This is a genomic window from Capnocytophaga sp. CM59, from assembly GCF_000293175.1.
Taxonomy (GTDB): Bacteria; Bacteroidota; Bacteroidia; order Flavobacteriales; family Flavobacteriaceae; genus Capnocytophaga; species Capnocytophaga granulosa.
The window spans coordinates 1-96,620 of sequence record NZ_ALNN01000016.1 but is presented as its reverse complement, the minus strand read 5'-3'; the positions used below and the strand labels follow the sequence as shown (position 1 = coordinate 96,620).

At 41.5% G+C, this 96,620-nt stretch carries 86 protein-coding genes; 42 read left to right on the top strand and 44 right to left on the bottom strand.

Annotation, left to right across the window (positions count from 1 at the left end):
* Positions 1-254: 254 nt before the first annotated feature.
* Positions 255-1,004, bottom strand: a complete 750-nt coding sequence (locus HMPREF1154_RS05690; RefSeq protein WP_009641561.1) for a polyprenol monophosphomannose synthase — start codon at positions 1,002-1,004, stop codon at positions 255-257.
* 121 nt (positions 1,005-1,125) lie between these two features.
* Between HMPREF1154_RS05690 and HMPREF1154_RS05685 the strand changes: the two genes are divergently transcribed.
* The 12 genes from HMPREF1154_RS05685 (at position 1,126) to HMPREF1154_RS05630 (ending at position 16,924) form a co-directional block, all read left to right on the top strand.
* Positions 1,126-3,072, top strand: coding sequence for a M3 family metallopeptidase (locus HMPREF1154_RS05685; RefSeq protein WP_009641571.1), 1,947 nt, complete (start codon positions 1,126-1,128; stop codon positions 3,070-3,072).
* A gap of 71 nt (positions 3,073-3,143) precedes the next feature.
* Positions 3,144-4,739, top strand: coding sequence for a peptide chain release factor 3 (locus tag HMPREF1154_RS05680; RefSeq protein ID WP_009641568.1), 1,596 nt, complete (start codon positions 3,144-3,146; stop codon positions 4,737-4,739).
* Between the two features lie 198 nt (positions 4,740-4,937).
* Positions 4,938-7,421 carry an endopeptidase La gene (lon, locus tag HMPREF1154_RS05675; protein WP_009641555.1) on the top strand — a complete coding sequence of 828 codons (2,484 nt, stop codon included), beginning with the start codon at positions 4,938-4,940 and terminating at the stop codon, positions 7,419-7,421.
* Between the two features lie 104 nt (positions 7,422-7,525).
* Complete coding sequence (locus HMPREF1154_RS05670; RefSeq protein WP_009641554.1) at positions 7,526-7,822, top strand: hypothetical protein; 297 nt, start codon at positions 7,526-7,528, stop codon at positions 7,820-7,822.
* A gap of 75 nt (positions 7,823-7,897) precedes the next feature.
* A complete protein-coding gene (gene ffh / locus HMPREF1154_RS05665) occupies positions 7,898-9,232 on the top strand; it encodes a signal recognition particle protein (RefSeq protein ID WP_009641618.1) in 1,335 nt (444 codons plus the stop codon).
* Positions 9,233-9,242: 10 nt separating this feature from the next.
* Positions 9,243-9,701: a DUF2750 domain-containing protein gene (locus HMPREF1154_RS05660; RefSeq protein WP_009641544.1), complete on the top strand. Its 459-nt coding sequence runs from the start codon at positions 9,243-9,245 to the stop codon at positions 9,699-9,701.
* Positions 9,702-9,897: 196 nt separating this feature from the next.
* A complete protein-coding gene (locus HMPREF1154_RS05655) occupies positions 9,898-10,368 on the top strand; it encodes a hypothetical protein (protein ID WP_009641562.1) in 471 nt (156 codons plus the stop codon).
* Between the two features lie 23 nt (positions 10,369-10,391).
* Positions 10,392-11,861 (top strand): RNA polymerase factor sigma-54, encoded by a 1,470-nt coding sequence (gene rpoN / locus HMPREF1154_RS05650; RefSeq protein ID WP_009641541.1) that lies wholly within the window; start codon positions 10,392-10,394, stop codon positions 11,859-11,861.
* 4 nt (positions 11,862-11,865) lie between these two features.
* A complete protein-coding gene (locus HMPREF1154_RS05645) occupies positions 11,866-13,611 on the top strand; it encodes an ABC transporter ATP-binding protein (protein WP_009641573.1) in 1,746 nt (581 codons plus the stop codon).
* 46 nt (positions 13,612-13,657) lie between these two features.
* A complete protein-coding gene (locus tag HMPREF1154_RS05640) occupies positions 13,658-14,203 on the top strand; it encodes a hypothetical protein (protein ID WP_009641575.1) in 546 nt (181 codons plus the stop codon).
* 46 nt (positions 14,204-14,249) lie between these two features.
* Positions 14,250-14,699: a hypothetical protein gene (locus tag HMPREF1154_RS05635; protein WP_009641567.1), complete on the top strand. Its 450-nt coding sequence runs from the start codon at positions 14,250-14,252 to the stop codon at positions 14,697-14,699.
* A gap of 107 nt (positions 14,700-14,806) precedes the next feature.
* Positions 14,807-16,924 (top strand): glycoside hydrolase family 97 protein, encoded by a 2,118-nt coding sequence (locus HMPREF1154_RS05630; RefSeq protein WP_009641545.1) that lies wholly within the window; start codon positions 14,807-14,809, stop codon positions 16,922-16,924.
* Positions 16,925-17,004: 80 nt separating this feature from the next.
* Here the strand turns inward: HMPREF1154_RS05630 and HMPREF1154_RS05625 are convergent, their stop codons facing one another.
* Complete coding sequence (locus HMPREF1154_RS05625; RefSeq protein WP_009641584.1) at positions 17,005-17,775, bottom strand: MBL fold metallo-hydrolase; 771 nt, start codon at positions 17,773-17,775, stop codon at positions 17,005-17,007.
* Between the two features lie 134 nt (positions 17,776-17,909).
* Between HMPREF1154_RS05625 and rpiB the strand changes: the two genes are divergently transcribed.
* The 6 genes from rpiB (at position 17,910) to HMPREF1154_RS05595 (ending at position 24,102) form a co-directional block, all read left to right on the top strand.
* Positions 17,910-18,332: a ribose 5-phosphate isomerase B gene (rpiB, locus tag HMPREF1154_RS05620; RefSeq protein WP_009641615.1), complete on the top strand. Its 423-nt coding sequence runs from the start codon at positions 17,910-17,912 to the stop codon at positions 18,330-18,332.
* Between the two features lie 21 nt (positions 18,333-18,353).
* Complete coding sequence (gene pheS / locus HMPREF1154_RS05615) at positions 18,354-19,373, top strand: phenylalanine--tRNA ligase subunit alpha (RefSeq protein WP_009641589.1); 1,020 nt, start codon at positions 18,354-18,356, stop codon at positions 19,371-19,373.
* A 30-nt stretch (positions 19,374-19,403) separates the two neighbouring features.
* Positions 19,404-20,204: a YoaK family protein gene (locus tag HMPREF1154_RS05610; RefSeq protein ID WP_009641592.1), complete on the top strand. Its 801-nt coding sequence runs from the start codon at positions 19,404-19,406 to the stop codon at positions 20,202-20,204.
* Positions 20,205-20,285: 81 nt separating this feature from the next.
* Complete coding sequence (locus tag HMPREF1154_RS05605; RefSeq protein ID WP_009641586.1) at positions 20,286-21,002, top strand: nucleotide exchange factor GrpE; 717 nt, start codon at positions 20,286-20,288, stop codon at positions 21,000-21,002.
* Between the two features lie 21 nt (positions 21,003-21,023).
* Positions 21,024-22,139 carry a molecular chaperone DnaJ gene (dnaJ, locus tag HMPREF1154_RS05600; RefSeq protein WP_009641594.1) on the top strand — a complete coding sequence of 372 codons (1,116 nt, stop codon included), beginning with the start codon at positions 21,024-21,026 and terminating at the stop codon, positions 22,137-22,139.
* Positions 22,140-22,197: 58 nt separating this feature from the next.
* Positions 22,198-24,102, top strand: coding sequence for a S9 family peptidase (locus tag HMPREF1154_RS05595; protein ID WP_009641587.1), 1,905 nt, complete (start codon positions 22,198-22,200; stop codon positions 24,100-24,102).
* A 91-nt stretch (positions 24,103-24,193) separates the two neighbouring features.
* On the opposite strand, the gene HMPREF1154_RS05590 is transcribed toward HMPREF1154_RS05595, so the two are convergent.
* From HMPREF1154_RS05590 to HMPREF1154_RS05530, 14 genes are all read right to left on the bottom strand, one after another.
* Positions 24,194-24,610, bottom strand: a complete 417-nt coding sequence (locus tag HMPREF1154_RS05590; RefSeq protein ID WP_016419388.1) for a CBS domain-containing protein — start codon at positions 24,608-24,610, stop codon at positions 24,194-24,196.
* Between the two features lie 175 nt (positions 24,611-24,785).
* Entirely contained in the window at positions 24,786-25,448 is a 663-nt protein-coding gene (locus HMPREF1154_RS05585) for a protein-L-isoaspartate(D-aspartate) O-methyltransferase (RefSeq protein ID WP_009641565.1), read from the bottom strand.
* Positions 25,449-25,592: 144 nt separating this feature from the next.
* Complete coding sequence (locus HMPREF1154_RS05580; RefSeq protein ID WP_009641610.1) at positions 25,593-28,295, bottom strand: AsmA family protein; 2,703 nt, start codon at positions 28,293-28,295, stop codon at positions 25,593-25,595.
* 103 nt (positions 28,296-28,398) lie between these two features.
* A complete protein-coding gene (locus HMPREF1154_RS05575) occupies positions 28,399-29,154 on the bottom strand; it encodes a carboxypeptidase-like regulatory domain-containing protein (RefSeq protein ID WP_009641572.1) in 756 nt (251 codons plus the stop codon).
* Positions 29,155-29,301: 147 nt separating this feature from the next.
* Positions 29,302-31,047: a DEAD/DEAH box helicase gene (locus HMPREF1154_RS05570; RefSeq protein ID WP_009641621.1), complete on the bottom strand. Its 1,746-nt coding sequence runs from the start codon at positions 31,045-31,047 to the stop codon at positions 29,302-29,304.
* 74 nt (positions 31,048-31,121) lie between these two features.
* Entirely contained in the window at positions 31,122-31,766 is a 645-nt protein-coding gene (locus tag HMPREF1154_RS05565) for a hypothetical protein (protein ID WP_009641579.1), read from the bottom strand.
* Position 31,767: 1 nt separating this feature from the next.
* A complete protein-coding gene (locus HMPREF1154_RS05560; RefSeq protein ID WP_009641552.1) occupies positions 31,768-31,989 on the bottom strand; it encodes a DUF6140 family protein in 222 nt (73 codons plus the stop codon).
* An 18-nt stretch (positions 31,990-32,007) separates the two neighbouring features.
* Entirely contained in the window at positions 32,008-33,060 is a 1,053-nt protein-coding gene (locus tag HMPREF1154_RS05555) for an RHS repeat domain-containing protein (protein ID WP_009641595.1), read from the bottom strand.
* 27 nt (positions 33,061-33,087) lie between these two features.
* Entirely contained in the window at positions 33,088-33,234 is a 147-nt protein-coding gene (locus HMPREF1154_RS13305) for a hypothetical protein (RefSeq protein WP_157231242.1), read from the bottom strand.
* Positions 33,231-33,671 (bottom strand): hypothetical protein, encoded by a 441-nt coding sequence (locus tag HMPREF1154_RS05550; RefSeq protein ID WP_009641582.1) that lies wholly within the window; start codon positions 33,669-33,671, stop codon positions 33,231-33,233. The genes HMPREF1154_RS13305 and HMPREF1154_RS05550 overlap by 4 nt, the downstream gene beginning before the upstream one ends.
* 355 nt (positions 33,672-34,026) lie before the next feature.
* The gene (locus HMPREF1154_RS05545; RefSeq protein WP_009641569.1) at positions 34,027-34,506 is read right to left on the bottom strand and encodes a hypothetical protein; all 480 of its coding nucleotides are present in this window, start codon (positions 34,504-34,506) and stop codon (positions 34,027-34,029) included.
* A 12-nt stretch (positions 34,507-34,518) separates the two neighbouring features.
* Positions 34,519-36,405, bottom strand: coding sequence for a hypothetical protein (locus HMPREF1154_RS05540; protein WP_009641547.1), 1,887 nt, complete (start codon positions 36,403-36,405; stop codon positions 34,519-34,521).
* Positions 36,406-36,609: 204 nt separating this feature from the next.
* Complete coding sequence (locus tag HMPREF1154_RS05535; protein ID WP_009641536.1) at positions 36,610-37,629, bottom strand: FRG domain-containing protein; 1,020 nt, start codon at positions 37,627-37,629, stop codon at positions 36,610-36,612.
* Between the two features lie 193 nt (positions 37,630-37,822).
* Complete coding sequence (locus HMPREF1154_RS05530) at positions 37,823-38,608, bottom strand: AAA family ATPase (protein ID WP_009641599.1); 786 nt, start codon at positions 38,606-38,608, stop codon at positions 37,823-37,825.
* A 255-nt stretch (positions 38,609-38,863) separates the two neighbouring features.
* Between HMPREF1154_RS05530 and HMPREF1154_RS05525 the strand changes: the two genes are divergently transcribed.
* Both HMPREF1154_RS05525 and HMPREF1154_RS05520 read left to right on the top strand, forming a co-directional pair.
* A complete protein-coding gene (locus tag HMPREF1154_RS05525) occupies positions 38,864-39,661 on the top strand; it encodes a type IV toxin-antitoxin system AbiEi family antitoxin domain-containing protein (RefSeq protein ID WP_009641563.1) in 798 nt (265 codons plus the stop codon).
* Entirely contained in the window at positions 39,658-40,449 is a 792-nt protein-coding gene (locus tag HMPREF1154_RS05520) for a nucleotidyl transferase AbiEii/AbiGii toxin family protein (protein ID WP_009641557.1), read from the top strand. The genes HMPREF1154_RS05525 and HMPREF1154_RS05520 overlap by 4 nt, the downstream gene beginning before the upstream one ends.
* A 109-nt stretch (positions 40,450-40,558) precedes the next feature.
* Here the strand turns inward: HMPREF1154_RS05520 and HMPREF1154_RS05515 are convergent, their stop codons facing one another.
* Positions 40,559-41,155, bottom strand: coding sequence for a DUF4254 domain-containing protein (locus HMPREF1154_RS05515; RefSeq protein WP_009641550.1), 597 nt, complete (start codon positions 41,153-41,155; stop codon positions 40,559-40,561).
* Positions 41,156-41,219: 64 nt separating this feature from the next.
* Here HMPREF1154_RS05515 and upp point away from each other — a divergent pair, with 64 nt between their 5' ends.
* Both upp and HMPREF1154_RS05505 read left to right on the top strand, forming a co-directional pair.
* Entirely contained in the window at positions 41,220-41,876 is a 657-nt protein-coding gene (gene upp / locus HMPREF1154_RS05510; protein ID WP_009641546.1) for a uracil phosphoribosyltransferase, read from the top strand.
* Between the two features lie 2 nt (positions 41,877-41,878).
* Positions 41,879-43,732: a hypothetical protein gene (locus HMPREF1154_RS05505; RefSeq protein WP_009641605.1), complete on the top strand. Its 1,854-nt coding sequence runs from the start codon at positions 41,879-41,881 to the stop codon at positions 43,730-43,732.
* 59 nt (positions 43,733-43,791) lie between these two features.
* Here HMPREF1154_RS05505 and HMPREF1154_RS05500 read toward each other — a convergent pair whose 3' ends face one another.
* The 9 genes from HMPREF1154_RS05500 to ileS form a co-directional block, all read right to left on the bottom strand.
* On the bottom strand, positions 43,792-44,493 hold the full coding sequence (locus HMPREF1154_RS05500) for a hypothetical protein (RefSeq protein WP_009641593.1): 702 nt from the start codon (positions 44,491-44,493) through the stop codon (positions 43,792-43,794).
* Positions 44,494-44,694: 201 nt separating this feature from the next.
* A complete protein-coding gene (locus HMPREF1154_RS05495) occupies positions 44,695-45,069 on the bottom strand; it encodes a TraR/DksA family transcriptional regulator (RefSeq protein WP_009641581.1) in 375 nt (124 codons plus the stop codon).
* Between the two features lie 195 nt (positions 45,070-45,264).
* Positions 45,265-46,071: a YwqG family protein gene (locus HMPREF1154_RS05490; RefSeq protein ID WP_009641611.1), complete on the bottom strand. Its 807-nt coding sequence runs from the start codon at positions 46,069-46,071 to the stop codon at positions 45,265-45,267.
* Between the two features lie 9 nt (positions 46,072-46,080).
* Positions 46,081-46,863 (bottom strand): hypothetical protein, encoded by a 783-nt coding sequence (locus tag HMPREF1154_RS05485; RefSeq protein WP_009641617.1) that lies wholly within the window; start codon positions 46,861-46,863, stop codon positions 46,081-46,083.
* Between the two features lie 93 nt (positions 46,864-46,956).
* Positions 46,957-47,817, bottom strand: a complete 861-nt coding sequence (locus HMPREF1154_RS05480; RefSeq protein WP_009641614.1) for a YwqG family protein — start codon at positions 47,815-47,817, stop codon at positions 46,957-46,959.
* A 3-nt stretch (positions 47,818-47,820) separates the two neighbouring features.
* Positions 47,821-48,396 (bottom strand): Uma2 family endonuclease, encoded by a 576-nt coding sequence (locus HMPREF1154_RS05475; protein ID WP_009641612.1) that lies wholly within the window; start codon positions 48,394-48,396, stop codon positions 47,821-47,823.
* A gap of 74 nt (positions 48,397-48,470) precedes the next feature.
* Complete coding sequence (locus tag HMPREF1154_RS13700) at positions 48,471-49,004, bottom strand: hypothetical protein (protein ID WP_050999703.1); 534 nt, start codon at positions 49,002-49,004, stop codon at positions 48,471-48,473.
* Positions 48,943-49,452: a hypothetical protein gene (locus HMPREF1154_RS13695; RefSeq protein ID WP_232211977.1), complete on the bottom strand. Its 510-nt coding sequence runs from the start codon at positions 49,450-49,452 to the stop codon at positions 48,943-48,945. The genes HMPREF1154_RS13700 and HMPREF1154_RS13695 overlap by 62 nt, the downstream gene beginning before the upstream one ends.
* Positions 49,453-49,637: 185 nt before the next feature.
* The gene (ileS, locus tag HMPREF1154_RS05465) at positions 49,638-53,054 is read right to left on the bottom strand and encodes an isoleucine--tRNA ligase (RefSeq protein ID WP_009641576.1); all 3,417 of its coding nucleotides are present in this window, start codon (positions 53,052-53,054) and stop codon (positions 49,638-49,640) included.
* Between the two features lie 249 nt (positions 53,055-53,303).
* Between ileS and HMPREF1154_RS05460 the strand changes: the two genes are divergently transcribed.
* Together HMPREF1154_RS05460 and HMPREF1154_RS05455 are read left to right on the top strand one after the other, a co-directional pair.
* Entirely contained in the window at positions 53,304-55,229 is a 1,926-nt protein-coding gene (locus tag HMPREF1154_RS05460) for a hypothetical protein (RefSeq protein ID WP_009641564.1), read from the top strand.
* Positions 55,230-55,294: 65 nt separating this feature from the next.
* On the top strand, positions 55,295-56,635 hold the full coding sequence (locus HMPREF1154_RS05455; RefSeq protein WP_009641551.1) for a hypothetical protein: 1,341 nt from the start codon (positions 55,295-55,297) through the stop codon (positions 56,633-56,635).
* A 90-nt stretch (positions 56,636-56,725) separates the two neighbouring features.
* Here the strand turns inward: HMPREF1154_RS05455 and HMPREF1154_RS05450 are convergent, their stop codons facing one another.
* Positions 56,726-57,649 carry a helix-turn-helix transcriptional regulator gene (locus HMPREF1154_RS05450; RefSeq protein ID WP_009641570.1) on the bottom strand — a complete coding sequence of 308 codons (924 nt, stop codon included), beginning with the start codon at positions 57,647-57,649 and terminating at the stop codon, positions 56,726-56,728.
* Positions 57,650-57,694: 45 nt separating this feature from the next.
* On the opposite strand from HMPREF1154_RS05450, the gene HMPREF1154_RS05445 reads away from it, so the two are divergent.
* The gene (locus HMPREF1154_RS05445) at positions 57,695-58,300 is read left to right on the top strand and encodes a SprT-like domain-containing protein (protein ID WP_009641591.1); all 606 of its coding nucleotides are present in this window, start codon (positions 57,695-57,697) and stop codon (positions 58,298-58,300) included.
* A gap of 9 nt (positions 58,301-58,309) precedes the next feature.
* Here the strand turns inward: HMPREF1154_RS05445 and HMPREF1154_RS05440 are convergent, their stop codons facing one another.
* Both HMPREF1154_RS05440 and HMPREF1154_RS05435 read right to left on the bottom strand, forming a co-directional pair.
* Complete coding sequence (locus HMPREF1154_RS05440; RefSeq protein WP_009641577.1) at positions 58,310-60,076, bottom strand: aminopeptidase P family protein; 1,767 nt, start codon at positions 60,074-60,076, stop codon at positions 58,310-58,312.
* Positions 60,077-60,089: 13 nt separating this feature from the next.
* On the bottom strand, positions 60,090-60,626 hold the full coding sequence (locus tag HMPREF1154_RS05435; protein WP_009641590.1) for a Smr/MutS family protein: 537 nt from the start codon (positions 60,624-60,626) through the stop codon (positions 60,090-60,092).
* Between the two features lie 151 nt (positions 60,627-60,777).
* Here HMPREF1154_RS05435 and HMPREF1154_RS05430 point away from each other — a divergent pair, with 151 nt between their 5' ends.
* On the top strand, positions 60,778-62,226 hold the full coding sequence (locus HMPREF1154_RS05430; RefSeq protein WP_009641603.1) for a S41 family peptidase: 1,449 nt from the start codon (positions 60,778-60,780) through the stop codon (positions 62,224-62,226).
* 11 nt (positions 62,227-62,237) lie between these two features.
* Positions 62,238-63,071, top strand: a complete 834-nt coding sequence (locus HMPREF1154_RS05425; RefSeq protein ID WP_198004477.1) for a 1,4-dihydroxy-2-naphthoyl-CoA synthase — start codon at positions 62,238-62,240, stop codon at positions 63,069-63,071.
* Here HMPREF1154_RS05425 and hflX read toward each other — a convergent pair.
* Genes hflX through HMPREF1154_RS05410 form a run of 3 tightly spaced genes read right to left on the bottom strand, consistent with a single transcriptional unit; the run spans position 63,068 to position 65,703 of the window.
* Complete coding sequence (gene hflX, locus HMPREF1154_RS05420) at positions 63,068-64,285, bottom strand: GTPase HflX (RefSeq protein WP_009641548.1); 1,218 nt, start codon at positions 64,283-64,285, stop codon at positions 63,068-63,070. The two genes, HMPREF1154_RS05425 and hflX, sit on opposite strands and share 4 nt — an antisense overlap.
* Before the next feature lie 36 nt (positions 64,286-64,321).
* Positions 64,322-65,035, bottom strand: a complete 714-nt coding sequence (locus HMPREF1154_RS05415; protein ID WP_009641601.1) for an SAM-dependent methyltransferase — start codon at positions 65,033-65,035, stop codon at positions 64,322-64,324.
* 2 nt (positions 65,036-65,037) lie between these two features.
* Positions 65,038-65,703 carry a SanA/YdcF family protein gene (locus HMPREF1154_RS05410; protein WP_050999702.1) on the bottom strand — a complete coding sequence of 222 codons (666 nt, stop codon included), beginning with the start codon at positions 65,701-65,703 and terminating at the stop codon, positions 65,038-65,040.
* Between the two features lie 134 nt (positions 65,704-65,837).
* Between HMPREF1154_RS05410 and HMPREF1154_RS05405 the strand changes: the two genes are divergently transcribed.
* The 5 genes from HMPREF1154_RS05405 to HMPREF1154_RS05385 all read left to right on the top strand — a co-directional run bounded on the left by HMPREF1154_RS05405 (position 65,838) and on the right by HMPREF1154_RS05385 (position 69,733).
* Positions 65,838-66,098 carry a thiamine-binding protein gene (locus tag HMPREF1154_RS05405; protein WP_009641622.1) on the top strand — a complete coding sequence of 87 codons (261 nt, stop codon included), beginning with the start codon at positions 65,838-65,840 and terminating at the stop codon, positions 66,096-66,098.
* Positions 66,082-66,774 carry a nicotinamide riboside transporter PnuC gene (gene pnuC, locus HMPREF1154_RS05400; RefSeq protein ID WP_009641580.1) on the top strand — a complete coding sequence of 231 codons (693 nt, stop codon included), beginning with the start codon at positions 66,082-66,084 and terminating at the stop codon, positions 66,772-66,774. The genes HMPREF1154_RS05405 and pnuC overlap by 17 nt, the downstream gene beginning before the upstream one ends.
* Positions 66,720-67,268 (top strand): AAA family ATPase, encoded by a 549-nt coding sequence (locus tag HMPREF1154_RS05395; RefSeq protein ID WP_034566979.1) that lies wholly within the window; start codon positions 66,720-66,722, stop codon positions 67,266-67,268. Before pnuC ends, HMPREF1154_RS05395 begins: the two co-directional genes overlap by 55 nt.
* A complete protein-coding gene (locus tag HMPREF1154_RS05390) occupies positions 67,265-68,818 on the top strand; it encodes a DUF4301 family protein (RefSeq protein WP_009641616.1) in 1,554 nt (517 codons plus the stop codon). Before HMPREF1154_RS05395 ends, HMPREF1154_RS05390 begins: the two co-directional genes overlap by 4 nt.
* A 90-nt stretch (positions 68,819-68,908) precedes the next feature.
* Entirely contained in the window at positions 68,909-69,733 is an 825-nt protein-coding gene (locus HMPREF1154_RS05385; protein ID WP_009641604.1) for a hypothetical protein, read from the top strand.
* Positions 69,734-69,836: 103 nt separating this feature from the next.
* Here HMPREF1154_RS05385 and HMPREF1154_RS13495 read toward each other — a convergent pair whose 3' ends face one another.
* Together HMPREF1154_RS13495 and HMPREF1154_RS05380 are read right to left on the bottom strand one after the other, a co-directional pair.
* On the bottom strand, positions 69,837-70,013 hold the full coding sequence (locus tag HMPREF1154_RS13495) for a hypothetical protein (protein ID WP_009641624.1): 177 nt from the start codon (positions 70,011-70,013) through the stop codon (positions 69,837-69,839).
* A gap of 85 nt (positions 70,014-70,098) precedes the next feature.
* Positions 70,099-71,553 (bottom strand): RHS repeat domain-containing protein, encoded by a 1,455-nt coding sequence (locus HMPREF1154_RS05380; RefSeq protein ID WP_009641538.1) that lies wholly within the window; start codon positions 71,551-71,553, stop codon positions 70,099-70,101.
* 690 nt (positions 71,554-72,243) lie between these two features.
* Here HMPREF1154_RS05380 and mrdA point away from each other — a divergent pair.
* Both mrdA and rodA read left to right on the top strand, forming a co-directional pair.
* A complete protein-coding gene (gene mrdA, locus HMPREF1154_RS05375) occupies positions 72,244-74,109 on the top strand; it encodes a penicillin-binding protein 2 (protein WP_009641583.1) in 1,866 nt (621 codons plus the stop codon).
* A 4-nt stretch (positions 74,110-74,113) separates the two neighbouring features.
* The gene (gene rodA, locus HMPREF1154_RS05370) at positions 74,114-75,379 is read left to right on the top strand and encodes a rod shape-determining protein RodA (RefSeq protein WP_009641613.1); all 1,266 of its coding nucleotides are present in this window, start codon (positions 74,114-74,116) and stop codon (positions 75,377-75,379) included.
* On the opposite strand, the gene HMPREF1154_RS05365 is transcribed toward rodA, so the two are convergent.
* Complete coding sequence (locus HMPREF1154_RS05365) at positions 75,380-75,817, bottom strand: hypothetical protein (RefSeq protein ID WP_009641539.1); 438 nt, start codon at positions 75,815-75,817, stop codon at positions 75,380-75,382.
* Between the two features lie 273 nt (positions 75,818-76,090).
* On the opposite strand from HMPREF1154_RS05365, the gene HMPREF1154_RS05360 reads away from it, so the two are divergent.
* From HMPREF1154_RS05360 to HMPREF1154_RS05335, 6 genes are all read left to right on the top strand, one after another.
* Positions 76,091-78,253 carry a prolyl oligopeptidase family serine peptidase gene (locus HMPREF1154_RS05360; RefSeq protein ID WP_009641559.1) on the top strand — a complete coding sequence of 721 codons (2,163 nt, stop codon included), beginning with the start codon at positions 76,091-76,093 and terminating at the stop codon, positions 78,251-78,253.
* A 396-nt stretch (positions 78,254-78,649) separates the two neighbouring features.
* On the top strand, positions 78,650-79,036 hold the full coding sequence (locus tag HMPREF1154_RS05355) for an endonuclease domain-containing protein (RefSeq protein ID WP_016419349.1): 387 nt from the start codon (positions 78,650-78,652) through the stop codon (positions 79,034-79,036).
* 155 nt (positions 79,037-79,191) lie between these two features.
* Entirely contained in the window at positions 79,192-81,342 is a 2,151-nt protein-coding gene (locus HMPREF1154_RS05350) for a prolyl oligopeptidase family serine peptidase (protein ID WP_009641609.1), read from the top strand.
* Positions 81,343-81,463: 121 nt separating this feature from the next.
* Positions 81,464-82,759 carry an NAD-dependent succinate-semialdehyde dehydrogenase gene (locus HMPREF1154_RS05345; protein ID WP_009641558.1) on the top strand — a complete coding sequence of 432 codons (1,296 nt, stop codon included), beginning with the start codon at positions 81,464-81,466 and terminating at the stop codon, positions 82,757-82,759.
* A gap of 300 nt (positions 82,760-83,059) precedes the next feature.
* The gene (locus HMPREF1154_RS05340; RefSeq protein WP_009641553.1) at positions 83,060-83,680 is read left to right on the top strand and encodes a hypothetical protein; all 621 of its coding nucleotides are present in this window, start codon (positions 83,060-83,062) and stop codon (positions 83,678-83,680) included.
* An 8-nt stretch (positions 83,681-83,688) separates the two neighbouring features.
* Complete coding sequence (locus tag HMPREF1154_RS05335) at positions 83,689-84,003, top strand: hypothetical protein (protein ID WP_009641540.1); 315 nt, start codon at positions 83,689-83,691, stop codon at positions 84,001-84,003.
* Positions 84,004-84,078: 75 nt separating this feature from the next.
* On the opposite strand, the gene HMPREF1154_RS05330 is transcribed toward HMPREF1154_RS05335, so the two are convergent.
* From HMPREF1154_RS05330 to HMPREF1154_RS05320, 3 genes are read right to left on the bottom strand one after another with little or no spacing between them, the layout of a single operon-like run.
* Positions 84,079-85,236 carry a GlmU family protein gene (locus HMPREF1154_RS05330; protein ID WP_009641574.1) on the bottom strand — a complete coding sequence of 386 codons (1,158 nt, stop codon included), beginning with the start codon at positions 85,234-85,236 and terminating at the stop codon, positions 84,079-84,081.
* Between the two features lies 1 nt (position 85,237).
* Positions 85,238-86,365 (bottom strand): 3,4-dihydroxy-2-butanone-4-phosphate synthase, encoded by a 1,128-nt coding sequence (gene ribB / locus HMPREF1154_RS05325; RefSeq protein WP_009641596.1) that lies wholly within the window; start codon positions 86,363-86,365, stop codon positions 85,238-85,240.
* 39 nt (positions 86,366-86,404) lie between these two features.
* The gene (locus tag HMPREF1154_RS05320; RefSeq protein WP_034566977.1) at positions 86,405-86,890 is read right to left on the bottom strand and encodes a hypothetical protein; all 486 of its coding nucleotides are present in this window, start codon (positions 86,888-86,890) and stop codon (positions 86,405-86,407) included.
* Positions 86,891-87,051: 161 nt separating this feature from the next.
* Between HMPREF1154_RS05320 and HMPREF1154_RS05315 the strand changes: the two genes are divergently transcribed.
* Both HMPREF1154_RS05315 and HMPREF1154_RS05310 read left to right on the top strand, forming a co-directional pair.
* On the top strand, positions 87,052-87,462 hold the full coding sequence (locus HMPREF1154_RS05315) for a BrxA/BrxB family bacilliredoxin (protein WP_016419343.1): 411 nt from the start codon (positions 87,052-87,054) through the stop codon (positions 87,460-87,462).
* 57 nt (positions 87,463-87,519) lie between these two features.
* Positions 87,520-88,425 (top strand): ion transporter, encoded by a 906-nt coding sequence (locus HMPREF1154_RS05310; RefSeq protein ID WP_009641607.1) that lies wholly within the window; start codon positions 87,520-87,522, stop codon positions 88,423-88,425.
* Positions 88,426-88,546: 121 nt separating this feature from the next.
* Here the strand turns inward: HMPREF1154_RS05310 and HMPREF1154_RS05305 are convergent, their stop codons facing one another.
* The 6 genes from HMPREF1154_RS05305 to HMPREF1154_RS05280 all read right to left on the bottom strand — a co-directional run bounded on the left by HMPREF1154_RS05305 (position 88,547) and on the right by HMPREF1154_RS05280 (position 96,439).
* Positions 88,547-90,376, bottom strand: a complete 1,830-nt coding sequence (locus tag HMPREF1154_RS05305; RefSeq protein ID WP_009641578.1) for an ABC transporter ATP-binding protein — start codon at positions 90,374-90,376, stop codon at positions 88,547-88,549.
* A gap of 46 nt (positions 90,377-90,422) precedes the next feature.
* Positions 90,423-92,141: a phospho-sugar mutase gene (locus HMPREF1154_RS05300; RefSeq protein WP_009641560.1), complete on the bottom strand. Its 1,719-nt coding sequence runs from the start codon at positions 92,139-92,141 to the stop codon at positions 90,423-90,425.
* 399 nt (positions 92,142-92,540) lie between these two features.
* A complete protein-coding gene (locus HMPREF1154_RS05295) occupies positions 92,541-93,236 on the bottom strand; it encodes an FG-GAP repeat protein (RefSeq protein ID WP_009641597.1) in 696 nt (231 codons plus the stop codon).
* An 86-nt stretch (positions 93,237-93,322) separates the two neighbouring features.
* Positions 93,323-93,550 (bottom strand): AtpZ/AtpI family protein, encoded by a 228-nt coding sequence (locus HMPREF1154_RS05290; protein ID WP_009641623.1) that lies wholly within the window; start codon positions 93,548-93,550, stop codon positions 93,323-93,325.
* Entirely contained in the window at positions 93,531-93,932 is a 402-nt protein-coding gene (locus tag HMPREF1154_RS05285; protein ID WP_009641602.1) for a bactofilin family protein, read from the bottom strand. Before HMPREF1154_RS05285 ends, HMPREF1154_RS05290 begins: the two co-directional genes overlap by 20 nt.
* Positions 93,933-93,934: 2 nt before the next feature.
* Entirely contained in the window at positions 93,935-96,439 is a 2,505-nt protein-coding gene (locus tag HMPREF1154_RS05280; RefSeq protein WP_034566972.1) for a type IX secretion system periplasmic lipoprotein PorW/SprE, read from the bottom strand.
* Positions 96,440-96,620: the final 181 nt, after the last annotated feature.

Sequence of the window (96,620 nt, the reverse complement as noted above, 5' to 3'; positions counted from 1 at the left end):
AGGGGGGAGTTAGTAAGTGATAGAGGTTCAATAAGTTATAAAAGGGAAATTTTCTAATTTAATAAACAAATTAGACCATTTCAACGCCCTTAAAGCTCCCCCTTTGGAGGGGGGTTGGGGGAGGTTTTTACAAATAATTGTTTATCAGTTACTTGCAATTTCAATAACAACCTAAAAACAACTTGCGAAACTTAAATTAATGATTAATGGTTAATGCCAATAATGATTAATCATTGATCATTAAACATTAATCATTAAGAAAAGATCTGTCTGATTCTCATGGCGATGACCCCAAAGATAGCCTCGCGGATAATGGAGGCATTCATTTTGGATTTGCCTCGTACGCGGTCGGTGAAGACGATAGAGACCTCTGAAAGGTGAAATTTCTTTACGTAGGCTTTGTATTTCATCTCTATTTGGAAGGCATAGCCTACGAATTTTATCTTGTCAAAGTCAATACTCTCTAAGACCTTTCGCTTGTAACAGACAAAACCCGCAGTAGGATCTTGTACCCTCATTCCTGTGATAAGTTTTACATAGAAAGAAGCTCCATAGGAAAGCAATACTCGCCTAAGTGGCCAATTGACTACATTGACCCCCTTTACGTAGCGAGAGCCAATGGCCATATCGGCATGTTGCTCCTTACAGGCTCTGTATAGGCGTATGAGATCAGAGGGATTATGAGAAAAATCGGCGTCCATTTCAAAGAAATAGTCGTACCTTTTTTTACTGTTAAGTCCCCAGAGGAATCCATGTATATAGGCTGTACCAAGTCCTGTCTTCTCTGTACGCTCCGCAAGGAACAGTCTGTCAGGGAACTCTTGTTGCAATTGCCTTACTCTTAGGGCTGTCCCATCGGGAGAGTTATCATCTACAATCAGTACATCAAAATGATGTGCCTGCAGAAGGGTTACCCGTATGATACTCTCTATATTCTCTATCTCATTGTAGGTAGGGATAATCACTAAGCTATCGGAAAAAGTCTCAACTAAAGCCGTATTCATTATTTTATAAATATGGGGGCAAAGGTACAACTATTTTACTAATGTGTCAATGAGACAATGAGACAATTTACCAATGAAAACAATGAGGGCGAATTGCCATTTGCCCCTACAACAACGGAATATGTTATTACAAAAAAGTACACTTGCCTATGAGGCACCTGATTTCTCACAAATAAAAAGTGAAGACTTCGCCCCTGCTCTACAAGAGGCCATCTCTGAACAACAAGCAGCTATCACAGCTATTGTGGAGGATACTTCCCCTGCCAGCTTTGCCAATACGATCCTTGCTTTGGAGAAAAGCGGGGAAGCATTGCTAAGGGTGAGTAACCTCTTTTTCGCCCTTGCTGGAGCAGATACCAATGAGGTACTTCAGCAAACAGAAAAGGAAATACTACCCCTATTGGCTGCCCAAGAGGATAGTATCTATCTCAATGACAAGCTCTTTAAGCGGGTACAGACACTCTACAAGGTACGTACTACCCTAGACTTAGACGCCGAATCACTAAAGCTCTTAGAGTACTACTATGATCTCTTCCTACTTCGTGGGGCTAACCTTTCCGCAGAGGGAAAAGCAACCCTTAAGCAGCTCAATAGCCAATTGGCTACCTTGGAGAACGACTTTAATTACCATACCTTGCAAGCTAGGAAGGAAGCTGCCCTTATCCTCACCCAAGAGGAGGCGCTTGCTGGCCTTTCCCCTGAAGAGAAACAAGCTCTTAAGCAGCCTGATGGCAGTTGGAAGATTGCCTTGACCAATACCACACAGCAGCCGCTGCTCTCCCGATTGGATAACGAAGAGACCCGCCGCCTGCTCTTCGAGCAATCATGGCACAGAGCTACCAAGGGCGCCCATGCTACAGAACCTATTGTGCTAAAAATCATTGCTTTGCGACAGCAAAAAGCGGCTCTTTTGGGTTATCAAAACTATGCTGAATGGTCTTTGCAAAAAAGTATGGCCAAGACTGCTGAGACAGTGAGGGACTTCTTTGAAAAATGGATTCCTCCTACCTTGGAAAGGATACAACAAGATCTTGAGGCTCTTAAAACAATCGCACAGCGAGAGGATATAGCACCCCACAACTGGGATTACTATAGTGAGAAGCTACGCAAGAGCCAATATGATTTAGATGAGAACGAACTCAAGCCTTATTTCGAACTCTTCAATGTCTTGGAAAAAGGTGTTTTCCACGCGGCTACTTGCCTCTATGGTATTACTTTCAAAAGGCGTACCGACCTACCTGTATATCACCCCGATGTGGTAGTCTATGAGCTTTTTGAAGCCGACGGCCGCCCCTTAGGTCTCTACTATGGAGACTTCTACACACGTGAGAGCAAGCGTGGAGGGGCTTGGATGAGTGAGCTGGTTACCCCTTCCAAACTCTTTGGCCAAAAGCCCGTGATCTATAATGTATGCAACTATACCCCTCCTACCGAGACGCTCCCTTGTCTGCTTACCTATAGCGAGGTAGAAACGCTCTTCCATGAGTTTGGCCATGCCCTGCATGCTTTCTTTGCAGAGCAGCAATATGCTACCCTTGCAGGAACAGCTGTAGCGAGAGACTTTGTGGAGTTTCCCTCTCAGTTCAATGAGTATTGGGCACTACATGAGCAGGTACTCCCCCATTATGCTCACCATTACCTCACTCAAGAGGTTATCAGTGAGGAGCTTATAACCAAGATCAAGAACTCCAGAGACTTTAATCATGGCTATAGATTTGGCGAAGTTTTGGCCTCTGCCTATTTGGATATGCAGTGGCATACCCTCCCTGCCGAGGGCCACATCACAGCGGTAGCTCCCTTTGAGGCCACTGCTACTGAGCGCTTTCCCAAGGAAGTGCCTGTGCGTTATCGTTCCTTGTACTTCTCCCATATCTTCGGTGGTGGCTATGCCGCAGGCTATTATGCTTACCAATATTCGGAAATTCTCGCCCAAGAGATCTATCACTGGTTTGAGACTCATGGCGGTCTGACTCGCCACAACGGGGAACGCCTTAGAAAGCTCGTCCTTTCTCAAGGAAACACAAAAGAATACCAAGAAATGATCAAACTAATGGTAAGTGAAAAGTGAAGAGTGAAGAGTGAAAAATGAAGAGTGAAGAGCAATAAAAAATTAACAATTGACAATTAACAATTAAAAAAGTGTCTTTAGAAACAGAAATACAAAAGCGCCGTACTTTCGGCATTATCTCGCACCCTGATGCGGGGAAAACAACCCTTACCGAGAAGCTACTCCTCTTCGGGGGGGCTATTCAGGAGGCTGGAGCTGTGAAATCCAACAAGATTAAAAAGGGAGCTACCTCCGACTTTATGGAGATAGAACGCCAGCGTGGTATCTCGGTGGCTACCTCTGTTTTGGCTTTCAATTACAAGGAGCATAAAATCAATATCTTGGACACACCTGGTCACAAGGATTTTGCCGAAGATACCTTCCGTACCCTTACCGCTGTAGATAGCGTGATTGTGGTAATTGACGTAGCTAAAGGGGTGGAAGAACAGACCGAAAAGCTGGTAGAGGTATGCCGTATGCGCAATATCCCTATGATTGTCTTTATCAATAAGCTCGACCGCGAAGGGAAAGATGCCTTTGACCTCTTGGACGAGGTGGAACAAAAATTAGGACTACATGTAACCCCTTTGAGCTTTCCCATTGGTATGGGCTACGACTTCAAGGGGATCTACAATATATGGGAAAAGAACATCAACCTTTTCTCAGGAGACAGCCGTAAGAATATAGAAGAAACTATTTCCTTTAGCGACATCAATAGCCCCGAATTAGAGCAGCTGATTTCCGAACAGTCGGCCGCTACCCTTCGCAATGACTTAGAGCTGGTCTATGAAGTATATCCCGCCTTTGACCGTGCGGCCTATCTCAGTGGTGCTCAACAACCTGTCTTCTTTGGCTCTGCCTTGAACAACTTCGGAGTGAGGGAACTCTTGGACTGCTTTGTAGAGATTGCCCCATCTCCCCTACCCAAGGCTAGCGAAGAGCGCTTGGTACAGCCCAATGAAAAGGCTTTTACAGGCTTTGTCTTTAAGATACATGCCAATATGGATCCCAACCATCGCGACCGCTTGGCTTTTGTGAAAATCGTTTCGGGTAGCTTCGAGCGCAACAAACCTTATTTGCATACCCGATTGGGTAAGAAACTCAAGTTCTCCAGTCCCAATGCTTTCTTTGCCGAAAAGAAAGAAGTAGTGGATATTTCCTACGCGGGAGACATCGTTGGCCTACATGATACAGGCAACTTCAAGATAGGTGACACCCTGACAGAGGGTGAAGTACTCCATTTCAGAGGTATACCAAGCTTCTCCCCTGAGCACTTCCGCTATATCAACAACGCCGATCCGCTCAAGTCCAAGCAGTTAGAGAAAGGTATAGACCAGCTTATGGACGAAGGGGTTGCCCAGCTATTCACCTTGGACTTCAACGGGCGAAAGGTCATCGGTACCGTAGGTGCGCTCCAGTATGAGGTTATCCAATACCGATTGGAGCACGAATATGGGGCTAAGTGTAGCTATGAGAATTTCCCTATCTACAAAGCCTGTTGGGTGGAAGCCCCTGAAAACCCTAAAGACCCTGATTACTTGGATTTCTTACGTGTCAAACAAAAATTCTTAGCTCGTGACAAGCAAGGGCAATTGGTCTTTTTGGCCGATTCAGCTTTTTCTATAGAAATGGTCAAGCAAAAATACCCACAACTGAAGCTACATTTCACTTCAGAATTTTTAAACTAAGGGAGGTATTAACTCCAAGAGAGAGAGAATCCTTGCTTTCTAATCATTTTTGGCATATTAATTGCTCTTTATAGGGGTCAGTTTATAGCATATATCATACTATACTGTTTATCAGTTGTTTGCATTTTTCTATTTTACTTTATTGTAGAAGCAAGAAGAAAAAACTGACAATATTACATGTTTTAGCGAAAATATTTCATGAGAATAGGAAATTTTGACAGTCTTTTAGAAGACCATCTTGAAGATGCGAAAATCATAGCCATCCCTCATCAGCGAGATGAAGAGGAGATGGAGGAAGATCATACCGATGCGCCACTACCTGAAGTGCTCCCTATACTCCCCTTGAAGAATACGGTGCTCTTCCCTGGGGTGATTATGCCGATTTCTATCAAGCGAGAGGCCTCTTTGGAACTTATCAATGATGCCAAAAAGGAGCGCCTGATAGGAGTGGTCAGCCAGCGCAACGACAATGATGCACCCAGCAAAGCGGACTTCTACAGTATAGGAGTGGTGGCGCGTATCATCAAGATTCTCAAGATTCCTGATGGAAGTATCAGTGTCTTGGTACAAGGGACTCGCCGCTTCCAAATCACCGAATTTGTAGAGGAACAGCCCTACTTCAAGGCCAAGATACAAGAAAGCCCTGAACTACTCCCCGAAGAAGAAGATGAGGAGTTCACCGCTACTATGGAAGTGGTCAGGGACATCTCCCTAAAATTAGCCAAAGAAACAACCTCTGGCGGACTTGAAGTGCCTTTTGTGCTGCAAAATATAGACAATGATTTCTTTTTGATCAACTATGTAGCCTCTACCTCTCCCCTATCGGTAGGTGAAAAACAGGATATATTGGAGCAAAACAGCTTGGTTACTCGTGCTTGGGCGATCATCAAGTATTTTGGAGTAGAACTCCAAAAGGCAACCCTAAGAAGGGAAATACAGAACAAAGTCCATATGGACTTTGACAAGCAACAGCGCGATTATTTCCTACACCAACAGATACAGACCATTCAGAAGGAATTGGGCAATGAGTCCTTTGAGGCGGATATAGAAAAATTCAAAGAGCAAGCTAAAACCAAGCTATGGAATGAAAAAATTCAAAAGCACTTTGATAAGGAACTAGCTAAACTCCAGCGTCTCAATCCCCAGATGCCTGATTATGCCATACAGCGCAACTATATAGATTTACTCTTAGACCTGCCTTGGGGTGTCTATTCCAAAGACAAGTTTGATCTCAAGCGCGCACAGAAAATATTAGACAAAGACCATTATGGTTTGGAAGATGTCAAGCGACGTATCATAGAATACTTAGCCGTACTAAAGCTACGTAACGATATGAAATCGCCTATCCTCTGTCTCTACGGCCCTCCAGGGGTAGGAAAAACCTCCTTAGGCCGCTCCATAGCCAAGGCCTTAGGTCGCGAATATGTACGTATGGCACTAGGTGGCTTGCGCGATGAGGCCGAGATCCGCGGACACCGCAAGACCTACATAGGGGCTATGCCTGGGCGTATCTTACAACTGATTAAGAAAGCGGGTACTTCCAACCCTGTTTTCGTATTAGACGAGCTGGACAAACTCAGTCAAGGCTACGGGGGAGATCCCTCTTCTGCTATGCTGGAGGTGCTTGACCCTGAGCAAAACAACGAGTTCTATGACAATTTCCTTGAGATTGGTTATGACCTCTCCAAGGTGATGTTTATCGCTACAGCCAATGACCTAAGCACCATACAGCCTGCCCTAAAAGACCGAATGGAGATCATCAACATCTCTGGCTATACTATTGAGGAAAAGGTAGAGATTGCTCGCCATTTCCTTTTGCCCAAGGTACTCAAGGAGCATGGTATGGAACAAAAGCAGATCCAGCTGGGCAAGAAAGAGATAGAGCGTATTGTGGAAGGCTATACCCGTGAGTCGGGCGTAAGAAACTTAGAGAAGCAAATCTCTAAAATCGTACGCTATATAGCCCGTGCTATTGCCATGGATGAGGAGTACAACCCGAAAATCTCCTTGGAAGATATCCGAAAAATATTGGGTATTCCTACCGAGCGAGATAAGTATGAGAACAATGAAGTGGCAGGTGTGGTAACAGGATTGGCTTGGACAAGTGTCGGGGGTGATATCCTCTTTATAGAATCCGCTTTCTCCAAGGGCAGCGGAGGGCTTTCTATCACAGGAAATATAGGTACAGTGATGAAGGAGTCGGCCACTATTGCCTTAGAATATATCAAGGCTCATGCCGAGCAGTTTGGCCTTGATACGCGTATTTTTGACCAATACAAAATCCATATCCATATCCCCGAAGGTGCTACCCCTAAGGATGGACCTAGTGCAGGGATTGCACTACTGACCTCACTCTTCTCAGTACTGACCCAGCGAAGGGTGAAGAAGAACCTAGCCATGACAGGAGAGATTACCCTCCGTGGTAAGGTACTCCCCGTGGGTGGTATCAAAGAGAAAATACTTGCTGCCAAGCGAGCAGGTATCAAGGAAATTATCCTATGCAAGGACAATGAAAAAGACATTGACGAAATCAAGCAAGAATACCTCCAAGGTCTTACCTTCCACTATGTCACCGAAATGGAAGAGGTACTCAAAAAAGCTGTAACAAAAGAAACTGTAAAGAATCCTAAGACTTTCACCTTTGATGATAAAATAGGGACGAATGGCAATTCGCCCGCATAAAAGTACAATTAACAATTAACCATTGATAATTAACAATTAATCATTAATCATTAATAATTAAATTTGTACTTTTGCGGCAGCAATTTTTTTAAATATTTTAGATTATGGACAAAGAAGCGTTCCTTAAAGAAGCACAAGACAAGATCAATGCTTTGACCGAAAAAATTAATTCTCTAACTGCCTCTTTGGGTATCCAAACAGGAGATCTTAAAGAAAAGGCGCAAGAAGAAATCAACAAGCTCTTAGCGGACAAATCCTCTCTTACTGAAAAATTTGAAGCCTTAAAGAATGTTTCTGATGACAAGTGGGAAGAAGCTAAGAAAGCTTTCAATGACATCTCTTCTGGTAATTTCTCTGAAGGAATCCAGAAAGGAATTGAAACACTAAAGAATTTATTCTAATTCAGTATAGTGGTTAGTGATTAGTTGTCAGAAACTAACCACTAACCACTAATAACTAACAACTAATAGAATAACATGTTTGATAACTTAAGTGATAAATTAGAGAAGGCCTTACATGTACTCAAGGGGCATGGCCAGATTACTGAAATCAACGTAGCGGAAACGCTCAAGGAAGTACGTCGTGCGCTCTTGGATGCCGACGTGAACTATGCCATTGCTAAGGACTTTACCGCTAAGGTAAAAGCTAAAGCCTTGGGTGCCAATGTACTTACTACCCTACAGCCTGGCCAGCTCATGGTCAAGATTGTCCGCGATGAGCTTACTGAACTTATGGGAGGTGATGCCACAGGGGTCAATCTCAGCGGTAACCCTTCGGTGATTCTTATGTCGGGGCTACAAGGGTCTGGTAAAACTACCTTCTCTGGAAAATTGGCCAACTTCCTCAAAACCAAAAAGAACAAAAAACCGCTCTTGGTTGCCTGCGACGTCTACCGTCCTGCAGCGATTGACCAGCTGCATATTGTAGGGGATCAGATAGGAGTGCCTGTATTTTCCGAAAAAGAAAACAACAATCCTGTAGATATTGCCCAAAAAGGAATTGCTTATGCCAAAAGCAATGGGCTAAATGTGGTTATTATAGATACCGCAGGGCGCTTGGCTGTAGATGAGCAGATGATGAAGGAAATCGCCGATATTCACAAGGCGGTTAGCCCTCAGGAGACACTTTTTGTGGTAGATGCCATGACTGGGCAAGACGCGGTAAATACCGCCAAAGCCTTCAATGATGTCCTAAACTTTGATGGGGTAATCCTTACCAAATTGGACGGGGATACCCGTGGCGGGGCTGCTATCTCTATCAAATCGGTAGTAAATAAACCAATCAAGTTTGTCGGTACAGGCGAGAAAATGGACGCCATTGATGTGTTCTACCCCGCTCGTATGGCCGATCGTATCTTGGGCATGGGCGACGTGGTATCTCTTGTGGAACGTGCCCAAGAGCAGTTCGACGAAGAACAAGCCCGCAAGCTACAGAAGAAAATAGCCAAGAACCAATTCGGTTTTGACGACTTCCTCTCCCAGATACAACAAATCAAGAAAATGGGTAGCATGAAAGACCTCTTAGGTATGCTCCCTGGGGTAGGTAAGGCAGTAAAAGACTTAGATATCAGCGATGATGCCTTCAAGTATATTGAGGCTATCATCTACTCTATGACCCCTGCCGAGCGTAGTAACCCTTCTATCATCAATACTTCTCGCAAAAATCGTATTGCCAAAGGAAGCGGTCGCAACATTGCTGAAGTCAATCAACTCCTTAAGCAGTTTGATCAAATGAGCAAGATGATGAAGATGATGCAAAGCGGTGGTGCCAAACAAATGATGCGCATGATGCAATCCATGCCAAGAATGTAAATATTTAAATATGGAACAAGAATTATTAGATAGCTACTTTCATTTTATAAGAGAAGTGGTAGCTACAGGAATCATTTATTGTCTTAGAGATACACAAAGTGAATATGTCGCCGCTTGTACCTCCAACCAGTTTGTAACTCAGGACGATGAGGAACAAGTAGGGGTATTTGCCTTTTGGTCTGACATGGAGAAAGCTCAGGCCTGCCAAAAAGAGGAGTGGAAGGAATACACTGTCAGTGAAATTCCTTTAGCAGAATTCATGGAGGACTGGTGCTTGAGCATGTATCAGGACGATATCGTAGCAGGAATTGATTTTTCCCAAGACCTATATGGGTATGAGGAAACTCCTATGGAACTGCTCAAGACCCTTATCGCTGAGGTAGAAGCCAATGAGGTTGCCCTTTCTTTCAATGGATTTACCTCTTTGGAAGACTTAAAAGAATACGTTAAAGAAATAGAGGCTGAATAAACATTTTTTTTCATTCATTTTCACAACAGCTGTCCGTTATGTACCCCAAAAGTACCTTGCGGACAGTTTGTTATCTTAATCAAACACTTAAAAAACAACTTATTGTTTATAATTATTTGTTAAAAAATAGTTTTTAATTTGCTTTTTACAAAAAAATCATTAACTTAGCGCACTAATAATTATAATCTCATATCCTATGAAGTTGTTTTTTACCTTAGTGAGTATGTGCCTATGTATAGGAACGCTCCACGCTCAAAAAGCTCAAAAAGCGACTGTTGAAAGGCTTATTGAAGCCATCAGGAATACTCCTGAAGAGGACTTCCCTATTCTATACCCTATGCTGAAAATCACTCAAGAGATTCCAGCAGAGCAAGGAGGGATGGAGAAATTGCGACAGGTTTTCGCCATTATAAAAACTTATATACAAGACCAAGGGCCGATCCTATACACCTCTCAAGAGGCTATAGAGCTGATCAATTCTGGACAGACCAAGCAGCGTGTTTCCGATATTCTTACCTCCGACAGAGGAGTAGTGTTCTATATCTATCTGCCATACCATGACAAGCTCTTAGTACGATTCCCTATAGTGGTCAACAGCAAAAACGAAATTATAGCTATCAATATAGACTATTGCAAGGACAATTCCATCTGCCTGCAATATCTATAAGTCTATAACTCTTAAAACAAATTATGTTAAAACAACAATTACAACTCAAGCTCACCCAGAAGCTATCCCCCCAACAAATCCAACTGATGAAGTTGGTACAGCTCCCTACCCTTGCCTTTGAGCAGCGTGTAAAAGAGGAACTGGAAGAGAACCCCGCCTTGGAAGCTACCGAACACCAAGACTGGGAGCAGGAGGAAGCCCATGAGGACGAGTATGACACCCCCGACGAATACGAAGATAACCAAATCATACAAGCCGATGCCATCAATGTAGATGAATACCTCAGCGATGACGAAATCCCTGACTACCGCCTCTATGCCAATAATTACCATGAGGAGGATGCTTTTGGACTCCCCTACCGAGAGGAAGTCTCTTTTCACCAGTACCTTATAGAACAGCTTAACACTTTCCGCTTAGGTGAAAAAGAGCGGGAGATTGCCGAGTTTCTCGTAGGTAGTATCAATGACAATGGGTATATCCGCCGCTCCATGAGCGATATAGCTGATGATTTAGCCTTCACTCAGAATATCTATACCGATGAGAAAGAAGTGGAACATATCCTCAAGACGGTCATCTTCCAGTTAGACCCCGCAGGAATCGGTGCCAGAGACCTACAGGAGAGCCTTATCGTACAACTCAAGCACAAGCCACAAACAGCTATTACGGAACTGGCTATCACAATTCTGACGGAAAACTTTGATATCTTCAGTAAGAAGCACTATGACAAACTTATCCAGAAGTATAACATCTCGGAAGAAACCCTCAAAGAAGTAATTCAAGAGGTAGAAAAACTCAATCCCAAGCCTGGGAGTTCTTATGCAGAAGGAAGCAAATTCACCGAGCAGGTAGTGCCCGACTTTACCGTTACAATTAATGATGGAGAGCTAGAACTCTCCCTCAATGGGCGTAACACTCCCGAACTACATGTCTCCCAAGAATATACCGAAATGTTCAAGACCTATAGGGATTCCACCGATAAGGACAAGCAGAAACAGAAAGAAGCCGTAGAGTTCATCAAACAGAAATTAGATGCCGCTAAGTGGTTTATCGATGCCATCAAGCAGCGCCAAAACACTCTTTTGGTTACCATGAACGCAATTATGCTCCACCAAAAGGATTATTTCCTCACAGGCGATGAGACCAAGATCAAGCCCCTTATACTCAAGGATATAGCCGAAAGTATCGGTATGGACATCTCTACCATTTCGCGTGTGGCCAATAGTAAGTTTGTTAGTACTCCCTACGGCACCAAGCCGGTGAAAGCCTTCTTCTCTGAAGCTATTAAGAATGACGAAGGAGAGGACATCTCTACCTATGAGGTCAAAAAGATTCTCCAAACAATTATAGAGGGGGAGAATAAGCGCAAACCCTACACCGACGACAAGCTTATGGAGCTGCTCAAGGAAAAGGGCTATCCTATTGCACGCCGTACAATTGCCAAGTATAGGGAACAGTTGGACATTCCCGTGGCGCGCCTAAGAAAAGAATTATAGTAGAATGAAACACTTAGCTCACGTAAACAAATATTTTTACAAATACCGCAAACAGCTCTTCTGGGGGGTACTCATCACGATCATTGCTCGTCTTTTCTCCCTTGTCATGCCCAAGGGAGTACAGTATGCATTCAAGACGATTGAGAACTATATCAACCACCCCAACCCTGACCAACCTTTGGGAAGGTCTCTGCTTTTTTGCGCGTTAATCATCATAGGTTCGGCCTTGCTTTCGGGCTTTTTTACTTTTTGGATGCGACAGCTCATTATCAATGTCTCTCGCTATATAGAGTATGACATGAAAAATGAGATCTACCAGAAGTACCAAATCCTATCTCAGCGTTTCTATAAGCAAAATCGCACAGGCGACCTTATGAACCGCATCAGTGAGGATGTGGGTAAGGTGCGTATGTACACAGGCCCCGCCCTGATGTATAGTGTACAGACCGCAACACTATTTCTCTGTAGTATCCCACTGATGTTCTACACCTCCCCGATGCTCGCTACCTATGCCCTTTTACCACTACCTATATTGGCGGTACTTATTTACTTTATCTCTCGCAAGATCAATAAGAAAACTCTTGAGGTACAGCAGTTTCTATCAGAAATTTCCTCCTTTTCTCAGGAAGTTTTCTCTGGAATCCATACCATCAAGGCCTATGCCTTGGAGCAAGAAGCCCAAAAGAATGTAGAGGCTCTCAGCCAGGAAGGTCGCAAGAAGAACCTATCTCTATTGCGTATTCAGGCTTGTTTTTTTCCTATCATGCTGCTACTTATTGGGATTAGTATCATCTTTGTCATCTTCATCGGAGGGCGATTGTATATCAATGGCCAGATAGACTCCATTGGGGTCATCACCGAATTCAGTATCTATGTGATGATGCTCACTTGGCCTGTGGCTACCGTGGGCTGGGTCAGCAATATTGTCCAACAAGCGGAGGCCTCCCAAGGGCGTATCAACGAGTTTTTACATGAGACCCCCGATATTGAAAATACCAACCCCTCCCCTACACCTATTGAAGGGGATATCCGCTTTGAACATGTTACCTTTACCTATCCCGATACCCAGGTTACTGCCCTAAAGGACATCTCTTTCCATATCCCTAAGGGAAAAAGTATTGCTATCATAGGGCGTACAGGCTCAGGCAAATCCACCATTCTCGACCTCATTACCCGTATGTATGATGTGCAGCAAGGAGAAGTACTCATTGACGGTAGAGATATAAAGTCACTCAACCTCAACGACTTACGCAAGTCTATCTCTGTTATTCCACAGGATTCTTTCCTCTTCTCCGATACTATAGAGAACAATATCAAGTTTGGCAAGTCCGAAGCCTCTGATTTGGAAGTAATCCAAGTGGCTAAGCTCGCACAAGTACATGACAACATCATGGATTTCAAGGATAAGTATAACACCATGCTAGGAGAGCGAGGCATATCCCTCAGTGGCGGACAGCGCCAGCGTGTATCTATCGCCAGAGCGCTGCTCAAGCAGGCACAGATTTATCTCTTTGATGACTGCCTCTCTGCGGTAGATACCGATACAGAAGAGAAGATCCTCCATAACCTTTCCCAAACGGCACAGAATACCACTCGCATCATCGTCAGCCACCGTGTATCAGTGGCTCGCAATGCCGATTATATCCTTTTCTTAGACCAAGGGCACCTCATAGGAGCAGGTACCCACACCGACCTATATGCCCAAAATGAAGCCTATCGCAACTATTATGATACTCAGATCATTAAGTGATTAGTAAAGAACAAATAGTAAATAATAAAACTTAAAACTCAAAATTATGAGACATACTCTTATACTTTTAGCAGCTCTTTTGAGCCTTGTAGCTTGCTCCGACGGCAAGCTCTCACCCTCACAAGCCCACGACTTAGTAGAGGCCGCCTTACAGGATTCCCCTATGTACGAAACAGCTCATCTAACGCTAGGTGAGGTAAAGTACCGCACCAAAAAGGACGGGGACAAAATAAAGCAAATCAAACAATTGGAAAGCGACGACTACCTCTCCATAGAGGAACTCAAGGTAAAGAAAAAATGGCTCTCCAACGATAGTGTTTGGGTAGTGAATATCAAGTGTACCGACAAGGCGCTCCCTTATGTTACCGAACTAAAAGAGACCCGTGCCAAGGTAAAAACCCTCGAATATGTACTCTCCAATGAGGTTACTGTAGAACAAAAAAACGAGAAAAGCGCCACTATCACCGCTACTTTCCAGAAAAAAGAAACTCCTTTTAGCTTCCTAAACAAAAAGGCTGGCGGTCAGGACTTTATCCAAAAGAAATACAAAGCCAAATATCGAGAAAAAGAGGGCTGGACACTCTCTAAATAATAAGATTAGCCTCCCAACACCTAAACCCTATTACCTAATTTTACCTATGAAAAAAAGCACCTCCCTTTTACTCTTTCAAGCCCTACTCTCTGTAGTTTCGGGCATACTCATCACCCAGATGTCTCTCTTGGGGCGTATCGGTATTCATACCATGTATAGGCAATTCATGATCTTTCGCTCGTGGTGGAAAACGGCCTTGCTACTTTTTGCTGTACAGTGTCTTGTTATAGGCCTTCTGTGGGGCATACGAAAAATGGTACATCTTTCAGCGGCCAAAAAAGTCGCTTGGCTACTGCTTATAGTAGGTATTGCTGGTTTTGCTGCTACCTACTGGGATTTCTCTACCACTATGCACAAGGTAATGAAAGCCAAGTTTCACTTCGGTTTCTATCTATTTTGGATTGGCTGGTGGGTAAGTTGCTTGTACTTTATCACCATTAAGAATGAAGAACCAATGGTGAAAAGTGAAGAATTAGAAGAAAAAAGCCATTACTAACAAACTCAAAATTCGAAACCAAAAACTCAAAACTTTTTTGAGTTTTTTCTTTTTTATGTCTTATTTTTTTCGTAACTTGCACCATGGTAATTACAAAAAAAATTCTAATGAAACAATTGGTAATAGCCCTTTCTATGGCTGCCCTCCCCAGCATTTTCGCTCCTGTTAGGGCACAGGAGCAAAGCTCTCCCGATGGGAAAGTCTCTCTTTCTTTCTCCCTTACTAAAGAAGGAACCCCCTCCTACAAGGTGAGCTATAATAACAAACCTGTAATTAAGGAAAGTACCTTGGGCTTCCTGTTAAAAAAATCAGAACCCCTGACCAAGCAGTTCAAAGTGATTGATACTCAAAAGACTACCTTCAAGGAAACATGGAAACCTGTATGGGGGGAAGAAAGTCAAATCCTTAACCACTACAACGAACTCTTAGTGGCCTTGGAACAAACTTCCACTCATAGGAAGATGAACCTGCGCTTTAGAGTCTATAACGAGGGCGTTGGTTTCCGCTATGAGTTCCCTCAGCAGAAGGAACTTACTTACTTCGTTATTGAAGAAGAATTGAGCCAATTCGCCATGGCAGGCGACCATACCGCTTGGTGGATTCCTGGCGATTATGATACTCAGGAGTATGACTATACCCAGAGCAAACTCTCCCAAATCCGCTCTCTTATGTCTCAGGCTGTAATTAAGAATGTATGCCAAACACCATTCTCTCCCACTGGTGTACAAACAGCCCTAATGATGAAGACCCAAGACGGCCTATATATCAATCTACACGAGGCGGCACTAGTCAATTACGCTTGTATGCACCTGAATTTGGACGACAAGAACCTTGTATTTCAATCTCATCTTACCCCCGATGCCAAAGGTGACAAAGGACACCTATACACTCCTTGCCACACCCCTTGGCGTACTATTATGGTAAGCGATGATGCGCGTAATATCTTGGCTTCTCGCCTAATCCTAAACCTCAACGAACCTTGTGCACTCTCCGATACTTCTTGGATCAAACCTGTAAAATATATAGGAGTATGGTGGGAAATGATCAGCGGTAAGTCCTCTTGGGCTTATACCAATGACCTCCCTACCGTGGATCTTGACAAAGTAGATTACACCAAAACACGCCCCAATGGCACTCATGCGGCTAACAACCAGAAAGTACGCCGTTATATTGACTTCGCTGCCCAACATGGGTTTGACCAAGTGCTTGTAGAGGGTTGGGATATAGGCTGGGAAGATTGGTTTGACAACTCCAAAGATTATGTCTTTGACTTCATGACTCCTTATCCTGACTTTGACCTCAAAGGTCTCAATGAGTATGCACACAGCAAAGGCGTAAAACTGATGATGCACCACGAGACATCTGCTTCTTTGCGCAACTACGAGCGTCATATGGAAAAGGCTTACCAACTGATGAATGACTATGGTTATAACTCTGTAAAAAGTGGCTATGTAGGCTGCATTATTCCACGTGGCGAATACCACTATGGCCAGTGGGCGGTAAATCACTACCTCTATGCCATTAAGGAAGCTGCCAAACACAAGATTATGGTCAATGCACACGAAGCAGTACGCCCCACTGGTCTATGCCGTACTTATCCTAACCTCATAGGCAACGAGTCCGCTCGTGGTACCGAATACGAAGCCCTTGAGACTGTAAAGCCTTTCCACACAACTATCTTACCTTTTACCCGCCTACAAGGTGGTCCTATGGACTACACCCCTGGTATTGTTGAAACCAACTTGGTAAATACCAATCCCGAAAACCACCACACCCTAAGTAGTACCCTCGCCAAACAATTAGGCTTATATGTTACCATGTATAGCCCCTTGCAAATGGCCGCTGACCTACCTGAAAACTACGAAAAATTCTTAGATGCTTTTGAGTTTATCAAGAAAGTACCTGTAGACTGGCAAAAAAGTGTGTATTTGGAAGCTGAACCTGGCCAATATATTACCATCGCTCGTAAAGACAAGCATAGCAACAATTGGTATATAGGTAACACCAGCAATGAGAACGGACATACCTCAGTGCTCTCTCTTGATTTCTTGGACAAAGGAAAAGAGTACGAAGCCACTATCTATGCCGACGCCCCCAATGCTAATTACCAAGGCAATGCCCAAGCCTACACCATCAAAAAGCAAAAGGTGAATGCCAAAACTAAGCTTACCCTAAAAGCTGCCCGTGGTGGAGGATACGCCATTGAAATAGTGGAGAAAAAATAAATAAATAATGTTCAATGATTAATGATTAATGTTCAATGACTATTGTTGTTATTGGCATTAATCATTAATCATTATTGGCATTAATCATTAATCATTATAGTAAGGTTATCATATGCTAAAAATACATGTGCAGGGAGTTCTTTCTGTACTTTAGCATGAAAGCCCATGGTTTGGCTCATATGAGTGAAGAAGGTCTGGCGTGGGTGTACTTCCTTGACAATGGCCAAGGCCTCTTCTATGTTTAGGTGGGTAGGGTGGGGTGCCTTGCGTAGCGCATTGAGTACCAAAGTATCTACCTTATGCAGCTTGGAGAGTTCCGCCTCGGCTATATATTTGGCATCGGTAATATAGGCTAAGTTACCTATGCGATAACCTAAAATAGGCAATGTCCCATGCTCCACAGCAATTGGGATTACTTCCTTGCCAAAGAGCGTAAAGGGTGTCTCAGCAGTAATCTCCGTTGGGGCTACCGAAGGTGCCCCCGCATAGCGGTTCTCCGTGGCGAAGATATAGGCAAAACGTATACGTAGCTGTTCTATCACCCTAGGTAGGCCATAGATAGGCATATCCCCCTGCTTGAGTACAAAGGGGCGTATATCATCCAAGCCTGCGGTATGGTCGGCATGTTCATGAGTAAAAAGAATTGCCTCTAGGTGCTGTACCCTATGGCGCAACATCTGTTGGCGAAAGTCTGGAGCACAGTCTATATTTACATTCACACCTCCCCATGAGAGCAAAGCTGAAGTTCGCAAACGCTTATCCCGCTTGTCCCTACTGCGTGCCACGGGCGTATCCATGCCTATCACAGGTACTCCTTGGGAGGTGCCTGTTCCTAAGAAGGTAAGTTTCATTAGGCTTATTTTTAATTAATTAACCTTCCCCTCAGGGAAGAATTTATACTCATGCAAAAATACAATTTTTTCTTGATAATAGCTTTTAAAACTACTAAAAAAAATGTACCTTTGCACTTTAAAAACACTGACTGATGAAAATTACCATTGGAAATGATCACGCAGGTACTGAATATAAGAAAGTGATTATGCAGTACTTGCTATCACAGCATTATGATGTTACCAACGTGGGTACCGACTCCCCCGAAAGCGTGGATTATCCTGACTTTGCACACCCCGTAGGAGAGATGATTGATAAGGGAGAGGCCGACTGGGGTATTGTTATCTGTGGAAGTGGCAACGGAGTGGCCATGACCGTAAATAAGCACCCCAAAGTGCGCTGCGCTCTCTGCTGGAATAAGGAGATCGCCGTCTTGGCAAGAGAACACAACAATGCCAATGTGATCGCTATCCCCGCCCGCTTTACAGCTGTAGAACAAGCCCTTGAGATGGTCAAGACTTTCCTTAACACCCCTTTTGAAGGGGGCCGACATGCCCGCCGTGTAGAAAAAATTTAACCACATAATATTGTTACTCCTATGATAGATAAAATCAAAGCACATATTGCCAAGGTAGAGGCTTTTGCCACTGAAAAGAAAGAAGAATTAGAACAATTCCGCTTGGAATACCTCGGTAAAAAGGGACTACTCAATGACCTCTTTGCCAAATTCAAGGAAGTTCCTAAAGAGGAAAAAAAGGAATTCGGACAGATTATCAACGAACTCAAGAGCAAGGCCGAAGCAAAAATCAACGAACTTAAAGAAAAGCTAGGCGGACAGACCTCAGCAGCACCTGCTTATAATGACCTTACCCGTCCGGCTTTTCCTATGGAAATCGGAAGCCGTCACCCTGTGTCGCTGATCAAAAATAAGATTGTTGAGATCTTTGCCAACATTGGCTTTAGCATAGCCGAAGGTCCTGAAATAGAGGACGATTGGCACAACTTTACAGCCCTAAACCTACCCGAATATCACCCCGCAAGGGATATGCAAGATACTTTCTTTATTCAAACCCGCCCCGATATTCTCCTACATACCCACACTAGCTCGGTAGAGGTGCGTTATATGGAGCAAAACCAACCGCCTATCCGTATCATCGCCCCTGGCCGTGTGTATCGCAATGAGGATATATCGGCGCGCTCTCACTGCCTTTTCCACCAAATAGAGGGCTTGTATATCGATACCAATGTCTCCTTCGCTGATCTCAAACAGACGCTTCTTTACTTTACCAAGGAGATGTTCGGTAAGTCCAAAATACGCCTAAGACCCTCTTATTTCCCTTTCACCGAACCCAGCGCGGAAATGGACATCTATTGGGGGTTAAACAACGAAATTGACTACCGCATCACCAAGGGTACAGGTTGGCTTGAGATCATGGGCTGTGGTATGACTGACCCCAATGTACTGAAAAACTGCAATATAGACCCTGAAAAATACTCTGGTTTTGCTTTCGGTATTGGGCTGGAACGTGTGGCTATGCTACTATACCAAATAGGAGACATACGCGCTTTCTATGAGAATGATGTGCGCTTCTTAGAGCAATTCAAGAGTTCTATATAACACACCAAAACTCGTGATAAACAAACAATTATGTTCAGACATCAAGGAAAAAAGCGTTCTGCCAAGAATAACTTACAAATAGCAGTCGTACTCTCCTTCGTGGCGGGTATAGTCAATGTAGTGGGCTTCCTTTTCTTAAGTAGGCTCACAACCAATGTAACTGGGCATTTCGCTTTTTTCATTCATGATATCTCTATAGCTGAGTTCTGGAAGGGTACTATCTACCTGTGTTATATCCTTTCCTTCCTCTGTGGCTCATTTACTTCGGGCTGGCTGATTGAAGACGCCAACTATCACAAAAGGCAAAATAAGTATTTCAGGCCTACCCTCTTGGAATGTTTGACCCTCGGTTGTGTTATCCTTTTCAATACCCTATGGGAGCATTTTCCGCATGAGTTGACTACCTTTATGTTGCTCTATGCCATGGGGTTGCAAAACTCCTTTGTGACCAAAATCTCCAACGCCACCGTCCGCACCACCCACCTAACAGGCTTGTTTACCGACTTAGGCATTGAGCTTTCCCAATTATTCTATATCAGAAGAAACAATTATCTACAACAGGAGAAAAATATAAAAAATAGTATCAGACTACGGCTATTTATCGTTGTTTTTTTCTTCTTAGGCGGCTTTTTTGCAGGATTTGCTTTCGTGAAACTTTCCTTGGGGATCAAGACCCTTTTCTTTGCCATCGCTATCCTATTGGCTGGCCTATATTACGATGATGTCCGCTTTAGGTACCTCACCGAACGAAGAAAACACCGAGACCATCCAAGACATACCAAGCACTCAAAACATCCAAAACACACACCTACTCCCCTTAACACACCCTAAGTATATGCCATTTTGTCACTTTTCAATCTTTGGCAGTACTTTTGCTATGAATAAGAATTAGTAATACAAAATAATACACCCATGAATACAGGACACACTCATAACGAAGGCGACCTCTACGCTGATGACATTCATGATGCAGAATTTCAAGATGCTGAAATTATAGATGAGGAAATACACGACAACCCTACCGCTGCTCAAGAGGCTTCTTACGCACAAGAAGAACCCCAAGTAGTAGAGGCTCAAGTGCAGGAAGAAACTGAAAATCAAGACAATAACACTCAAGCCGAATTTGCTGAAAAACAAGCCGAAGCAGAAAGACAAGCCAGCGATGCAGCTCAGGCCGATGAGGCTATTTCTATCTTGGAAACAGAGCTACACAAGGAAAAGGATAAGTTCATGCGCCTCTTCGCTGAGTTCGAAAACTATAAGCGACGTACTGCCAAAGAGCGACAAGAGCTACTCAAGTCAGCAGGACAAGATGTCATACAGGCTATGCTCCCTGTCCTAGATGACTTTGATCGTGCCCTAGTGGAAATCTCCAAAAGCGAGGACGAAAACTTGCTCCGTGGCGTGGAACTTATTCACAGCAAGCTCCTCAGTACCCTCCGTTCCAAAGGTTTGGAACAAATCCCTGTGGCTGCCTCCGATACCTTTGATAGTGACATACACGAGGCACTGACCCAAACCACTGCTCCTACTCCTGAACTTAAAGGAAAAATCATTGATGTAGTAGAAAAAGGATACAAATTAGGAGAAAAGATTATCCGATACCCTAAAGTGGTAGTAGGACAATAGGCTTTCTTAGTGATTGAATAAATGAAAAAAGATTATTACGAAATTTTAGGCGTTAGCAAAACAGCTACTGCCGCTGAAATAAAAAAGGCCTACCGAAAAAAAGCATTGGAATACCACCCCGACAAAAACCCAGGGGACAAAGAGGCCGAAGAAAAATTCAAAGAGGCTGCTCAGGCCTATGAAATACTGAGCGACGAACAAAAACGAGCACAATACGACCAATTCGGACACGCAGCCTTCGAAGGTGGCGGTGGCGGTTATAGTTCTATGGAGGATATCTTCCGTAACTTTGGGGATATCTTCGGCGGACACTTTAGCGGCTTTGGTGGTTTTGGTGGCTTCGGCGGAGGAAATTCTCGCTCTTATAGAATAAAAGGAGGGGATCTACGTATCCGTGTAAAACTTACCTTGGCCGACATCGTAACTGGTACCGAAAAGAAAGTAAAGGTGCTTCGTAAGGTAAAGGCCGAAGGTGCCACTTATAAGACTTGTAACACCTGCCATGGCAACGGAAGTATCGTCCGAGAGGTCAATACCATGCTCGGCCGTATGCAATCTTCCTCCCCCTGCCCTACTTGTGGTGGAAGCGGTGAAGTGATTGACAAAAAGCCTGATGGTGCCGACGCCCAGGGTCTCAAATCGGTAGAGGAAACTGTTACTATCAAGATTCCTGCAGGGGTAGTAGAAGGTATGCAGATGAAGGTACCTGGCAAGGGGAACGAAGCCCCTGGCAACAATAGTATCCCTGGAGACTTATTAGTGCTTATTGAGGAAATAGAACATGAAACCCTCAAGCGCGAGGGAGAAAACCTTCATTTAGACCTATATATAAGCATGCCTGAAGCCGTCTTGGGTACTTCCAAGGATATAGAAACAGCTACAGGAAAGGTGCGTATCAAGCTCGAAGAAGGAATCCAATCAGGAAAAATCCTACGCCTCAAGGGCAAAGGAGTGCCTAACCTCAATGGATATGGGGCTGGAGACTTACTCGTACATGTAAATGTATGGACTCCTAAAACCCTTACCAAAGAGCAGAAAAACTTCTTCCAAAAAATGATGGAAGATGACAACTTTACTCCACAACCCGACAAATCAGAAAAGAGCTTCTTTGAAAAAGTCAAAGATATGTTCTCCTGACTGACCCGTTGGCTATGGGCTAGGTTATCATAAGAAAAAATCTCTAATACTATATATGATGAGAAAAATTTTACTAATCCTTGCTTTGATTATGACTTATAATACGCAAGCACAACAACCACTCACTCCTGAGAAATTATGGGAATTGCATCGGGTAAGTGGCATCGGGCTGACACCTGATAAAAAACAGGTCTTACTGAGTGTTACCACGCCCAATGTGTCTGAAAATTCCTTCAAAAAGGAGTTTTACAAATTGGACGTCAGTGGGGGCAAGCTCATTCCAATTACCCAAGAACAGTTGGAGAACCTCACCATTAAGTACAATGCGGACAAGACCCTTAAGCTCATACATAAGGAAGTAAAACTCCGCCCTGTCTTGGGTAAGGACTTCTATAAGGAATTGGACAAATCCACAGGGAAGGTATACGAAGGCTTAGACCATCGTCATTGGGACAAGTGGAACGAAGGGGCTTACAACCATGTGTTTATTGAAAAAATATCCAATGGTACCCAAACCGATATTATGCAGGGCTTGCCTTATTACTGCCCTCAGATGCCCTCCGGCGGAGAGGAAGATTACATATGGAGCAATGATGGTAAAAAGGTTCTCTATGTAACCAAGGCCAAAGTAGGTACTGACTATGTGGTAAGTACCAATACTGACATCTATCAGTATGATATAGAAAGCAAAACTACAACCAACCTCACCGAAGGTATAATGGGCTACGATACCCACCCTTCTTTTAACAAAGATGGTGTTTTGGCTTGGCTAAGCATGAAAGAGGACGGCAACGAAGCGGATAAGAATGACCTATATATCCTCCTTGATGGTAATAGGATCAACCTTACTGCCTCTTGGGACAATACCGTTTTTAGCTACATTTGGAGCAATGACGGAAAGAAAATCTACTTTACCGCTGCTACCCAAGGTACCCAGCAGCTATTCGAAATAGAGCCTTTTGCTAAGAACCCTACCCCTAAGCAACTCACCAAAGGAATCTTTGATATAGGTGATCTCTTAGGCCAGTCAGGCGACCTCTTAGTGGTTTCTCGTAATGATATGAATAGAGCCGCCGAGATATACACTGTCAATCTCAAAGGACGTAAAGCGCCTTTGGAGATAAAACAGCTCTCTCATATCAACGATGATCTCTATAAGCACATAGCCAAGTGCCCTGTAAAAGAGCGTACTATAAAAACCACCGATGGCAAGGATATGCTCGCTTGGGTTATCTATCCACCTGATTTCTCTCCTAAAAAGAAATACCCTACCCTACTCTATTGTGAGGGAGGGCCTCAATCGGCACTAACTCAGTTCTACAGTTTCCGCTGGAACCTCCAACTGATGGCCTCTCAGGGTTATATTGTCATCGCTCCTAACCGCCGTGGTATGCCAGGACACGGAGTGGCTTGGAATGCCGAAATTAGTGGCGACTGGGGCGGACAGGTGATGAAAGACTATTTAGCTGCCATTGATGATATTGCCAAAGAGCCTTATGTAGATACTTCACGCTTGGGTGCTGTAGGGGCTAGCTACGGAGGATATTCTGTATATTATTTGGCTGGTATCCACAACAAGCGTTTTAAGACCTTTATCGCCCACTGCGGGGTATTCAATACCAAGAGTATGTACGGCACTACTGAAGAGATTTTCTTCAACCGACATGAGTTCGGAGGAGATTATTGGGATAAAGGCAATGCCATAGCTCAAAAGGCCGTTACCGAGTTCAACCCTATAGAGAAAGTGGAGGCATGGGATACACCTATTCTCATCATTCATGGCGGCAAGGACTATCGTGTCCCTGAAGAACAAGGCTTCCAAGCCTTCACCGCTGCCCAGCTTAGAGGAATCAAGAGTAAGTTCCTCTACTTCCCCGACGAAAACCACTGGGTATTACAACCTCAGAATGCACTCCTTTGGCAGCGTACCTTCTTTGGTTGGCTCAAAGAAACCCTCAAATAAGTATTCAATAGTTTGCATGGTATAATTGTAATGAAAGAAGCCAAAATCCGCGGATTTTGGCTTCTTCTTGTCTCCTATGATAAGGCGAGTCTTAGTACTGCTCTAACAGATACTTGATAAGATCGGTAGTGGTAAGCATACCTACCAAGTTTCCATTTTCAGTAACAGGCAAGGCGTGGAAAGTTTGTCCTGCAAGTATCTCTGCGGCTTCCTTGATAGTAGTATCAGGTGAGATAGAAAGCGGTACCTTGGCCATTACTTGTGGAATGGTGAACATATCATACACTACACTATCCACATGCTTTTCGTCATCAGAAAGGTCAGCAAAGCTAATACGCAACAAGTCGGTGAGGCTCAGTACTCCTATAAGTTTGCGTCCTTCCACTACTGGAATATGACGAATGTGGTGTTTTTTGAACAATGCCTCTGCCTCATACAAGGTCTTAGTAGGGTCTATTGTTACTACGTCCTTAGACATAATCTGGGAAACGGGAACTCTTTGTTTCATATCTTTATAATATTAATTAATAACTTTTTTCCACTACAAAGTTAATAAAAAATATTTGAATTATAGCAAAAAATCCATTTTTATTTTCCGTTTTTTTTTCGTATATTTGCATCTTGTAGGTAAAAAATAAAGGATAAAAAGTAAAACCCATTACCTCTTTCTTACCCTCTACTTTTTACCTAATTTTCGATTGTACATTCTCCAGCATAGGTACAAACCCAAAGGTTCCATATTCCTCTTTGTTGAACTCATTGGCCGAAAGGCGTGTAAAAACGGTCATAATCTGCTCGCCTTTCCCTATAGGGATTACTAGCCGCCCTCCGATCTTCAGTTGTACCAGCAATTCCATAGGTACCTCTGGCGCCCCCGCAGTTACCAAAATACGGTCATAAGGTGCTTGTTCTATATAACCCTTATAGCCGTCCCCAAAAATCATTTTTTTAGGCATATAACCCATTCGCTCTAGTAGAAGTTTGGTCTTCTTGAAGAGCTCTTGTTGCCTTTCTATCGTATAAAGTTCTACCTTCAGTAACACCAATACGGCCGACTGGTAGCCGCTTCCTGTACCTATCTCAAGTACTTTCTGTCCTGGTTGCACCTCTAGCAACTGTGTCTGGAATGCCACTGTATGAGGGCGAGAAATCGTCTGATCTGCACCAATAGGAAAGGCTATATCTTGATAAGCTCTTTCTTCAAAAATACTGTCTAAAAACAAATGTCGGGGAATGGTTCTAATGGCTTGTAATACCTTTTCATCAGAGATCGGGTACTGCGGACGCTCTGAAAGCTGTCGCGCCAAAAGATTTCGCATCCCTTGATGTCTTGCTGTATCCTTCATTTCTAATGATTAATGCCAATAATGATTAATGATTAATGCCAATAATGATTAATGCCTATAATGATCAATGATTAATAGCCATTAAATCACTGACTATTAATCATTAATCATTGAACATTAATCATTAAACATTAATTATTGATTTTATTCTTTCTTCTTAAACAGTCCATCCAAGAGGTTGTTTACTGCTTTTTTAGCTTGGTCTTTAGGGGCTTGTTGTTGGGTTTTAGTGGTATCGGCAGGGTTAGCTTGTGTTTTACCACCTATGATCTTACCCAAAGCATCTGTGGCTTTGTTCATGGCTTCTCCTCCTATCTTCTCGGTAATCTTGTTGGTTACTTCATTGGTTACCTTATCCATTACCTTGTCTGTTAGCTGATTGGCCTGTGCTTTGGCTACCTGTAGGGCTAGGTTATTTACCACCTGTTTCATATCGGTAGAGACCTGAGGCTTGGTAAAGTTACCTCCCATATTCACATTCACTGGAATATCCCCCAACTTCTGCTGCTCGGTAGCGGTGAGCTTAGCCAATAGAGCCGAAGCATCTGCCCCGAGCATCTTAGCCGGTACATTGAAGGTTAGTTTGTAGTCCATCGTTTGGTCAAAACCATGGGTTCCCGCTACATTGATGGTACTACCATTCCACTTAATTGTGAAAGGTTTTACTACCACACGACCATTCTCAAAGGTTACATTAGCCTTAAGGTCTTTAAGATTGAGCTTGGAGAGGTTCAGCTGGGTGAACTGTGAATCCAAGGCTGAAACCAGTGGAGAGGTTTGTTTCACATGGGTATCCAACAAGGAAGCGGAAAGGCTTCCTGAAAGCGAATTAATATCGGGAGTGAGCTCTGGAGTGAGCTTTCCTGTTACATTGATCTTGGAGCTAAAGAATCCTTCTACCACCTTGGCAATAGGCATGATCTTCTTAAGCATATCTATCTGAGAGAAAGATTCTGTAACATTGAGCTTGGTCATATCTAGATCCACAGCAAAGGTAGAGGTATCTCCCTTGGTAGATACGTTTCCTGTAACGGCTGTTTTCCCTCCAAATATATCAGTCTGTAAGTTCTGTAGGCTTACTTTCTCATCTTTGATAATAAGCTTACCTGAGACATTGTTTAGGTTGAGCTTATCATAGAGTACAGTCTTTGCTTTGGCATCGAGGGTACAATCTAGGAAAGCAGGAATTTTGATAGAAGCTCCTGCGGTAGAGGTATTTGTAGTGGCAGGCTTGGTCTCAGCAGGTTTTTTCTCCTCTTGTTTAGGGGTTTCTGCTGGTGTATCGGTTTGCATGAAGTCACCCACATCTATATGGTTGGAGGCCAAGGAGAAGTTCCCTTTGAGCACTTCATTGCGCAAAGTAAAGCCATAGAAGTTTTCCAAAGTTCCCTTGATATTAAAGTCCGTTTTTCCTGTCTTGGCGTCCAGTTCGGTAAGCTCTATCTTAGCATTATTGAAGGAAAGCCCTGCCTTGTTGATATGGAAAGGCTGTAGGAATCCTGCCCCAGAATAGACAAACTTTTCCAAAGAGGCATGCCCTGCATTGCGAATACGCTCGTAAGCTTTTTTCTCTACCGATGCCATATCAAAAGAAGTAGTTATATCGGCCTTGAGGATTCCCTTTAGGTCTAAATCCATCTGTACAGGATAGGCTTTTTGGATATTCTCCAAATTGATAGTTCCTTTAAGGTCTGCATCCACAAGCATATTCCCTGTAAGATTCCTTAAAAGGGCTTTTGCAGAGAAAGCATCTTGGTCTATCGTGAAAGCAAAACGATTGATATTCACATAAGTATCTTCCAATTTCTCTGTATCATTGCCTATCTTTACATCTATATCAATATTCTTAACCGACTTAGGCAGAGAAGGATACTTGAAAGACGCATTATTGGAGAGCATACGAATATCCAACTTAGGAATAGTCGTAGGGGTATATTTGCCCGCTACCTTCCCGTTGATTGTAAACTCACCTGTTGTCTGTACCCCTTCTATACTCTTGGTATAAGCAGCAGGAATAAGGTCTAAACAGTTCTTAAAGGTAGTCTTAGGCGTTTTGAAACTTAGGTCATAGAGCTGACCATCGTCCAAGAGTTGTACAAAGCCATCAAAATTAAGCTCTAAGTCATTTAGTTTTAGCGTATTGTCCTTTAGCGTATATTTTTGCTGATTAAGGTCTATACCCAAGATCGCATCAAGGGTCACCACATTGTTACGCAAAAAGGCCGTACCATCAGAGGCAAAAGACAATTTAAGTGATGTAGTAGTCTCTAAATCAAGTACTTGATTTGCAAAGTTTCCTTTTCCTTTGTGATAAAGACTATCCACTATTACACTCATCTTTGAGCCATCTTCCTTAAAGGTAAAGCGCAGGTTATCAATGTTATACTCATTTAAGTCAAGAGAGAAATTATTTGGCTCCTCACTCTCTGGAGTATCCGAGGTGCTTTTGGCAATGTCAAAGTTGCCTTTGCCTGCTTCATTTATACGTACATTTACCACTGCATCGGCTATGGAGAAGCCAAGGAGTTTGTAAGGTTCATCGTCTTTCTTAAAGAGTATATCCTTAAGGTTCACCTTTGCAGAGAAATTACCCACATAGGCCAAGGTATCTCCCTCAAAAGGGGCGTTGTTAATCACCTTCAGTCCGCCCACTTCCACCGTTGCATTGGGGAAGTTCTTAAACACACTGAGGGAGAAGTCTGTAAAACTGATTTGTGCATCTACACTTTCGTTCACTTTCTCCATGATTTTCTCCTTTATGGTGTTCTTAAAGAGAAAAGGAATGGAAACAAGTAGCAGTATCAAGACCACAAAAATAATTCCAATAATTTTAAAAAACTTTTTCATCTATATACAGGGTTATAGGGGTTTAGGGGTTAGGGACTAGGAGTTAGAGGTTAGTCATTAGTCACTTGTCACTTGTCGTTAGTCACTCGTCACTAGTAATTTGTCACTTATTAAGGAGTTTGTACTCCTCATAGCATTGGGTAAGAGCATCTAAGAACTGTAGGTCATTGGAGTTTTTGATAAAGTCCTTAGAATAGTTACAATGGCGAAGCAAGTCCTCCAATTTGTCTTTGTCTATACCTAAGATCTCACTAAGGCTCTCCCTGTCATATTTGCTATTGAGCATGGAGCGAATCTCATCACTCTGTTTCATCTTCTTGAGCTTTCTAAGATCTTTCTCTCGGCTGCTAAAGAGCTTATAGATAGTCCCTACTGGATTTCCTATGGCTTCCAATACTTTTCCAGCCGTTGAAGGCGCTCCTGTACGAGGTTCATAGCCCAAGTCCAAACCAGAGATACTGTACTGCTTATTGGTATTGATAGGCATATACTTGGCATCTATAGCCAAATAACCTGTAAGGCGATAGGGGGAGATGACCACCTCCTCCAAGGCATAGGCCAATTCCGTCAGCCCGATACGCGTACCAGGAAAGCGAATCATATCCTGAGTCACCTTGATCTTGATCGACTTAAAACCAAGGTAAGAAAAGTGCAATGTATCATTCACCGCCGCACGAATGGCAAAATCTCCCTTAGCATTGGTGATAGCTCCTTTTACTTGATTGATATTCAGTATATTCACATTATCCAATGGCAAATTGGTCTTGGTATTGAAGACATTTCCCCGCATAACTGTCTCCTCCTGTGCCCATGTGGCAAAGGACAAGAATAGTAGAAAAAAAAGAAAACTGTTTTTCATAAAACACTTGTTTTCAATAAATTAACAATACAACTACTCAACTTCAAAATCTGCCCCAAATATAAGAAAAAAATAATAATTGTCAATAATTTCTCACTAGTCACTTGTCATTAATCATTAATCATTGCTGGCATTAATCATTAATCATTATTTCCTCTTTTTCCGTTTCTTAGAAAAGGTATCAGAAGCATCTTTGCGTTTAGGCGCTCCTTTTTTATCTCTTCTATCGGCTGGCTTATGGTCTCTTCTTTCCTTCTTATCCTTCTTATCCCTTTTGTCTTTCTTTCCTTTGTCGCCAGCTCCTTTTTGTTGGGAGATTTCTATATGAATGGAGCGGTTGTCCATCTTAAAATCGGCAAAAGTGTCCAATACCAACTGGGTCATCTCCGCTTCGGTATTGAAAAAGGAAAAAGTATCCTTTACATCTACCTTGAAGATGTCGTTCTTGCCCAGACCAATGTTCTCTCTAAGGAAATCCTTAAGCAGTCGCCAGTCATAGCCATCGCGCTCCCCTATATTGATAAAGTAACGGGTCTCTCCTTCGGTAGAGAAAGATTTGCCTTCTGTGGTTTCCGCATTGAGGTCTTTGGACTTGCTGTAATAGTTGTAGAAACGGTTGAACTCCACCGCTACCATACGCTGAATCAGCTCCTCACGGTTCAGGTCGCTCAGCACATCGTAGATCGCTGGCAGATACTCATTCACGGCAGGATTCACCTGGGTGTCCTTAATCGTATTGGCCAAGTGGTAGAGCTGTATCTCACAGATTTCCATACCACTGGGGATAGACTTGTACTCAAAAGTCTTTTGGATAATCTTCTCAATCGTCTTGATACGCTTGGCCTCACTCTTGGTAAGGATCACCATAGATACACCCGACTTGCCTGCGCGCCCCGTACGGCCACTGCGGTGAGTGTAGGTCTCTATCTCGTCTGGGAGTTGGTAGTGGATCACATGGGTAATATCATCCACATCTATCCCACGGGCAGCCACATCAGTAGCCACGAGCATTTGGATTTGCTTAGCTCGGAAACCTTTCATCACCAGGTCGCGCTGGTTTTGGCTTAGATCGCCATGGAGGGCAGCCGCATTGTAACCGTCCTCTATCAGTTTCTCGGCTATCGCTTGGGTATCACGTTTGGTACGGCAGAAGACTACGGAGAAGATAGACGGATTGGCATCGGCCAAGCGCTTGAGTGCCTCATAGCGCTGACGGCCATTGACGATATAGCATTCGTGGAGTACGTTGTTGGAGGCTTGGTTCTTATGCCCTATGGTAATCTCCTTGGGCTTATACATGAACTCTTTAGCGATTTTGGCCACCTCGGCAGGCATTGTAGCCGAGAAGAGCCAAGTATTTTTTCCATCAGGTGTTTCGGATAATATAGAGCAGATATCCTCATAGAAGCCCATATTGAGCATCTCATCAGCCTCATCGAGTACACAATAGCTGATATGAGCGATAGAAGCCAGTTCGCGGCGCATCATATCCTGCATACGGCCAGGGGTAGCCACGATAATATGCGCCCCTTTCTTAAGGCTACGGGCTTGTTCTTCTATACTTGCCCCCCCATAGATAGCTACAATATGCACCTGTGGCATATACTTGGCATACTGCTTAAGCTCGGAAGCAATTTGCAAACATAGCTCACGAGTAGGCGCCAAGATAAGTCCTTGAGTAATACGCTGTGTGGGATCAATCAGTTGAAGAAGTGGAAAACCAAAAGCAGCGGTTTTTCCGGTTCCTGTTTGTGCCAGTGCCACCATATCGGTAGGTGCTTCAAGCAATACAGGGATAGCGGCTTGTTGTACCTCAGACGGACGCTCGAAGCCCAAGTCATCAATCGCTTCGAGTAGGGGTGCGCTTAGCCCCAATGTTTCAAATAAATTCATACTAATAGTAATAGGGTGCAAAGATAGAAATTAATTATCAATTACACCCTAATAATTTAGAAAATATATTTTTACTATGCCTCCCACAGGATCTGCTCCAACTGCTCCTTCCCTGTACGCCCTTCGTACTGGCTGATAGGTCTGTTCCACCAAGACGTATTGGGGTGCGGGATACTCCGCGCTTTGCTGAGCAAACCTCTTGCTTGCTGCTTTTGAGCTATCCGCAGAAAAGACTCATAGGCTTTTTTGCTAACAAAGACAATCAGGTCAGGACGATACTGGTTCTCCAAGGCACGCAACTGCTCGAAAGAGCGCAGCTCCTCCGCCTCCCCTGCCACTACAATGCTCTCCCCACTTACCTCCGCAGGGCGTAGAAAGTAGTTGCTAAAGGCTATATATTCAAGAGCTTGCGGGTAATCCCCCTTGTTAAACACCGCTCCATATACCCCACCTATATGCCTATAGATAGCATGAGAGGGATTTTTGTAACTACTCTCTATCACATCATGGCGTATAATGGCCGCTGTATTGAGCCAAGCCAAAGCCTCCTTTGTAAAACCATAGCTCGCGGTACTCCGCTCATACCACTCCTGCCCCACCTTATGGTTATAGTCCGCTGGCAGATAGTGGCTCTCCCCCTGAAAGAGTACTTTCAGAGGAGCCTTTGCATAATGCTTCCCTACAAAGGGAGCTAATTCAGGGTGTAGGGTGTAGATCATTTTATCCTATTTTGTCCACTTTCAGTGCAGTTTTGAGACTTGTAAAGATACGACTTACATCAATCCCATACACACGCTGGAAAGCTGCAATTACATCTTTTCCTCCGTTTACAAACACAGGGTTGGTAACTGATTGGGTAAGTACCTCCACCTGCATTCCTGACTCCAATCGCAAGCCATTGCTTACTACTGTCCTTGTTACTGTTACTCTATATAAAGGCATTTTTATATGGTTTTAAGATTAATAATATTCTATTTTTCTCTCTACAATTTCCTCTTTTTTAGCAAGAGAAACAGAACCTTCTGTATAAAAAAATCTATAATCTAGTTTTTCAATCCAATTTCCTTTAGTGTCATATTTCCATTCTAAAAAACATCTCATAGAATAAGTAAATATATCGTCTTCATATTTACCATGCTGAAATATATCAACATCTCTACATAAATCTAAATAATCAAAAAATCGTACCTTGCTCCAATAACCTCCTTTTTTTCTCTCATATATGTCATTTGGAAAATTTTCATCAAATATTTCCACCTTTATACTTTTCTTATTATAGCACCTTTCTACTCTTACCCCTTCCCAATTATGAAAGATGTATTCTTTAGGTTTCCTCTTGCCTTTTTTCACCATATCAATATGGTTGTCATCCTTTTCAAATAATACATTGAAATACACTCCCCATTGCAAATCAAACTGAGTACTGATTTCTTTTTTATCATCATAGCAAATTCGCTTGAATAGTACCCCTGCTTGGGTATAATCAATACTATTTTTATCATCTTTTTCAATGAAAATGGGAATTTTATTCTTATAAAGAGATTGAAAATCAGGATTTTTTATTTCCCTACGGTACTCATCAAATATTTCCCAATAAGGTGTATACCAGCGTTCTTCTGTAATATTCCCTAAAAAATCATACTCATATTCATATATTTCAAAAAGAACATCATTCAAATAGAGAGCAATAGGATTATCATGATCATCATACACATACTTACGAGTAGAAGAATAGCTGCCTTTATCTACTTTCTGTAGTAAGCGCCCCTTATTATCATATAGAAATTCATGCCTTACCATATCTGTTTGTTTACCATTTCTATAATAGCGCTCTTCTATAAGATTTCCTAAGTGATCATAGGTATATTCTTGCCTACGATTATCCTTAGCAATATCTATAGCAACCAATCTCCCCTGTAGATCATAATGCTTTTTTATAGTGTGCTGCGGTATGTATCTTCTTATTTTATACTTACTATCATCATAAGTACGTTCTTCTGTTGATTTTATCATTTTTTAGATTTTTTATATTACTATATTCTACTCATACCACTCCTGAACTACCTTATGATCATAAGCCTCCGGTAGATAGTGGCTCTCCCCCTGAAAGAGCATTTTCAAAGGAGCCTTCGCATAATGCTTCCCTACAAAGGGAGCTAATTCGGGGTGTAGGGTGTAGATTGTCATAATGTCTTCAATGAGTCCTTTAAATAATTTAAGATTTCTGTTACTTTATCATTGATTTTTTGAGCTCTTTTTTTATAATCTTCAATTTTTGAAATAGTAACTATTTCTTTTTGTGAATATTTATCTATAGCTTTTTGTATTTTTTCTTTGTCTTTTCCAATAGTTTGAACACATATTACTATCGAGCAATTCTGTTTTTCCAAATCCTCTAAGTGATTTTTTACGGAGCATTCCCCTATAGCATAATCTCCTTGAGAAACAACACCAAGTTTAATACTTTCCTTTTTGAGAACCGTCAAGAAATCTCCATTTTCTAAATCCTTAAAGACATCTATAGAAGGTTCAATATACCCTTGTCCTCTTAACTTATTGTATACATAGTTAATAGTAACTGTTTTACCAACATTAGGCTCTCCTTTAAGTACAATTAATTTCATATTCAATTTTTATTGTTTAACAATTTTTAAGTTTCTCACATTCAAAACTATCAGAATAAACACAAGGGACAATAGTAAAAACTTTGCTAAAGTTTTATCTTTTGGCAAATAGTACAAACTTGTGCTAGTGAGGGAAGAGTAGATTATAATAACAATAAAAGTTTCTGTCCTCCTTTTTGACTATTATTCCACCCTTTACGAGGACAAGAGACCCTATCTATATTTATATTCTGATTTTGGTAGTTACTTTGAATATAGTTTTTAATAAAATCTATGTGGTTATGTAATAAAAAAATCTTTGTAGGATTTAGATTTGTTATCAGGAAATCTACATATCCTAAAGTATAGTTTATATCTATAGAATTGATATTTTTTCTTCAAGACTCTTTATATTAATAGCAGGTCTCAAAAAAGCATTTGCAAAAGCAATCTCTTCTAAAGCCTTTTTAAAGTTACTCAAATCATATTTTTGAGCATATACCTCTGCAATCTTTTGATAAATAAGATGTGCTTGATTTGGACTGTTAAGACTGTTAATTAATCGTTTTTCTATTATATCTCTAGTATTGATATTTTCTTGTAACTTTTTATCAACAATTTCATTGTAAATATTTAACGAATTATACCAATCATTAACTGGTATAGGTTTTTTTATAAAATTTGCATGGTCTATATCTATCTTTTCAATATAATGTCCTTTTCCTATAAAAAGAACTTTGTTAGAATTATTTTTGTAATTTTTCCCTTCAAAATATTTTATTTCAGGCCTTTGACTTAAGAAATTTTGAATAGTAGTAAGATTAACTGGATTCTGAATATTAATTTGTTTTGCCATATGATCTATTTCTTAAATATTCCCTTCCAATTCCTTTACTCTCTCTTCACTAATTCCCAAGGCCATTGCCAAGCGGTTAAGCAAGCGACGTTCTCTCTCAGATATAGCCCCATCGTGTAAGGAGTTCTTATACTCGGATAAGTATTCTTGTTCTTCCGAAGTCAGTTCTTGACCTGCAATAGCTTGTGCTTCAAGTTCTTTTGCTCTTTCAGGAGTAATATTATAACGTTCCCGAATACGCTCCAAGATTGTACGCTCACGCTCATCTATCACCCCATCATTCTCCAACATAAAATGTATCTCTTCCAAGTAGCGAGCCTCGTTATCAGGAGTAGGAAGCTGAACAGGTGTTTGTATTACTTCTTCTGCTGTTATATCAATAGTCTCATTCTCTTCAGTAAATTCATTCATAGGTTTGAACTTTACACTAATACGGCAACTAAAATCCCTATTTTGTTTGATTTCTTTTTCTTCTTGGTAATGAACACCAGCCTTTACAGATGTAAATAACATTTTTAATTCTGCATTTACATCAAGGATTTCATTTCTATCCAATGTTTGTGTCTGAGAAGAAGAAAGTACTTCATCATGAGAAAGGAAATTTCCATTCAATCGTTGTTGTGCTAATCGTTGCCAAGAAAATTCACTAGGAAACCACACTACATCCTTAGGAATATAAGGTCTTTTTTCAGGATCAAAAGTCTGAGTTCGCTCCATTTTTAGATAGTCACGTAGAGAAGAGTTCATAAGACTATCATAGTCTACCCCAACTTTCCCTCCTGCAATTTTTGTCTTTGCTTCAGCTTCTGCTTTAAGGTTAGAATGATTATTTTCTTCCTTATTTTCTTCTTTTATAGTTTCAAAAGTTATAGATGTCGCACCCAAGCATTGAAGGATATAGAAAAATTCATTCAATCTGTCATTAAGCAATTCATAGTCATAATTCTCTATAGGCAAATAACTATCTGTTTTATAAGGATGTGCTATATAAGTTTGATTAACTTTAGGATGATATTGAGGAAAATGTAACTCTGGTAATTTCTTTATATTTAATAAGGTAACATGTTCAGATTTAAAGAGATCATCAGTTTTAGAAATAGTAATAATTTTACGTTCATGTAAAGGCAAGTCTTTAAAATGAGTAAGATAATTATGATAATTATTTTGCTCTTCTTTACTATACTGAGAAAAAGCCTCCAAATTACCTTTATCAAGATTTTTTAGACTATCATATGCTTGTGCTGCCTTATAGAAATTATTATTTTTCTTATATATTTCAGCACTCAAAGAAAGATATTCTTTATAACAAGGAGATTTTTCATTAACTTTTATGCTTCTAAGAAATATTTGCGCCTCTTGAATATTATTCTGTGCTAAAAGTTGTTTTATTTTTTCTATTACAGAAATAGCTTGACTATTGTTTTTTATCTCTGTATGTATATAATGGAATAATTCATAAAATATAGAAGATGAAAATAGGATTTTGATATTCTCTTTTTCTTCTTCTATCTTGAATATAAGTATTGAGAATTGTTTATCATCTTTCGTGATTTTTTCTTCTTCAATTGAAACTATTTTATCCCATAAAATAGGAGGTAGTCTTTTCTTTAAGAGACTATCTTTTGCAGTTTGGAGAAGTGCATCAGAAAGTTTCATTCTTTCTTTTGACAAATCTTTTCTTAAAAATCCTCCAAAAGGTTCAAATTCAAAAATAGAAGATTCTAATTCTCTAAATTCATTTATATTATTTATCTGAAAATATATTGCAAAATCAGTTGTAACCAAAGTACAATCCTCATTTTCTGAAATAAGTAGTATATCTTGATTTTCAGGTATGGAAAAAGTTTTTATTACTTCTTCCTTTTCTTTCTTTCTTTGAAATAATTCCGTTAAGCCCAAACTTAACTAGTGCTTCTTCAATAATTTCTTTCATGATTGTATCTGTTTAAAATATTTTTATCCAATTTTATAGTCAAACATATTCAGAATACAAATAAATAGGAAAATAACTACTTTTAATTTTTCCTTTTTCAAGAATGAATTGTCATTCACACCTACTCATATCAATTTTCGTAAACCTTTTCTGATTAACTATAAAAATCACTAATTAATATTAAAAAAACCTTTTCTACTTTCTACAATTTCTTTAATTCCTTTTATATCAGGATATTGAGTATATTCATTGATATACAAAAAATTTAATTGTTCATAGATTTTATGTCTTACATTTGCTCTGATTATTATTTTACAAGCATTTTCCATAAAATATTTTTCTCTTCTTAAATCTATATCTTTATCTATCCCATGAATAGTAAAAACACCTCTTTGATGTTCCATCCTACTATTTGTAAAATTAGAAACAAAAGCAAAAGGTTTCTGAATATCATATTCATTTATATCACACCTAAATTTTTCATAAATATATTCTTGTATGAAATAAAAATCTTCCTGTTTATATGTTGATAACAAAGCTCTTCCTAATAGATAACTATCATGCATTTTAGGATGAAAATTATAATTTCTACAATTTTCTTTCAGAATTTCCCCATTAAAGTTCCATGGATTTAATACATATACAATGGCATCCTTTCTATAATTTGTAATTTTTATTTCTTCTCTTATCTCAGCTCTACTTCCAAACCTATGGCTTATTTCTATTTTTCTTATTATTCCTTTTCCTATATCAGATTTATCTCTCGAAGACTCAACTGCAAAATACAGAGCTGATAAGGGAGACAATGACCAATCCAATAAACGTGTAGGTACTTCATAATGTTGCATATCTGTCAATAAACTCACTCTATCATCATCTAAATCATAATTAAAGGAGTGTAAAGGTCCATAATGATAAAAATCTAGAACAAGTTGTTTTTCATTATAAGTCGTATCTCTCAATACTTTAGGTTGTAAAGTCCAATCCTTATTTGCTTGTCCTCTAAAGAAGAAATGTTTATTTTTGAGAGGTGCTTTCTGCTCCTTTGTCTCTTTTTCTTCCGCTTTTTTTCGATTTATTTCTGACTCATATATTTCATTTACATATGATATGTATTGCCCTATAGGATTTTTACAATCATCTATAACAAATTCTTTACCTGCTGCTATTGTTATTGGAGAATTATTCATGATTAATATTTTTTTAGTGCTTAAATTTAGGCTATAATATGTATTTTAAACCAGCCACAAAAATACAAATTTATCTTTATTTTTACACACTTTCATATGTTAAATTTTATATACGTTGATAAATTCTTTAACGCGCTAAGATACAACCATTTGAGCTGCTACCCTATTGCGGGTCGGTCTTCTTTTGGCTGCCCTATTCCTCCTCTCTAAAATACGCCTCAGGGTTATTAAGAAAAGTTTTTGTAACGATATAGTGCTCTACTTGTTCCAAGGGGGTAGCATTCATACCTGTCTCTGTGATTTCGTAAATCAAGGCTCCTGGCATGGCCATGAGTATAGGCGAGTGGGTAGCAATAATAAACTGTGAGTCTTCCCGCTTGAGGTGCTCCCTAATAAGGTAAATCAGCGATAGCTGGTGTATAGGGGAAAGGGCGCTCTCTGGCTCGTCAAAGATATAAAGTCCCTGCTTCTTCGTCCGCTCAGTGATGATATGCAAAAAGGCCTCTCCATGGGAAAAGGACGAGAGTTTCTGTCCGTAATTCCACATCATGTTCTTGTACTCTCTGGTATTGTTATTGACCGCCTCCAGCATACGAGAATGGGGCAATTCCTTAAAGTATTCATAAGCCCATGACTTAGCATAATCATCAACTTTGGCTACATAATCGCCAAAGTCCTCCGCCCGAAAGAAAAAGCCTTTGACCTTTCCCTGATTGTATAACTCTAATTGCAAGCATTCCGAAAGGCTTTCTATAGGCTCAAAGGACTCTTGCATATAGTCCAAATAGCTGTCTATACGGGGCAAACCCAATTTGTAGGCAATACTCTCTATCAGTGTGGATTTCCCTACGCCATTATCTCCTACGATAAAGGTTACTGCCTGCCCCATATCTATATGCTTGGCATAGCGTACGGCATAGGTGTTATAGGGAAAACTCTTGGTTCTCTCCGTTTCTATGTGTAGTGAGCGTATATACATAATATCGTTTTTTATCTGGGACAAAATTACAACCCCTATTGGTCAAACTGTGACCAGCTAATATTTATTTTTTGTTAAAGTTTTCTTCCTTAAAATAGCAAACAAATAGTATTTCAGTCATATAAAATATTTTCTCACAAAAATTTGTATATTTCATTGAGAACAAGTACCTTTGTGACCAATTAAACAAAAGTTCATTTCTGCAAAAAGTAACAATATAGGTTACCTTTTGCAGAAGCAGACTATCAGTAAGACATGGCAGAAAAAGGATTTTCTTATATTGATTTTATCAATCAGGTACTTTCTGTAGGAAGAATTTCATTTACCTTAGACGAAGTAATAGAAAAAAGTGGCTATGATAGAAAAATAGCACAAGTCTCTCTATCTCGCTTAATAAGTAAAGGAAAAATTCTTCTTATCAGAAGGGGATTTTATGTGATTATCACCCCTGAATTTTCTATACAAAGAAACATCCCTTACATCATGTATATTGATGATCTTATGAAGTATTTACAACGAAATTATTATGTATCTCTGTTATCTGCGGCAGCTCTCCATGGTGCTGCTCATCAACAGCCTATGCAATTTTTCGTTACCACTACTATGCCTTTTATCAGGGATATAAAGAAAGAAAAAATCCATATCTCTTTTACTATAAAAAATGGCTGGGATACCTCCTGTATTACACAACTTAAAACACGTACAGGATATGTAAATGTATCTACAGCTGAGGCCACTATACTTGACCTTGTAGAGAACTTACAGGATTTTGGATTAGGCAGAGTTATTGGTATCATTGACGAACTATCCGAAGTGGTCAATAAAAATACCTTAAAGAAAATAGCTGACTTCTATCCTACTTCAGTGGTTCAGAGAGTAGGTTATATTCTTGATGATTTGCTTGGCAGAGAGGATATAGCCAAGTGTTTGTTTGCTGTCCTTTCAAAACGAAATATATATCCACAATACCTTTCTCTATCCACTCAAAAAAATGGCTCTTTAACTGATAAGTGGAAAATTATTCCAAATGAAAAAATAGAAATAGATATATGATACCACAACGATATATCCTAGAATGGAAATCTATTGCCCCTTGGACTAATGAGGCTCAGGTTGAGCAAGATTTAGTCATTAGTCGTGCTCTTGTAGAAATGTTTTCCTCTCCATTGCTTAGTAAAACATTAGCCTTTCGTGGGGGGACTGCTTTACATAAGTTATATATACAACCACAGGCTCGCTATTCGGAAGATATTGATTTAGTACAAATAGAATCAGCTCCCATACATCCTATACTCAAAGAAATACGAGATCGCCTTTCTTTCTTAGGAATTAAGCGAACAGTCAAGCAACATATACACAATAACACTATCATCTACCGTTTTGAATCTGAGTTTCCTCCAGTGATTAATATGAGACTAAAAATAGAAATAAACACTCGTGAACATTTCAACATTTTAGGCCTCAAGCCAATCCCTTTTAAGGTTTCTAATACTTGGTATTCTGGGGAATGCAATCTCATTAGCTATGAATTAGAGGAATTGTTAGGAACAAAATTAAGGGCTTTATACCAACGTAGAAAGGGACGAGATTTATTTGATCTTTATTGGGCAATATTACATAATGATATAGACCCCTATAAAGTGCTTGAATGTTATCATAAATATATGTCTTTTGTCGTAGAACAACCTCCTACCTACAAACAATTCCTCGCTAATATGGAAGAAAAAATGAAAGACCATGAATTTCTTTCAGATATGGTTGCCATCATACGTCCTAATATAGACTATAATGCAACTCAGGCTTGGGAAAAGATTAAAACTACCCTTATAGAAAAGATTTAATTCTATATATTTCCCTTTTCTTTAAAATAGTTCATTTCTGCAAAAAGTAACAATATAGGTTACTTTTTGCAGAAATGAACTATTATTTTTTAGCGTATTTTCAATTACCTCATTTCCTTAAAATCGGATTCAGCTCCTCATCGTTATACATCTTCATTTGCTTGTATACCTTCATATATTTTCGCCCTGCGGCGATGTCGTCCAAAAGTTGATCAAGGGCTAGGGAGAGGTCTTCCCGCTGCTGGAGGAGTACTTGGAGCTTCTCTCGGCACTTAGCTATATGTTCAGCGGAGGCATCAGTGCGTTTGGTTTCCTGCTGCATATGGTAGATCTTTAAGGCTAAGATAGAGAGCCTATCCACTGCCCATGCAGGACTCTCGGTATTAATGGTTGCCCCTGCCTGTGGGGTTACGTCTTTATATTGGTGAAGGAAATAGCTGTCTATATACTCCACGGTATCGGTACGGTCTTGGTTGGAAGCATCTATTTTTCGCTTAAGCAGCAGTGCTTCCTTGGGGTCAATGTCAGGATCGCGAATGATATCCTCGTAGTGCCACTGTACCGTATCTATCCAATTTTTACGATACAATAGGTGCTCAATAGTCTTGCTATCGTACGGATTTTCAAAGGGTTGGTTCACATCATCGGCTATATGATAGCGCAGGATACTCTCCCAAAAAATGTCATAGGCTAATTTACTAAACATATTCCTTGTTTTATTTGCAAAAATATCGTTATTTTGCGTAATAAAAAAATTTATTTTTGAACAAATGATTATTCACCCTTTTGACCAAACGCCCTCCTTGTTCTCTGAGTTTGTAGCCCAGCTCAGAAGTGTTGATATCCAACAGGATAGAATGCGCTTTAGGAGAAACTTGGAACGTATAGGAGAACTCCTAAGCTACGAGATGAGCAAGACCCTCCCCTACCAAGTACAGCGGATCACCACCCCCTTGGGGGAAAAGGACATTCCTCTGATACAGGATAAAATTGTGGTATGCTCTATCCTACGTGCGGGATTGGCACTGCACCAAGGGATATTGAATTACTTTGACAAGGCCGACAATGCCTTTATCTCTGCCTACCGCAAGCATACCTCCCCTTCGGAGTTTGAGATTTTAGTAGAGTACTTAGCCTCTCCCTCCTTGCAGGACAATATCCTTATCTTGGCCGACCCTATGCTGGCTACAGGACGTTCGTTTGTCAATGTATATAACTCCCTCCAACCGCTGGGCACTCCTAAGGAAATACACCTTTTTGCCGTCATCGGCTCCAAACAAGGATTGGAGTACGTCAGCCAACATTTCCCCGAAAATGCCCACTTATGGATAGCTACCATTGACGACCATCTCAACGAAAACAGCTATATCGTCCCAGGCCTAGGTGATGCCGGTGATCTAGCTTTTGGTGAAAAAATGCAAGGATAATTTTGAAAAAACTATTCTTTTTTATAGTCTTTATAGCCTTTTTAGGGTGTCAGCTAGCGCTGGCACAGGATACGCTACGTACCAAAGTGTTCCTAAATGACTCTATAAAAGCAAAAGAGGATTCGCTATATCGGAGAATAGAACGCAAAACTCAGAAAAGTAAGATCGGCCGCCGCCTTTATGACCTTATTTTTACCTCAGGAGAATCGGTGCCTGCCACTCCTCCCCCTCCCAAACCTAAAGCACTTTCCAGTTGGATAACTTTTCAGGGAAAAATCATTCGCCGTATCGAGATTACCACCTATGACCCCTTGGGCTTTGATGAGCGGGATAGTACCCAACAACCCAACAAATGGGAGCGCTTGGGCAATCGCTTCCACAACAAGACCAAAGAGAAGGTAGTCAGACGCCTCTTGCTCTTTGACCCTTATACGCCTTTGGATTCTATCAAAATGAAAGAAACAGCCCGTGTGCTGCGTAGTCAATATCATATTCGAAGGGTGTATATACAGCCTGTGGCTACCCATAGTGCGGATTCAGTGGATATTAGGGTCAATGTCTTGGATAGCTGGAGCCTCTATGCCGATGCTATGGGCTCTCTTAACGAAGGCACAGTGCGGGTTTTCGAGCGCAATTTCTTAGGTTTGGGGCACCAACTATCGGGTAGGTATAGCCAAGAAATCCGAGGAAGTACCCGCCCTAGCTTTGGCTTTGACTATGAGATTCCTAACCTATATGCCACTACGCTCAACGCGTCCGTTGGCTACTCTATGGATTTTGACAAATATTACTACAAATATGGATCGCTCTCTCGCCCTTACTACTCTCTCTATACCCGTTGGGCGGGGGGTGCCAGTGTCTATCAACGGACTTTTGACGATACCATCCTCAAGAATGACTCTCTTTATCGTCCCGATTTCAAGGTCTCAGGTAGCAATCTCTGGGGAAGTATTTCTTTCCCAATACTCAAGCGCTATACTCCTGTCAATCGGGTAACCAATATGGTCTTTTCCTTGCGCTATTATCGAATAAACTACCTAAAAAAGCCTGATGAGTTCCTAGACCCCGAACATTTCTATTCGGATAAGAATACTTTTTTGGCTTCTTTGGGGGTAAATTACATAGGGTATGAGCAAGATAGATATATTTTCAGGCATCAGGATATAGAAGATATTCCCATAGGCAAAAGTGTTGCCCTTATTGGCGGAGTCCAAGACAATCTCGGCTATAGAACACCATATCTGGGCGGACGTTTGCGTTATGGAGACTATTTCTCCTTTGGTTATTTAGCCGCTGATGTACAATTGGGAGGCTTTCTCACCCAAGAGCGCAACAAACAAACAACCTTACGCTGGGAGTTTACCTATTTTTCCCCTTTATTCAACATTGGGCAATGGCATTTTAGACAATTTGTCAAATGGCGCTCCGTAGTGGGACTCTCCCGCAAGGACTATGTAAAGGATCGAATCTCCCTCAATGGCTCCACGGGGATTATAGGCTTCAATAGCCCTACACTTACAGGCATACACAAGTCTATACTAACCTTACAGACACAATCCTACTCGCCTTTCGCTCTGTGGGGATTCCGTGTGAGTCCTTTTCTTATGGGAGATATAGGGTTTATAGGTAATGACAACCGCAATTTGCTAAAGGATCAGGTACTGACCAAAGTTGGCATTGGCTTCTATATCACCAATGACTATATCCCTTTGGGCAATTTCCAGTTTTCTTTCATCTATATGCCACGTGTGCCTGGAGTAGGCAACCATATACAGAAATTCACCAGTATCAACAATACCGATTTCAGGCTCCCCTACTTCAATTACAATATGCCTGAGCTGATCCGCTACGAATAAAACAATAGCCCAATATCGCAAAGGACATCAGGCTATTATCACCATAAAATATGACTTAACTAATTCTCATACAACGGGTTAGGAATCTCTTCCCGACCTTGTTCCATTCTACTTTGTTTGTTTGTTTTGGCTCTTGCCACTATTTTACTAATGACATATTCTTCTTCTTTCTTTTGTCCTCTGAAAATGAGCTTCCCAGCCTTAGCTATATCACCTATATACTTTTTAATCAGCTGGTACATCTCCTTATTGGCCTGTGTATGGTGTTTGCGCTCATTCATTAGCGTATTTTGCTGTATGTTAAGCGCATCGAGCTGCTTGGTTTGCTCTACTACCTTCTCCAAGAAGCCTTCGGGCATATCAGCAATACGCTCCATATTATCGCTGTAATAAGGAATGGCATCGCGTACAGCCTTAACCACTCCTGCTATATTTTTTCCATTGATTTTGGTTACAATCACCTTGAGCAAGGAGGTATCCAGACCAGAACGCTCCGTATAATCCTTTAGGAAAGTAATGCTTCGGCGGAGTTCGTCGGCCTGTTTGTATAGTTTTGCCGTAGTTTCTTTCTGTTTTACAACGATGGCATTGGTAGAATCATTGTTTTTCAGCTTGCTTATTGCCTTTTTGAAACTCTCTAGGTATTCGGCATTCATTGTTTTGTAAATTTGAGAAAAAGAAGCCAAATCTCTTTCAAAGCTTACCGCAATAAAATCGGCTATTACTGCATAATCCTCATGTTTGATAGTGGGTGCTTTCATAAACAAATCTATTTATTAGTCTTATATGGTTCTTTCTAAGGGGGCTTTAGTTTTTATCCACAAAATATGGTGCAAAAATATATGTTTTTTTCTTATTTTACAAATTTATTTTAATTTTTTTCTTGGCTCATTGTATAAAAAAATATAAGGTAACTGAAGCAAGCATCAATTACCTTATTTCTTGTACAATCATGGAAAAAATTATTGCATATTTTTAGCCTCTATGCTTAGGGTCGCATGAGGTACAGCCTTGAGGCGTTCCTTATCTATGAGCTTTCCTGTTACACGGCATACACCATAAGTCTTGTTTTCTATACGGATAAGTGCATTTTTTAAATCACGAATGAACTTTTCCAAGCGTGTAGCCTGTGCCATATTGGATTCCTTACTCATCATTTCAGAGCCTTCTTCAAAAGCCTTGAAAGTAGGTGAAGTATCATCTACACTATTGTCAGCTCCATTGAGATAAGCATTGCGTAAGAACTCCAAATCCGCTTGGGCTTTCTCCAATTTCTCCTCTATAATCGCCTTGAACTCTTGCAAATCCTTATCGGAATAACGAACTTTTACATCCATAATATACTGGTTTTTACTTACAAATTTGTTCCTTAAAAAAAGGCATTTATACCCCTTTTTTTAAGTTCCGCAAAGATACGAAATTTTTTGGATATTTGCATACATAACACAGAGAAAACTTTCTATTTATGGTATTTTACCCAAAATTAGCCCATCTTTACTTACATCATAGGATTGACCTGCCTTAATCACTAATTAGCAGTCCCAGTTATATAGCACCTCTTCAAAATTCTTTTCTTTCAAATCCTTCTTATGAATAAAGAAGTTAGCTACCCCCATGGTTCCCCACATGATATAATCGCCATCGGAGTTCATCTGAAGGAGCAGCTCGGTAAATGGTGAGTCCTCCTCTCTGGGATCTTGTTGGGTAAAATAAGGATACCCTCCTATACGATGCTCTGTACCATCGGGGACAATGTCCCACAACAGTCGTCGAGTCTCTTCGGTCAGATCCCATATTGTTTCTATATCATCGGAAAAGGCTTCATTCCATAAGTCGGTAAAAAGGCGATCAAAATTCACATCCCATGGGGTAATTCCCTCTTCTCTGCGAATGAAAGTAAGCGCCAATTCCTTATAAGGGGTCATAGGGGTATATTCCTCGGTGAGCACGTACTGGAGCTTTACCTCGTCCAAGGAAAGACCCTCGGTAAGCTCTGGAAAATAGAGCACTCGCTTGCCTGCATTACTACAAGGGTCCTGCAAATCCAACCCATAGAGGTCATCACCGTCTATAATCCAGAACTGCAATAGTCCTTTCTTAGGATATATATTGTTCTCAGGCAACTGCTCACAGTTGATTTGTGCTACCATAAAAAAAGGATTCCCCTCGCTATCTCTGGGGATATGTCCGTTTTTAGGTACATAGGGATAACCGCCAAACTTACTATCGGTAAGGGAGAGGTTTTCTTCTTCACGCGTTTCTATAGTAATGACTTCTTTCTTAGTAGCCTCGTTTAGCTTCGCTGCTAAAGTTTTGATCTGTTCTTGAGTGGGTTCCATATACTTTATTTAACTAAAACTAAACCAGTTATATACTTCTTTCTCATCAGGGGAGATAAATAGCGAAATTGTATCGGCACTGTACTGTAAATAGTTATATCCTATTACATAGCCTAAATAGTCCTTATCATCTAAGGAAATACCATATTCTTCACAGAGATAGGATTCTGTATCCAAACGATATTCCAAATATTCGTCTAAATCCTCATAGGTTTCTTCATCTTCATCGTAAGGGGTAAGCTCATATATCTCTCGTTCGTGTCCGCTATACCCTTGTGTGTAGTGATTACCAGCGACAAACTTGCCTGTTTCTTGGTATTTATCACGAGTTACCCAATAGCTTAGTAGTGTATCCATATAAGTGGCATAATCCCCACTGATAGCTTCCCATTTCTCTAAACTCTCCTTATAGGGTGAGGGGTCATAGCTGTGTTTCACCTCACTATTGAGGTAAAGGTCTTTGTGGGCTGCATAATCTTCCTTTGCATTTTGATACCACTGAGGCAGTTCAGAAAAATTAGGCAACCAATCCATCTCTCCATCAAAACGGTATTTGTCCCCTGCTTTCTCAAAACGTACAAAGAACCAATTACAATCTGTACGCTCTGACTCATACTCTGCCAATCCACAAGCATACATGGAGATAAAATGCGCCTTGCTTTTTTGTTGCTGTTCATTCTCTATTTCTACCGTCAGTAGTGGAAAGAAAACATACTTAAACCACTCTTTAGGAGCTTCAAAAACTTCCTCTATACTTGGAAAGAGTTTTTCTACTTTTGTTACTTTTATCATACTATGTCTTATTCAAATTTTGTAAGTTATTTACTCCCTATCATCACCCTCTGTCTTTAGAAACCTTACTCATACTGACAACTATTCTCTACATCAACCACAATCCCAATTATATAACACATCGTCAAACTTACAATGGGCTAAATCTTCTCTATTGATAAAGAAGTTCGCTACTCCTGCATCCCCAAACATCACCGAATATTGTTCATTCCACTCGGATTCTATTTGCAATAATAATGTATCGTGAAAGTTATCATCTTCTCTTGGATCATATTGGGCAAAATCAGGATAACCTCCTATTTTATGTCCCGCTCCATTAGACAGATATTTGTAAAACACTTTTAGAACTTCCTCTGGTAACCCCCATAATCCTGGAAATTCTTCCGAAAAAGCAGCTTCCCATATCTTCTGCATCTCATCGTCGAAATGTACATCTGCATAAGAGATACCTTCTACTGACTTTTCAAAGCCCAATGCTAAGCTTTGGTTAGGATTAAAAGGAAGCTCAAGGGCATTTTCCCGGGTGAAAATATTATTTGTTTCTCTCTTTGAGGTACTTATCTTTGTATAAAGCTCCTTAATATATGCTATAGGAAGGCTTTCCTGTATCTCTGGAAAATAGCATATCCTCTTGGTATCATTCTGACAACGATTCTCAAAATCAGCACCATAATACTCATCGCTGGCTATCCAAAATTGCAACAATCCTTTCTTAGGATATAGACTATTTTCAGGCAGTTGCTCACAATTGATTTGTGCCAACATAAAGAGTGGCTCGCCCTGAGAGGTAGTAGGTAATGTGCCCCCCTTGGGTATATAGGGAAGCCCTCCCAACTTACTATCTGTAAGAGCCAGATTTTCACCCACTGAAAGGGTAATGTGTATTACCTCTCGTGCCGTCTCTACATTAAGCGAATCCGCCAATTGTTTGATTTGTTCTTCTGTAAATGTCATGGCCTAAAAAATAGTTGTCAAATCAATTTGTAACTGAGGAAATTTCTCAGGGGCTACTATATCACCCGCAAAGAGCGGAAGCTGGGGTACATATCTGCCCTCTCTAAGTAGATATATATCCAATTCTTTTTCTTCAGGACGTATCACCCAATATTCAGACACTTGAGCCTCTTGGTAAATCTCCATTTTCTTACGGAGTTCCTTCTCGGCATTGCTGGGCGAGATGATCTCCACTACCCAATCAGGAGCTCCATTACAACGCTTGCCGTCCTTGAGCTTCTCAGGATCACAGACGACACACAAGTCGGGTTGTAGTACTGTGTTCTCCTTTCCGTCAGAAGAGGTCAAAACCACATCAAAAGGGGCTACAAAAAGCTCACATACCTTTCCTTCAAGGTAGTTATCTATCTGAGTAGAGAGCTTTCTTGAGATCCGCTGATGCGCTACTGAAGCCCCTGACATCCTAAAAATCCGTCCCCGAAGCAGCTCTACTCGTTCCTCAAACTTCCACAACAGATAGTCTGCATAAGTGTAGAGACCATTGATAAGGTCTAACTGATTTATATTGGTAATTTCCATACATTTAATATTTAGTAGGGAATTGATATTCTTTCAATAGTTTTTCTACTTTGGGTTACTTTTATCATGTTATTTCATTTGAAATACTCTATTTTTCGCTCTACATAGAGAATAGGTATACCCTGTTCATAGTTAATGAGCTTGATCCAGTTTCCTTGTTTGTCATTTGTATAATGAAAAGTACTAAGTTTGTTAGAAGAAAAGGTCAAATGCTCAATTAAGCGACCATCTGAAGAGAATTTATTCAAAAAACCATTTTTCTCATTGCCATTTATCACAATATACTCCTCACTTAGTTTCTTATTCTTATCATAAATGTATTTAGAATCCCATATCGCATTTCCCACTCCTTGGAATAGGGAACATATCAGCTGATTTTCAGAATTGTACTGATAGAGTGCACGAGCACTTAGTTTCTCATTTCGGTAAGTATCTTTGCTGACAAGCTTTTTGTCCTTATAGGTATAGACTTCCTTAGCACTTGGAAATTTATCTACATCTATATAGTTACATTCTATAAGCTGTCTATCAGCATTATAGCTATATTTACAAGTTACCCCTCCTTCCCCTTCTATCTGTATTGAGAAGCTCTTCTGTTTTCTCTCCATCAGTGTTGTATCTGTAGGAATCTCTTACAACTAATTGGTCTCGTACAAAAGTTGATTTGTCAATAAGCTGATTTTTCGTATCGTAAGTATATACTATCTTCTGGTGCAGTGTTGTGTCGAACAAACGTTTCTCTACTAAAAAACCATTGGAATTATAGGTAATTACCGAAGGTACAATATCTATCAAAAAGGCAGCAAAAAAGGCAACAGCCCCCATTCTCTGTATCAGGTGCATCTGCTCTATTTTCTCAGACGAATAAAACCCCATAGAGAAAGGATCTCCCTTGGTTATTTTTCCATCTTTCTCTATAGTAAAATAGAATGATGTTTCTACCGATTTTACCCTACCTTTCAGCCCCATCTTTGCCCAATCAGTAGTTGCTGACTGTGCATAACTACACATATAAGGTACTAATAACAATATGAATATGTGAAAAAACTTCTTCATCCCTCAAATTGTTTTTATCTTGTTCCTTAAAAAGTTACCTTAACTCGTTCAATTTACTTTCTTATAGATCATTTTCGTGAGGTCACGAAAATGATCACCAATACTGATAATCAACATCTTGTTTCTAAGACTAATTGACCAATATCATTTTCGTGAGGTCACGAAAATGATAACTATAATCCAAATCAAGCCTTTTCCACCACTATCTTAGTCACAATATCATCAAAGGCGACTTCTTCTCCTTGGAGGGTGTCGGCAAAGAGGATTTCGTTGGCTAAGGTCTCGGCTTTGATATAGGCTTCATTGGCACGAACAGCCTTCTCAAGCGTGTCTTGCTGTTGCAAAAGAATACGAATCCTATCGGTTACCTCAAGACCTGTATCTTTGCGAAGGTTCTGGATACGGTTGACCAATTCGCGGGCAATACCTTCTGCGCGCAACTCATCGGTAATAGTAGCGTCCAAGGCTACTACTAAGCCCGTAGAGGAGCTAGCCACAAGCCAACCTTCTATATCCTGAGAGGTGATTTCTACATCGTCCAAGGTAAGAGTAAGTTTTTCTCCATCAAGAGTGATTTCTTTAGTACCTTGGCGTTCAAAGGCTTGTATATCTTGTTGGGTAAAGCCGTTAATCACTGCGGCTATATCCTTCATCTGCTTACCGTACTTAGGCCCTAATGTGCGGAAGTTAGGTTTGATTTGTTTTACCAAAATACCTGAAGCATCATCGATAAACTCTATTTCCTTTACATTCACCTCGTGCTTGATGAGGTTGGCCACCGCCAATATCTCTGCCTTTTCGGCTTCACTAAGGGTAGGAATGAGTATTTTCTGTAGGGGTTGGCGTACCTTGATCATCTCTTTCTTACGCAGAGAAAGCACCAAAGAGGAGATATTTTGCGCCTTCTCCATCTTGCTTTCTAAGGCCTTATCTATATATTGTGTCTTGCTCTCTGGGTAATCAGTCAGGTGTACTGATTCGGCCTTGTCCTTGCCTGTTACCCCATTAAGATCTCGGTAGAGTCTGTCCATAAAGAAAGGTGCCACTGGAGCGGAGAGCTTAGCCACTACTTCCAAACAGGTATAGAGGGTTTGGTAAGCGGATATTTTATCTTCCTCGTATTCTCCTTTCCAAAAACGACGACGGCAAAGACGTACATACCAGTTACTTAGGTTCTCTTGTACAAAGTCAGAGATAAGTCGAGTAGCACGAGTAGGCTCGTAATCTAGGAAAGCTTCTTTAACCTTGGCAATAAGGGTATTGAGCTCGGAGAGAATCCAGCGGTCTATCTCTGGTCGTTTTTCCAAAGGCACTTCCGCCTCAGCATAGGTAAAGCCGTCTAAGTTGGCATAGAGAGCAAAGAAAGAATAGGTATTGTAAAGCGTACCGAAGAACTTGCGGCGTACTTCCTCTATCCCATCTACGTCAAACTTGAGGTTGTCCCAAGGGTTGGCGTTGGAGATCATATACCAGCGAGTAGCATCGGCTCCATACTTGGCCAAGGTCTCAAACGGATCTACCGCATTGCCCAAGCGCTTGGACATCTTTTGTCCATTTTTGTCCAATACCAAACCATTGGACATCACATTTTTATAAGAGATGGTATCAAATACCGCTGTAGCAATCGCATGTAGGGTATAGAACCAACCGCGAGTTTGGTCAACCCCTTCGGCAATAAAGTCAGCAGGGAAAGCCTTGCCCTTGTCTATAAGGTCTTTGTTTTCAAAAGGATAATGTACCTGTGCATAAGGCATAGACCCTGAGTCAAACCATACGTCTATTAGGTCACTTTCACGCTTCATGGGCTTGCCTGAGTCGGAAACCAATATGATCTCATCTACTATGTTCTTATGCAGGTCTATCTGGTCGTAATTGGCCTCGGACATATCCCCTACTTTGAAATCCTTAAACGGATTTTCTTTCATCACACCGGCCGCTACCGCCTTGTTGATTTCTGCAACCAACTCTTCCACCGAGCCGATAACTTTTTCTTCCTTGGCATCCTCGGTACGCCAAATAGGCAGCGGAATTCCCCAATAGCGAGAACGGGAAAGGTTCCAGTCATTGATATTCTCCAACCAATTGGCAAAACGCCCTTCTCCTGTAGCCTTAGGTTTCCAGTTAATCTCTTGATTGAGTGCCACCAAGCGATCTCTTACTGCGGTCATCTTAACGAACCATGAGTCCAACGGATAGTAAAGCACAGGGGTATCTGTACGCCAGCAGTGAGGATAGCTATGGACATATTTTTCTACCTTAAAGGCCTTGTTTTCTGTCTTGAGCAATATAGCCAGCTCCACATCCCATGATTTTTCGGGTGCCTCGCCACTCTTGTAATATTCATTCTTGATATATTTTCCCGCAAAAAGGGCTGGCACCTTGTCTCCTTTGAGAAAACGCCCTTGCAAATCCACCAAAGGTACTAAATTGTCATTCTCATCTTTGACCAACATGGGCGGAATGCCATTTTCTTTCCCTACACGGGCGTCATCTGCCCCGAAGGTAGGCGCTATATGCACGATCCCTGTACCGTCCTCTGTAGTTACAAAGTCACCTGGAATCACTCTAAAGGCTTTTTCTGGGTTTTCTTCAGGGAGAAACCAAGGAATAAGTTGCTCATAGGTAGTACCCACAAGGTCTGCTCCCTTACACTCGGCCAGAACCTCATAAGGCACCTTCTTGCGATTTTCATCATTGGCATAAGCGGTAAAATCTGCCTCCTCTGAAGTTTTGAAAAACTTTGCTCCAAACTGCTTTTCTACCAATTCCTTAGCCAACACTACTTGTATCGGTTCAAAAGTATATTGGTTAAAGGTACGCACCAAGACATAGTCAATATTTTTACCCACTGCCAAGGCGGTATTGGATGGCAAAGTCCAAGGGGTAGTCGTCCAAGCCAATATATACACAGTACCCTCAGCAGAACCAAGTTCCACCTTTGCTTTAGGAGAGAAATCTTTTACCTTGAACTGAGCGGTAATGGTCGTATCACTTACATCGCGATAGCAACCAGGTTGGTTCAGCTCATGGGAGGAAAGCCCTGTCCCTGCCTTAGGCGAATAGGGCTGTATGGTATAGCCCTTATAGAGCAAACCTTTGTTATACAATTGCTTAAGAAGCCACCATACCGTTTCCATATATTTGGGCTTATAGGTGATGTAAGGATCGTCCAAATCCACCCAATAGCCTATCTTTTCGGTAAGGTCGTTCCATATATTGGTATAGCGCATCACCGCTTCCTTACAGGCTTTATTATAATCGGCTACAGAGATTTTTTTACCAATGTCATCCTTGGTAATGCCTAATTCCTTTTCTACCCCCAACTCCACTGGCAAGCCATGGGTATCCCAACCTGCTTTGCGGAATACCTGTGCCCCCAATTGGGTATGGAAACGACAGAAAATGTCCTTTAGCGAACGTGCCATTACGTGATGAATACCAGGCAATCCATTAGCAGAAGGCGGCCCTTCATAGAAGATAAAAGGCTCCTTCCCATTGCGGAAATCTATACTTTTCTGAAATATAGCGTTATCTTTCCAGAATTGCAATATCTCTTCGGCTATTCGGGTCAGTTCTAAGGCTTTGTACTCTGTAAATTTCATTTTTTTAATTTTTAAAGTTAAGAATATTATAGAAAAAGTTTTGAATGCTGAGTTTCAAATTTTGAGTTTAGTTATTATTCATTTTTCATTTTTCACTTTTCACTAATAAAAGAGCAAAGATATAACATTTAATTACAAAAATCAAATATTTTCCCATATTTTTTTATTTGTATATTTTTTTCATATGGGTATCACAATTTGATAACCTCTTAGAACTACCTTTGCCCCATCGAAAAAAAACAGATAGCCATGAGAAATCAACCCACCATGCGCGCACTGCTGCAAAGAGAGATTGCCCAACAGGAGCGTTATATCAAGGAAAAACTAATCTCCTTGCTTGTTCCCTTCAAGAAGTCCCTACATTTTAGGGTCAGCAAGGCCTATACCACTTTCTCAGTAAAACTCAAAAAGCCACTCTCTACCAAAGAGTTATTGAGAATAGAACAAGCCTTTCCCCTTGGCTATATGGTGCGCTCCGATAGTTTTCTGGGAGAGATGACACAACACCAGTTTATAGAAATCCGTATGCCCAACCAGAGTAGCCATTTCTTTCACCTACGGGAATTACTATCTTATTTCTGCTTTAGAAAGACTAAAGGAATACTCCCTATTGTCTTAGGCTTAGATGATCGTGATTTGTATGCTATAGACTTAGCAACCTCCAAGCATATCGCCATAGAGAGTGATCTGCCTTCCTATCGCTACAAACTCCAACAGCTGTTCCTGCACTCGCTACTGACCTCCAACAACCACAAGCGGGTACAGATCGCTTGGATAGAGGAGCCTCTTGAGCACCCTGAGCTACGCTCCCGTATTGCTCCCTTTATGCTTACTGAGGCCAACCAAGCTGAGGAAGTACTCCCCTTAATAGTAGCTGAAAATGAAAAACGCAAGGCAGAAAATACCTTTGAGACCCGCTGGATCATCTTCGTTAGCGATGCCTATGCTTCCTATCACCAGCACAAGGACTTATTCAATGCCTTAGAAGACTCTCAGGCGCAGGGTATCCACCTGATAGGCACCTCCGAGTGTTTGGACAAGGATACCATGACAGTAAAGGACATTATGGAGTATAACAGCCTTTTCTCCCCTTCCCTATGGATAGATACCGAAGGACGTTTGCACCATGAGCGCAGCATTATACAGCTGCCTTTCTTTACCGAAGAGACAGTAATTCCTTTTGAATTTTACCAATTGTTAGACAAACGTATCAACGAAATCTTAGGGAGAACAGAGATAGATCTACTCGGCAAGTCTATGGATTTCCAGCAGGTACAAAGAACCCTCTCTTCTGAAATAAACAGATACCACTTGTGCAGCAGTGATGGTCGTATAACGCTATCCCTAAGTGCTATTCGCTCCACACTTGATCACATGCATCAAAAACTTTTTTATGATATGATAGAACGCTTGAGTAAAAATATCTACTATTCTGTAGGAGAAACCCCTGAAAAGTTAACCCATCTAAAGGAACTACGCATAGAGCCTGAAAGTGGGCAAGTACTTATCAATGATAAGGTAGCCTATACCTCTACTTCCGAGGGAGGTTTAGTTCCCCTCATCGTCCAGTCCATTTATGACCTTACCTTACATGCTGTCCCACAAACTGTTACAGCCTTAGACCAACTGGATGAGGCGACCTATCCACAGCTACACCTTGTCACAGAAGCTCTGCAAAGAGGTGAAGCCTACAAAGAGATTGCCCCACGGACAACCCCCATCGCCCTCCTCTCAGAGATAGAGGACATCCTCTCAAAAGCAAAGTTTCAATTGGCGAGCAAAAAGGAAGTGGGAGAAGACACAAGCCCAATACATAAGAATAAGCATATATTAGAAGGTATTGATGAGCTTCCCAATAAAGATTTTGCCTTCAAATTACTCGAATTCATGAGAGATTATGGCCTATTAGAGAATAATCTTATAACCCTTACCGATGTTCAAGCTTGTAAGAACTTAGGGCACACCTTCCCTATCTTACTAGAAGCAGATGGGGAGAATAGTAGCAAAGATAATAGTGGAAGAGACCGATATTATCCCAATGATCTTTTTACATACAATGGTAAAGAATATTATGTTACTAATGATTGGTATGAGAGAACAATAGAAAAATCCAGCAATAGAGATAACCGAACTAGATTCTTAGAATGGATTAAATCTTTGCTCAACAAACAATAAAATTTATTTGTATATATAAAAATATTTTCGTAATTTCGCAATCTGAAATTTTAAAATTATAGTTTATGAATATTTTAGAAAAAGAACAAGAGTTCAAAGAATGGCTAGAACAAGGTCATTATGAAAAAGGAACCATTGGAAGCCGTATTGCTAATTGTAAAACAGTCAATAATAAGTATGACCTCTACCAATATTTTAAAGAGGGAAATACTCAAGAAATATATAGGTTATTCACCTATTCTACCGATGATATGGATAGCGGCTTGAAGCCTCTGCATGCAATTCCTATCAATGGTAACCCTCGTACAGGTACAAGTACCTACAAGTCTGCTATAAAATTATATTTCACTTTCTTAGATGAATATGCTGAAGAACATGGAGAAAAAGTCCAAAAGAAATTTGGGAATATATTCATGGAGGAAGAATTCAAGAAGTTCTTACCAGCAAACGGTGTCTCTGTTGATAGTATAAGTAGTTACTTGAACTATATCAAAAATGCTGATCGCCTGCTTGAGTATAAGGTGTTCCCTATTGTAGAGAAGCTTTTTCAAACACAAGATACTGAAGGCTTAGAAATATTAAAAGAAAAAGGTATAAATTATTTAGACAATATAGATAAGGGTTCGAAAATCATTAGAAATTACAAATCAGGATTTAATAAATATCTTGATTTTATAGAAAGTGTTATTGTTAATGTTTTAGAAGTAACTCCAGATTCTAATATTGAAGACACTGTTGATGAACTTATTGATGAAACTATCGATGATGTTACTACTGAAGTAAAAGATAAATATTCTCATGAGGATATCCGTGAAAATTTCTTTTTTAGATTAATTAGTCAGAATCGTTTCAATAAAAGTAGTGATTTTTTCTTCCCTATTCGATTTATTCAACAATATTTTTACAAAACAGATGACAAGAAATACTTTGATAATATCATTAATCAACAAATTGACCATATCCGCTTCTTTTATGCTAAGGATCAATGGGATGAGATAAAACATCTCAAAGAACTAAGTATAGCTGATGATGGTAGCCTACTAATTAATGGCAAAGCTCTTTTCTCTGAAGATTTTCAAAATAATAGAACCTTTGTTCCTTTTAAGATATCTAAGCTTTCAGAGATAGCTATCGACCACAAAGAATCTATGGATAGTATCCTTAATAATCTAAAAGGTGAAAATTATTCTGAATTAGTAAAAATAACAAACTCTTTAAAGAAAGGACTCCACAAAAAAACTTATAAAAAACTTGCAGCAAGAGGTACAAAACTATCTAATGATGTGGAATTTAGAAATAGTATTGACAAAACAGAACTTAAAAGAGAATTTGAGTATATTATAGGTAAAATGGAATTGCAACTAATGCAAAATACCCATAATAACTACAAACGTAATAAAGTTTAATTCAATCTTTTTTCATTTGTAAATTTATACGCCTCTATGGTATCCTCACTGTAGAGGCGTAATTTATTGCGTCTTAATACTTTTCACTCTTCACTTTTCTCTCTTCACTTTTTTATTCCTCTTTATCGCTTCTTCCCAGTACTTGACAAACTTCTCTCTTAGGTGCTGAGGTTCTACGATGGTCAGTGACCAACTGCGCTTCATCAGCTCCATAACGAGGTCAAGGGTAGGCTTGATATACAGTTCAAAGGTGATTCGGGTATCAGTCTTATGCACTACCCTCTGAGAGGGGTGTATGGGCGAGGCCATAAGATAGTTGCCATCACGATGGTCAAATTCTAAGACTAGCCGCTCGGCCTGCTCATCGGTGAACATACCAAAGGCATCACGATAGGGGGTTACAAAATCTAATTGCTTGTTAGGAGAGAAAAACTCCCCCTCCTCTATACTCCTGATACGCTCCAAGGCAAAGGACTTAAAGGGTATTTCAGGGCGGGCTACATCTACCGCCAAGAGGTACCACTTGTAATCCTTATGCTTGAGCTTATAAGGTTGCACGGTATAGGTCTTGGTTTGCTCATCACGATAGTCATAGTAGGTAAGTTGTAGCTGGTAATGCTCCTCTATAGCGTGCATACAATCAGGTAGGTGTTCTGCTCCTGTGTTTCTACGAGGCTCTGGAATCACATACATAGGCAATAGTCCATCCTTATTTTGGGCAGTCAGCAGCATATAAGCGGTCAAAAGGTCATCTATAAGCTCGCTCCCCTCTTCATTAAAGAAATAACCGTTTTCCTTATTGCGCTCTATCTCACAACCTTTGTCCTCAAGTGCTTCCCTATCTCGGTGAAATAACTGCTTATCATAGCGATATTTGCGTTCCTTATTGTCCTCTCTTTCTTTGACATAAGGGGACATCGCTTTAGCTATTTCTTGGAATTTGGGAAACTCTCCCTTTCGGTTACAATTGCGAACATATCGCAATAGGGCAAACTCTCTTATGATTTTCTCCATGATTTTACTTGTATTACTGTTTTTTTTCTTATTTTTGCACTCATTATGGAAGCCATTTTATACAAATACTTACCTTCTGAGGCGGTAGTACCTTGTTTTGAACTGATTAAGAACTTAGGGATCTACCTCAAGATCGTCAATGAGCGACAGAGTAGGCATGGGGATTACCAATGCCTGCCCAACGGACAGCATAAGATTACAATCAATGCCAATCTGAACAAATATCGCTTTCTGATGACCCTCATCCACGAGATTGCGCACTTAGTGGCTATTGAGAAGTATGGCAAGCAAATAAAACCTCATGGCAACGAATGGAAAACTACCTACCAAGCCCTCATGAAGCCTTTTTTGCGAGTTGAGATCTTCCCTGCTGAACTACTTTCCTACCTTATCATTCACTTCCAAAACCCTTCTGCCAGTAGTGATACCGATGTACACCTAACGCTGGCTATGCGACAATATGACAATGGGGAGCGTACAAAATATTATGTTTTTGAACTCCCCACTGATAGTCTTTTCCGCACCGATGACGGACGTGTATTTAGAAAAGGCAATAAGAAAATCAAGCGCTATGAGTGTTTGGAACTGGCCACTGGCAAGCGCTTTGTCATTCAGCCACATGCCTTAGTAGAGCTAGTCACTCCTTCTTAACCTTTTGATTTATATAGCTTTACATCTTTCTTTTAGCCAAGCCTGTTGCTCCTTACCTACCAAAGGGCTAAGGGTTTTCTCTACCCATTGGTTGTAGTTATTGAGCCATTGGCGTTCCTCCTCTGTAAGCATATCCACTATAACCGCACGGGTATCCAATGGGCAAAGGGTAAGGGTCTCTAAACGGTAGAAATCGCCAAACTCATTAGAGCTGTGTTTCTGTACCGCAACGAGGTTTTCTATACGAATACCATAGCGACCTTCACAGTAGATACCAGGCTCATTAGAACAAACCATATGTTCAAGCATAGGCACATCTCTCATCTCCTTACGAATGCTCTGTGGCCCTTCGTGTACGCATAGGTAGCTACCTACCCCATGGCCTGTACCATGTCCATAATCACGCTGATTCTTCCAGAGAATAGCACGGGTGATGGAATCAAGCTGTACCCCACGAGTACCCGCTGGGAATATAGTGGTACTTAGGGTGATCATCGCCTTCATCACAAGGGTATAATCACGCTTAAAGTCTTCTGAAAATTCCCCAAGAGGAATCACACGAGTAATATCGGTAGTGCCTTCTATATAGTGGGCACCAGAGTCTATCAGTACGGTTCCCTTGGCATGCATAGGCACTTCGGGATTGGTAGCGGCATGGTAATGCACTATTGCTCCATTGCCCTCATAACCTATGATCTTACCGAAGCTATTGGCCAAGAACCCTTGTTCGGCGCGGAACTTGTCCATGATATCTCCCAAAGAGTGCTCGGTAAGTGGGGTCTTTCCTATGTTGTTTTCGAGCCAATAGAAGAAATTGACCAAGGCTACCCCATCCTTTACCATGGCTTTGCGGAAACCTTCTAATTCGGTCTCGTTCTTCACTGCCTTGAGTAGTTGTACAGGCGAAGGAGCAATATGCAGGGTATTGTGCTCACCTACTGTATTATAGATAGTTTGGTTGGCATCGGGGGAGAGCAAGATGGTTTCTCCTTTGAGTTTTTGTAATTCCTTAAAGTAATCATGGTAATCCTTAAGCTCAATATGTTGCTCTTTGAGGTAAGCCTTTACCGAATCATCGCACTGCTTAGTATCTACAAAAAGGGTAGCACTCTTAGGGGTAATGCAGAGGTAAGCCAAGAAAACAGGGTTGAAATTCACATCATTACCACGGAGGTTGGTCACCCAAGCAATATCATCAAGAGCGGTAACAAGGAAGTGGGTAACCCCTTTCTCTGCCATAATACCCCTGAGGGTTGCTAACTTATCCGAAGTTGAGCGACCTGTATATTTTTCAGCACGTACATAGATAGGCTTTCTATCGTCCTTAGGGCGGTCTTTCCATATCTTCTCAATCAAGGGCTTATCTACCAAGGTAATTCTCTTTCTCTTGAGTGTATCGCTGAGTAAGTTCCATGTATTGTGAGGCGTACAAAGGCCGTTGCAGCCTACTTTTGCCCCTTGGGGAAGTTCGTTTAAGAGCCATTCTTGGCTAAGGGGAGCATCCTTGGTGCCTTCTATGAAGAAATCTACACCTGTACCTGTAAGCTCGTTCTTAGCTTGTACTAAGTAACGGCCATCTGTCCATAATACAGCCTTGTCATGTGTGATGAATATGTAGCCTGCTGAGCTATCAAAACTGGAAATCCATTTCCTTTCCTCCCAATAAGGGGTGAAATACTCACTCATGTGAGGGTCTGCATTGAAAACCACAAAAGCATCCAAGCCATTGGCTTTCATCTCATTACGTAGTAATGATAATTTTTCTTTTGTTGTCATTATCTTTATATTTTTAGAATATGTTTTGCAAAAATACTTCCGTTGCCCCCATGCCATAACGCATATAGTCAGCCTCCTGATAACTTAGGTCATAGCGGGAGAAAAGTGTCTCTAACTCGGCCTTAAGTACGCCCTCCCCTACGCCGTGTATAAAGACGATACTAGGAACTCCCTTCTCTATGGCATATTCTATACAGCGCTGGGCTTCTTCCAGTTGGGTATTGAGCATATCAAAATTGGTCATGCCATGGGTATGGGCAACCAATTTCTCTATATGCAAGTCTATTTCCATATGGTGAGTAGGCTTTTTTTTCGTTTTTTGTCCCTTGGGTGCCGTGTTTTTCTTCTTTTTTTCCTCCTTAGGCTCCACATACATGGCTCTATGATAGGGAACAGAAGCGTTCAGGTCTGTTTTGACCAATTCCGAAGGGGCAAAAGTAAGACTAATCCCCTGGGAGGTCTCTATACACACCCCTTTGGGGGTAATTTTGGTAACTACCCCTGAGATAAGTTCGTCTATCACTTCTACTTTGTCCCCTACTGAAAACATGTTTGTTCTACGTTTTGATGTGCAAAGATACGAATTTAATAGCTAAAAATCAATGATTCTTGGCTATTTTTTTACCTTCGAAAAAGAATTTTAGTTTTCATTTTCCGAAAAAATCCGTACCTTTGCAGCACTTATCTAAACTAAATTCATTATGATTAAGAAATTTTCCCTACTGCTAGTACTTGCCCTTTGCCTCCCTTCTTGTAGTAAAGAACCTCAGGCAGAGCAATTAGAGAAAGCTACCCAAGAAGCCGAAGCCACAGACCAGCAATATAAAACCAAAGACTTCGTGTGGCAAGGCCTAAACAAATACTACTTGTGGCAAGAGCAGGTAGCTGACCTCTCCGATACACGTTTTGAAAAATCTGTCTCTTATACCAATGCTACTAGTAAGAACTATGTAGACTATCTTAAGAACTTTAGCTCGCCCGAAGTGCTGTTCAAGCAGCTACTTTCTCCCGAAGACAGATTCAGCTTTATTGTAAAGGATATAGACGAACTGGAAAACTCCTTCCAAGGGATCTCCCTCTCCACAGGTATGGACTATGCCTTAGCCCGAATAGAGACAGGCGGAGTCATAGGCTATGTACGCTATGTACTCCCCAGCTCCGATGCTGAAAAACAAGGCGTGAAGCGAGGGGATTTCTTTGATTCAGTAGATGGGGAAAAACTTACCCTTAACAATTACCAAAAATTGCTCTTTAACCAAAACCCCTCACTGACCTTTGGCTTCTTCAAAGTGGTTGACAAACAGATAGTTCCTACCGAGAGCAAGACCCTTTCCCAGCTTCCACTTCAGGAAAACCCTATACTGCTCCACAAGACCCTCAGCCGCAATGGCAAAAAGATAGGTTACCTTGTGTATAACTCCTTTGTGAGTAAGTATGACAAAGAACTCAATGAGGCCTTTGCCCAATTCAAAGCCGATGGGGTGAGCGACTTGGTACTTGACTTGCGCTACAACAGTGGCGGAAGCGTACAAACGGCTATCTATCTAGCCAGTATGATCAAGGGTACTGATACCCACAAAGTATTTGTAAAACAGGCCTCTAATAAGAAAATGGCCAACTATTGGAACCGTGAATACAACTTTGAAAACAATATATCGGGCACCCCTATCCAAGCGCTAAACTTGCCTAAGGTATATATACTCACTTCCAAGCGCACCGCTTCGGCTTCGGAGCTGATTATCAATGGACTGAAACCTTACCTGACTGTTGTACAGATTGGAGATAAGACGGTAGGGAAAAACCTTGCCTCTATCACCCTGAAGGACAAGACCCAAGGCAGTAAGTGGGCTATGCAACCCATCGTGCTCCGCTCGGAGAATGCCGCTGGTTTTGGGCACTATGAGACAGGCTTATTACCTGATTTTGAAATCAAAGAAGATGTCCGAAACTTAGGTGTCTTGGGTGATGAGAATGAACCGCTCTTAGCTAAGGCTTTGGAACTCATCACAGGGGTTCCTCCTCAGAGTGCTTCCCTTAGAGGGGCAGGAGTAAGGCGTGTAGCCAATAGACTTTCCATGGACGAGTTCGACCACTGCCGAAGCCTATCCCCTACTAATAACCGTATGTATATAGATAATCCTACTGAATAATGAATACAGAAATCCCTTGGCAGACAGCCAAACAATACGAAGATATTACCTACAAGAAGTGTAATGGGGTCGCTCGTATTGCCTTCAACCGACCAGAGGTGAGAAATGCTTTCCGCCCTCGTACTACCTCAGAACTCATTGATGCACTGCGCGATGCCACCGAAGACACCTCCGTTGGTTGTGTACTCATCTCTGCTGAAGGCCCCTCGCCCAAGGATGGGGTATGGTCATTCTGTAGTGGAGGTGACCAGCGCGTACGTGGCAAGCAGGGGTACGTAGGTGATGATGGTGCTCATAGGCTCAATATACTAGAAGCTCAACGCCTGATCCGCTTTATGCCCAAGGTTGTCATCGCCGTAGTACCTGGCTGGGCAGTAGGGGGAGGCCATAGCTTACATGTGGTATGCGACATGACCTTAGCCAGCCGAGAACATGCCATCTTTAAGCAAACCGATACCGATGTAGCCAGCTTTGATGCCGGTTATGGTTCTGCCTATCTGGCCAAAATGGTAGGACAGAAAAAAGCCCGCGAAATCTTCTTCTTGGGGCGCAACTACTCCGCTCAAGAGGCTTTTGAGATGGGTATGGTCAATGCCGTAATCCCTCACGATGAGCTAGAAAGCACCGCTTATGAGTGGGCACAAGAGATCTTGCGTAAGTCCCCTACAGCTATCAAAATGGCCAAATACGCCATGAACCTTACCGACGATGGTATGGTAGGCCAGCAAATCTTCGCGGGCGAAGCCACTCGCCTGGCTTATATGACCGACGAAGCCAAGGAAGGACGCGATGCCTTCCTTGAGAAACGCAAGCCTAATTTTGAGAAAAAGTGGATTCCTAATTAGGATTCTTCCTCTATTTCCACCTCTGGATATAAGAAATTGTTGTAAGGGAAACGCGTAATGTGTATTTCCCTTACTTTTTTATATACTTTCTCTCTGAATTCCTGTATATTTTCCTTATTCACCGCTGAAATAAAGATAGCATCTCCATTCATACGGTTCATCCATGTTTGTTTCCACTCCTCAAGGGTAAAGTGTCGGGAGGTCTTCTCGGTCATCAGGTCATCTTGGTCTATGGTTTGGTGAGTATAAGCATCTATTTTGTTGAAGACCATGATAGTAGGCTTATTGATACTTTGTATTTCGCCCAATATCTGATTGACCGATGCGATATGCTCTTCAAAATTGGGGTGAGAAATATCCACCACATGTAGCAGCAAGTCGGCATCCCTGACCTCGTCCAAGGTACTCTTGAACGATTCTATAAGCTGGGTAGGGAGCTTTCGGATAAAGCCTACTGTATCACTTAGCAAAAAGGGTAGGTTTCCAATAACCACCTTGCGCACGGTAGTGTCCAAGGTCGCAAAGAGCTTGTTTTCAGCAAATACCTCACTCTTGCTGATAAGGTTCATCAGGGTAGATTTCCCCACATTGGTATAACCAATAAGAGCCACTCTCACCAAGGCACCTCGATTGCTACGCTGGGTAGCCATTTGCCTATCTATGGTTTCTAACTTCTTCTTGAGCAGGGCAATACGATCACGGACGATACGTCGGTCTGTCTCTATCTCCGTCTCCCCAGGACCACGCATCCCTATACCCCCACGCTGGCGCTCTAAGTGTGTCCAAAGTCCTGTAAGGCGCGGCAAAAGGTACTGATACTGCGCTAGCTCCACCTGTGTACGGGCATAGCTTGTTTGGGCACGCTGGGCAAAGATGTCCAAGATGAGCGTTGTCCTATCCAATATTTTGATTCTTAGGATTTTTTCTATATTGTTCTGCTGGGCGGGTGTCAGCTCGTCATCAAAGATAACGGTACCTATTTCGTTTTCTTCTACGAACTGGGTGAGTTCCTCCATCTTCCCTGTGCCAATAAAGGTTTTAGGGTTGGGGGTATCAAGGCGCTGGGTAAAGCGCTTAATCACCTCTCCACCGGCCGTATAGGTCAGAAACTCCAGTTCGTCCAAATATTCGTGGGCTTTTTCTTCGTTTTGAGTAGCGGTAATCACGCCCACTAGTACCACTTTTTCATAGTCTAAATTTTTCTTTTCAAGCATGTTGAAAGTTTTGAGTTTTGAGTTTTAAATTTTGAGTTATAGCAAAATAAAAATCGTCGGTTGTTTGTCCAATTGCAGCCCTTTGCGTTTATGCCGCCACTCCCCTACGGTATAGGTATGTATGGATTCTCCTGCGAGGGTTACATTGGTAGCCACACATAGGGAGGTCTGTGGGGAGAGCAGCTGTAACATCTCATCCAAGAGTGCCTCATTGCGGTAAGGTGTCTCTATAAAAAGCTGGGACTGTCGCTCTTCTTTTGCTCTTTTCTCAAAGCGCTTAAGGGCGGCCTTACGCTCCCCCTTATCTATAGGCAGATAACCATTGAAGGCAAAAGACTGTCCATTCATACCGCTGGCCATAAGGGATAGCAGCAAGGAGGATGGCCCTACCAAGGGCACCACACGTATGCCCTTGTGGTGTGCCAAGCGCACAATGTCGCTGCCTGGGTCGGCTATGGCAGGACAACCCGCATCGGAGATAATTCCCATGGGATAGCCTGAAAGACAAGGGGATAGAAACTGCTGCTTATCCTCCTCCAGTGTATACTTGTTCAGTACGAAAAGCTCCAATTCCCCTTGTGGGTGTTCGGGAGCGATCTGCTTGATAAAGTGTCGTGCATTCTTAGCATTCTCCACTATAAAGTGCTTGCAGTGTAGCACCACCTCCCGTACACGAGGGGGCAAGACCTCAGAGACCTCACTCTCTCCTAATAGGTTGGGTATCAAGTACAAATTTCCTATCTCCTGCATAACTAATGTATTTCTATTTTCTCTCCCAAGAACTTGGGTTTCACTCCAAAAGTCAAGTCCCAAAAGACTTTCACTCGGGCAAAGTATTCTCTGACACTGGTTTTAAAGCCTGTGTACTTATCTACATCTTTGGCACAAAAGCCAATGGCATCTATACCATACTTTTGAGCTAAGTAAATCGCCCGCTGGTCGTGAAAGGCTTGGGAGACGACCGTTAGCTGGGTAAGAGAGAAAATCTCTTTGGCTCTTACGACCGAATCCAAGGTACGGAAACCCGCATAATCCAAGTAGATTTTTTGCGGAGGCACGCCTTGAGCTACCAAGGCCTCTTTCATATCGGTAGGTTCATCATACCTTTGGCGGCTATTATCCCCGCTGATAAGGATATAATCCACCTTCTGCGCCTTGAAAAGAGCTGCTGCTGCCTCCACCCTATACCGAAAATAGAGGTTAGGCTGTCCATTCTTAAGGGTCTTTCCTGTGCCCAGTAGCAGGGCTACCTTGCGCTTAGGAATACTATCAAGCTCCGTATAGAGCCTATCGGTTGTAGCCTTGCGTATGGTGCTGTCAGCATTGTGAATCACCACCACGCCCATCAGCAGGAGAAAAAGTAGGAAGAACATACTTTTTACAAAAAACTGTCTGGAAATACCTATTTTTCTTGCCATTGCTTTTGCGATTACTGTTACAGCAGGCAAAGTTACTACTATTTGTAGTTTTATCAAAAAATATATTCAAAAAATATGTGCTATTTCCTTTTTTTTTAGTATATTTGCTATCCGAAAACAAAAGCATTTTTACAATGAAAGTATCAGTAGAACTTACCCTTAGTCCGCTCCAAGACGAGTTTGAAGCACCTATTATTCACTTTATTAAGAAGCTCCGCTCCTCTGGGCTTATCGTATATGAGAACCCACTGAGCACCCAAATATATGGCGAATACGACCGAGTTATGGAAGTACTTACCAATGAAGTGAAAGAGGTCTTTGAACTATTAGAAAAAGGACTTATTTACATAAAAATAGTAAAATCCGACCGACACGATTATGAACCACATTTTTGAGTGGATCTTTTCCCAGTATAAGGATACGCCTATACACTTGTTAGCCATAGAACTATTAGGGGTATTCTTCGGCCTTCTGAGTGTGCTCTTTTCCAAGAAAAGGAATATATGGGTGTATCCCACGGGCATCATCAGTACGGTGCTCTTTGTCTACCTGCTGTGGGTAGGTAGGCTCTTTGGCGATATGCTTATCAATGCCTACTATACCGTAATGAGTGTGTATGGCTGGGTATTGTGGGCTAAGCACAGCCAGGATAGCGTACATGTGGAAATCTCCCAGATGAGTGCTTCCGATACCAAAAACACCCTATGGCTGGCGCTGCTGAGTTGGCTTTTTGTAATGTTTGTCTATTACTTTAAGCCCTATATCAACAATGATTTCTCTATGGAGGGAATCACTTTGGGATTAGCACATTTCGTATGGACGGACTGGGTAGATGCCACTACCACCGCCATTTTCTTGGTCGGTATGTGGCTTATGGCAAGGCGTAAGATAGAGAATTGGCTTTTTTGGATTGTGGGTGATGCCATTTCTATCCCCTTATACACCTACAAAGGTTTCCTATTTACCGCCTTACAATATGCCATCTTTACCCTTATTGCTGTTTTAGCTTATATAGAATGGAAAAAGATCTTATACAACAGCCGAGCCTCTGCAAGCGTATCGCCTTTGTAGGACCTGAATCCACGGGAAAGACTACTCTTAGCGAGCTGATGGCCTCCCTATACCACACTCAGTGGGTCAAGGAGTATATGCGCCTTTACCTACAAGAGAAGTGGGACAAGCAGCATGCTGTATGTACTTGGGAGGACTTGCTACCTATTGCCAAAGGGCAAATCCGCCTAGAGAATGAGGCGCTTTCTAAGGCCACAGGGTATCTCTTTTGTGATACCTGCCTTTTGGAGCTGGTCATTTACTCCTATATATATTATGGGAAGTGTGATCCTGTGATAGAGCGTCAGGCACTAAATCACAAGTACGAACACATCTTCCTGACTTATATAGATACCCCTTGGGTGCCTGATGATCTAAGGGATAAACCTGAGGAACGGGCTGAGATCTTTACCTTTTTCAAGGACTTTTTAGAGAAAAAATCCATTCCTTTTCACTTGTTGAAAGGAAATATAGACGATAGAGTTGAACAAATTAACCAAAAGCTAACACGATGAAAGAATTAACCGAGTACGACCAACTTCTCTTAGGAGAAAAAGGTATCAAAGTCAGCAAGTTACAAGAACAAGTAGCCATTTTCCTCGCAGGTGTCCCCCCTGTGAACTTAGTAGCTCCTGCCCATGTGGGTAGCGGTATCCTCTCTTTCTCCAGAGAAGATGCCATTCAGTATGTGGCCACCTACCAGAAGAAGAAAAACAGCTTGGACATTCTCAAGTTTGTCCCTGCCTCTGGTTCCGCTACACGTATGTTCCAGTTCCTTTCGGCCTTTGAGAGTGATTTTGACCCTAAAAAACAAACCTTTGATGAGTATATCAAGGAAAGTGGCAATGCCAATGCGGAAATTTTCTTCCAATACCTCCCTCAATTTGCCTTCTATGACGCTTTGCAATTGTATATAGAGCAGCATAAGGCCTTTGATGGTCTCAATGAGGACGAAAAAAAGCTCCGTATTGCCCATATCCTACTCAAGGAAGAGCCTTTTAACTACAAAAACAAACCCAAAGGGCTTTTCCCCTTCCACAAATATGGTGAAAAGGTAGTTACCGCCTTTGAAGAACACTTCAGAGAGGCTTTCCTCTATGCTGCTCAGGGGGATGTAGTCAATATCCACTTTACCATTGGTAAGGAATATAGCACCCTTTTCCTAAACCAATTGGCCGAGATACGACCCAACTTGGAAAAGCAATATGGGGTACACTTCGAGGTGAGCTTCTCTCACCAAAGTGAAAGTACCGATACAGTGGCACTGACCCTTGACAATGAGTTCTTCCGCGATGAGAAAAACCAACTGCTTTTCCGCCCTGCCGGACATGGTGCCTTGCTTAAAAACCTTAATGAACTGAATGCCGACATTATCTTTATCAAAAACATAGATAATGTAGTGGTAGAATCCTACGCCGATGAGGCTATTTTCTACAAAGAGGTCTTGGCTGGAAAACTGGAAGATACGCGCTCCAAGGTGCATAAGATCCTACAAAAAATCCAAAAAGAGAAACTCAAGAAAAAGGAACTGCCTGAGATCCTCAAGTTCCTCCCCGAACTCAATATCAAGGTGCCTTCCTATGTACATAAGTTTGCCAAACGCTATATGATAGAATACATCTATCAGGCACTGAATCGCCCTATCCGTGTATGTGGTATGGTAAAGAACGAAGGCGAAATAGGTGGTGGCCCCTTCTGGATAAAGGACGCTGATGGCAACGAATCCCTACAAATCATAGAAATGGCACAAATAGACAAAGACAATCCACAACAATGGGAACGCCTACAGGCCTCTACCCACTTCAACCCCGTAGATATTGTTTGCTGTATCAAGAACTACAAGGGAGAGGTATTTGACCTTGAAGAGTTCCAAGACAAGAAACTCAGCTTTATCACCGAGAAATCTTATAACGGACGCCCTCTCAAAGCCTTAGAACTCCCTGGCCTATGGAATGGAGGTATGGCAGGCTGGATTAGTATCTTTGTCGAAGTACCACAGATTACTTTCAACCCTGTCAAAACCGTTAATGATTTACTTAAGAAAAACCACCAAGGAAATCATTAATAGTGACTAACGACTAGTGACGAGTGACTAATTCCACTATAGTATTGGTCACTTGTCATTTGTCATTTGTCACTCTCACTTGCCATTATTATGAAACATTTTTTACTTATTTTTCTATTTTACAGTGCTGCCACCTATGGGCAGGATCTCAAGGAGGCTAAGGATAGGCTCTCTTCTCCCCCTGAAAGTACTTCAGGAACTGAAGCATATCACTCTTCTTCCGATGAAAGCTATCAGGTTCGTCCCACTTGGGACGATATCTCTTTCCTTCCGATGCTCTTTGACCTGACCTTCATCTTAGGCTACAACCTACTGGTGGAGAGTAGCTATGAACGATATGGACGTATGCAGACGGCTGAGCTTAATCCCTATCCTTACTACAAGGGTAAGGGCGATTATACCTATGAGAAACAAATCATGGAGGATTTTACGCTCTTTCGTGCTGCCGTTAGTAATGAACTCTCCTTGGGTTCCCACATTTTCCAAAACAACCTACAAGGCAAGATACGTATGGGCAGCCGCTTTGGCGCAACGCTCTCCTATCGTCATTTCTGGGAAAAGCAACGAGGTATCCCCGCCGAGCACTTAGATTTTGTCTCTCTTACAGCTCAGTACTACCGTATCCGCACCCAGCGCATGAGCCTTAGCTGGGGATTGGGAGCAGGCTATATAGGCAATGGCATTAACCAATTTGGTTTTGCTATGACCCAAGATGCCGAAGTCTTTGTCTATAGGCCTTTTTCGCTGGCCTATCAATTACAATATACGGCTTTTACTTACTCGGATATTTTCTCTTTTGCCGTGGGCGCTAATTATTATCGCCAGCAGTATCAGGGCGGAATCAAGTACCAATATAACAACTTAGCAGGCAAAAGCTTTTCGGCTATGATACTCTGCGTTGGGGTTACATTCTGATAGAGGACGTTATAAATAACGTCTCTACAAATAATACCGCTGTGAGGGAAAAACAGAGGCTGTCCTTGGGGGATAGCCTCTTTCTCTATTATACTTAATTTGTTTAATTACTCTTGTGATATTCTATAGTGCGCTCGGTGATATACGAGCCTTTGCCATCGGTATATTGGATACGTTCCGTCCAGTTCTTATAAGCGTCAAACTTAAAATGCTGCGTAAGCTTAGAGGTTAGGTTGCCCACTGGGTCAAAGATATGAAAATATCTAGAAATAGCTATCAAATAACATATATTTAACAAGAAGACCACCCACAAAGGGGTAGTCTTCCTTCTTTAGTAGTCCTTATAGTTTTATGAGTTTTCGTATTTATTTGTAGTATTCTATAGTACGCTCGGTGATAAAAGTAGCTTTACCATTAGAATATTGAGTGAGGCTTGTCCAGTTCTTATTAGCATCTGTCTTATATTGTTGTATGAGTTTTGATGTTTCCTCCCCTTTGCGGTTAAAGGTAGTGGATTGCACACACTCACCCAATCCATTGTAAGTGAATTTGATAAGGAAAGCCAAAGAACCATCGGTATTATAGCCTTGTTGTTCTATTAGTTGTCCTTTCTCATCATACTTATAAGTATTTTTCTGGATAAGTTCACCATAAGAGTCATATTCGGCACGTTCTACGAGTTCGCCTTTGCTATTATAGACTTGCGTTGTTTTTTGGATGACCTCATTGCTCTTGTCATAGCTCACACGCTCTATCTCATTACCCTTGGCATCATACTTATAGGTGTAGCGGAAGAAAGGTTTTTGGTCATTATCTACACTCTTAACCTCAATAATCTGTCCAGCCTTATTATAGACATAGGTATCTTTCTTCCAGATATTACCCAAGTTATCATACTCAACGGTATAGAGGAGCTTAGGATCAGCTATTTCTTCATAGGAAGGTTTCTTAGGCTCTTCCTTTTCAGGTGCTTGAGCCGCTGCAGAAGGCTTAGCTTTAGTTTGCGCATCATAGATGTTTACCTCTGTTCTATTACCCTTATTATCATAGGTATATTTGAGTTTTTTGCGCAATACCCCTTTGGTATTGACCTCATCTATGACAAGTTTGTCTAAATTCTCAGGGGTTATCAGTTCGGTGAAGTATTCTTCCTTTTCAGCTACCTTACCTTTATCATCATATGTCCAAGTACACTTATAAGCGGTTTGGTTTTTCATAGTGATAACCTTTTCCAGCATATTATTATTGGAGTCATAGCGGTAAGATTCTCTCATAAACAAAACAGCCTGAGCATCATAGCTGTCTCTCTCTGAGATATTTCCACGTGTATCATAGCGGTATACATAGCGCCAAAGTAGGACACCCTTGGCATCAAAAGAAGATTCTTCTGTCTTTTGTCCTTTTTTGTCATAGCGATAGGTTACACGTCCTCTGAAGCCTTCTTCTACAACAGGCTCCTCTTTAATTGGTTTTTTAGGTTGTGTGGCCTTGGGAGCAGGTTTTTCTACCTCACTGCCCTCATATACATATTTTTTAGAGTACCATAAGCCTCCGTTGGTATAGTAAGCGGTTTTTTCAGTTATATTTCCTTTCTTATCATAGTGTATCAGTAGGTTATCTACCCCTTTAGCTACACTTCCTTTTCCATAATTTCCTCCACCCTTGTCTAAGGCAACATAAGTAGTCAGGCGCACACTCTTTACACTGCCTTCCAAAGTGTTTTTGTAATCTTTTTTCTCTGTTTCTTGTGCAAAGGCAAAGGTGGAACACAAGGAAAAGAACAATAGTTGTTTTACTTTTGATATACTTTGTCTTGTCATATTAATTTTCAATTTTAGACTTGTTTCTAATTAAATTTGTTTTAATAAAATTGGAAGTCAAAATGTTTTTCTGTTTGTTTTTGTGGTCTTTAAGTGATATGTAGCTGTTTTTTTAGAAACATCTACATTACTACTAAGAAAGGTTAGGGATTTCTCCTTAAATAGTGCGCCTTTTTGATTCTTATAATCTTTAGTGGTTTTGGTTTGGTTTAGTTTTTCTTATAGTTTATGTCATAATTTATAATGTTTTTCAAATTCGGGGGGCAAAGGTACGATTTATTTTTTTATTCACAATGGGGTTAAAATCTTTATTAATCCTTTTTTAACTATCTAGTTATATTTAAATCGTTATTTATCAAACAACTACATGAAATGTTAAATTTAAAATTAACTATTTATAATAGTTTGAAAAAAATAATTACTAATTACATGGATTTTCCTCTATTAATATTTACCCTACATAAGATCTATAAATAACATTTTTTTACGATTTAATGAGATAGCAAATTAATGATTAATGATTATTGGCATTAATTATCACTTAGATTATTTACAATTTTCGTGCCAAAACTTATGTTGTTTTTAAAAAAGCAAAATAAAAATATTTCTTGTAACAATTCACATTTTTTTTATTGTGATTTTCAAAGATAATGATTATTTTTGCCACGCTGAATTAGGCATTATAGAATAATGAAAAAAATATTCCTCCCTTTTATTATCTGTGTAGGAACGATCTCTATATTAATTCGACTTTTCTATTTACAAATACTTGATAAAGACACTCGCAAAGACAATATTGCTAAGGATGTGGCTATAGAAGTGTCTTATGATTATCCTGAACGTGGGTATATCTATGATAGAAATGGTAAGCTACTGGTATCCAACCAGTCCGCTTATGATATCATGGTGGTACCACGCGAGGTAAAGCCCTTGGATACCTTAGAGTTTTGTTCGCTAGTGAACATCAGTATAGAGCAATTCCGCGAGAGTTTGGACAAAGCTAAGAAATATTCTTACCGCAAGCCTTCGGTTTTCGTCAGCCAACTCTCCAAGGAAGAGTATGCCCCTTTGCAAGAAAAACTCCGAAAGTTCCCTGGCTTCTTTGTGCAAAAGCGCTTGCTTAGACACTATGAGACCTTCAGCGGCGCCAATGTATTGGGCTACATCAGCGAGGTGAATGATTGGGAACTGAAGAACAACCCTTACTACTTGGCTGGTGAAATCATTGGCCGACAAGGCGTAGAGAAGCAGTATGAGGACTTTCTCAGAGGCAAGAAAGGGGTACACTACCTACAAAAGGACAAGTTCAACCGTGTGATTGGCTCTTATAAAAATGGAGCTTATGACACGCTTCCTGTAGCGGGTAAGTCCTTGGAGCTGACCATAGACGATGATTTGCAGCGCTATGGAGAGACCCTTATGCAGTGCAAGCGTGGCAGTATTGTGGCTATAGAACCCAAGACAGGGGAGATTTTAGCGCTTGTCTCCGCCCCCTCCTATGACCCTAACCTACTGGTAGGGCGCAAGCGTTCGGAGAATTATACTATGCTCTACAACGACTCCATCGCCAAACCACTTTTTGACCGTGCACTGCTAGCCGAATACCCTCCTGGTTCTACCTTCAAACCTTTTACAGCCTTGCTCGGCTTACAAGAAGGGGTGATGACCCCCAACACCTTAGTCTCCTGCAATGGTGGTTACCACTACGGAAACCGAGTGATGAAGTGCCACGGACATGCCTCTCCACTTGATATGATCCATGCCATTGCCACTTCCTGCAACGCCTATTTCGCTCACGAATACCGCAAGATCATAGAAAAATACCCTACCCCTGCCGAGGGACTAACCGCTTGGGCAGAGGACTTAAAGAGTTTTGGTTTTGGAACTTACTTAGGTAGTGACTTTCCTATTGGTCGCAAGGGGTATCTGCCCGATGCTGCTTTCTATAACCGACAATATGGAGAGAACGGATGGCGAGCTACCTCCAATATCTCCAATGGTATCGGACAAGGAGAGGTGCTGGTAACCCCTTTGCAACTGGCCAATGCCCTATCGGCTATTGCCAACAAGGGCTGGTACTATACCCCCCATGTGGTGAAAAAAATAGGAGGGGAAACAACTCCTTTTACCGAATATACCCAGATAAAGCACACCCGTATTGATCCCAAATACTTTGACCCTATCATACGAGGCATGAACCTCTCCTATACGGGAGGTACCTCCAGAGGTACCCAAATAGATAGTATCAATGTCGCGGCCAAGACAGGAACTGCTGAAAACTATATCAGAGTCAATGGCAAGCGTATGCAGCTGACCGACCACTCCATATTCATGGCGATGGCACCTATAGAAGACCCCAAGATTGCCATAGTGGTAGTGGTAGAAAACGGTTACTTCGGTGCCCGTATCGCAGGGCCTATCGCCTCACTGATGATAGAGGAATACCTCACTAAAAATGTAAAAAGAAAAGACCTCGAGAAAAGAATGATAGAAAAGAGCTTGGAGGACGAATATGCCAAGCCTTACTCTGGACGACCTTTCTCTATTAATAAATAGTCCTATGTTAAAACACCTTGATTGGCTCAGTGTCCTCCTATATATAGCGTTGGTCTCCATTGGTTGGGTTTGTATCTATGCCACAGGCTACAACGAACAAACCACCAATCTTATGGACTTCTCTCAGCATGCCACCAAGCAATTATTTTTTGTCTGTACCAGCGTGCTGCTTATCCTATTTATCTTGGCTATTGAACCGAAGTTTTATGAGAACTCCGCAGAAATATTCTATATGGTAGCCATGCTACTACTGGTAGGGGTGCTTATCTTTGGAAAAACAATCAATGGGGCTAAAGCCTGGTATGCCATAGGCCCTGTTACCATACAACCAGCCGAGTTCGCCAAGACAGCTACCGCACTGCTCTTTGCCAAGCAACTCAGCCATATACAGACGGACATACGTAAGTTCAAGGACTTGATTAATACACTGGTGATTATCATTATACCTTGTTTTCTCATCATCTTACAACCCGACCCAGGGAGTACCTTGGTCTATGGGGCTTTTATCTTTGCGCTGAACCGAGAGGGGATGAGTTCTTCCTTTATCTTTCTGATGCTCTTGTTCCTTATGGTTTTCCTCTCCACCCTAAAGTTCGGCATGGGCAACACGATTACTTTTTTCGTTTTCCTTGCCCTACTCTATGGCTATTGGGCAAAACAGCGCAACGGACATACCCCTTATAGGCATGTATCTTTGCTAGTAATACTATGTGTGCTGACCTCGTATTCGGCCAATTTCATTTTCTATAATGTTTTCAAGCAGCACCACCGAGATCGCTTTAGCCTTTGGTTACGCCTAGATAACGAGATCACCGATAGCCAAACACTTCGCCAGACAGTAGCTTACAACACCTTACAAGCCGAGTCGGCCATCTCCTCAGGAGGACTCTCAGGCAAGGGATTTTTGGAAGGAACCCTTACCAAAGGAGACTTTGTACCTGAACAACATACCGACTATATCTTCACCACTTTGGGTGAAGAATGGGGTTTCTATGGGACGGCTACCGTTACCCTTCTCTTTGCTTTGCTCTGTCTGCGTATATGGTATTTGGCTGAAAACCAGCGGAGTAAGTTCTATCGCATTTATGGTTACTGTGTGGCGGCAATTTTCTTTATACACTTTTTTGTCAATATCAGTATGGTCATCGGCACCATGCCTACCGTAGGGATTCCACTGCCCTTCTTCAGTTATGGAGGTTCAGGGTTATGGGGCTTTACTATGCTGCTCTTCATCTTCCTTAGGCTCAATATGAATAAGGAAAAACATTAGCTAATTGACTAATTTACCCCGCCTTAGTATCCTTTTCATTCTTCCTACGGACATCTTTTTAGGTACACGCTTAGCAGAGGACTGTTGTAAGGATTGTTGTGATGAGGGTTGTTCTTGTACAACAATTGTTACAGCATCACGCTTTTCGGGAACCTCTTTCTCTGTAGCCTCTTGTGGTTCAATTGCTTTTTTCTCTTCAATAGTTGTTGTTTGCTGGTGACTTGTGGCCTCTTTACCACTTGTGGTAGGGGGACAAGAGGGAGCCACTAGGGCGGGCATATCCTCTTGGGGGTCAAGTTCGTCCCAGCCGTCAATGCTCATAAGAGCCTTGATCGCATTGAGTTGTTCGCGTATGTTGGGATAAACGACCTTCTCCCCTTGCTCTTGGGGTTTGCCACAGGCAATATGCCATAGCGTTTGTACGATTTGCTTTTTCATGATTATTTATAGGATTATTGATAAACTTCTTAGCGACAACAAAATTACAACATTTAATCAGTAAAATCAAGAACAAGTAATAATAAAAAGAAGTTAAAGTTAATGATTAATACTAATAATAATTAACAACACCATTAGTGATTGTCTTGCTGTAATTTATTACCTCTTCGTTTTGTCAGTTCTAAAAAAAGACGTATATTTGGCATTGATTATAATAAAGACGAATTGCCATACAGCCATTGGCTATTAATCATTAACAACTAATCATTACATATGAAATCATTCTTTATTCCTTTGGGGTGTTTGCTTACCTTGACGGCATGTCATTCGCTCCAGCAAAAACAAACTGCTAAAGAAGAGAAAGAGACATGGGAAAACTTTTCTTATCCTGAAACCAAAAAGGAAAATGTAGAAGACACCTATTTTGGAGAGAAGGTGATTGACCCTTATCGCTGGCTTGAGGACGATAGAAGCCAACAAACTGCCGCTTGGGTAAAAGCTCAAAACGAGGTTACCTTTGGCTATCTACACTCCATTCCTTACCGCAACCAAATCAAGGAACAAGCGGAAAAGCTCTGGAATCATGAACAACTCACCGCTCCCTTCAATGTAGGAGATTATACCTATTATTATAAGAACGATGGTTTGCAGAACCAAGATGTTCTCTATCGCCGAGACAAAGAAGGCTATGAGGAACTCTTCCTTGACCCTAATAAATTCGCTGCCGATGGGACAACCTCCTTGGCCGAAATCAACTTTTCCAAAGATGGTTCCCTCTTGTGCTATCTGATCTCAGAAGGAGGAAGTGACTGGCGCAAGGCGATTGTTATGGATACCAAAACAAAAGAACAGGTGGGCGATACCCTTGTCAATATCAAATTCTCAGGGGGCTATTGGTACAAAAATGAGGGCTTCTACTACTGTAGCTATGACAAGCCAAAGGGTAGTGAGCTTTCTGAAAAGACCGACCAAAACAAGCTATACTATCATAAGCTCGGCACCCCTCAGTCAGCTGACGTATTAGTCTTCGGAGGCAAACCAGAGGAAAAAAACCGCTACGTAGGTGGCTATGTGTCCAATGACGAAAACTACCTCATTATCCGTGGGGAGGAAACTACCTCTGGAGGTAAGTTGTGGATCAAAGACCTTAGAAAACCCAACAGTCCACTAGTGGCTGTCGTCAACAACTATGACTCCGATACCTTTGTCCTCTCTATCAAAGGGGATAAAATCTACTTCCAAACTAACCTGAATGCCCCTAATGGAAAAATCGTAGTGGCAGACATAAAGAATCCTACCCCAGAGCACTGGAAAGACCTTATTCCTGAAACCCAAAATGTACTTACCCCTGTGGTAGCTGGGAAATATATCTTGGCACACTATATGAAAGATGCCATCTCCCAAGTGAAACAATATGACTTTGAAGGAAAACTGATCCGAGATATCAAACTTCCTGCCTTAGGTACAGTAACCTTGGATAGTGCTAAGGACGAGGAGAGTGAGAGTTATTTTTCCTTTGAAAACTTCTACACTCCCTCAAGTATCTATAAGTTACACTTAGACAAAGGAGATACAGAGCTTTATTGGACACCTAAGATAGATTTCAACCCCAATGATTTTGAGTCCAAACAAGTATTCTATACCTCCAAGGACGGTACCAAAGTGCCTATGATCATCACCTATAAGAAGGGTACTCCCTTAGACGGCACAGCTCCTGCTTGTCTCTACGGTTATGGCGGATTCAATATCAGCTATACCCCTTGGTTCGCTGTTACTTATGCCGTATGGATGAACAATGGGGGTGTATTTGCCGTGGCCAACATTCGTGGTGGTGGTGAATATGGTAAGAAATGGCATGATGATGGTACCAAGTTCAAGAAACAAAACGTATTTGACGACTTTATCGCTGCTTGCCAGTACTTGATAGATAACAAATACACCTCCAAGGAAAAACTTGCCATCAAGGGTGGTTCCAACGGCGGACTACTCATAGGAGCCGTAATGACCCAACGTCCTGACCTTATGCATGTTGCCTTGCCTTATGTAGGGGTGATGGATATGCTTCGTTACCACAAATTCACCTCTGGGGCAGGCTGGGCATACGACTATGGTACTTCCGATGACAGCAAGGAAATGTTCGAGTACCTCAAGGGTTACTCCCCTGTACACAATGTAAAAGAGGGCGTTTGCTATCCTGCTACTCTTGTCTTCACTGGAGACCATGATGACCGTGTGGTACCCGCCCACAGCTTCAAGTTTGCCGCACAGCTACAAAGCAAACAAGCCTGCAAAAACCCTGTATTTATCCGTATAGAGACCAATGCAGGCCATGGCGCAGGTACGCCTGTGAGCAAAATCATAGACCAAACCGCTGACTGGCAAGCCTTTGCCCTATGGAACATGGGGTATAAGAAGCTACCAAACTCTAAAGACTAAATTAATTCAGGTTCTGAAAGCCCTGTAACTCATTAACTTTCAAAACATCCCCCCTACCCCCCCTCAAGGGGGGAGTTAGTAAGTAATAGAGGTTCAATATGTTATAGAAAGAAAATTTTCTAATTTGATAAACAAAATAGGCCTTTTCAACGCCCTTAAAGACACATACTCCGCTCTCGCAACTCACATACTCTGCTCCAAGTATTCGCAGACTATCCTTTGGAGGGGAGTGGGGGGATATGTTTTTACAAATAATTGATTATTAGTTATTTATAATTGCAATAATTGCCTAAAAACGACTTGCGAAACTTAAATAAATAATTGATTATTAATTATTAATCATTTATAATTACAATAATGCCTAAAAACAACTTTCGAAACCTAAGTTAGAAAATAATGATAAATAGCAATATTATTCCTTATAATCCCAAGCTAAAAGAATTTGCGAATAACCTAAGAAATAATAGTACTCCTTGTGAAATTTCTCTTTGGAAACAAATAAAGGGAAGGAGTCTAGGAGTATTGTTTAATAGACAAGTTCCTATTTTAGAATACATCGTTGATTTCTATTGTCCTCAATTGCATTTAGCTATTGAAGTGGACGGAAATATTCATGATTTTAAGTATATAGAAGACGCCAAACGACAAGAAGCAATAGAAAAATACGGAATAACATTCCTTAGATTTTCTAATCAGTCAATAGAAAATGATATTACACATGTAATATCTGTGATAGTGGCAAAAATAAATGAACTAAAAGAAGAACAAGAAAGTAACTATTAACTCAAGTTTATATTGATGATTGTCAGCTACTTGAGACTAACAAACACTTTCAACTTCCTCAAAGAATCTGAACTCCCCCCTTGAGGGGGGGTAGGGGGGATGTTTTTGAATATCAATAAGTTAAACAGTTTGTAAAATTCAATTTAACAATTAATATGAAGTATTTTTTTATTCCGCTAGGTTGTGCGCTTGCCCTTTCGGCTTGTAAGAACAACCCTCAACAACCCGCCGAGACAGAACAGATGAAAGACTTTACCTATCCCCAAACCAAAGAACAAGTCGTAGAAGACGATTATTTCGGAGAGAAAGTAGCTGACCCTTACCGTTGGCTCGAAGACGACCGAAGTCCAGAGACTGAGGCTTGGGTGAAAGCACAAAGCCAATTCACCACTGATTATCTCAATGCAATTCCTTACCGCAAAACGATTAAGGAACAACTAGAAAAACTCTGGAATTACGAAAAGTCAGGCGCTCCTTTTGTAGAAGGTGACTATACCTACTACTATCGCAACAACGGTTTGCAAGACCAGAGTGTGCTCTACCGCAAGGATAAGGATGGCAATGAGGAAGTATTCCTTGACCCTAACAAGTTTGCTGCCGATGGAACCACTTCCTTGGCTGGGCTAAACTTCTCCAAAGATGGTTCTTTGGTATGTTACCTTATCTCTGAGGCTGGTAGCGACTGGAAAAAAGCCATAGTGCTCAATGCCAAGACCAAAGAGCAAATAGGCGACCCCATCGTAGATGTGAAATTCGGTGGAGGTAACTGGAAAGGAAACGAAGGTTTCTACTACTCTTCCTATGACAAGCCAAAGGGTAGTGAACTTTCTGAAAAAACCGACCAGAACAAGGTGTATTACCACAAGCTCGGTACTTCTCAGAAAGAAGATGTGCTCATCTTCGGAGGTACTGCTGAAGAGAAGAACCGCTATACCGATGCCTATGTAAGCGATGACCAAAGATACCTTATCATCTTCGGTGCGGATGCCACTTCTGGTAACAAACTCTTTATCAAAGACTTGAAAGACCCTAAAGCACCTTTGGTAACTATCCTTAACGACTATTCTTCCGATACTTCGGTGATTGATGTCAAGGGTGATAAGCTCTACCTCTTCACCAACCTCAACGCTCCTAACGGAAAAGTAGTAGTTACCGACGTAAAGAATCCAACTCCTGAACATTGGAAAGATCTTATCCCTGAAAATGAAAATGTATTGGATATCACTACCGCTGGTGGCTATATCCTTGCCAAATATACCGTGGCTGCCCTTACCGAAGTAAAACAATATGACTTCTCAGGTAAGTTTATCCGCGATATTAAGCTCCCTTCCATAGGGGTTGCCGGTGGATTCTCTTCCAAAGAGGATCAAAAGGATACTTATTTCTGGTTTACCAACACTTGTACTCCTACAAGTATCTACAAACTCAACTTGGAAAGTGGGGAAACTACCCAATACTGGAAACCTTCCATCGCTTTCAACTCTGATGAGTACGAGTCCAAACAAGTATTCTATACCTCTAAGGACGGCACTAAGGTGCCTATGACCATTACCTATAAGAAGACTACTAAGCTCGATGGTACTGCCCCTACCCTACTCTATGGCTATGGCGGGTTCAATGCTATCACTTATCCTTACTTTGGCGTAAGCATCGCTGTATGGATGAACAATGGCGGAGTATATGCCACTGCTAATATCCGTGGAGGTGGTGAATATGGTAAAAAATGGCATGACGATGGTACTAAGTTCAAGAAACAAAATGTGTTTGATGACTTTATCGCCGCTGCTGAATACCTTATCAAAGAAAAATATACCTCTAAGGAAAAATTGGCTATCAAAGGTGCTTCTAATGGAGGACTTTTGGTAGGAGCCGTAATGACTCAGCGTCCAGACCTTATGCGTGTAGCCTTGCCCGATGTAGGGGTAATGGATATGCTTCGCTACCACAAGTTCACCGCAGGTGCTGGCTGGGCTTATGACTATGGTACCTCCGATGACAGCAAGGAAATGTTTGAATACCTCAAAGGTTACTCTCCTGTACACAATGTAAAAGAGGGCGTTTGCTATCCTGCTACGATGGTATCCACTGCCGACCACGACGATCGTGTAGTGCCAGCCCACAGCTTCAAGTTTGCCGCTCAGTTACAGAAAAAACAAGCCTGCAAAAATGTACCTATTATCCTACGCATAGAAACCAATGCAGGACACGGAGCAGGTACCCCAGTGAGCAAGATGATCGAAGGGTATGCTGACGAACAAGCCTTCTCTCTCTGGAATATGGGATACAAGGAACTACCTAATCAGTAGTGAAAAGTGAAAAGCGAAAAGTGAATAACAACAAATGACAAATCCCTTTAGAAATTAGAGAGATTTGTCATTTGTCATTAGTAATTAACCATTGATAATTAACCATTAACAATTAAGAAAGATGTTAGAAAAAGCCCTTACTTCCGTAAGCGAAATGGAAAGCGCTTACCACACTTGGCGAAACTGCCCCTTAACCGAACGTAAAGAGGTCATCAGCCGTATCCGAGAAAAGCTACTAACCCATGCCGAACAATATGCCAGAGCCATTACTACTGATATGAACAAGCCTTTGGCACAAGCTCTTGCTGAGGTTAAAAAATGTGCTACCCTTTGCGATTATTATCTCACTCATATTGACGACTTTCTCCGCCCCCAACCTTTGCAGAGCAGTTGGACAGAGAGTTATGTCCGCTTAGACCCCTTAGGCGTACTTTTGGCCGTCATGCCGTGGAACTTCCCTTTTTGGCAAGTATTCCGCGTAGCTATTCCTAACCTGCTATTGGGCAATGTGTTGGTCGTAAAACACGCTTCCAATGTCCCTACCGCTGCTGCCCTGTTGGAAGAAATCTTCCTTGATAAGTCCTTAGGCTTTCCTATCTACAAGAACCTGCCTTTGCCTAGCCAACATGTAGAAGCCATCATCGCTCACCCTGCCATTAAGGGCGTTACCCTTACAGGAAGTGAGCCTGCAGGTAGGTCGGTAGCCCAGTGTGCAGGTAAGTACTTGAAGAAATCTGTTTTGGAATTAGGCGGAAGTGCCGCCTTTATCGTCTGCGAGGATGCCGACCTTAACAAGGCCGTTGCCACAGCTGTCAATGCCCGTATGCAGAACGCAGGACAGAGTTGTATTGCAGGCAAACGTATCTTAGTGCAAGAATCCATAGCCGAGGCATTTACAGCTGCCTTCACTGAAAAGGTCAAAGCCCTCAAGCAAGGTGACAAGTATGACCTCTCCACCGAAATAGGTGCTATGGCACGGGAAGACTTGGCCATAGAAATAGAAGAAATGGTCAAGCAGAGCCTCTCCGAGGGTGCTACCCTACACTGTGGGGGCAAGCGTACGGGTGCTTTCTACGCTCCTACCGTCCTTACTGGAGTTACTCCTACCATGCGAGTATTCAGGGAAGAGACCTTCGGGCCTGTAGCGGTCATCACCACCTTCCGAGATTTTGAAGAGGCGATTGCGCTGAGCAACCAATCGGATTTTGGCTTAGGAGTAGCCATTTTCTCCCAGAATGTAGATTTTGTAAAATCACAAGCCCCTCGCTTTGACGAAGGTGCGGTATATATCAATGAGATGCTCATTAGTGATCCACATTTGCCCTTTGGCGGTATCAAGAACTCAGGCTATGGTCGTGAGCTCTCCTACTTTGGTGTATGGGAGTTTGCTAATATCAAAACAGTAGTGGTAAAGTAGAAAAATTCTCTTGACAAGCGGTTCATTATTTTGTAATTTTGTCCCTCAATTTAAAAACCTAAAATGAGAATACTTATCCCTTTTATGCTATATCTTTTACTAACCTCTTGTAAAGCTTTAGATATGAGTAGCATAGAAGGGATTATTTTTTAACTATGAAAAATACTATAACTATCTGAAAATAAAAGGAAAATACCATCATCCTATCCTAGAGAGCAAACAACCTCCAAGAAAAGAATAAGGGGGATATACAAAACTCTTTCATATCCTTGTAATTCCTTAACTCCATAGAAAATAAGAATGAACTATATATTAGAGACTGCCAAAAATATAAAATGGGAGAGCCTAAAAGATTGTTTTGGTTTTATTGACTATAATGTAGTGGATATTTTAAGCAATATCATTGATGATGCCCCTAATAAAAGGGAAGTTGCCTATTGGAAACTTGACAACCATATTGTTACACAAGGAGGACTGTCAGAAAGTTGCTTCTATATACTGCCCTTTCTCAATGAACTAGTAAAAGTTACAAAAAATAAAACTCAAATTCTCAATATTATTTTTGAAATATTCAATGGAAATGACACTTATAGTAATGGAAATTTCATAACCATTGCGTATGATTCTCAAATGCTTCCCTTTAGGTACTTTGTTCCTATTTCCCTAAACAAGGAAAAAAGGCTTCTTTCCTCCATAGTTACCTATATGGAAGCGAATAAAAACACCTATATAAACTTACTTTGTGAGGTGTCTTGCACTGAAGAACTTGAGACCCTGTTATATATAATTCTATGTTTTAGGAAAGATCCACTTGTCAAAGAGTGTTTCTATAAAGCAAAAGAACTAAAAAGGAATAAAGTATACAAAGATATTTTTGATGACTTTAGCCCTGATATAGAAGAAGTTCATGATTATATTTAAAGAGTATTATGAAGCGATTTTTTACATTTCTAAACATCTTAGAGCTATTATCACTTAGCCTTTTCTTGCTCCTTTCTATATTATATCTTTTTGATTTGGGAAGAACAACTATAGGAAAGATAATTTCTGACTACTTAGGAGATACTATTTTGTGGTTGAACTTTGTGTATGGATGGGCTCTGGAGCTATTGACAATCCCTATAGCACTTATTATGCACTTTACCAATAAAACACCCTTTACTTATGCTTTATTATATCTCAGTATTTTCATTATCAAAATCGCGCCTTGGGTATATATAATGACTCGTGGGGTTATAGGATAGTAATAAAATCCCCTTGTAAGTATATCCTTCATACCTACAAGGGGAAATATAATCTAGATAAGGGAGAACTTTACCCTATTGGTTATCAAACAACCATTGGAGTATTTCTTGTTCCTTCTGGTCAAAAGCAATCCCTCTACGTGCCATCACACGCTCGGCTACGGCGAAAGCCTCCTCCAAGCGGTATTTCTCAGCAGAGGCGCCCCAAGCAAAGTTAGGAATATATTTGCTCGGAAATCCAGCAGAGAAAAGGTTAGCAAAAACCCCTATAGTGGTACCACTATTGATTTGGGTATTGATAGCTGTTTTGGAATGGTCTCCCATCAGTACTCCACAGAATTGCAAGCCTGAAGAGGTATAACCGCTCTTTTGGTAATCCCATAGCTGTATGGTATTATAGGTGTTTTTGAGATTAGAAACATTGGTATCCGCCCCGAGGTTACACCACTGCCCCAATACGGAATTGCCTAAGAAGCCGTCATGCCCCTTGTTAGAATAGCCCCAAATAACGGAGTTAGAAATCTCCCCCCCTACCTTACTATAAGGGCCTATAGTGGTAGCTCCATAGAGCTTAGCGCCCATATTCACGGTAGCATGCTCGCAAAGGGCGATAGACCCACGCAGATGGCTACCTTCCATGACCTCGGCATCTTTGCCTATGTAGATCTTACCTTTCTGACAATTGAGGGTAGCAAACTCAACCTTGGCACCCTCTTCTATAAAGAGGTTAGCCTTATCACCTAAAAAACCATTGGTTGGCGAGAGCGGTGCAGAAGTGCGTCCCTTTGTAAGTAGTTCAAAATCAAAATCTATTGTCTTGTCATTATAGGTAAAAAGGTCGGTAGGCTTTTCAAAAACCACCAAAGGCTCTTCCCACTCTATAGGAGGGATAGAAGAAAGCGTGAGACCATCATTCATAAAAGCCAACTGCCTTCCTTGATACGTAATAGACTCCCCTACCTTAAGAGAACGCAACTGTTCTAAAAGGCGCGGGGTAGGCAAGAAATTAGCGTAAATGGAAAGGGTACCCTCCAATGTATTAGATTTAGGATACTTCCCACTAAGATAATCAGCTGTGTTGTAAGCTATCTTTTCTACCCCCAAAAGTCGCTGCCAGCGCTCGGCAAAAGTCAAGATACCTGCACGTAATTCGGCCGAAGGGCGGGTAAAGGTAAAGGGGAGGAAATCCCTTATCGTACTTTGATCACAAAAGAGAAGTTGTTCTATTTTCATCTTAGTAACTTACATAGTCTGTAATTTCCAAGCCATAGCCCGACATACCCACATAGCGAGAAGGTTCTGAGTTGGTCAAGAGTTTCAAGTGAGAGATACCCAAGTCTATCAGGATTTGAGCGCCTATACCTATATCTTTTACCTGAGCGGCAGGTACTTGCGAAGGTTCGGATTTGCCCTCTTGGGCTGCCTTAATAGCTTGGATACGGTGCAGGAGATTTTGGGAGTAACCCCCTTGGTTGATGACGATAAAAGCCCCCTTACCCGCTGCATCTATCTGCTGGAAGATGCGACTGAGTTCGTTGTCCTTCTTGCGCAAAAGTTCTAAGATATCATTACTAATAAAGTTGGCATGGATACGGGTAAGTACAGGTTCGTCCTTAGCCCAAGTACCTTTGGTAAAAGCCAAGTGTATCTGTCCGTTGGTAGTTTGTTCGTAAGCCCGTAGGCGGAATTGGCCAAAATCGGTATCTATAGAGAAATCTTCTTTTTTGACAATAAGGCTATCATGGCGCATACGATAGGCCACCAAGTCCTCTATAGAAATAATTTTAAGATTGTGTTTTTCAGCCACTTTCACCAGCTGTGGCAGGCGTGCCATGGAACCATCTTCGTTGAGAATCTCAATGAGTATCCCCGCAGGTTCCAGTCCAGCCAAGCGCGCCAAGTCTACCGCTGCTTCGGTGTGGCCTGTACGGCGAAGTACTCCGCCTTCCTTGGCCTTGAGGGGGAATATATGTCCTGGACGACCAAAGTCCTCTGGCTTGGTCTCAGGCTTTACGAGTGCCTTAATTGTTTTGGCACGGTCAAATACAGAAATTCCTGTAGTACAGCCCTCTCCCTTGAGGTCTATAGAAACAGTAAATTGGGTATGGTGCAGTACGGTGTTGTTCTCCACCATCATGTCCAAGCCCAATTCCTTACAACGCTTTTCCAATAGGGGCGCACAAAGCAAACCACGTCCATAATGGGTCATAAAGTTAATCATTTCAGGGGTTACCTTTTCTGCTGCTGCAATAAAATCCCCTTCGTTTTCGCGGTCTTCATCATCTACCACGATGATGATTTTCCCTTGTTTAATATCCTCAATAGCCTCTTCTATGGTATTGAGTTTTATTTCTTGGTTCATTAATTAATTTATTATTTATATTGTTATGAAATTCTTTGATTACCACAGCCTAAGATCATCACTACTTTCTGCATTAGAGAAATTAAGCACAAGCGTGAAGGTCAGCCCCTTAAAGACTGTATCTCGGCGAAAAGGAATGGAATACCCCACATAAGCCTGATGAATATTGAAAAAAGAAAGACCTATACGAGGCTGGAGAGCATGGGTATTGAGCGAGGCTCCAAAGCCCAAGAGAATGAGGCTAAACTCATATCCTATCTCAGGTATGATTTCCATTTTGGATTGTTTACGTCCGTCCTCGGTAAATGTATTTTGTGACCCCAAATGCACTCCTGCATAGAGCGAACGGGTTACCCAGTTATACTCTGTATTGAGAGATGCCCCTACAAAGCCTAAGTTATGAGAGCGATTGGTATGTGTAAAGGCGGCCCTTATTCCCCAATATTCAAAATCCCCAAAATCCTCAAAATCCTGTGCTCCAACCCATAAGGGAAGAAACAACAAAAAGAAAAATAGACTTCTCATAAAATTCTTATTTAGAAATTCCCTTTGCAAAAGTACAACTTTTTTCTAAATCCTCCACATTTTCAAAAGAATTATTTCTCTAAAAGATTAACAATTAACCATTAATCATTAATCATTATTTTTCGTATCTTTGTCCCCGCGAATAAATAATACTAAAAATTATGTATCCACCAGAAATAGTAGCTCCTATGATAGCGGAGCTTGAAAGAGCAGGTTTTGAATCCCTCCATACTGTAGAGGCTGTAGATGAGGCTATTAAGCGCCCTGGCACTACCCTTGTTGTGGTTAATTCCGTATGTGGTTGTGCCGCAAGAAATGCCCGCCCTGGCGTACTCCTTAGCCTTGAGGGTAGTAAAAAACCTGACCATTTGGTAACGGTTTTTGCGGGCTTCGATACCGATGCCACTGCCCAAATGCGAGACTATATGCTCCCTTTCCCGCCTTCTTCCCCAAGCATTGCTCTCTTCAAAGACGGAGAGCTGGTACATATGCTGGAGAGACACCATATAGAAGGCCGTTTTGCTGAGGCAATCGCTGAGAATTTAGAGGCTGCCTATAATGAATTTTGTTAAATAACAGTCCAAATCCAATGAAAAAGTGTTTTTCATTGGATTTTTTATCGATTTGAGATGAAAGAACTTTTAGCTAAGTACAAGCCCCTAATAGCCTCCAAATATAAGCTCCTAAAAGAAAGGGCTTTTGTCATTATCTACGGAAGAGATACTGTTGCAGGAAAGCTCTTTGACCTTATTCTCCTAGGTTTTATCCTCATCAGTACTTTTTTGGCTATTTTTGAGAGTATTCAAACTGTAAATGATAGGATACATACCTTATTAGTAGTCTTGGAATGGGTCATTACTGTCTTTTTTACCATTGAGTATATATTGCGTATTATCTGCATCCCTAACTGGAAACGGTATATCTTTAGTTTCTATGGAGTTATTGACCTTATCTCTATCTTACCTATATATCTTTCGTTCTTTGTAAAACAATCGAAAGTTCTTTCTATCATTCGCATTCTCAGGCTATTGCGTATTTTTAGGATTTTGGATTTGGTACAATTCACCCAGCAAGCCAATCAGCTGAAGAAAGCTTTAAAGAATAGTCAAACGAAGATATTTGTATTCATCTACTTTGTACTGGTGCTTTGTGTTATCTTAGGAGCGCTGATGTATATGATAGAGCCACATGACAAGGCTTTTACCAGTATCCCCCGCAGTATCTACTGGTGTATTGTAACCCTCACTACTGTAGGCTATGGCGATGTGGTACCTACTACCACCTTCGGACAGATTATGGCCTCTATAATTATGATCTTGGGTTATGGTATTATAGCCGTACCCACAGGTCTTGTAACGAGCGAGTACTCACGTGCTTATAGGAAAAAAGAACCTCATAAGTCCGATATCTCTCACAAGATGCCACAAGACATAGGTTATCCACACAGCCACACCCATGGTCATTGCAAGTATTGTAATGCCTATCCCCTACCTGATGGAGCACTATATTGCCCCCAGTGCGGAGCAAAACAGTAGTCAGTGGTTAGTGGTTAGTGGTTAGTGATTAGTGATTAGTGGTTAGTGGTTAGTGGTTAGTTATCAGAGACTGACCTCTGTCTACTGTCTACTGACCTCTGTCTACTCTACTGACCTCTGTCTACTGAAAGGACTGCATTTCCACCAGCTTGCGATAGGTGCCGTTTTGTGCCATAAGGGTGGCATGGTTTCCTTGTTCTATGATTTTTCCTTTTTCCATTACCACAATAATATCCGCTTTTTGAATGGTAGAAAGGCGGTGGGCTATGACCAGTGATGTACGGTTCATCATCATCTTTTCCAAGGCATTCTGTACCAGTTTTTCACTCTCAGTATCTAGGGCTGAAGTAGCCTCGTCCAAGATCATAATAGGTGGATTCTTCAGTACAGCACGGGCGATGCTCAGACGCTGCTTTTGTCCGCCTGAGAGCTTTCCGCCCATATCCCCTATATTGGTTTGGAATTTTTCGGGTAAGGCCTCTATGAAATCATAAGCATTGGCTACCTTGGCGGCTTCCTCTATCTCCATTGGGGTGGCCGACGCCTTACCTATAAGCAGGTTGTTGGTTATCGTATCATTGAAAAGGATAGAGTCCTGAGAGACAATTCCTATCAGATCACGGAGCGATTGTATCTTAAGGTCGCGAATATCGGTGCCGTCAAAGGTAATACTGCCCTCATTGACATCGTAGAAGCGCGCAATAAGGTTGGCTATGGTACTTTTCCCACTACCTGATTGCCCTACTAGGGCTACTGTTTTCCCCTTGGGTATCTCCAGAGAAAAATCCTTGAGGACATACTCATTGTCATACTTGAAAGAGATGTTTTTCAAAGAGATAGCCGCTTGGAAGTCTGTTTTTTCTATGGCGTTTTCTTTGTCAAAAATAGGGTTTTGTGCATGGATCACCTCCAAGACGCGTAGGGCGGCAGCATCTCCTTGTCGCAAGCGATAGGCTGCCTTGCTGATTTCCTTGGCTGGGGTGAGGATATTGTAGGCCAATCCCATATAAGCAACAAACTCGGAGCCTCCTAAAGTCTTATCGACCAAGACCATCGTACCTCCATACCATAGAAGGATTCCGATGACCAAAATCCCTAAAAACTCACTAATAGGTGAGGCTAAGTTTTGGCGATAGGAGAGGTTGTTGGCATAGTTGTTAAAACGCTGAGTGGAGTCGGTAAAGCGCTTGATAAACGCCCCTTGTGCATTGAAAGACTTGATGATACGCAGCCCCGAAAGGGTTTCCTCTATCAGGGAGAGAAAGAAACCTTGCTCGGCCTGTACCCGCCCCGAATGCTTCTTAAGGGTCTTACCCACACGCGAAATGGCCAACCCTGCCACAGGTATAAAGACAAAGACAAAGACTGTGAGCTTCAGGCTAATCCCACACATGATGACTATAGTGAAAATAATTGTAAGTGGTTCTTTTACAATAAATTCCAATATACTCAGGTAGGAGGTTTGAAACTCATTGATATCGGTGGTGATACGGGAGATGACATCTCCTTTGCGTTTTTCAGAGAAATAAGAAATGGGTAAAGAAATGATTTTCTTATACATCATATTGCGTAAATCCTTCAACACACCATTGCGCAAGAGGTTGATAAACACTATGGCCAAATAGTTAAATATATTCTTTAAGAAAAATAACAATAACACCAAGGCGATAATGTAGGAAAGCGCTTGTACAGGGTCGCCTCCCGCATGCTGGGTTACCTGATAGTTCAGGTATTCCTTAAAATAGATATTTGCCTCGCTAATACCCTTATACACAGGCTTTTGGTAAATCCTTGCACGAGCATCAAAAAGTACCTCAAGCATAGGAATCAAGGCCACAAAGGACAAGGAGCTAAAGAGTGCATATAGAATGTTAAAGAACACATTCAGAAAGGCAAACCTCTTATAAGGCAGTACATACGGATAAAGTCGTTTGATATTGGCTACGTTCATTCAATAATATATAAGAAAATCATTTCTAACTAATTGATAATCAGTTTTATAAGTTCCATTCTTTGGTTACTTGCTTAATTTTAGCCAGTAAGGCCTCACGTGTAGCCTCATAAGCCTCTATAGAGGCAAGAGGGGCGTTGGCACTGAAATAGAACTTGATTTTAGGTTCGGTACCACTAGGGCGTGCTGCTACCTTAAGTCCTTTTTCTGTATGGTAAATCAACACATTGGATTTAGGAATCTCAATAGGCTTTTTCTCACCTGTCAGTGGGTTATAGCTTACAGAGGTTTGGTAGTCATCTATACGTACGACCTTTTCACCTAAGATCTCTTTGACAGGGTTTTCGCGGAGGTTCTTCATAATTTGGTTGATCTCCTCTGCTCCGCTGATCCCTTTTTTCACTACAGAAATCAGGTATTCTTGATAAAGGCCAAACTCTTGGTACATCTTAAGCATTTCCTTGAAGAAGGAACTACCTTTGGCCTTAGCCTCAGCAGCAATTCCCATAGCCAATAAGGCAGAGGTTTCCGCATCTTTATCACGAACGAAATCACCTACCATATAGCCAAAACTTTCCTCTCCCCCACCGATAAACTGTTGGTCTGGGAAGTCCTTGATCATCTTGGCAATCCATTTGAAACCTGTAAGCCCTTCCTTATACTCTACCCCATAGGCATCGGCAAGTTTCTGCATCATAGGTGTAGAAACTATGGTAGAGGCAATAAACTCATGGCCTGTTTTTTCACCTTTTTCTTTCCACTTGTCCAAGAGGTATTTGGTCATTAGGAGCATTGTTTGGTTTCCATTAAGCAACTCCATCTTGCCTTGGAGGTTACGTACAGCAATCCCTATACGGTCGCTATCGGGATCCGTACCGAAAACAATATCCGCCTGTACTTCTTCGGCCTTTTTCAGTGCTAAGGTAAGTGCTTCAGGTTCTTCAGGATTAGGCGATTTCACGGTAGGGAAGCTACCATCGGGGGTAGCTTGTTCCTCTACTATATATAGAGAGGTATAGCCTGCACGCTGCAAGAGCTTAGGGATAATGGTTACCGATGTCCCATGCAAAGGTGTGTAAACAATCTTAAGATTTTCCTTGCCTGCAATAGGGAAATTGGCCTTGTTCAAGGAGGCTTCTATAAAGGCCTCATCTACCTGAGAATCAATCTTTTCAATAAGCGACTCGTTGGGAGTAAATTTAATATCAGCAAATTGTACCTTATCAATGGCTTCCATTACTTCCTTGTCCTGAGGAGGTACTAGCTGGCCTCCATCTGTCCAATAGACCTTGTACCCATTGTATTCTGGGGGGTTATGAGAGGCTGTAAGGACAATACCACTATGGCACTTGAGGTAGCGTATAGCGAAAGAAAGTTCTGGTGTAGGACGCAACTGGGAGAAGAGGTACACCTTGATACCATTGGCAGAGAAGACATCGGCTACTATCTTGGCAAAATCCTGAGAGTTGTGACGACAATCATAGGCAATGACTACCTTCACTTGCTCATTGGGATATACCTTTTTGAGGTAGTTGCTCAATCCTTGGGTATTCTTTCCCAAGGTATAGCGGTTCATACGATTGGTACCAATACCCATGATCCCACGCATACCTCCTGTACCAAATTCCAAATTCTTATGAAAACATTCGGTAAGCTCCTCAGGATTTCCTGCAAGTAGCTCACGTACTGCCTTTTGTGTTGGCTCGTCAAAGGTAGGACTAAGCCAAGACTGAGCATTTTCTTTACTTTTTTGTAATAGGTCCATAATTTATCTTTTTTAATTGTTAATTGTCAATTGTTAATTATCAATTCAAGTTTCGTAAGCTTTGTAACTCAAATATTTTACTTAAGTTCCGCAAGTCGTTTTTAGGCTATTATTGCAATTATAAATAACTAATAATCAATGTGTTGCAAAACAAACCTCCCCCTCACCCCCTCCGAGAGGGGAAAGTCTCCGAATACTTGGAGGAGAGTATGTGAAAATTCGTTGAAAAGATAAAAATTGTCTATCAATCTGGAAAATGTCCTCTCTATAACTCCTTGAGAATCATAAACTATCTCATTCCCCCTTTGGAGGGGAAAGCCAGCGAGTGCTCACAGCTGGGTATGTGAGGGGAGGTTTTTGAATATCAATAAGTTATAGAACTTGCGAAACTCAAATATTTTATCTTTTCAGCTTTTTAAAATCCTCTGGATTAAACAAAGTAAGCTGATTTTCTTGCAAATGATTGATCGTATCAAACATTTTTTGACGAATGGGACGCGGCAGGGTGTAATAGGAGGCATCTATCTGGGTTTCTCGCCCTTGATCACTGGGGTCATCTTGGTGACGAATAGCCGTTTTCTCCCCCTTGTGATAAGCTAAGAGCTTTACTTTACCCCTGTCAGGATCACCATCGGTAGGCGCTGCCCCATAGACAATGATTGGATCCACATAACCATCTTGGTCTAAGTCGGTAAAGGAGACAAATTTTGTCCAAAACCAAATAGAGAACTCCGTGCCTTCCCACTTAGGACTATAATCATATACGACCCTTACCACTTGGTAGGTATCTGCTTTCTCTAAGAGGTGAAAGGCCTTAATCTTGTCATTAATCACCTCACCCTCACTATTTTTCTTATAGGTTTGCTCCTTTCTTTTTGCTCTTTCATAGAGCTTATTCTCGGTAAAGACCCAAACATGCGTCCCTTCCTTATCCTTATAGGTATAAGCCTTGGTTATGGGATAGGTAATACCCAATTGCTTTTGTACCTTAGCAGGGAATTGCTTTTGTATTTGCTCCTCCTGTAAGGATTGTGCTTGCCCATATCCTTGAATAGATGCCAGCAAACCAAGAACACTCCAAAAAAAGTATTTCATAGTGGTTAGTGGTTAGTGATTAGTTGTCAGTGGTTAGTGGTTAGTTGTCAGTGGTTAGTGGTTAGTCACTAGTCATTAGTCATTAGTCATTGGTCATTATCACTGTTCATTGCTTTAACTTGTTTTATCACATGATAGAGGGCGGCAAACACTCCAAAGAGACTCCCGCCCACCACACCCCATGGGGCTATGGCAGGATATTTGCTGTCCAAGAGATTCCCGCCATAGGCGCAAAGGGCTATGGTAACGGCCATTTGCAAACCCACTTGGGAGAATTTTACCCAGCTATTAGGATTATTTTTTTGCTGGTTCATTACTTACAGGAGGTGTTCCTTTGACTCCCATTTTACAAGTCACATTGAATACCGCACCAGGTTCTATAGCGAGCTTGTCTGCTTGTACTTCTCCTTCTATCACGGCAGTTGCCTTAAGAGAGAGCGTATTTTTAACCACCAAAGTTCCATTGATTGTACCTTCTACATCGGCATTGGTACAGATCACATTGCCCTTGATAAGGCCTGTTCTTCCTACTACCAATCGACCAGAGGTCTGTATGGTACCTTCTATTTCTCCATCTATACGGAAGTCAGAACCTGAGTTTACTTCTCCTTTGATCTTAGTACCTGCTACGATGCGGTTGCTCCCCGCTACTGAATTGTCTACTGCCATGGTTTTCTTATTTTCTTTATTAAACATTGTTAGTTAATTTTTATGTATTCTTCCTTGTTTTTAAACGTTTGTAGGATCGCATAATTTTCTGACGAAATTACGAAAAAATCTTTGAAAAACATAGTATTTTCTTGATTTTTTTCTTCATCTTTTTTCTTCTTGCCTGCTAAGGCTTTTTCTTGGAAATAGTGATTGATTCTTTGCACAAATCCCTCGGCCATTTGCCTTGACATAAAGCCGTGAAGGACAGTGAATTGCTCCTTGTCATCATATACATCTTGGCTTAGAGAGAGGTAAGCGAAACCGTTTTCCTCTAAGTAATCCTTGAGTTGGGTAAGCTGCTGCTCGCCTAAGGCTGGCAAGACCAGTTTCCAAGAAGTAGCCTCTTCATCGCCCAAGAATGTAGGCTTCTGAGGGGTACCTTTGAGTATTTCGAGCTTTTCCTTGAGATCATCGGCTTGAGAGGTATTGGGGTATTCTTGTACAATAGCCTCTAACTCACGTATATAAGCCGCCTTTCCTTCCAATCGGGCGATGGCCTTTGCCCTGAGTATATCCCAGTCGGGCGCCATGGAAGAGGTCTTATAATCGGCCTTGTGGGTGTCTATATAGTCGCGTACTTGGGCAAATTGCTGTGCCGCAAGTTGGTCACTCAACTGCTGGTATTGCTCTTGTAGCGCCTTTTCATTGGTGCTTTGCTGTCCTGAAAGTGGTTTGGCATATTCTGAATTAGGGAAAGACGCCAGCAATCGCTCTTTGTAGGCCTCGGCCTCTTTAGGATGTTTTTCTTCGTTTATATTGTATAAGAGATAAAGTGCTTTTTCCTTGAGTTTGTCATTCTGAGTGAGTGAGAGCAGGCGGGTGAGGCGTTGTTCGGCCAATTTCCCATCGGCAAACTTTTCCCAATAGAGTTCCCCTACCCCATAGAGGGCGGCCTCTCTGTCTTTTTGGAGTTGTTCAAGCTGAGTTTCGCTTGGCAGCTGGCTTAGGTAATCCTCAGCGGACACTTTAGGGGCGGACAAGCTATCTTTCTCTTTCTCAGTAGGTTGCTGGGCAATAAGCTGATTAGACCAACGCCAATTATCCACTAGTGGGCGGTCTCCGAAGCGCTGTTTGAAGAGTTGCTTGCCATAGGCAACCGTCTGAGGTATATAGAAATAGAAGCCTTCCTGTGGCGCTTGGTGCTGTGTAGTGGTTGTTCGTCCAAAATCGGTAATAGAGATTGCTTTTTTGTCCTGAGGTTGTTGCTTTAGAGAGTCAATATGCTGCTGGAAATAACGTACTTGTTCCTCCTTGGGCATTTTCATGATATGAGAAAGACTATCGGCCTTGGCTATGGTATTCTCAAAGGCGGTAATCTGAGCCAAGTTGTCCCTTTTGCGACGCATATAGAGGTGTTCGAGCGTGTTTTTAGGGATATACACGAGCGTACTATCGTAGTGAGCATAGGCTAAGGGGTATTTTTTATCCTTGAAATACAAGTCTGCTAAGTGTTCATGGGCACGCTGACGCAAGCCGTCATTGTCCTTATTTTTTTCCAAAGAGCGCAAAAAGTACTCGGTAGCACCTTTGGGCTTGTTCTCTCCTTCGAGGAAGAGCGCATGCTGAAAATAGACTAAGTCGAGCAAGTCCTTATGCTCATAGAGTTTTTCCATTTTGCGCAACTTCTTGGTATATTCTATTTTCTGCTCAGGAGTAAGGGTTTGGGTACGCGCCTTGCCTATCTGTGCTTCTACCCATAGGCGTCGGGGAATATTCCAGTTCAGCCCGATCACCTTTTGGTAATAGGCCTGAGCGGAATCGCGCTGCTGGAGATGCTCAAAGAGTTGCCCTATGATATAGTAATAACGGCCTCTTTTTGGCTTTTCCTTGGTCTCTTGGCTGGCTTCCTTTAGCGCTTCAATAGCCTTGGGATAGGCCTCTAAATTGATAAACGCCTGAGCCAATACCGCATGTAGGGTAGCTCGCTCTCGGCGCTTGGGTTGTTCCTCTTGGAGGATTTTCTCTAATTCAGTTACGGCCAACTGTTCTCTACCGAGCTGAATATGCGCTTTTTCACGCCATACAGCCGCATTGTAGCGCTGATTGGTCTCTCCATAGTTGGTTAGCAGATGGTTAAAGGCCTCTAAGGCTGGGATATAGCGACCATTGTAATAGCGTGCCTTACCCAGTAGCATATAGGCATCATCAATCTTTCTATTCTTCTGTTTGCCGTCAAAGACCATAGAATGGCGTTGGATTGCCTTGATCGCCTTCTCCTCGGCGCGGTCAAAGTGCGGGTTTCCTTCTCCCTTGAGGTTGTAATTCTGGGAGCGTACTTCGGGTTCTACTTCTAAGATTTCAAAGTAATTGTCTTTGCGCTTTTCGGCTAATTCTTTTTTGCCTTCTTCGAGTGCTAAATTGCCGTTATACAACACGTTGTACATGGTTGGGATCATGCGAAACTGACGGTTGTAATAAGTATCCGACTTAGTGGTACAGCCTGTTATAAGGGCTATCAGTAGGAAATAAATAGATAATTTGTGCAACTTCATCTAAGAAAATAATAACAAGGCGCAAGTTAGTCATTTTTTTTGAATCATCAAACAAAATTAAGCTATTTATAAGACAATGACCAATGATTAATGACAAGTGACAAGTGACGAGTGACGAGTGACTAACCTCCGCTGGTGCGAGCTTGCAGCTCGTACCTATGATTATGGAGCTTGTAGCTCC

Coding starts and splice junctions, on each gene's coding strand:
- HMPREF1154_RS05610 (WP_009641592.1), top strand. CDS start 19,404: ATGTTCAGACATCAAGGAAAAAAGCGTTCTGCCAAGAATAACTTACAA.
- HMPREF1154_RS05685 (WP_009641571.1), top strand. CDS start 1,126: ATGTTATTACAAAAAAGTACACTTGCCTATGAGGCACCTGATTTCTCA.
- HMPREF1154_RS05415 (WP_009641601.1), bottom strand. CDS start 65,035: ATGCAGGAGATAGGAAATTTGTACTTGATACCCAACCTATTAGGAGAG.
- HMPREF1154_RS05295 (WP_009641597.1), bottom strand. CDS start 93,236: ATGAAATACTTTTTTTGGAGTGTTCTTGGTTTGCTGGCATCTATTCAA.
- HMPREF1154_RS05580 (WP_009641610.1), bottom strand. CDS start 28,295: ATGAAAAAGTTTTTTAAAATTATTGGAATTATTTTTGTGGTCTTGATA.
- pheS (WP_009641589.1), top strand. CDS start 18,354: ATGATAGATAAAATCAAAGCACATATTGCCAAGGTAGAGGCTTTTGCC.
- HMPREF1154_RS05575 (WP_009641572.1), bottom strand. CDS start 29,154: ATGAAAAACAGTTTTCTTTTTTTTCTACTATTCTTGTCCTTTGCCACA.
- HMPREF1154_RS05585 (WP_009641565.1), bottom strand. CDS start 25,448: ATGAAGGATACAGCAAGACATCAAGGGATGCGAAATCTTTTGGCGCGA.
- HMPREF1154_RS05365 (WP_009641539.1), bottom strand. CDS start 75,817: ATGAAAAAGCAAATCGTACAAACGCTATGGCATATTGCCTGTGGCAAA.
- dnaJ (WP_009641594.1), top strand. CDS start 21,024: ATGAAAAAAGATTATTACGAAATTTTAGGCGTTAGCAAAACAGCTACT.
- HMPREF1154_RS05315 (WP_016419343.1), top strand. CDS start 87,052: ATGTATCCACCAGAAATAGTAGCTCCTATGATAGCGGAGCTTGAAAGA.
- HMPREF1154_RS05345 (WP_009641558.1), top strand. CDS start 81,464: ATGTTAGAAAAAGCCCTTACTTCCGTAAGCGAAATGGAAAGCGCTTAC.
- HMPREF1154_RS13305 (WP_157231242.1), bottom strand. CDS start 33,234: ATGACAATCTACACCCTACACCCCGAATTAGCTCCCTTTGTAGGGAAG.
- ileS (WP_009641576.1), bottom strand. CDS start 53,054: ATGAAATTTACAGAGTACAAAGCCTTAGAACTGACCCGAATAGCCGAA.
- HMPREF1154_RS05605 (WP_009641586.1), top strand. CDS start 20,286: ATGAATACAGGACACACTCATAACGAAGGCGACCTCTACGCTGATGAC.
- HMPREF1154_RS05405 (WP_009641622.1), top strand. CDS start 65,838: ATGAAAGTATCAGTAGAACTTACCCTTAGTCCGCTCCAAGACGAGTTT.
- HMPREF1154_RS05410 (WP_050999702.1), bottom strand. CDS start 65,703: ATGGCAAGAAAAATAGGTATTTCCAGACAGTTTTTTGTAAAAAGTATG.
- HMPREF1154_RS05280 (WP_034566972.1), bottom strand. CDS start 96,439: ATGAAGTTGCACAAATTATCTATTTATTTCCTACTGATAGCCCTTATA.
- HMPREF1154_RS05430 (WP_009641603.1), top strand. CDS start 60,778: ATGATTAAGAAATTTTCCCTACTGCTAGTACTTGCCCTTTGCCTCCCT.
- HMPREF1154_RS05660 (WP_009641544.1), top strand. CDS start 9,243: ATGGAACAAGAATTATTAGATAGCTACTTTCATTTTATAAGAGAAGTG.
- HMPREF1154_RS05545 (WP_009641569.1), bottom strand. CDS start 34,506: ATGGCAAAACAAATTAATATTCAGAATCCAGTTAATCTTACTACTATT.
- HMPREF1154_RS05590 (WP_016419388.1), bottom strand. CDS start 24,610: ATGAAACAAAGAGTTCCCGTTTCCCAGATTATGTCTAAGGACGTAGTA.
- ribB (WP_009641596.1), bottom strand. CDS start 86,365: ATGAACCAAGAAATAAAACTCAATACCATAGAAGAGGCTATTGAGGAT.
- HMPREF1154_RS05355 (WP_016419349.1), top strand. CDS start 78,650: ATGATAAATAGCAATATTATTCCTTATAATCCCAAGCTAAAAGAATTT.
- HMPREF1154_RS05550 (WP_009641582.1), bottom strand. CDS start 33,671: ATGAAATTAATTGTACTTAAAGGAGAGCCTAATGTTGGTAAAACAGTT.
- HMPREF1154_RS05560 (WP_009641552.1), bottom strand. CDS start 31,989: ATGCCTTTATATAGAGTAACAGTAACAAGGACAGTAGTAAGCAATGGC.
- HMPREF1154_RS05515 (WP_009641550.1), bottom strand. CDS start 41,155: ATGTTTAGTAAATTAGCCTATGACATTTTTTGGGAGAGTATCCTGCGC.
- HMPREF1154_RS05290 (WP_009641623.1), bottom strand. CDS start 93,550: ATGAACCAGCAAAAAAATAATCCTAATAGCTGGGTAAAATTCTCCCAA.
- lon (WP_009641555.1), top strand. CDS start 4,938: ATGAGAATAGGAAATTTTGACAGTCTTTTAGAAGACCATCTTGAAGAT.
- HMPREF1154_RS05535 (WP_009641536.1), bottom strand. CDS start 37,629: ATGAATAATTCTCCAATAACAATAGCAGCAGGTAAAGAATTTGTTATA.
- HMPREF1154_RS05490 (WP_009641611.1), bottom strand. CDS start 46,071: ATGGAACCCACTCAAGAACAGATCAAAACTTTAGCAGCGAAGCTAAAC.
- HMPREF1154_RS05595 (WP_009641587.1), top strand. CDS start 22,198: ATGAGAAAAATTTTACTAATCCTTGCTTTGATTATGACTTATAATACG.
- HMPREF1154_RS05625 (WP_009641584.1), bottom strand. CDS start 17,775: ATGAAACTTACCTTCTTAGGAACAGGCACCTCCCAAGGAGTACCTGTG.
- HMPREF1154_RS05380 (WP_009641538.1), bottom strand. CDS start 71,553: ATGACAAGACAAAGTATATCAAAAGTAAAACAACTATTGTTCTTTTCC.
- rpoN (WP_009641541.1), top strand. CDS start 10,392: ATGTTAAAACAACAATTACAACTCAAGCTCACCCAGAAGCTATCCCCC.
- mrdA (WP_009641583.1), top strand. CDS start 72,244: ATGAAAAAAATATTCCTCCCTTTTATTATCTGTGTAGGAACGATCTCT.
- HMPREF1154_RS13700 (WP_050999703.1), bottom strand. CDS start 49,004: ATGGAGAGAAAACAGAAGAGCTTCTCAATACAGATAGAAGGGGAAGGA.
- ffh (WP_009641618.1), top strand. CDS start 7,898: ATGTTTGATAACTTAAGTGATAAATTAGAGAAGGCCTTACATGTACTC.
- HMPREF1154_RS05475 (WP_009641612.1), bottom strand. CDS start 48,396: ATGGAAATTACCAATATAAATCAGTTAGACCTTATCAATGGTCTCTAC.
- HMPREF1154_RS05670 (WP_009641554.1), top strand. CDS start 7,526: ATGGACAAAGAAGCGTTCCTTAAAGAAGCACAAGACAAGATCAATGCT.
- HMPREF1154_RS05350 (WP_009641609.1), top strand. CDS start 79,192: ATGAAGTATTTTTTTATTCCGCTAGGTTGTGCGCTTGCCCTTTCGGCT.
- HMPREF1154_RS05445 (WP_009641591.1), top strand. CDS start 57,695: ATGGAAGCCATTTTATACAAATACTTACCTTCTGAGGCGGTAGTACCT.
- HMPREF1154_RS05285 (WP_009641602.1), bottom strand. CDS start 93,932: ATGTTTAATAAAGAAAATAAGAAAACCATGGCAGTAGACAATTCAGTA.
- HMPREF1154_RS05330 (WP_009641574.1), bottom strand. CDS start 85,236: ATGAAAATAGAACAACTTCTCTTTTGTGATCAAAGTACGATAAGGGAT.
- HMPREF1154_RS05485 (WP_009641617.1), bottom strand. CDS start 46,863: ATGATAAAAGTAACAAAAGTAGAAAAACTCTTTCCAAGTATAGAGGAA.
- upp (WP_009641546.1), top strand. CDS start 41,220: ATGATTATTCACCCTTTTGACCAAACGCCCTCCTTGTTCTCTGAGTTT.
- HMPREF1154_RS05340 (WP_009641553.1), top strand. CDS start 83,060: ATGAACTATATATTAGAGACTGCCAAAAATATAAAATGGGAGAGCCTA.
- HMPREF1154_RS05565 (WP_009641579.1), bottom strand. CDS start 31,766: ATGATCTACACCCTACACCCTGAATTAGCTCCCTTTGTAGGGAAGCAT.
- HMPREF1154_RS05525 (WP_009641563.1), top strand. CDS start 38,864: ATGGCAGAAAAAGGATTTTCTTATATTGATTTTATCAATCAGGTACTT.
- HMPREF1154_RS05320 (WP_034566977.1), bottom strand. CDS start 86,890: ATGAGAAGTCTATTTTTCTTTTTGTTGTTTCTTCCCTTATGGGTTGGA.
- HMPREF1154_RS05690 (WP_009641561.1), bottom strand. CDS start 1,004: ATGAATACGGCTTTAGTTGAGACTTTTTCCGATAGCTTAGTGATTATC.
- pnuC (WP_009641580.1), top strand. CDS start 66,082: ATGAACCACATTTTTGAGTGGATCTTTTCCCAGTATAAGGATACGCCT.
- HMPREF1154_RS05440 (WP_009641577.1), bottom strand. CDS start 60,076: ATGACAACAAAAGAAAAATTATCATTACTACGTAATGAGATGAAAGCC.
- HMPREF1154_RS05635 (WP_009641567.1), top strand. CDS start 14,250: ATGAAAAAAAGCACCTCCCTTTTACTCTTTCAAGCCCTACTCTCTGTA.
- HMPREF1154_RS05555 (WP_009641595.1), bottom strand. CDS start 33,060: ATGATAAAATCAACAGAAGAACGTACTTATGATGATAGTAAGTATAAA.
- HMPREF1154_RS05520 (WP_009641557.1), top strand. CDS start 39,658: ATGATACCACAACGATATATCCTAGAATGGAAATCTATTGCCCCTTGG.
- HMPREF1154_RS05460 (WP_009641564.1), top strand. CDS start 53,304: ATGAGAAATCAACCCACCATGCGCGCACTGCTGCAAAGAGAGATTGCC.
- hflX (WP_009641548.1), bottom strand. CDS start 64,285: ATGCTTGAAAAGAAAAATTTAGACTATGAAAAAGTGGTACTAGTGGGC.
- HMPREF1154_RS05500 (WP_009641593.1), bottom strand. CDS start 44,493: ATGAAAGCACCCACTATCAAACATGAGGATTATGCAGTAATAGCCGAT.
- HMPREF1154_RS05360 (WP_009641559.1), top strand. CDS start 76,091: ATGAAATCATTCTTTATTCCTTTGGGGTGTTTGCTTACCTTGACGGCA.
- HMPREF1154_RS05645 (WP_009641573.1), top strand. CDS start 11,866: ATGAAACACTTAGCTCACGTAAACAAATATTTTTACAAATACCGCAAA.
- HMPREF1154_RS05390 (WP_009641616.1), top strand. CDS start 67,265: ATGAAAGAATTAACCGAGTACGACCAACTTCTCTTAGGAGAAAAAGGT.
- HMPREF1154_RS05495 (WP_009641581.1), bottom strand. CDS start 45,069: ATGGATGTAAAAGTTCGTTATTCCGATAAGGATTTGCAAGAGTTCAAG.
- HMPREF1154_RS05305 (WP_009641578.1), bottom strand. CDS start 90,376: ATGAACGTAGCCAATATCAAACGACTTTATCCGTATGTACTGCCTTAT.
- HMPREF1154_RS13695 (WP_232211977.1), bottom strand. CDS start 49,452: ATGAAGAAGTTTTTTCACATATTCATATTGTTATTAGTACCTTATATG.
- HMPREF1154_RS05630 (WP_009641545.1), top strand. CDS start 14,807: ATGAAACAATTGGTAATAGCCCTTTCTATGGCTGCCCTCCCCAGCATT.
- HMPREF1154_RS05300 (WP_009641560.1), bottom strand. CDS start 92,141: ATGGACCTATTACAAAAAAGTAAAGAAAATGCTCAGTCTTGGCTTAGT.
- HMPREF1154_RS05455 (WP_009641551.1), top strand. CDS start 55,295: ATGAATATTTTAGAAAAAGAACAAGAGTTCAAAGAATGGCTAGAACAA.
- HMPREF1154_RS05435 (WP_009641590.1), bottom strand. CDS start 60,626: ATGTTTTCAGTAGGGGACAAAGTAGAAGTGATAGACGAACTTATCTCA.
- HMPREF1154_RS05310 (WP_009641607.1), top strand. CDS start 87,520: ATGAAAGAACTTTTAGCTAAGTACAAGCCCCTAATAGCCTCCAAATAT.
- HMPREF1154_RS05655 (WP_009641562.1), top strand. CDS start 9,898: ATGAAGTTGTTTTTTACCTTAGTGAGTATGTGCCTATGTATAGGAACG.
- rpiB (WP_009641615.1), top strand. CDS start 17,910: ATGAAAATTACCATTGGAAATGATCACGCAGGTACTGAATATAAGAAA.
- HMPREF1154_RS05480 (WP_009641614.1), bottom strand. CDS start 47,817: ATGACATTTACAGAAGAACAAATCAAACAATTGGCGGATTCGCTTAAT.
- HMPREF1154_RS05530 (WP_009641599.1), bottom strand. CDS start 38,608: ATGTATATACGCTCACTACACATAGAAACGGAGAGAACCAAGAGTTTT.
- HMPREF1154_RS05335 (WP_009641540.1), top strand. CDS start 83,689: ATGAAGCGATTTTTTACATTTCTAAACATCTTAGAGCTATTATCACTT.
- HMPREF1154_RS05640 (WP_009641575.1), top strand. CDS start 13,658: ATGAGACATACTCTTATACTTTTAGCAGCTCTTTTGAGCCTTGTAGCT.
- HMPREF1154_RS05570 (WP_009641621.1), bottom strand. CDS start 31,047: ATGAATTTATTTGAAACATTGGGGCTAAGCGCACCCCTACTCGAAGCG.
- HMPREF1154_RS05395 (WP_034566979.1), top strand. CDS start 66,720: ATGGAAAAAGATCTTATACAACAGCCGAGCCTCTGCAAGCGTATCGCC.
- HMPREF1154_RS05385 (WP_009641604.1), top strand. CDS start 68,909: ATGAAACATTTTTTACTTATTTTTCTATTTTACAGTGCTGCCACCTAT.
- HMPREF1154_RS05450 (WP_009641570.1), bottom strand. CDS start 57,649: ATGGAGAAAATCATAAGAGAGTTTGCCCTATTGCGATATGTTCGCAAT.
- rodA (WP_009641613.1), top strand. CDS start 74,114: ATGTTAAAACACCTTGATTGGCTCAGTGTCCTCCTATATATAGCGTTG.